The sequence below is a fragment of the Streptomyces sp. NPDC039609 genome (assembly GCF_055596705.1).
In genome coordinates this window covers 106,960-222,302 of record NZ_JBVIUJ010000014.1, presented here as the reverse complement: position 1 = coordinate 222,302, position 115,343 = coordinate 106,960, and the positions used below count along the sequence as shown (strand labels likewise).

Here is a 115,343-nt window from a genome sequence, read left to right as displayed (position 1 = left end):
CCTCGCCCCGGCCGGAACGGACTGGAGCGTCATCGTCCCGGAGGGGAAGCCCTGGCTCCACGGCGGCGAACCCGTCGAACGGGTCGTCACCGGCTGGGCCACGGCGCTGGCCGTCTCCGCCGCCACCTGGCCCGTCCTCGCGCTCTGGTGGGACGCGGACCGGGCCGGCTACACCCTCGCCGCCGGATTCCGCCGCACCGTCGGCTACACCTGGCTCGCGGACGGCACCCCCGTCGGCGAGGACGAGGCCATGCGCACGTTCGCGGCCCGTCTCGCCCTCGACCCCGTCCTGGACGTCCAGGCCCTGGAGCCGCTCACCGAATCCGACAAGGAGGCCGACGCCCACTCCAGGCTCATCGGCCTGACGGCGATCCTCACCCGTACCGGCCTCGCTCTGCCCGCCGGGCTCAACCCCGGCGAGAGCGCCGACCGGCTCCGCTCGGTGGCCCTGGCCCAGGGCGCCGAACAGCTCGAATGGCACGGCTGGCGCGATGCCGTACGCGCCGAACTCGACGCCGTGGAGGGGGGCCGGCTCGGCCCGTACATGCGCGGCCCCAAGGCCCGGCTGCTGTGCGCGGTCCAGCTCGGGGCGGGGGTGCCTCTGCTCGCCTGGGGCATCGGCCGCCGCAGCGGCGGCTGGGCGGCAGCCGGGGCACTGCTCGTCGCGCACGGGGCGCTGGGCCTGGTCTACGACCGCCTGCGCGGTCAGTGACCCCTGACGGACTCCTCACCCACCCGGCGCCCGCCCCCCTGGGTCACTCGTCCTCGTCCTCGTCGTCCAGACGGGCCAGCCAGGTCGCGAGGCGCTCGACCGGCACCTCGAAGTCGGGGTTGAGATCGACGAACGTCCGCAGCTGCTCGGCGAGCCACTCGAAGGTGACCTCCTCCTCGCCGCGCCTTTTGTCCAGTTCCTCGATGCCACGGTCAGTGAAGTACATGCGTTCAGGATAGGCCGTGGGTCTGACGGACCCCTCGCGCTTGTCGGTGCCAGGGACTAGCCTTCTTCATCATCGTTTCGGGGAGCGGGGGGCCGCTGTGACGCATGGGATCGCGCGAATTCGACTGGACGACGGAACGCCGGTGTGGGCCAGGATCAGCGAACCGGCCGAACTGGAACGGGGCGGCGGCTTCCAGGACACCGGCATCGGCGACCGGGTGGTCTCCATGGCCGGCGGACTCACCGATGTCGTCCGCGGAGTCGTCGGCTCGCTGCGGGCCGGACTCTCCCCGCAGGCGCCGGTCGAGGTCGCCGTCACCTTCGGTATCGAACTGTCCGCGCAGGCGGGCAAGGTGATCAGCGTCCTGGCCGAGGGCGGCGGCACGGCCTCGATCTCGGTCTCCCTGACCTGGACCGAACCCGGCCCGACACCTGCCCCGGACCCGGACGCCCCGGACCCGGCACACGCGCCCGCTCCGGCACGCGTTCCCGGACCCGCGCCTGCGCCCGACACCGGGCCGCACCACCGCCCGGCGGCCGATGGCGCCGTATGAGCGCCTTCGAATCCCTCGTGCGCCCCGCACTGGTACGTATCGCGGCTCCCGGGGACGGGTATGACCCGCACGGCGACCGGTACTGGGGCACCGGCTTCTTCATCGCCCCCGGCTGGGTGCTGACCTGCGCCCATGTCGTGGCCAAGGGGGGAAGCGCGGTGTGGAGAGGCGAGCGGGCCGTCGGCATCGTCTGGGACGGCGGCGTGACGACCGGCGAGGTCGCCCTGGCGAGTCCGCGCCCCGCCGTGCCCGAACAGGAGCTCGACGGCTGGGACTTCCCGGACCTCGCGCTCGTCCGCGTCCCCGACGTCCAGGACGTGAGCTGCGTACGGCTCAGCGAGCGGATGCCCGTGATCGCCGAGCCGATCCAGGTCAGTCTGCACGGCTGGTCCCGGGAGACCGGCCGGCTGGGGATCCGTGACGCCGTCGGCGAGATCCACGGCGTCGACGGCGAGGCGCTCCTGCTGCGGGGGACGCAGCCGGTGAAGGGGCTCTCCGGCGGACCTGTCGTCGACCTCAACCGCGCGGCCGTCATCGGGCTCAACAAGGGACGTGGCACGCACGAGGGCGCCGCCGTCCCCATCACCTCGCTGAGGCAGCTCTACCGCGCGCGGGGCGGCCGGCTGCTCTCCGACGTCATCCGGGAGCACGACCGGCACCACCTCGCGCGCTACCGCTCGGTCTCCACCGAATCCGACTGGACCAGGGCGCAGATCAGGCACCGGCCCCCCACCACCCAGGGCCTCGACCCCGGAGGCCGCATCCATCTGTACGGTCGGCTCGCCGAACTGCCCCCGCCCGCCGGGCCGGGTGATGTGCTGCACCTCGTCGACGAGGTCAGGGAGCTGACGGTGGGGCAGAACGTCCGGCCCCTGCTGGAGGACGCACCGCACACCTGGCGCGAGGGCGTCGGACTGCTCCAGGAACTCCATGAACCGAACCAGGAGTCGGCCTCCGACCTCAGTCCGAACGCCGTGCTCGTGTACGCCGCCACGGTCGCCCGGCACATCAGGGAGCGGTACGGCGACAGCGCGGCGGTCCAGAGCCTGGGCTCATGGGTCACCGACGCCGCGGCCGGGACGCCGCTCGTCATCCGGCAGACGATCGCGGGGCTGCTCGGCCATGGCCGACGCGGCGGATCGCAGGGGGTCCGGGAGACCGGTTCTCGGGCCGACGTCCTGATCGAGATCGACACCCCGCCCTATGGGAAGCGGTTCCCCTGGCGGGTGAAGCTGCTCTTCGGCGGACACACGATCAGGCCGGTGGACGGGAACGACGAGGGAGTCGAGCGGGAAAAGCTGTACGAGACCCTGCGGCAGCCGCTCGCCGAGGCGCTGGCCCAGGGTGACTGTGGCGAGCATCTGGCCGCCGTCGAGGCCCAGTTGCCGCGCGAGCTGTTCGACGAACCCCTCGACACCTGGCGGCTCTCGCCCGACGACGAGCTCTTCGACGAACGCTCGCTGCCCCTCGGTCAGCGCCGGATCGTCGTCATCCGGGACAGGGCCCGCAATACGCGGGCGCCGGCGCCCGAATGGCACAAGCGATGGCGGATGGCGGGGCTCGGGCCCCTCAAGGCGGTTCCGCTGCGCGCCGAAACGCTCGGCGCGGGGCGGAACGCGCACACGGCGCGCATCCGCCGGGAGACCTCTCGGCAGGCGTGGGTACGTCTCTCCGAGGCCGAGGACGGCTCCGTGCCCGTGTTCTGCGGTCAGGTGGGAAGCGGCGAAGGCCTCAAGGCGATGGCCGCGGCACTCGCCGCCGGTCACCCGATCGCCCTGTGGCGGAGCGGTGCCCATGACCACGAGGACTGCGTCGAGTTCCATGAGCGGGCCCGCCGGCTGCTCGCGGAGGTGGCCGGGGCCGGCGGGCTGCACGCGCCGGTTCTCTCGCTCCGGAAGCGCGTGGCCGCCGACGCCGACACCGACGCGTACGCCGACTTCGATGCGTACGACGACTTCGATTCGGACCCGGACATGAACGCGGCGGCGAACGGCGCGGGCGCCGGCACAGGGACGGACGACGACCCGGGCGCCCACGCCGGTGACGACCCGCCGACGCGTTCCGAGCACGCCTGGGCGTCGACTCTCGCGGTTCTGTTCGACCCGCCCGACCGGCCCCCGCACGAAGATCCGCTCCAGGGTCCCCCGATGCTCGGCGAGGAGAGCTGGTGACCCCCCGAACACCGGGACAAATCGACCGGAATTCGAGTCGGCGGCGCCTGTGGACGGGCGGTACTTTCGACGCGCCGGGCCACGACACCACAGCCAGGAGGAGTTCATCGTGAACGATTGGCGGATCTACCGTGGTGCCGGCCACCCGCATGACGAGATACGGCGGTTGCCCGCCCCGCCGCCCTGGCGGGACTTCTCGACCGGAGGGTCCGACGACACGCTCGCCGGCCGTGACCGGCGGCTCGGCGTGCGCCGTCGCCTGGTCCAGAACCACCACCCCAGGCCCGCCGAGACCGACGCCGTCAACGCGGCCCTCTATCTGCGCCGGCCGCTCCTGGTCACCGGCAACCCCGGCACGGGCAAGTCCACCCTGGCCCATGCCGTCGCCCACGAGCTGGGCCTCGGCCGTGTGCTGCGCTGGCCGATCGTCAGCCGGTCCACCCTCCAGGACGGGCTGTACCGCTACGACGCCATCGGCCGGCTCCAGGACGTCCAACTGGAGCGCGCCCAGGCCGGATCGACCGTGCCCGCCGCGACCCCGGCCGGTATCGGCTCGTACATCCGGCTCGGGCCGCTCGGCACCGCGCTCCTCCCCTCCGCGCAGCCCCGCGTCCTGCTCATCGACGAGCTCGACAAGAGCGACCTGGATCTGCCGAACGACCTGCTGAACGCCCTGGAGGAGGGCGAGTTCGCCATCCCCGAGCTGGAGCGGCTGGCCGACCGGGAGCCGGTGGTCGAGGTCCTCGACGACGACGGCCGCAAGGTGCCCGTCCAGGGCGGGCGCATCCGCTGCTCGACCTTCCCGTTCATCGTCCTCACCTCCAACGGTGAACGGGACTTCCCCGCCGCCCTGTTGCGCCGCTGCATCCGCCTGGAGCTGGAGCCGCCGGGCGAGGAACAGCTGGGCGCCATGATCGAGGCCCACCTCGGGCCGGACGCCGCCGCAGGAGAGGAGGGCCTGGTCAGCCGCTTCCTGAACCGCGATCCGGGCGAGGTCATCGCCACCGACCAGCTCCTGAACGCGATCTACCTGACCCAGCACGCCCCGCGCACCGAGCGTGTGACCCGGGAACGCATCGCGGACATGCTCATGCAGCCGCTCGATCAGCCGAGGTGATGGCCGGATGCACCGGATGCATCTGGAAGAGCTCACCCGCCGACTGCGGGCGGGCGGCCACGAGCCGACCGCCGAGGAAGTCGCGGACGCCGTCTGGCTCGCCCAGTGGCTGCCGACTGCTTCCCCGGATCCGGAGGGCCCCGCAACGGACCGGTCCGGGGACCCGTCGGGGGACCGGTTACGCCCCGAGGAGCAGGCCGAGGGGCGAAATCCAGCCACCGACGGCGATGAGGCCGGTGCCCGTAATCCTCCCGGTACGGGCATCGGTGACGAGGGGGACCGAGAGCCCGGCACAGGAACCGGCGCCGACGGCGGAACGCGGCCCGTCCGCGCCTCCGACACCGTCGGCCTCTCGCTGCACACCCGTCACCTGGACTCCCGCGACCGCCGGGCGTTCCTCCAACGTACGGACCGGAGCAGGAACCTGCCCGTCCGCGCGCCAGGCGCCAACGCCCTGCCCGGACTCCTCGGACTCCAGAAGGCACTCCGCCCGCTACGGCACTACGCGCACTTCCCGCTCCGCCCCGGCGAAGGCCTCCTCGACGAGGAGGCAACGGCCGAACGCAGCGCCGCCGCAGGCATGCTCACCCCCGTCCTGCGCCCCGCCGCCGGCCGCCGCCCCGACATCCAGCTCATCATGGACACCGGCCCCGCGATGGTCGTCTGGACCCGGATGGTGGAGGAGCTGCGCCAGGCCTGCCAGCAGTCCGGTGCTTTCCGCGACGTCAGGGTCCACCGGCTGTACGACACGGGTGAGGGCCCACCGCGGGTCACCACCACCTCGGGGTCCGACGGGCGCCCCCGGCTGCGCCCGGGCGACCAGCTCCACGACCCCACCGGCCGCCGGCTCACCCTGATCGTCAGCGACTGCGTCGGCCCGCTCTGGCAACGCGGCGTCGCGCAGCGGCTCATCCACCAGTGGCCCCGGCAGTCCCCGCTCGCACTCGTCCAGCCGCTGCCCCCGAGGCTCTGGCCGCGCACCGCCCTGTCCGTCGAGCCGGGCCTGCTGCTGCGTCCCTCGGCCCCCGGCGGACACACCGGGTTCCAGCCCGACGAGGAGTCCTGGGAGCCGGTCGCCGCCGACACGCGCGCGGTCCCCGTGCTCACGCCCACGCCCGAGGCGTTCGCCTCCTGGGCGCGGCTCCACGCCGGCCACGGCTCCGGTGCGATCCGGGGCTGGGCTGCCAGGATCGCCCCCGAGGTGCTGCTGGCGGCCGCGCCCGACGCCGGGCCCGGGCGGGCCCGTGTCCCGCGCAGCGACGAGGAACTGCTGCGCGCCTTCACGGCCGGTGCCTCGCCCGGCGCCGTGCGGCTCGCCGTCCATCTGGCGGCCGCCCCGCTCGCCCTTCCCGTCATGCAGCTCGTGCAGCGCGCGATGCTGCCCGACACCGGCCCCATGGAACTCGCGGAGGTCCTGCTCAGCGGTCTGCTGCGGCAACTGCCAGGCCCTTCCCCCTATCCGTGCTTCAGCTATCCGCCCGGCGTCCAGCAGCACCTCCTCGGCTCCCTGGACCGCAGCGCCGCAGCGCTCGTGCTCAAGCACTGCTCCGAGTACGTGGAGCGCAATTTCGGCCTGGGGATGCGGAACTTCCCGGCGCTCGCGGCGGCCGGACTGGCCGGCCGGCCCACCGACGACCCGGCTGCCGTGCCCGGCACGGTGGAGGAGACCGACGAACCCACCGGCCCGGTGGGCACGGAGCCCGAACTCTTCGCCCGAATCCCCGCGCGCGTGCTCCGCTTCTACCACCCCGACCTGATCACCCCCGACCCGCTCGCCGCGGCGCGACGGCTGCTCGAGCAGTGGCGCAGCCAGTCCGACCCCTCGCTGCTGATCCGGGCCCGCCAACAGGCCGAGGCCGCACTGCCGGACCACCCCGTGGAGGCCGGGATCCTGCTCGGGCGGGTGCTGTACGCGGAGTCCGGCACCGCCGCCGTCCAGGGCACCGAAACCCGTCACGAACTGCTCACCCGCGCGCTGACCGAACTGGAACGGGCCGCGGAACTCGCCGATCAGGGAGGTGCGCAGTGGGCCGAGGCCCGGCTCGAACAGGCCGTGGCCCACCACGGGTTGTGGCGCCACACCGCCGACGCCCGGCATCTGGACGAGGCCCTCGCCGCGCTGACGGGGGACGTGCCGGACTGGCCCGAGGCCCACCACCACACCCTCCACCTGCGTCGCGGACGGCTGCTCCTCGCGCGCGGCGACGGACCGGCGGCGGCGACGGAGCTCACCACGGCGCTCACCCTTCGGGAGAGTGTCGCGGCGCTCCTCGACCTGGCCGACGCCCTGCACCTGGCCGGCACCGCCCCGGCCGAGGTCCTGCCCGTCCTGGACCGGGCGGGGGAGCTGCTCGACGACCGCGTCGCCCTGCGGTTGCGCTGGGCGACGGCGCGCGCCCGGCTGCACGACACGGCGGGCGACGGGCCGGCCGCCGACACCGCGTACGAGGAGGCCAGCCTGCTCGCCTCCGCCGACAGTGGACAGCGTGGCCGGACCCTGATGGCCTGGGGCGAGTCCCTGATGCGCCGCGCCGCGACCACCCCCGGCCAGGCCGCCGTGGACCGCGCCGAGGGCGTCCTGCGCGAGGCCCTCACCAGCCTCCCGGCCGGCGCCCCGGAGCGCTCCCGCGCCGGCATCCTCATCGGCACTGTGCTGGCCCTCCGCTTCCACCGCGCCGGATTCCTCCCCGACCTCTTCGAGAGCCGCCACCTCCTGGAACAGGCCGCGCGCACGACGCGCGACATCGGACTGCGATCCGAGGTGTGGCTGCAACTGGGGCGGGTGAGACTGGAGTTGAGCGAAACGGCCCGGGACGGCGTTCTGGGCGACGCGCTCACGGCGTACGAACGTTCCTGGGAGGACGCCCGCTCGGCCCACGGAGACACCCCGGGCACGGTCACCGGCGCCCGCGCCCTGCACGCCCAGGGGGCCGTCCTGTTCCTGATGGGCCGCAGGGGGCGTGCCGAGACGGCGTTGCGAACGGCCGCCGAGCAGTGGCGGCGCCTCGACGCCGCGGTCGTGGAGGTGGACTGGCAGGACGTGGACGGGACCAGGGCGCTGCTCGCGGAGGTGCGCGGGACTCAGAACCCGCACCGCGCACCGCTCTCCGTCGAGGACCGGCACAGGATCTCGCCGCCGTGGTGGGCGTGGCGCGAGGTGGCCGAGTAGGCGGCTGTCTGACGGGCGATACGGAGAACGGCTGGATAACGGGGGCGTGAATGGGCGCAGTTGAGTCGAACGGGTTTCCGTCTTCCTGGCGTCGGGAAGAACCGCTCCGCCGCTACGACCGTGGGGGACAGACGTCGGTGGGGAGGAGCCGAGGGTGTCGGAGCACAAGGAGTGGGCGACCGGTGCAGACCGGGACGCCGGTCAGGCTCCGTCCTTGCCCGATCTCACCGCCGTCGACCTGCGGACCTTGCGGGTCATGGACCATCCCGAACTGGTCGCCGCGGTCGAGCGCGTACTCGTGCAGTCGTCGGAGCTCGGCGAGTCCTGGGCGTCGAACAGCGATGGCCTGCCGTGATGGCCGGTCACTGACGGCTGACCGACCGTTTCCGGTCAGATGTGCTCCCCGGGCGCCGACCCGAGCGGGGAACGGGCCGTGAGCGTCGTGCGCCTCTCCCCGGCCTTCCTCACCCAACTGGCGAGCACCCGCCCGCCCGTCACGGAGGCGCCGCAGCTCCACTCCGCTCTGCGCTCCCGGCGACTGCTGCTCCTCAAGGCCCTGCGGATGAGGGTCCAGCGCGGGCGCGACGACCTGGACCCGGCCTCGTACGAACGTTTCGAGGACGCCTGGCGCCTCCTGGAGAGGATCGAACGGCAGCGGCCCGCGATCGTCCGGGACGTCCTCGACTACCCCACGACCGGCACCTGGCTGGCAACCGCGCTCGCCGCGCCGACCGTCGCCCTGCTCGCGGAGCATTTGGCGCGCTGGGAGGCCATCGCCGCCACGGCGGCCCTGCGGGCCGGCTGCCCCCTCGACCGGTACGTGGCGGCCCCGCGCGGCGTGCTGTCGTTCACCGGCGTCGGACGGCTCGGGACAGGCGTCGAGGGGACCGGCGTCGAGCGGACCCGCGTCCGAGTGCGGGGCCGGGCCGCCCTGATCGGCGTCGGCGGAGCCCGGGTGCCGAGCGCCGTCCTGGTGACGAAAGGGCGGCACACCCACGCGGTGGGCCCGGGACGCCGCTGGGAAGCCGTGCGCGGGCTGCCCGGTGGCACCGCCCTCCTCGACGACCTCGACCCCTACCGCGTACCGCCCGGAGGGGTCGGCAATCCGCCGCGGCGCGCGTCCGAGCGGGCTGTCGGCGACTTCCCCCTCTGGGCCGCGCGATGGCGGGCGGCCCATGCCCTGCTGTCCCGTACGGACCCCGGCCGGGCCGCCGAGACCGCCCGGGCCGTCCGGATCGTCGTCCCCTTGGCGGCCGGCGACTCGGGCCCGATCGGAGCCACGCTCCGCTCCGCGCCCGGGGCCGTGCTGACCACGCTCCCCGGAACCGCCCAGGAGCTGGCCGAGACCCTCGTCCACGAGGCGCACCACGGCAAGCTGGCCGCGCTCCACGAACTCGTACCGCTCTACGACCCGGCGCACGGGGCCGTGCACCGGGTCGGCTGGCGGACCGATCCACGGCCCATCTCGGGCGTTCTCCAAGGCGCTTACGCCCACCTCGCCCTCACCGACCTGTGGCGCAGGGCCGCGAGCGGGGGAGGGCTGCCGACACCCTGGCGCTCCCACGCCGGGCAGCAGTTCGAGCGCTTCCACGATCAGGTGGGCGGGGCGCTGGAGATCCTGCTTGAATCCGATGAACTGACAAGCGCGGGGCGGGAGTTCGCCCACCGAATGCACAGACATCATGCGAGCCTCGGCGCGACCCGTGGCGGCCTTGAGTAACACTGTGCCCACGGCACATGACACTGCGTGGCGCGTGAGTGGAGTAGGGAGAAGCACATGGCGGAACAGGGGCGGTCGAGCGGCTCCGGGACGGCGGACCGCGGAGGAACAGGTGGGCCGGAGCACGTCCTGGTCGTCTTCCCGGGCTATCACCGCCCTTGGGCCACCTGGATCGCGCAGCGCCTCGCGAGGCACGACGTCCGGTCCACCCTGCAACGATGGGACCCGCCCCGCGAGGTGCCCCTGGAGGACTCCCTCGCGGACCTGCTGCTCTCCAGGGGGCCGGTCCTCCTCGTCCTCAACGACTGGTTCTTCGAACTCGGCCCGCGCCCGGCGGGCGAGTGGAACGACGTCCTGCGCGGCTTCGTCGCCGCCAACGCCGAACGCTTCGCCGCCGTCAACCTGACCAACCGCTCGCTGCTCCCCGCCACCGCGGTCCTCGAACCCGTGAGTCTCTGGGGCGTCGGCGAGGAGGAGGCCGAGGCGCGTCTGCTCTCCAGACTCGGCATCGAGCCGCGCCGGCAGGGCGGCCGCCGCATCCCCCTGCCGACCACCCGCTACCCGGACACGCCCCCCGACATCTGGGGAGAGGTTCCTCGCCGGAACCGACGCTTCACCGGCCGCGACGACCTGCTGACCGACCTCCAGCAGCGCCTCATGGACGCCGAGCGCGGCAACGCCGCCTGCACCCTGCTCGGCATGTCCGGCATCGGCAAGACCCAGATCGCCGCCGAGTACGCCCACCGCTTCAGCCCCGACTACGACGTCATCTGGTGGGTCAACTCCGACGACCGCAACATCCAGCGCGACCGGTTCGGCGGACTGGCCTCCGCGCTCGACCTCCCCGTCGGCAGCGAACCCGGCGAGCGCATTCGCGCCGTGCGCGAAGCGCTGCGCCGAGGCGATCCGCACGCCCGCTGGCTGGTGGTCTTCGACGGCTGGGACGATATCGAGGGCATCAACGTGATGCTCCCCCAGGGACCCGGGCACGTCCTCATCACCTCCCGCAACCGCGAATGGACCGAGCACACCGACGTCCTCGAGGTCCAGGGCTTCGACCGGGCCGAGTCCACCGCCTATCTGATGCGCCGGGCCCCGCACATCAGCGGCGTCGAGGCCGACGAGGTCGCGGCCGAGTTCGGCGACGTCCCCCTGCCGCTCGTCCAGGCGGCCGCCTGGCTCGGCGAGTCCCGCATGGAAGTCCCCGAGTACCTGCGCATGGTCCGCGAGGGACACCTCACGACCGTCGACGAGCCCTCCACCGGCGATGGCTTCCCGAACGCCTCCCTCACCTCCTGGTCGATACTGATCAACCGGCTCCGACGCTCCCAGCCGCAGGCCGTCGAGATCCTCAGCCTCTGTGCCTCCTTCGCGGCCGGACGCATCCCCCTCGGCATCGTCCGCTCCTACCCGCAGGCGGAACTCCCCGAGGACCTGCACTGGATGGCCACCGACCTCGCCGCGTGGACCCGCGCCCTTGACACCCTGGTCAACTACTCCGTCCTCACCCGGGACAGCCGCGGCACTCTGAGCACCGAGATGGGGCCGCACCAGGAATCGGTCCACATGCACCGGCTCGTGCACGACATCATCTCCCGGCTCACCGACGGCCCCCACCGCGAGGCGCACCGCAAGGCCGTCCGTACCCTGCTCGCCGAAGCGGACCCCGGCGACCCCATGGACAGCCGGCACTGGCCCCAGTACGCCGAACTGCTCCCGCACCTGGAGCCGTCGGGCGCCCTCGTCAGCCGCAACCCCCGCACCCAGACCGCCGTCCTGAACTGTCTGCGCTACTGCTACCGCAGTGGCGAGTTCAAGGCCGGTACGCGGCTCGCCGAGCGGATCCGGGAGAGCTGGACCGAGTTCATGGACCCGCTCGCCCAGCCGATGCTCGACCTCACCACGCAGGAGGGCAACATCCTGCGCGCCAGCGGCCGGTTCCGCGAGGCCCACGACCTCGACCGCGCACTGAGGGAACGGCTCAGCCACGCCACTCCCCGCAACGCGCTGGGCGAACTCTTCTGCGACAGCGCCATCGCGACCAACCTCCGGCACCTGGGCCAGTACGTCGAAGCCGAGGAGCTCCAGCGCGAGGTGCTCGAAGTCTCCCAGCGTCTCCTCGGCGAGGGCGAGTTCGTCACCCTCGTCGCCCGCCACAACCTCGGCGTGGCGCTCCGGCTGCTCGGCCGCTTCCAGGAGGCGTACGAGTACGACGTCGACACCCTCGCCCGCCGGGAGAACGTCCTGCGCGCCCGGCACGTGAACACGCTCAACTCCGGCAACGCGCTCGCCCACGACCTCCGGCTGCTCGGCCGCTACCGCGACGCGCTGGTCCGCCAGGAGGCCAACGTCCGCCTGCACGTCCAGGTCCTGGGAGCGCAGCACCCGCAGACCCTGTCGGCCCGCGCCCAACTGGCCCTGTGCCGACGCCGCGAAGGCAGCTCGCAGCAGGACATCGGCAGCCAGATGGCGAGTCTCCTGGAGCAGATCGAGCAGGTGCACGGGCGCAGCCACTACCTGACGCTCTCCTTCATCAACAACTACGCCAACTTCCTGCGCGAGCACGGCGATCTCAGCCACGCGCGCGAACTGACGCAGGAGGCCGAGGCCGCCTACCGCAGCCTCCTCGGCCCCGCACATCCGGTCGCCACCGGGATGCTCGCCAACACCGGCCTCGTCATGCAGGCCTCCGGTGACCGGGCCGACGCCATGGCCATGCTGGAGTCCGCGCTCGCCGGGCTCACCGCCTCGCTCGGGGCCGACCATCCCTGGGTCCTCGGCTGCGCGCTCAACGCCGCCGCCGCGCGGAACTTCAACGGGCGGGTCGGCGACGCCACGGAGCTGAGCCGGGAGACGCTCCGGCGGGCCCGTACGGTCCTCGGCACCGACCACCCCCTCACGCTGTCCTGCCAGATCGCCCTCGCGGCCGACCTGCGTGGGCTGCGCGAGGTGGAGGAGGCCGGGAAGGTCGAGGAGGACGCCCTGCTCACCCTGACCCGGACGCTCGGCGCCCAGCATCCGCACACCCTCTCCGCACGGCAGCGAAACCGGCCGTACTGGGACTTCGAGGCGTACCTCGGCTGAGCACCCGGGGACAACGCCGGAGGCCCGGCCCCCCTCGCGGGGAGCCGGGCCTCTGAGCGTGTCCGTACAGCGGGTCAGGCGTCGAAGACCTCGTTGACCAGCTGCTGCTGCTCGGCCTGGTGGCGCTTGGCCGAGCCGACCGCCGGGGACGAGGAGTGCGGACGCGAGATCCGACGCAGGCGCTCGCCGTGCGGGATGTCGGCGCCGACCGCCAGGTCCAGGTGGTCGATCAGGTTGAGCGCGATGAACGGCCACGCACCCTGGTTCGCCGGCTCCTCCTGCGCCCACAGGTACTTCTCGGCGTTCGGGTACTTGGCGATCTCGGCCTGGAGCTCGGCACCCGGCAGCGGGTACAGACGCTCCAGACGGATGATCGCCGTGTCCGTGACACCGCGCTTCTGCCGCTCGGCCTCCAGGTCGTAGTAGACCTTGCCGGCGCAGAAGACGACCTTGCGGACGTCGGCCGGGTTGGCGGTCGAGTCGCCGATCACCGGGCGGAAGCCGCCGGTGGTGAACTCCTCCACCTTCGACGCCGCGGCCTTCAGACGCAGCATCGACTTCGGGGTGAAGACGATCAGCGGCTTGTGGTGCGGGTTGTGGACCTGCCAGCGCAGCAGGTGGAAGTAGTTCGACGGCAGGGTCGGCATGGCGATCGTCATGTTGTCCTGCGCGCACATCTGGAGGAAGCGCTCCGGGCGCGCGGACGAGTGGTCCGGGCCCTGGCCCTCGTAGCCGTGCGGCAGGAGCAGCGTGACGCCGGAGGTCTGGCCCCACTTCTGCTCGGCCGAGGAGATGAACTCGTCGACGACGGTCTGCGCGCCGTTGACGAAGTCACCGAACTGGGCCTCCCAGATGACCAGGGAGTCCGGGCGGGCCAGCGAGTAGCCGTACTCGAAGCCCATCGCCGCGTACTCGCTCAGCAGCGAGTCGTAGACGTTGTAGTGGGCCTGGTCCTCGGCCAGGTAGAGCAGCGGGGTGTAGTCCTCGCCGGTCTCCTGGTCCACCAGGACCGCGTGGCGCTGGCCGAAGGTGCCGCGGCGGGAGTCCTGGCCGGACAGCCGGACCGGGGTGCCCTCCATCAGCAGCGAGCCGATGGCGAGGGTCTCGCCGAAGCCCCAGTCGATCGTGCCGTCGTCGATGGAGGCCGCGCGGCGCTGCATCTGCGGCATCAGACGCGGGTGGACCGTGATCCGCTCCGGGATGTTGACCTGCGACTCGGCGATCCGCTTCACGACCTCCTGGGAGACCGCGGTGGTGACGGCGACCGGGAACTCCGGCTGGGCGTCCGGGACGTGCGTCGGGGCCGGCGCCGAGGTGGCCTCGCGGACCTCCGCGAAGACCTTCTCCAGCTGGCCCTGGAAGTCCTGGAGCGCCTGCTCCGCCTCTTCCAGCGTGATGTCACCGCGACCGATCAGCGACTCGGTGTACAGCTTGCGCACCGAACGCTTCTTGTCGATCAGGTTGTACATCTGCGGGTTGGTGAACTGCGGGTTGTCGCCCTCGTTGTGACCGCGGCGGCGGTAGCAGATGAGGTCGATCACGACGTCCTTGTTGAACGTCTGGCGGAACTCGAAGGCGAGCCGCGCGACGCGGACCACGGCTTCCGGGTCGTCGCCGTTCACATGGAAGATCGGCGCCTCGATCATGCGGGCCACGTCGGTCGCGTACATCGAGGAACGCGAGGACTCCGGGGCGGCGGTGAAGCCGACCTGGTTGTTGATGACGATGTGGACCGTGCCGCCGGTGCGGTAGCCCCGCAGCTGCGACATGTTCAGCGTCTCGGCGACGACACCCTGGCCGGCGAAGGCCGCGTCACCGTGCAGGGCGACGGGCAGGACGGTGAAGTCCGTACCGCCCTTGTTGATGACGTCCTGCTTGGCGCGGACGACACCCTCCAGGACCGGGTCGACCGCCTCCAGGTGCGAGGGGTTGGCGGCGAGCGAGACCTTGATCTGCTCGCCGTCCAGGCCGGTGAAGGTGCCCTCGGCGCCCAGGTGGTACTTCACGTCGCCGGAGCCGTGCATCGACTTCGGGTCGAGGTTGCCCTCGAACTCGCGGAAGATCTGCGCGTACGACTTGCCCACGATGTTCGCGAGGACGTTCAGGCGGCCGCGGTGGGCCATGCCGATGACGACCTCGTCCAGGCGGGACTCGGCGGCGGAGTCGATGACCGCGTCGAGCAGCGGGATGACGGACTCGCCGCCCTCCAGGGAGAACCGCTTCTGACCGACATACTTGGTCTGCAGGAAGGTCTCGAAGGCCTCGGCCGCGTTCAGGCGGCGCAGGATCCGCAGCTGCTCCTCGCGCTCGGGCTTGGAGTGCGAGCGCTCCACACGGTCCTGGATCCACTTGCGCTGCTTCGGGTCCTGGATGTGCATGAACTCGACGCCGGTGGTGCGGCAGTACGAGTCGCGCAGCACGCCGAGGATGTCGCGGAGCTTCATCATCGACTTGCCGGCGAAGCCGCCGACCGCGAACTCACGCTCCAGGTCCCACAGGGTGAGGCCGTGCTCGGTGATGTCCAGGTCGGGGTGCTTGCGCTGGCGGTACTCCAGCGGGTCCGTGTCGGCCATGACGTGGCCGCGGACCCGGTAGGAGTGGATCAGCTCGAAGACGCGGGCGGCCTTGGTGACGTCGTCGTCGTGCGAGGCGTCGATGTCCTTGAGCCAGCGGACCGGCTCGTAGGGGATCCGCAGGGCCTTGAAGATGTCGTCGTAGAAGCCCTCCTCGCCGAGGAGGTAGTTCGCGACGACCCGCAGGAACTCGCCGGAGGCGGCACCCTGGATGACCCGGTGGTCGTACGTCGAGGTCAGGGTCATGACCTTCGAGATGCCCAGCTTGTTCAGGGTGTCCTGGGAGGTGCCCTGGAACTCGGCCGGGTAGTCCATCGAGCCGACGCCCATGATCACGGACTGTCCGGGCATCAGACGCGGCACGGAGTGGACGGTGCCGAGGCCGCCGGGGTTGGTCAGCGAGACGGTGACGCCGGTGAAGTCCTCCATCGTGAGCTTGCCGACGCGGGCCCGCTTGACGATGTCCTCGTAGGCCTGCCAGAACTCGAAGAAGTTCAGCGTCTCGGCCTTCTTGATGCCCGCGACGACGAGCTGGCGGTCGCCGTTCGGCTTCACCAGGTCGATCGCGAGACCGAAGTTCACGTGGTCCGGCTTGACCAGGGTCGGCTTGCCGTCCTTCTCCGCGAAGGAGTAGTTCATCGACGGCATGGCCTTGATCGCCTGCACCATCGCGTAGCCGATGAGGTGCGTGAAGGAGATCTTCCCGCCCCGGGCGCGCTTCAGGTGGTTGTTGATCACGATCCGGTTGTCGAAGAGCAGCTTCACCGGGACGGCGCGGACGGACGTGGCCGTCGGCACCTCCAGCGAGGCGTTCATGTTCTTCGCGACGGCGGCGGCGGGGCCGCGCAGCGTGATCAGCTCGGGACCGGCGGGGGCCTCGGTGGCCGGTGCGGCCGGGGCCGCGGGGGCCTTGGCGGCGGGCGCGGCCTTCGCGGGCGCCGGAGCGGCGGCGGCGGGCTTCGCCGGAGCCGGAGCCGGGGCGGCCGGGGCCGGAGCGGCCGGAGCGGGCGCCGGGGTGGCGGGCGCGGCAGGTGCGGCCTGTGCGGGGCTCACCTGCGGCGCGGCGGCGGGAGCCTCCGTCGTGCCGGGCTTGTAGTCGGCGAAGAAGTCCCACCAGGCACGATCGACCGAATTCGGGTCCTGGAGGTACTGCTGGTAGATCTCGTCGACGAGCCACTCATTGGCGCCGAAGGCGGTCGCAGGGTTCTGACCCTGCCCGTCTTGGCCGGTGGAGATGCTCGAGTTACTGGGGGACTGAGACGACACGGCGGTAACCGCCCTCTTCCGCTTCACAAGGTGATGGACAGCGGAAATAAAGGCTACGCCTCCCTGGCCGACAGGTGCAGGTCGGGCAGCGCCAACGTCGCGCAAGTCACACTTGACGCGGTGTTTCGGGGCAGGGATTGGCGGGAAACAAGCGTGGTTCTGCCTCCCGCGGGTACGGGACACCCGGGTTGCGGCCCTTGAGGCACGCATCCCTGACCACGTCCTGATCGTGTCCTGTTCATGTACACGCAGAACATGTGCTTCCAGTTCGACCCTACGTCAATCCCGCGCCGGAAGGCTTCCCGGAAGAGTGACCTGGATCCGGCAGCCGCGTGACGATTCGGCCACTCCGATCTCCCCGCCGTGCAGATCCACCGCCCAGCGGGCGATCGCCAGTCCGAGTCCCGTACCGCCGTCGCTGCCCGGACCGGGCTGGGCCGGCACCTGGCCACGGTTGAACCGCTCGAAGACCGTGTGCCGCAGCGACTCCGGGATGCCGGGGCCCTCGTCCTCGACCTCGAGCGCCAGGGAGTCCGGCCACGGCCCGCGCCTGGCCCGTACGGTCACGCGGCCGTGCGGCGGCGAGTGCTTCACCGCGTTGTCGATGAGGTTCGCCATCACCTGGTGCAGCCGCTCCGCGTCCGCGTGCGCGGTCAGCTCGGGCGGCGACACATCGAGGTGCAGATGGACGTCCGTACGGTTGTGCAGCCCGGACGTGGAGGAGAGGCCGCGCTGGGACGCGGCCAGATTGGCCTCCCGGAGCACTCCCGAGAGGTACGGCCAGACCTCGAAACGTCGTGCCTTGAGCGTGACGACACCGTTGTCAAGACGTGACAGGTCGAGCAGGGTCTCCACCAGCCGGCCGAGCCGCTCGGACTGCTTCAGCGCGGTCCGCATGGTCTCCGGATCAGCCTCGGAGACCCCGTCCACGACGTTCTCCAGAACCGCGCGGAGCGCGGCGATGGGGGTGCGCAGCTCGTGCGAGACATTGGCGACCAGCTCCTTGCGGTTCCGGTCGACGGCCTCCAGGTCGTCAGCCATGCGGTTGATCGTCGAGGCGAGGTCGCCCAGCTCGTCGCGGCGGTCCGCGCCGCGCACGCGGCGGCTGAAGTCGCCTCGTGAGATCGACCCGGCCACGGTGGTCATCTCGTCCAGCGGCGCCGTCAGGGACTGCGCCACGAACTGGGTGATCAGGAGGGTCGCGATCATCGCGAAGATCGTGATGTAGCGGAACTCCGTGGAGGTGCGTATCGCCACCAGGGCCAGGCCCGAGGTGAGCAGGACCGCCCCGACGACCAGCGTTCCCAGCTTGGTCTTGATCGAGATCAGGATCCGGCGCCTGCCGCGGCGCTCGGGGCGCGGCCCCCGTCGGCTCATGGCGCCGGGGTCTCCAGCGCGTATCCGACGCCATGGACCGTACGGATCCGCTCCGCCCCGATCTTCCGGCGCAGCGCCTTGATGTGGCTGTCCACGGTCCGGGTGCCCGAGGCGTCCGCCCAGTCCCAGACCTCCGCGAGCAGCTGCTCGCGGGAGAGGACCGCACGCGGGGTGTTCGCCAGGCAGACCAGCAGATCGAACTCGGTCGGCGTCAGGTGCACGTCCTCGGCCCTGACGCGGACCCGCCGCTGCGCATGGTCGATCTCGAGCTCGCCGAGCCGCAGGATCCCGCTGCGCGGAGTCACGGCGGCCAGCGCGGCCCGCTCCACCCGGCGCAGCAGCACGTGCACGCGGGCTGCCAGCTCACGCATCGAGAACGGCTTCGTCATGTAGTCGTCGGCGCCGACGCCGAGGCCGACCAGCATGTCCGTCTCGTCGTCCCGTGCCGTGAGCATCAGGACCGGGACCGGCCGCTGGGCCTGGACCCGGCGGCACACCTCCAGGCCGTCGAAGCCCGGCAGCATCACGTCGAGGACCATCAGGTCCGGCTGCCACGCCTCGGCCGCGTCGACCGCCGCCGGGCCGTCCGTCGCCGTCTGGACGAGGAACCCCTCGGCCCGCAGCCTCGCGGAGATCGCATCCACGATGGTCGTGTCGTCCTCGACGACCAGCACCCGCCGCTGCGCACCCGGACTGGGCGCCGCACCGTGGTGAGTGGTGTGTGTCTGCTCCATTGCCCCGCCTCGCATCGCTGGTGTCGCGAGCAGCCTAGAGGCACCGGGAGCGTCCAGGCTATCCAGGCCGGACGGCGAGGTGCACCACGTCAGGGACGCCCCGGGCAACCGGGATCTCTTCCGTCCGTACCCCGCTGAATCCGGCATTCCGCAAGGACGCTTCGAAATCGGCGGAGGGCTGAGCGGACCACACGGCGAGGATCCCGCCGGGGTTGAGCCGGTCCGCGCAGGCCGCCAATCCCTCGGCGGAGTACAGGCTTTGGTTGCCCTCGGTGACGGTCCAGTCGGGCCCGTTGTCGATGTCCAGGCAGAGGGCGTCGTAGGTGTCGGTGGAAGTGTGGACGTACTCGATCAGGTCCGTGTGCAGGATCACGTTCCGCGGATCGGCCAGTGCCCGGCCGGAGATCGCGGCCAGCGGCCCTTCGCGGTGCCAGTCGATGATCGCCTGCTCGCGCTCGACGACCGCGATCCGGCCCCAGCGGGGGTCGGCGGAGGCGTGGGCGAGCGAGAAGCCGACGCCGAGGCCGCCGATCAGCACGGATGCGGCAGTCCGTCCGCCGAGGGCGTCCATCGCCGCGTCGATCAGAAGCCGTTCCGAACGTCCGTCGGAGGTGTCCATCAGGAAGGTGCCGTTGGCGATGATCTCGAAGTGCTCGTCGCGTCGGCGCAGCACGACCTCTCCGTACGGACCCTCACGGCGGTCGAGGGTGACGGGGCTGGACATGGTCACTCACTCCCGGTCTCGGCAGACGGTTGTCCCGGCCATCCTCGCGGGCGGGGGCGGCCGGGACAAACGGATACCCGGGGCACGGGGTTTGATGCCGTCCTCGGGTCAGAGCGAGAGACCGTGACCGTGCGGGAAGACCGGATCCACTGTGTCGTTCGGCACGTCCGGGCGGGCCGCCGCCACCGCGGCCATCGAGCGCGGCAGTTCGAAGGGGAGCCTGCCCTCCGCCTTCGCCCGCCCGAAGGCCACGTCGAGCAGCGCCTCGTCGCTCGCGCCGTAGTCGGCGATCAACGCCGCCGCGTTCTCGGCGATCTCCGGGAGGACGGCCGGCCGCTCCAGGTTGACGCAGACCGCCGTCGGAACCGTCGCGAGCAGTGAGAGGATCCGGGCGAGTTCGGGCTCCTCGAAGGCGAGCGAGCCGGAGTGGAAGAAGGATTCGAAGCGGTTCGGGCGCTCCTCGTACGGGGTACGCAGCCGCAGCACGGCGAGGTCCGCCTCCGCCGGGGTGGTCACGACGTCCCCGTACGCCGCCGCGACGGCCGCGTCGACGTTCTCCACGTACAGCTTCGGGCGTCCCGAGAGCGGCAGCGGCCCGTCCGTGAGGACCGTGAGCGAGCGGCGCTGGGCCGCCGCGCCCGCCGCCTTGAAGTCGGCGCGGCCGACCGTCTCGGCCGCCTCGTCCGGGTCGACGTACCGGCGCTCGTCGAAGAGCCCGAGCATGAACTTCTCGCGCAGCAGCCGCCGTACGGACTCGTCGATGCGCGCCTCGGAGATCCGGCCCGACCCGACCAGCTCCACGATCACCTCGGGGCACTGCTCGCCGCCGAACTGGTCCGAGCCCGCCTCCAGCGACTTCGCCGTGCGCTCGGCGACGCTCAGGTGCTCCACGCCCCACGCCCGCGCCTCGTGCGGCTCGCCGAAGATCACCGAGTCCGTCAGCAGTCCCCAGTCGGTGCAGACGATCCCGGTGAAGCCCAGCTCCTCCCGCAGCAGCCCGGTCACCACACCCTTGTTGAAGCCGAAGCCGACCTCCTCCCAGTCGGTGCCGATCGGCCGGCCGTAGTACGGCATCATCTGCGAGCACCCGGCGGCGATGGCGGCCTTGAAGGGTTCCAGGTGGTGGTCGCGCATCCCGCCCGGGTAGATCTGCTCCTTGCCGTGCGGGAAGTGCGGGTCCTCGCCGTCCTTCTGCGGCCCGCCGCCGGGGAAGTGCTTGACCATGGCCGCCACCGAGTCGGGCCCCAGCTCCTCGCCCTGCAGACCGCGGACGTATGCCTGGACGAGTTCGCCGGTCAGCTTGGCGTCCGAGCCGAAGGTGCCGGTCTGGCGGGCCCAGCGGGGCTCCGTGGCGAGGTCGATCTGCGGGTGGAGAGCCGTACGGAAGCCGACCGCGAGGTACTCGCGGCGGACGGTGTCGGCGAAGTGGAACACCAGCTCCGGGTCGCCGATCGCGGCGAGCCCCAGCGCCTCGGGCCAGGCGGAGAACGCACCGGCGTTGAAGGAGGCGCCGACGTTGTCCGTGAAGGCGTGGCGGGGATCGGTGGAGAGGGAGACCGGGATGCCGAGCCGGGTGTTCGCGGCCATCTCCTGGACCGCGTTGTGCCACAGGGCCATCTCGCGGGCGCCGTAGGTGCCGAGGAGGTTGAAGTGGCTGAGATGGCGGCCCTCGACGAGCTCCGGTGTGGTGAACGGCAGCATCGAGCCGTCCGTCTCGGTCACCGGGGTGCCGTCCGCGTTCATCATCAGCATGGAGTGGAAGAGCTGGCCGGCCTTCTCCTCCAGGGTCATCCGGGCGAGCAGGTCCTCGACGCGCTCGGCGACGGGGCGGGTGGCGTCCTGGTACGGGTGCATGTCGGGGCTCCTGGGGGTTGCTTGACCGAGCGGACGGACAGGACAGCGACCGCGCCGAAGGGCTCCATTGATCACGGGCAGCAGCGGAGTCGGCCTGGGCGTCCTCAGGCTAAAGGCGAAAACCGAGTGACCACTAGGTTTCTGGAATGTGTCCCGGGTCACAGGCTGAAAGGGGTGATTCGGGCACGCCTTAAGGTGATCCCCATGCCGGAGAGCAAGGGCCGAGCGCCCCGTGGAACCGCAGGCAGGGGCAGCTACGCGGTGGGAGACGCGCGCCGCCTGAAGATCCTGGACACCGCCGTCGAACACTTCGGGCAGTGGGGCTTTCACGCCTCCTCGCTCGCGCGGATCGCGAACGACTGCGGGATCACCCAGGGCGGTCTGCTGCACCACTTCCGCAGCAAGGAGGACCTCCTGCTCTCCGTCCTCGCGCAGAGCGAGCAGCACGACGTCGAGCGTCTCTTCGCCGACGAGCCGGAGTCGTACGCCGCCTACCTCGAGACCGTCGTCGGTCTCGTCGAGGACAACACCCGCCGCCCCGGCATCGTGCGGATGTTCAACGTCCTGGTCGGCGAGTCCGGCAACGTCGGCCACCCCGCGCACCAGTACTTCAAGGAGCGTTACGAGCGCGTGCTCGGGCACACCGTCGACCTCCTGGAGGCGGCGGTACGGCGGGGGGAGCTGAAGGCGGGCATCGACTGCCGGGCCGTGGGGCAGGAGCAGCTGGCCATGATGGACGGACTGCAGTTCCAATGGGCCCTGGACCCGGCCTCGATGGACATGCCGACGCGCGTACGGATCTTCCTGGACCGGCAGTTGCGAGAACTCTCGACGACGGGGGAGGGGCTGCCGGGAAGGTCGGGCTGAGACGACCGGCCGCGGCGAGCGGTTTCCGCGCAGGCCGTCGTGTGCGGGGGTGCGTGCGCGGGTGTGTGCCGTCAGGTACGTACGGGACGGGCGCCGCGGAACGCGTAGAGCGCCGCGCCCCCGGCGAACGCCCCCAGCGCCATCACCCAGGCGCCCAGCTGCGGGCCCGGCTGCATCGGCCAGGCCCACAGCGCCGCGGCACCGCCCGGTGCGGGCGGCGCCGCCATGTAGACCGAGCCGACGTACACCGCCATCGGGACCCAGCTCGGCCGGGCGCCGATCAGCGCCGCCGCGGCGGCCGTGACACCGACCGCGCCCAGGGTGTTGCGGACGATCGCGGGCCCGCCGAACTCCTCCGGGTGGCCCGGCACGGCGAGCGCCAGCAGGGCGGCGGCCAGGACGGTCAGGGCGAGGAGGTGCGCGGTGCGGCGAGGGGGCCAGGGCCGGGTCGCCGTACGGTCCAGCTCGTCGCTCGCGGTGTACAGACTCGTCCCGATCGCCGACGCGGCCAGCAGCGGGCCGAGGACGACGACCGGCACGCGGGAGGTGTGGTCGAGGCCCGGCTGGGACTGGAGCCAGTACGCGAACCAGGCGGCCGCGGCGGCCGTGCCCAGCAGGGCGGCGACGGCGCCCGGGAGCGTGCGCGAGCGGACGAAGAGGGCGAGGCCGGGGGCGTTCACGGGATCGGCACCTCCTCGGGGCGACAGCCGTCCGCCGCCATGTAGCGGGCGAGGTAATCCCGTTGCGCGGCCGGGGACTTGGCGCGCAGCGCGTCGAGGTACCGCTGCGTGCCCGGGCCGACGAGGACTCCGTAGTCCTCCGGTGTGGGCGCCAGCCACTCCGACACCGCGAGATGGATCTCGCCGAGCCGTTCGACGTCCGGTCCGGCGAAGTCCTCGGAGCGGCAGGTCTCCGAGAAGAGGAACTGGACGGCCGAGTTCAGGTACAGGTCCGGGCGGGACAGCTCGCCCCGGACCGCATCGAGGTCCGGGTTCGGGAGGGCCGTCTCACCCGGGCCCGGGGCGTTCGGCCCGCCGACCCAGCGGGTCGGTGCGCCCGGCAGCCCGCGCAGGCGGTCGTTGAGCGGGGTGAGGGCCTCGGAGATGTCCGGCAGCAGTTCCCGATCGACGTTCGGCAGGCAGACCTGTGGTGTGCGGCCGTCGCAGACCAGCCGGGAGGCCGCCGGGTCCTGGCGCCACGGACCCTCCAGCGGCAGGCCGGCGATCGGTACGGCGGCGGCCACCGCGGCGGTCAGCGGAAGCAGCGCGAGCAGTCGGAGCCGGGCGGTGCCCGCCGCGTACGCGAGGAGCGCGGCCAGGGCGAGTCCGGCGCTCCACACGACCCAGAGCGGCGCGAACCACCACACCGGTCTGTCCCAGGTGTAGAAGTGCTCGACGGCCGGATTGAGCCAGAAGCCGGTGATCTCGCTACGGGCGGCCGTTCCGAACACGACATAGCCGACCACCGCGAGCAGCGGCGCCGTCAGGCGCCACGACACCAGCCGCCCGACGAGATGACCGAGCGTGCCGAGGGCGGACAGTGTGACCGCGTCGGCGGCGACGAGTTCGAGGAACGGCCGCCCGCCGCCGACGTACGGCCAGGTGGCCAGCAGGCACACGGTGGCGGCGAACAGGTATCCGGCGGCCGGCCAGAGTGCCGTCGGTGCGACGGAGAGGAGGATGCGGCGCAGCGGACTCCGTGGCACGGAGCCCAGCAGCTCCAGCGTCCCGCTGCGCCGGTCCCGCCCGCCCTGCCAGCAGCCGAGGGCGAGCACGAGGGGACCGACGAGCAGTCCCGCGACGATGTGCAGCATGTCGGTCGTGTTGGTCCAACGCGACTGCCAGCCGGGCGCCTTGGCGTACATCGTCACGAGGACCGTGACCGCGACGGCGGCGCCGGCCCAGGGGCCGGCCCCCCGCCGCAGCTCGGTACCGACGACGGACGTACGGGGCGGGCCCGCGGCCTCGCGGGGCGGTGTGGCGGTCGCGGTCACCGGGGGTCCTCGGGGGAGACGGGAGCGATGGCGGCGGAGCGGTCCGGCCGGGGCGTCCGCCCGCCCGGGTCGTCCACCGCGGACGGGGCCGGAAGGGGCAACGCGGAGCCCGTCTCCGCACCCGACGCCGACGCGCCGTCGGCGCTCGGCGTGTCCGGCGCCGAGGCGCCCGAGGATGCGGAGGCGGCCGGCGTGCCCGAGGAGGCGGAGGAGGCAGAGGCGCTCGGCTTGCCCGAGGAGGCGGCCGGCGTGCCCGAGGAGTCGCTCGGCGGGCCTGGCGTGCCCGAGGAGGCAGAGGCGGCCGGCGCGCTCGACGTGCCCGCCGCGTGCGCCGCGCCCGGCGGGGTGCGGTGGGCGCGTAGGGCCGCCGTGTATCCGCGCTCGATCGCGTTGGTCGACTCCCCTGCTCCCGAGATCCCCGACTCCGCGCCCAGGGCGGTGAGTTCGGCGGTCGTTCCCCGGAAGGCGACACGGCCGGACTCGATCAGTGTGACCTCCGAACAGGCCGCTGCCACGTCCTCCACCAGATGGGTGGAGACGATCACCGTGGACGACGCGCCGATCTCCCGCAGAAGCGTCCTGAACTCGACCCGCTGCTCGGGGTCGAGCCCCGCCGTCGGCTCGTCGAGGAGGAGCAGCTCCGGTTCGTTCACGATGGCCTGGGCGATCCCGGCCCGCCGGACCATGCCCCCCGACAGCGTCTTGAGCCGGGCGTCGATGCGGTCGGCCAGGCCCACCCGCTCCACGGCGCGCTCCACGGCGGCCGGGACGAGCTGCGCCGGCATCTCCTTGAGCCAGGCCACGTACGCCACGAACTCGCGGACCGTGAAGCCCGGGTAGTACCCGAACTCCTGCGGCAGATAGCCAAGGCGGCGGCGGATCTCCGACCGTTCGCGGTGCGCCCCCGCGTCCCGGCCCAGGAGCTCCACCCGGCCGTCCGACGGAGCGGCCACGGTCGCGAGGATCCGGATGAGGGAGGTCTTGCCCGCGCCGTTCGGGCCGAGCAGGCCGTGGATGCCGGGGCCGAGGGTCAGGTCGAGCCGGTCGAGCGCGACGGTGCGGCGGTGCCGGACGGTCAGTCCGGTCGCCGCGACCGTCGTGAGCGCGGAGGCCGGCGTGGACCGCGTGGTCCATTCGGTCCCTGTGCGGGGTGTGGTCACCGGGTCTCCAGGTGGTCGAAGGAACGGCGTCGCAGGGCCAGCAGGCCCGCGCAGACGACCGCGGCCGCGGCCCAACCGCCCTGTGCGGCAGGGCCCGAGAGGTAGCGGGCCAGCTCGGCGGTGGCTCCGGGACGGCCGAGCACCGGACCGGTCACCGCGAGCAGCCAGCCGCCGGCCAGCGTGGCCGAGGCCGCCCGGCACCCCACGAACGAACCGAGGGCGAGGGCCGCCAGCGTCAGCGCGAGCGCCGGCAGCAGCCAGGCCGCGGCGCCCGGCACGCCGGTGACCGGCGGCAGCACGGCCCCGGCCGCGGTCAGTACCGGCACGCACACCCCCAGCACCGCCGCCGCCCGGGTGAGCAGCAGGCGCAGCCCGCCGGAGGGCGTCGCCACGCCGATCTCGTACATCGGGTCGGCGTGACGTCCGTACGAGACGGCCACTCCGGCGAGCGGCAGCATCGGGGCGACGGCGAGCAGCGCAGGCCGCGCTTCCCGGAACCCGGCGCCGTACGCGAGCCCGACGGCGGCGGCGACCACGACGAGCACCGCCACCAGCCACGCCCCGCGCAGCGCGGGCCCGACGGCCCAGAGCACGCGCGCCCAACGGGAGACGGGGGAGAGGCCCCGCCCGCCGATTCCGAGGCTCGAGCTCACACCCGGGCGCCGGGGCGCGCGACCTCGGCCGGCGGCCGCCTCCGTGCGTACCGTCTCCAGGAGCGACGCCCGTACGTCCGCGAGGACCGCACCGGAGCTCCCCGCGCGGACCGCCACGGAGACGCGGACCGCGCAGCCTTCGCACACCTCGACATGCTTTTCCAGAGACCACGCGTCGGGTTCGGCCGCCGAACCCGACGCGTACTGAGCGGCCAGCGAATCGGTCACGTGCCACGGCGCGGTCATGCGGTGCCTCCCAGGGCGTGCGGGCCGAGGGCGGCCCGCAGTTCGCGACGGGCCCGCAGGGCGCGCGTCTTCACCGTGCCCTCCGGTATCCCCAGCAGCCGGGCCGTCTCGCGCGTGGTCAGGCCGTCGACGACGGTGGCCCGCAGGACCTCGCGCAGTTCGGGCGAGATCCGGTCGAGCGCGGCGCCGACGTCCCCGTACTCCAGACGCGCGAGGACCCGGTCCTCGGCGGAGGGGGCGGGGGCGACCGGTTCGGGCGCGGCGCGCTCCGCACGGGCCCGGGCGCGCTGGGCGTCGACCAGGCGGCGCGCGGCGACGACCCACAGCCAGCCGCCGGCCTCACCCCGGCCGCGGTGGGAACCGGCGGAGCGCCAGACCGTGACGAAGGTGTCCTGGAGGACCTCCCGTACGGTCTCCTCGTCCGTGCAACGCCGGGACAGCCGGGCGTGCAGCCACCCCGCGTGCCGGTCGTACAGCACGGCCAGCGCCTCGGCGTCCCCGCGGGCGACGGCGCGCAACAGCGCGGAGTCGTCCCGCTCTTCTCCCCGTTCGGGGCGCAACAGTCTCACGCCTCTCTATCGCTCGGGGGGCGGTCGGCGGTTCACGCCCGGGCCGAGGCGGGGCCGGAAGGCTCAGGGACTGGTCGGGGGGCCGCCGTCGGGGAGGGAGGAGAAGACCCGCTGCAGCGCGGGCGAGCGGTCGCCGTCGGCGCTGACGACGACCCGGTAGTCGTACGTGACCACGTAGGTGAAGCCGTCGTGCACCGGCTTTCCGGACGGTCGGGCGGGCACCTTCGCGTAGGCCGGGGCCTCCAACGCAGCGCGCAGCTCCGCGACTTCGGCGGGTGTCATGCGGCCGTTCCGCGGGGGTTCGCTGCCGGAGCGGGTCGTGTAGCTGCCGTCGTAGTGGACGGTCAGCTGGTTGTCGACGCCCGCGAGACCCCCACTGACGTTCACCGTCACGAGGACCTCGCGCGGACCGTGCTCCTCGTCCTTCTTCACGGTCCCGCCCGAACTCGTCGGGACGGGCGGGGCGGTGCCCCCGCCGCCGGTCGGCATCGGATTCGTCGTGCCGTCCTGAGTCCCGTCCTGCGTCGCGACCGGGGGTTTCGGGGTGTCCTGGCCGCCGCACCCGGCCAACGCCATCACCGGGAGCAGCACGATCGACGCGGCCCGGATCCGCCCCGCGTACCGTCTCCTGCGCACCCTGTCCCCGAGTGTCATGTTCCTGAGCGTCATGGGTCCGAGCATCCCCTCAGCCGAGCCGATTGACCAGGGCCGCGTGCAGGGCGTCGAGCCGGGGGCCGTGCGGTCCGCCGCGTACCGCGAGGTCGACGGCGTCGACACAGGCGCGGCACCGTTCCAGGTGGGCCTCGGCATGGCCGAGGACATCGTGGGACAGCTCCCCACGGGCGTACGCGGCCACCCAGGCGTCCGGGAGATGGTGGTCGGCGCCGGGCGCGGTGGGGACCGGGCCGGTCATGGGGGGGTGAGAGTTCGGACATTCGGAGCACGCGGCCCCGGCTTCGGACCACACGCCCCCGGTGCCGTCACACGCCCCGCACGATCCCCGTCAGCGGGCCCTCGTGGCGCCAGCCCAGGGAGTCGTAGAGGGCCAGTCCGTCCCTCGTCGCCGACAGGACGCCCGTCTCCGCTCCCGCCTGCGCGCCCGCCGCCTCGAGGGTGCGCATGACGTTGGCGCCCAGGCCGCGGCGGCGGTGGTCCGGGTGGGTCTCGATCTGGTCGGCGACCGCCGTCGCGCCCGTCGGAGCCAGCTGGCCGCGGGCGGCGAGCGTGCCGTCCGGTGCCACGATCCGGACCCGTACGACCCCGTCCCGGGTCTCCGTCGTCCGCGCGTACCCCTCCGGCGCCGGAGGCCGCGCGCCGGCGTCCAGTGCCTTGGTCATCATGAAGCCGGGATCGTCCGGGACGGTCCACCCCGGGGTGATCCACTCCGCGACCTCATCCGGCTCCGCCATCACCTTCAGCCACGCGTTCGGCTCGGTGATCTCCGCGCAGAGTTTGCCCACGGACACCGCGTCCGGCGCCGGCAGTACATGTCGGAAGACGTGCGTCGGCAGGCCCACGTCGATCCGGTAGCCCCAGGGCTCGACGACGGCGGACGGGGTGCCGCGCGAGACGGTCCAGCCCGCCACCCACGCAGATGTAATAGACGCCATATCCATGGAGGTATTACACGGCATTCTCCACCTGGGCGGGAGGGCGATCGCTCACAGCGAACGCGGCCGGGGGAACATTCGGTGGCGCACGTGCATTGAGTCCACATAGCTCAACTTGACTGCCGAAGGGGAGATCATGGCTTCGACGTCCTCACCGCTCACTCTGCCTGTGCTGCCGCTCGACGACGAGGTCGTGCTGCCCGGAATGGTGGTGCCGCTGGACCTGTCCGACAACGACGTACGCGCGGCGGTCGAGGCGGCGCAGGCCGCCGCCCGCTCCGATTCGGGCAAGCCCAGGGTGCTCCTCGTGCCCCGCGTCGACGGGACGTACGCCGGGACCGGCGTCCTCGGCACCGTCGAGCAGGTCGGCCGGCTCTCCGACGGCGACCCCGGCGCGCTCATCCGCGGCCGAGGCCGTGTGCGGATCGGCGCCGGTACGACAGGCCCCGGCGCCGCCCTGTGGGTCGAGGGCAGCATCGTCGACGAGGTCGTGCCCGAGCCGCTGCCCGGTGCCGTGACCGAACTGGTCAAGGAGTACAAGGCGCTGGCCACCAGCTGGCTGAAGAAGCGCGGCGCCTGGCAGGTCGTGGACCGGGTCCAGCAGATCGACGGCGTCTCCGCGCTCGCCGACAACTCCGGCTACTCCCCCTTCCTCACCGTCGAGCAGAAGGTCGAACTCCTCGAGACCGCCGACCCCGTCGTCCGCCTCAGGCTCGCCACGGCGCAGCTGCGCGAGCACCTGGCCGAGCAGGACGTGGCCGAGAGCATCGCGAAGGACGTCCAGGAGGGCGTCGACAAGCAGCAGCGCGAGTTCCTGCTGCGGCGCCAGCTGGAGGCCGTGCGCAAGGAACTGCGCGACCTCAACGGCGAGACGGAGGGCGACGAGTCCGACGACTACCGGGCCCGCGTCGAGGCCGCCGACCTGCCGTCGAGCGTGCGCGAGGCGGCCCTCAAGGAGGTCGAGAAGCTGGAGCGGTCCAGCGACCAGTCCCCGGAGGGCTCCTGGATCCGCACCTGGCTGGACACCGTCCTCGAACTGCCGTGGAACGAGCGAACCGATGACGGCGCGACCCAGTACGACATCCAGGGGGCGAAGGCCGTCCTCGACGCCGAGCACGCGGGTCTGGAGGACGTGAAGGAGCGGATCACCGAATACCTGGCGGTGCGCAAGCGGCGCGCCGAGCGCGGGCTCGGGGTCGTCGGCGGCCGCCGCGGCGGCGCCGTCCTCGCCCTCGTCGGCCCGCCCGGCGTCGGCAAGACCTCGCTCGGCGAGTCCGTCGCGCACGCGATGGGACGGAAGTTCGTGCGGGTCGCGCTCGGCGGCGTACGGGACGAGGCGGAGATCCGCGGCCACCGGCGTACGTACGTCGGTGCGCTGCCCGGCCGGATCGTCCGGGCCATCAAGGAGGCCGGGTCGATGAACCCGGTGGTCCTGCTCGACGAGATCGACAAGGTCGGCTCCGACTACCGGGGCGACCCGGCGGCCGCGCTCCTGGAGGTCCTGGACCCGGCGCAGAACCACACGTTCCGGGACCACTACCTGGAGGTCGAACTGGACCTCTCCGACGTCGTCTTCCTGGCGACGGCGAACGTCCTGGAGGCCATCCCGGAGGCGCTGCTCGACCGCATGGAGCTGGTCAGGCTCGACGGGTACACGGAGGACGAGAAGGTCGTCATCGCCCGTGACCACCTGCTGCCCAGGCAACTGGAGCGGGCGGGCCTGGAGCCGGGCGAGGTGGTCCTGGAGGACGCGTCGCTGCGGAAGCTGGCGGGGGAGTACACCCGGGAGGCGGGCGTACGGAACCTGGAGCGGTCCATCGCACGGCTGCTGCGGAAGGTCGCGGCGCAGCACGAACTGGGCGACCGGGAGCTGCCGTTCACGGTCGGTGTGGACGATCTGCGGGGGCTGATCGGCCGGCCGCACCACGTGCCGGAGTCCGCCCAGGACCCGGCCGAGCGGCGGACCGCGGTGCCGGGCGTGGCGACCGGACTCGCCGTCACCGGCGCCGGCGGCGACGTGCTCTTCGTCGAGGCCTCGCTCGCCGACCCGGAGACCGGCGCGGCCGGTCTCACCCTCACCGGCCAGCTGGGCGACGTGATGAAGGAGTCCGCGCAGATCGCGCTCTCCTTCCTCCGCTCGCACGGCGCGGAGCTGGAGCTGCCCGTGACCGGTCTGAAGGACCGGGGCGCGCACATCCACTTCCCGGCGGGCGCGGTCCCGAAGGACGGCCCGAGCGCGGGCATCACGATGACGACCGCGCTGGCCTCGCTGCTCTCCGGCCGCCTGGTCCGCACGGACGTGGCGATGACCGGCGAGGTCTCCCTGACCGGCCGGGTCCTCCCGATCGGCGGCCTGAAGCAGAAGCTCCTGGCGGCCCACCGGGCGGGCATCACGACGGTCGTGATCCCGAAGCGGAACGAGGCCGACCTGGACGACGTCCCGGCGGAGATCCTGGAGAGGCTGGAGGTCCACCCGGTCACGGACGTCCGCCAGGTCCTGGAGATCGCCCTGGCCCCGGCGGAGGTCGCGGTGAGCGTGGCGGCGTAAGTCCCTCGCGAGGAAGCGGGGTGCCCTGCACGGGGCACCCCGCTTCGTCGCGCTTCGGATCTGCCCGAGTCGCGCTTCGGGTCTGCCCGAGTCGCGCTTCGGGTCTGCCCCTACGTCAGCCGTTCCGGCGGCGCGCCAGCAGCAGGCTGCCCGCTCCGAAGGCCGCCAGGGCTCCCGCGCCCGCGAGGGCGAGGGGGAGCGGGGAGGAGGGCGTCCGCGTGGATTCGGCGGAGAGGACGGGGGCCTGTTCGTCGCCGCCGTGGCCCGCGTGGCTCACCGTGGAGCGGTCGGCGCCCGCGGCGATCTTCGCCTCGCTCGGGGCCGAGACCGCCGTCGTACCGCCGCCGAAGGCGACGTCCGAGCAGCTGTAGAACGCCTCCGGGCTGTCGTTGCGCTGCCAGACCTTGTAGACGATGTGGCGGCCGGTGCGGGCCGGCAGGGTGCCGGTGAAGTTGTAGAAGCCGTCCGTCGCCGTGCGGGCGGTGGCGTAGGTGGCCACGGGCGTCGCGTCCAGGTCCGACCACTTCAGGGGCTGGGTCGGGTCGAAGCCCTGCTTGGTGATGTAGACCGTCATCGTGCCGGAGTGCGGCGCCGTCACCCGTACCTTGAAGTCGAAGGAACCGGCGCCGACCGCCGTGGCCGGCCAGTCCGTGCGGGCCCAGTCGAGCGCCCGGTACTTCTCGCGGTTGGCCGAGCAGAGCTTGCCGTCCGGGATGAGCATCTGGTGCTGTCCGTCCGCGTTGGCGATGTTCACCTCGTTCCAGTCGTACAGCGGCTGGGTGCCGGAGTCGGCCACCAGGTCCTTGCACACCTGCGACTTCGGCGTCTCGGGGCCTTCCGCGTAACAGGCCGCCACCCGGCTCACCGGGTTGAAGACGGCGCCGTGGGCTCCGGCGGTGGAGGGGGTGAGGGGGATCAGCGCGGCCGCGGACAGGGTGACGGCCGCTGCGGTGCGACGGTGCGAGGGCATGGCGGGGCTCTCTCTCGTGCGTGGGGGAGTACGGGACGAGCAACGAGCGGTCCGCGTACGGAAGTTGAATGCCGTACGCGCCGCCCCGAGCCTCGCATTGGTCCATACCAATGGGCAAGGGGGCGGGCGCAGAAAGGCGGAGCGGTCGAGTGGCCGACACCGTGAGGACCCGTGCACGGCTCCGGCCCCGCACCTTGCCCACCGGGCAGGATGCGGGGCCGAAGTCGTTGCGGCGGATTCCGGTGGGAGCCTCAGCTCTTGGCCGCGGGCCGCCGCGATCCTCCTCGCGGAGACGGGGCTCGGCTCAGCCGTTCGCCAGCGCCTGGACCCGTGAGAGGTCGCCGTTGAAGCGGTTGTGGTCGCCGACCGTCGGGCCGGTCGAGGTGTACTGCCACATCGTGTAGTACGGCCAGCCGGCCGGGAGCGTGCCGACCGTCGAGGCGTACCGCGCGATCCACAGCGGGTTGCTCGCACCGAAGCCCGCGTAGTTGCCGGTGCACTGCGTCCACCAGCTCGTCGCCGTGTAGATCACGGCGTCACGGCCGGTCCGGGCCTTGTAGCGGTTGAGGAAGTCCCGGATCCAGGTGACCATCGCGGACTGCGACTTGCCGTAACAGGTCGCCCCGTAGGGGTTCCACTCGATGTCCAGCGCACCCGGCAGCGTCCTGCCGTCCTTGGACCAGCCGCCGCCGTTGTTGACGAAGTAGTCGGCCTGCGCCGCGCCCGTCGTCGTGTCCGGGGTGGCGAAATGGTACGCGCCGCGGATCATGCCGACGTTGTACGAGCCGTTGTACTGCTGCGCGAAGTAGGGGTTCTTGTAGTAGGTGCCCTCCGTCGCCTTGACGTAGGCCCACTTCACCCCGCTGTTCCACAGGGTCGACCAGGCCACGTTCCCCTGGTGGCTGGAGACGTCCACACCTTCGGTCTGGACGGCCCGGGGCGTGCCGGGCGTGCCGTTCCGACCGTCGTGCTCGATGACGCCCATTCCCATGTGGGCGGAGCCGCGCGGGGGCGCGGCCTCGGTGTCGGCCGCGTTCGCCGCGCCGGGGAGGGAGAGGGGCAGAAGGAGAGCCAGGGCCGCGAGGGTGACGCCGGCGAGGGTCTTTCCGGATCTGTGCACGGGCATTGCGTGCCTCCGAAAGGCGGTGGGGGTGAAACATGTCCTGGTGTGGACATGTCAGCGAAGCCGCTGGGGAAGACGCTACGCACGTAGACCGGCCCGACGGAAGGGGGGCTGGGTGCTGCCGTTGGTCTACGCCTGCGAAATACTGAAGGAGCTGCGGCGATGGCCGCGGCCGAAAGAAACTTTCAGCGACCGGAAAGCGCGCGAGGGGTGCTGACGTGCACGGAAGCGGTACGGGGAGTGAAGGCGAGCCCATCGGGTCGTCGACGCGGAGTGGTGTGGACCAGGAATTCCTCGCCCTGGAACGCGAACTGGCGGTCTTTCTGCGTCGCGCCCGCTCCCAGTCCGGCGAGATGGCCCGCGAGGTCCACCCCGAACTGGAGCCCGCCGCCTACGGCCTGTTCGTACGGCTCGACGACGCCGGCCCGCAGCGCGCCACCGACCTCGCCGGCTACTTCGGCGTCGGCAAGGCGACGATGAGCCGCCAACTGCGCGCCCTGGAGGAGCTCGGCCTCGTCGCCCGCGACCCCGATCCGGCCGACGGGCGTGCCTCGCTCGTCCGGCTGACGGAGGAGGGCCGCAACCGCTTCCGGCGCGTACGGGACGCACGGCGCGGGCGGTACGTCCGCAAGCTCGCCGACTGGGACCGTGGCGAGGTCGCCGAACTGGCCCGCCTGCTCCACCAGCTGAACGCCCGCGCGGAGAGCTGAGGAGAGCGGAGAGCTGAGGAGAAGCGGGCTTCAGAGGACCGCGTAGGCGGCCGTCGCATCGTCGTGGCGCTTCCAGCGGGTGGCGCCGCCCGCCGTCCCGTCCTCCGCCTCCCGAGTACGGACCCGCGCGAGCAGGCCGTGCGGGCCCTCGTTCCTGAGCACGTCGAAGCAGTCCGCCCAGTCGCCCTCCGCGAACAGGTCCACCCATCGCGTCGCCCCGTCGGTGAGCGCCGCCAGGGCCCGTACCGCCGCCCGGGGCGCCGTCCCCGTCACCGCGCGCCGCGCCACCTCCGGGTCCGCCGCGGCCGTGAAGAAGCCGCCCTCCTGGTTGCGCAGACGGTCCGTCGCCGCCAGGGAGCGGCGGATCTCGTCCGGGATCCGGTCCAGACGGTCGTCGAGCACCGCCCGTACCGAGCCGTCCGGTGCCTCGAGGAGCAGTGCGGAGTCCGAGAGGACGAGATGCTCGACCGTGGTCGCGTTCCAGCGGGCCATCGCGACCGTCGCCTGGGGAGTACGCACGTGAGAAAGGTCACAGGTGTCCCGGTGGGTGTCGGCGGTGCGCCGGATTGCCAAGGACAGGATCTCGGACAGCGTCATGTCGGGGCGCGAAGCGGATAGTTCGGTCAAAGCCCCGCCGAGCCTGGCGGTGAACCAGGGCACGTCGTGCACACAGCCGTCATCGCCGGCCGGTGGCGTGACCCCGTCGAGCACCACGACCGTCCCGCCCCCTCCGTGCACGGGGAGAGCCGTCGCCACCCAGTCCTCATTAGGGCGTTCGGGGCTGCCGGGGAGGGTGGCCGCTTCGGTGCGCATGATCCCCAGTCTGCCCCGGCGTCGGGAGGCCTGCATCACTCCTTCACAACGCCTCCAAACGGCCGGATCCTGCCTGTACCGGCCCTCCAAGGGGCGCGCACGAGGCGGAAGGCAGCCCTCCGGGAAGCTGCGGGCGGGCATCCTGCCAAAGCCCGCACGGAAGATCCAACCGGCACACCGCACAAGTCCGCGAAGGCCCTCGCGCGGAGTTGTTCGCCAACTCATGAGTGTTGTTCACTCGTTCGGGTGGCGGAGCGGCCGATGCGCGTCCCCTTCCCAAAATGCGCTGGAATGGTCGGAAGCCGTACCAGGGGTGGGGGCGCTCTGAGATGTGACCGGTCGTCACCTCTGCTTCATGGGTGGACGAGTCGAGAATGCGAGCACCGGTGCAGAAGAAGCGGCCTCGGAGCAACAACGGCACGCGGAGCCAGAGCCCCGGCGACCCGCTGACCACGAGCGGAGCGACGGGCCCCGAAGCCGACGGCACCACCGGTATCCCCGTGGGCCGTCCCAAGCGCGTCCGGAACCGGCTGGTCGCCGGCGTCGCCCTCGTCGGCGTCACCGTCCTCACCGCCGGCGCCCCCGCGATCCTCACCGTCTCCGGCGAACTGACCGACTCCCAGAATCTGGTCACCCTCGCCGAGCTCGACCGCCAGGCCGTCACCCTCGCCCACTCGCTCGCCGACGAACGCGACGAGGTCGTCGCGTACATCGCCGCGGGCAGGGACGAGCAGCAGGGCACCGGCAAGAAGAAGCGGCAGGTCACCAGCGCTCGTTCCACCCGGGTCGACCGGCAGATCGACGAGATCAAGCCCGCCGCCTCCGCCGAACTGCGCAGGGATCTCGCGGACCTGCCGGCCGTCCGCCGCACCGCGCTCACCGGCAAGGGCACCGCCCTGGAGGCGCACAAGGCGTACTCGGACGTCATCGCCAAGCTCCAGGACCTCGCCGACGAGCTCGCCGAGCAGACCCCCGCCCGCGCCGCCGAAGCCACCCGGGCCCCCGCCGCCCTCGGCCGCGCCGTCGAGCAGGCGTCGGCGACCCGCGGACTACTCCTCGCCGCCCTCGCCGTCCCCCAGCCGGAGGCCCCCGGCACCACGCACTACGACCCGGACACCGGCACCTACGTGCCCGACGAGGCCGAGGGAGCCGACGAGGCCGACCGGGCCCGGAACGCGCTGACGGCCGCCGCCCAGCAGGCCCGGGTCCGTGAACTGGGCTCCCTCGCCGACTTCGACCAGGCCGCCACGGCCGCCGGGCGGGACTCCCTCGCCGGCACCGTGACGGGTCCGGACGTCAAGAGCGCCGAGCGCTTCCTCGCCGGGCTCACCGACCAGCCGACGCTCAGCAAGTCCGAACGCCGCACCGACCCCGAGAAGCTGGAGGCCGCGCTCTCCGCCCGTATCGAGCAGATGCGCGGCGTCGAGTCGACGCTCTCCACCGAGCAGGTGGCACGCCTCGCCCAGCTCCGCGACGACGACGTCACCGCCCTCGAACTGCGCATCGCCTTCCTCGGCGGCTGTCTGCTGGTCGCGATCGGCATCTCCACCTTCGTCGCCCGCAGCCTCACCCGCCCGCTCGCCGTGGTCCGCATCGGCGCCGCGCGGCTCGCCGCCGCCCCGGAGGCCGAGGAGCCGGTCCGCTTCACCGGCCGCAACGACGAGTTCGCCCAGGTCGTACGGTCCCTCAACACCCTCCAGGGCAAGCTGGCCGACCTCGCCCGGCGCACCGAGCGGCTCGACAGCGAGCGCGCCGACCTGGCCGGCGCCGGCGAGGCCCTCACCGCCGAGCTGGCCACCCAGCGCGCCGAGCTCCAGGGCCACACCGCCCTCCTCACCGCCGAACTCGAACGGCTCCGGCACACCGTCCACCACACCTTCGTCAACCTCTCGCTGCGCAGCCTCGGTCTGGTGGAGCGTCAGCTCGGGGTCATCGAGAAGCTGGAGGAGCGCGAGCAGGACCCGGACCGGCTGGCCACCCTCTTCAAGCTCGACCACATGGCGACCGTCATGCGCCGTCACAGCGAGAACCTCCTGGTCCTCGCCGGCCACGAGCACGTCCACGGCCACCCCGGAGCGGTCCCGCTCGTCGACGTGCTGCGCGCCGCCGTCAGCGAGATCGAGCGGTACGAGCGGGTGACCATCCAGTCCCTGCCTCCGCACGCCCAGATCGCCGGCTTCGCCGCGGACGACCTCAGCCACCTGGTCGCCGAACTCCTCGAGAACGCCACGTCCTTCTCGCCGCCCGACGCGCAGGTCCAGCTCTCCGGCTGGCTCCTGGAGAGCGGTGAGGTGATGCTCTCCGTCCAGGACGAGGGCATCGGCATGACCGAGTCCCGGCTCTCCGAGCTCAACGCGCGGCTCGCCGAGGCGGACCCGGCCGACATCGCGGGGGAGGGGCTCGGCATCCGGGTCACCGCCCTGCTCGCCGCCCGCCACGGCGTACGGGTGCAGCTGCGCGAGCAGAAGCAGGGCGGCATCGCGGCCGTGATCGTGCTGCCGCTGCCGCTGCTTCCGACGGCCCCGCCCACCGCGGTCCCGCCGGCCGTGCCGGTCGCCGGCTCGGCGCCCACGCTGAACCTCCCGGGCTCGGTCGCCGAGGCGAACTCCAACGCCCTGCCGTCCCGGACCAGGGACCCGCTCGTCGAGGCCGCGGAACAGGCGTTCGCCGAGGCGGAGACGGCCGCGGAAACGGCTGCACGGACGGCACCGGAGGCGCCTGCGGCCGAGGCGCCTGAGGCCGAGGCGCCCGAGACCGAGGCGCCCGAGGCCGGTGCGCCCGAGGCCGGTGCGCCCGAGACCGAGGCGCCCGAGCAGACGCCCGCTCCCACGGCCGCCGAGCCCGAGCCCGACTACGACCCCGAGCCCGACTACGACCCCGAGCTCTCGGTGGCCGAGACGACCCTCCAGGTACGTCTCCCCGACCCGCCGCCCGAGCCCGACACCCACGAGCGCGCGGCGGAGGAGTCCGAGCCGGTCGCCCAGCGCCTCACGGACAAGGGCCTGCCCAAGCGCACCCCCCAGATCGTCCGCCAGGCCGACGCCCCCGCCGCCCCACGCACGGGCGGGGTCGACGCCGAGGAGCTGCGACGCAGGCTCGGCGGCTTCCACCGGGGGGCCGAGGAAGGTCGCCGAGACGTAGAGGCGGAGATCGAAGCCGTACAGACGCAGACCGCAGGGACCGAGGAGAAGTCGGGGGACACAGTCGAGGAGGCACGCAGTTGACTGCGACCGGAACATTCGGACTGAGCAGGGAGGCCCGCAACCTGCAGTGGCTGCTGGGCAACCTCGTCGAGGAGGTGCCAGGGCTCCGCTCGGTCGCCGTCGTCTCGTCCGACGGGCTGCTGCTGCTCTCGTCCGACCCGGCAGCGCAGGCCGCCGCCACCCCCGCCAAGGGCCGCTCCCGCGGCCCACGGGGGTCCAGCGCCGACCTGGCCACGATCGTCTCGGGCATCGGCAGCCTCACCGTCGGCGCGGCCCGGCTGATGGACGGCGGCGGGGTCAAGCAGACCATGGTGGCGATGGAGGAGGGCAGCGTCTTCGTCATGTCGATCAGCGACGGCTCGCTCCTCGGTGTGCACGCCGACCCCGACTGCGACATGAGCGTCGTGGCGTACCACATGGCGCTCTTCGTCGGCCGCGCCGGACATGTACTCACCCCCGAACTCCGCAGTGAGCTGCGCAAATCGTTGGAGAGCACCCAGTGACGTCCGCATCCCACGCCCACAAGCTGCCGATCCGCGGGGACGGCCGGCGCCCCGCGCGCGTGCGCCCGTACTCGCTCACCGGCGGCCGTACCCGCTTCGGCCACGTCCTGCTCGTCGAGACCTTCGTCGCGGCGCTCGAGGCGTCGCCCGAGCGGAAGGTGCTCACGAACGGCGGGCGGCCCCGCGGGCTGATGCCGGAGATGCGGGCCATCGTCGAGATCTGCCGCCGGATGCGTACCGTCGCGGAGATCTCGGCGCTCCTGAAGATGCCGTTGGGTGTCGTCCGAGTGCTGCTGAGCGACTTGGCCGACCAGGGAAAGATCCGCGTGTACGGGACCGGTCACGGCACCGGCCAGCCCGACCGCGCGCTGCTCGAAAGGGTGCTGAGTGGACTCCGCCGTCTCTGAAGTCGCTGCCCCCCTGCTCGCCGGGATACCCGCCCAGCCCGAAGCCCCGGGCACGGACGCCGAAGAGGGTTCCCAGGACTGGCAGCTCGACCACACCCGGGCCCCGATCGCGACCAAGGTCGTCGTCGCGGGCGGCTTCGGGGTCGGCAAGACGACCTTCGTCCGGGCGGTCTCGGAGATCACTCCGCTGCAGACCGAGGCCCTGATGACACGGGCGAGCGAGGAGACCGACGATCTCTCCGACACGCCCGACAAGCTGACCACCACCGTGGCGATGGACTTCGGCCGGATCACTCTCGCCGACGACCTCGTCCTGTACGTCTTCGGTACGCCGGGACAGCAGCGGTTCTGGTTCATGTGGGACGACCTCGTGCGCGGCGCGATCGGCGCGATCGTGCTCGCCGACACCCGTCGGCTGACCGACTGCTTCCCCGCGCTGGACTACTTCGAGAGCTGCGGGCTCCCGTACATCGTCGCGGTCAACCACTTCGAGGGCACCGAGGCGTTCGAGGCCGAGGACGTCCGGGAGGCCCTCACGGTGCCGCCGCACGTACCGGTCGTGATCATGGACGCACGCAAGCGGTACAGCGTGATCGAGTCCCTGCTCGCGATGGTCGCGCACGCGCTCGAAGCCACCCCTGAATAACGCGTTAGGAACCCCGTCATGCGGAAGATACTCATCGTCGGGGCCGGCCAGTCCGGTCTCCAGCTCGCCCTCGGACTGCAGTCGCAGGGGTACGAAGTCACCCTCATGTCCAATCGCACGGCGGACGAGATCCGGTCCGGCCGGGTCATGTCCACCCAGTGCATGTTCGACACCGCACTCCAGCACGAGCGCGACCTCGCCCTGAACTTCTGGGAGTCCCAGGCCCCGCAGATCAAGGGCCTCGGCGTCTCCGTCGCCGCCCCGGACTCCAGCCGCGCGATCGACTGGGTGGGCAAGCTCGACGGCTACGCGCAGTCCGTCGACCAGCGCGTGAAGATGGCCGGCTGGATGGAGACCTTCGCCCAGCGCGGCGGCCAGCTCGTCATCCACGGCGCGGCAGTCTCCGACCTGGACTTCTTCTCCCGTACGTACGACCTGGTGCTGGTCTCCGCCGGCAAGGGCGAGCTGGTCTCGATGTTCGGCCGGGACGCGTCCCGCTCCCCGTACAGCGAGCCGCAGCGCGCGCTGGCCGTCGCGTACGTCCACGGCCTGGGCCCGCGCCCCGAGCACCCGGACTTCGACGCCGTGCGCTGCAACCTGGTCCCGGGTGTCGGCGAGCTCTTCGTCATGCCGACCCTGACGACCTCCGGCCGCGCCGACATCCTCTTCTGGGAGGGGATCCCCGGCGGTCCGCTCGACGTCTTCCAGGGCGTCAAGGAGCCCTCGGAGCACCTCTCCCTCACGCTGGAGCTGATGGAGAAGTTCACGCCCTGGGAGTACGCGCGGGCCACCAAGGTCGAGCTGACCGACGCCAACGGCACGCTGGCCGGCCGCTACGCCCCGACCGTGCGCAACCCGATCGGCCGGCTCCCCGGCGGCGGCCTGGTCCTCGGTGTCGCGGACGTCGTGGTCGCCAACGACCCGATCACCGGCCAGGGTTCGAACTCGGCCTCCAAGTGCGCCGCCGCCTACCTCGCGGCGATCGTCGAGCACGGCGACAAGCCCTTCGACGAGGACTGGATGCGGTCCACGTTCGACCGCTACTGGAACACCGCGCAGCACGTCACGAAGTGGACCAACGCGATGCTCGGCGTCCCGCCGGAGCACGTCCTCAACCTGATCGGCGCCGCCGGCCAGCTCCAGCCGGTCGCCGACCGCTTCGCGAACGGCTTCGACGACCCGGCCGACTTCGAGAACTTCTTCTTCGACCCCGAGAAGACGTCCGCGTACCTGGCCTCGGTCGCCGGGGCCTGACGGTCACGCGAGAGGGCGGGCGGGCGGGGCAGGTGCCCGGCCGCCCGCCCGGGGGCTCAGACGGCCCTCATGCTGATGCCCTGGTTGGCGCCCTGGTGGCAGTCCCACAGCCGCGCGCGGGCGCCCGCCTGCTGGCTCCAGTCGGCTATCTCCAGGCACTTGCTCCAGGCGTAGGAGTAGTCCATGTAGAGAACGCTGGTGCCATAGAACAGCTGGTTCTGGCCGTAGTGGCAGTCCCACTGGTTGGCGGTCGCGCCGTTGTTACGCCCCCAGCCGCCGATCTCCAGGCACTTGCCGCTGTGGAGGTTGAGGTAGTAGTGCGCACTGCCGTCCTGGTCCGAGTGCCACCAGCGGACCCACTTCTGGTTGTCGCCACCGGTACAGGGCCACTGGCGCACGGCCGCGCCGTTCGCCTTGCTCCAGTCGGCCACCTCGAGACACTGGCCGGAGTGGTTCATGCGGATCTCGACGGTGCCGACGTAGACCCACGAGGTAGCGGCCTGGGCCGGAACGGCCAGGGCGCCGAAGACGAGGCCGAGGGATGCGGCGAGCACGAGCAGTCCGCGGCGGGCGCGGACGATCGGGTTGAACTTCATGGTCCTCTGCAATCAAGAAGGTTCCGGCCTGTGGCCGGAAATATTGTCATGATCGCATAAGTCTGTGCATCAACCGCCTTCTCCGGAACATCACTTGATGTCATGAAACGGAATACCTTCCTCCGGTCTGTCCGCTTCGGTGCGTCGGTCCTCGCCGGACGAAGGGTGCTCAGGCCCCGCCCTGATCGAACCCCTCGTCCGAGCCGTCCGTGGCCCCGGCAGGGAGCTCGGGCGGTGTGTACGACGGGAGGGCCGCGGCCGCCGGGTCGGGGCGGACCGCGCCGAGCAGCGGGTTGGCGGCGATCGGGGAGACCTTGACCTTGGCGCCGGGGCGGGGGGCCTGGACGACCAGGCCGTGGCCGAGGTAGATCGCCACGTGGGTGGCCTCGGGGAAGTAGACCACCAGATCGCCGGGGCGCAGCTCGCTCAGGGACACCCTCGGAAGCGTCCGCCACTGTTCCTGGCTGGTCCGCGGGATCTCCCGGCCGGCGCTCGCCCATGCCTGCGAGGTCAGCCCCGAGCAGTCGTACGACTCCGGCCCCTCGGCGCCCCACACGTACGGCTTGCCGATCTGCCGCACCGCGTACCGCAGCGCCTCCCCGCCCTCCTGCGAGGGGGTCCGGGCGGTGTCCAGGACGCCGGAGTCGAGGAGTTCGCGCTGCGCCCCCGCGGTCTGGGTCCGCTCCAGCTCGGTCAGCCGGGCGAGCTGGTCGGCGGAGAGGGTGGCGAGCAGCTTCTGGACGTCCTTCAGCTTCACCTCGACGTCGTCCCGCTGTTTCCGCTGCCGTGCGGCGAGCGTCTGCTGACGGTCCAGGGCCTGGCGCGAGCGGCTCGCGAGCGTGTCCGCCTTCTTCTCCGCCTCGGTGAGACGGGAGACGGTGCCCGCCCGGTCGCGGGCCGCGCGCGCCATCAGATGACCTTGGTCAAGGGCGCGCTGGGGGTCGTTCGACAGCAGGAGCCGCAGGTATCCGGAGAGCTCGGAGCGGCCCTGGTACTGCTCGCGCGCGAGCCTTCCGGCCGCGTTGCGACCGTCGGCGAGCGCCTTGCGGGCGGCGGTGAGGGCGGCACCGACCTTCTTGGTGTCGGCGGTCTGGAGCCGTAGGGCCTCGTCGGTGGCGTTGAAGGTCTCGGTGGCCTGCTCGGCCTGGCGGTAGAGGGTCTGGAGCCGGGTGAGGAGGGCGGCGACGGAGTCACCGCCGGGGGGCGGGAGTTCGGCGGCGTCGTCGAGGGGGGTGCCGTCGGCGGGGTCGGTGGAGTCGTCCGGGGCTGCCGGGCCCGTCGTGGCGCTCGGCGTCCCGCCGGGTGGCGCTACGGGGGATTCGCTGTCGGAGGGTGGGTCCTGGGCAGGCGGATCGACCGGTGGGGCCGTCGACGCCTCGCCCGCGGCGGCCTCGGCGTGGGCCTCGACCGATGGGTCCGCCGGATCGTCGGCGGTCGCCGACGGAAGCCCCGTCAGCGCCGTCGTCGCGACCAGCACCCCCGTGCAGACCCTGCGCAGCAGCCTTCCTGACACGTCATCACCTCCACGGAGATGATGGGCGTGCCAGGTCGTGCGATGAGCTCACAAAGGGGCGATTCGGGCTAAGCGTCTCACCCGTTCGGCTTGGACCACGGCCACTTCAGCTCGCGCCGCTCCCGTCCCTCGGGGGCGTACTCGTAGACCCAGCCGCGCTGGAGCCCGAGCCGTTTGGTCCGCCCGGCGGGCTCGCGCAGATACGCGTGGACGGTCGGCGGCCCGCCGTCGGGGTCCGGCACCGGCACCTCGTACCACTTCGGCGGATGTCCGGTCGGACCGACGAGGACGGGCAGGACCCGGCCGTCGAGGGGGCCGCCACGAAAGAGGGTGTTCTCGCTTCTCACGACCCCAGTCTCATCCAACGCTCTGCGTGTGGAAACCCGGCCTTCAGCTCGGGGACGAGGTGCGTGGTCAAGGTGACGCCGCGTGGCAGCGTGCCGCGGTGCGTCCCTGTTCTCGCGTCGGCTTGATGGCTTACCTGTTGATCCTCTAGTTTGTGAGCGATGACCACGACTCACGTGAAGCGGGCGTTCAAGTACCGCTTCTACCCGACGGATGCGCAGGCGGCCGAGCTGTCACGCACCTTCGGGTGTGTGCGAAAGGTCTATAACCTGGCACTCGCCGCGCGTTCCGAGGCATGGGTTCTTCGGCGGGAGCGGGTCAACTACAACGCGACGTCGGCGATGTTGACCGGGTGGAAGAAGACCGAGGAGCTGTCATACCTGGCCGAGGTGTCTTCGGTTCCCCTGCAGCAGACGCTGCGGCATCTGCAGGCCGGGTTCACGAGTTTCTTCGCGAAGCGGGCCCAGTACCCGCGTTTCAAGTCCAAGCACAAGTCCCGGGCCAGCGCTGAGTACACGTCCAGCGCGTTCCGCTACCGGGATGGTCGGCTCACGCTGGCGAAGATGGCCGAGCCACTGGACATCCGCTGGTCGCGTCCGCTTCCTGCCGGCGTGCAGCCGTCAACGGTGACCGTGTCCCGGGACGCGTCCGGCCGCTGGTTTGTTTCGATGCTCTGCAACGACAGCCCACAGGTGATGTCGAAGACAGACAGTGCGGTCGGTATCGATGCTGGTATCAGTTCGCTGATCACCCTCTCGACTGGGGAACGCATCACCAACCCGAAGTATGAACGCCGTGAACGGGCCCGTCTGGCGAAGGCGCAGCGTGCCCATGCCCGCAAGGAGAAGGGATCGGCTAACCGGGCCAAGGCTCGCATCCGCGTGGCGAAGATCCATGCGAAGATCGCCGACCGGCGTCGGGATCACCTCCACAAAGTCACCACTCGACTCGTCCGCGAAAACCAAACGGTCGTGATCGAAGACCTCACTGTCCGCAACATGGTCAAGAACCACAGTCTCGCCCGCGCCATCTCTGATGCGGCATGGTGGGAGATGCGGATGATGCTGGAGTACAAGGCGCAGTGGTACGGGCGGAACCTGGTCGTGATCGACCGCTGGTTCCCCTCCTCCAAACTGTGTTCCACCTGCGGAACCATCCGAGGGCGGTTGCCCTTGAGCGTCCGCACGTGGACATGTGAGTGCGGCACGATCCATGATCGGGACGTGAACGCGGCGAAGAACATTCTGGCCGCCGGGCTGGCGGTTACGGCCTGTGGAGCAGGTGTAAGACCCCAACGGGAGAGTTCCCGGACGGGGCGGCTTGCTGCGAAGCAGGAACCCCTCACTGCGAAGTGAGGGATCCCCTCCTACTTAGGGAGGGGGATGTCAAATGAGGTGTGCCGCCTCGCTCACCACGGGGGTCACTCGTCGCGCCAGGGTGCCGACCGGCCCCTCCGCGCGCTCCTGCGCGAGGAGCCGCTTGACGACCGCCGCCGTCTCCTCGTCGGTCGCGGCCGTCGCCGCGAGCAGCGCGATCAGATGGTCGACGAGCCAGTCCCGCAGCTCGGCGGCGGAGGGCCGCTTGTCCTCGTCGAGCCAGATCAGCGACGCCGCCTCCACCGCGGCGATCCAGGTGCGGACCATCATCCGCAGCCGGGGGCCGGGCTCGTCCACGCCCAGGTGGACGAGGATCTGCTGGGCCGCGGCTCGTCGCACCTCGTCCACGATCGCCGTCGTACGGGAGGTCTCGGCGACGCTCCCGCCCTGGAGCAGGGCGCTGAAGCCGGCGTCGTGCTGGTCGACGAAGGCCAGGTACCGGTCGAGCACCCGGCCGAGGCGCTCGGTCGGCGGCCCGGTCGGCGGTTCGGTGAAGCATCGCTCCAGCTGGTCGGCGGAGGAGCGCAGCGCGGCCTCGTACAGCTGCTGCTTTCCGCCGGGGAAGTAGCGGTAGACGAGCGGCCGTGAGACGCCGGCCGCCTCGGCGACGTCGTCGAGGGAGACCTCGTCCGGCGCCCGGTGGGCGAAGAGCGTCAGGGCGGCGGCAAGGAGCTGCAGCCGCCGTTCCTCGACGCTGAGCCGGCGGTACGCGGGCGAGGCGGCACTGGTCATGTCTCGCAGGGTAGCTCCGCGAGGTGACACGCAGGGGAGCTGTATCGATGTGCGGCTCCGCCGCGTGGCCGTGGTCACGGCCACGCGGGGCCGGGCGGTCACGCGAGCAGTCCCGAGGCCTTCCAGAGCCGCCGGCCCGGTCCCCGTAGCACGCCTATGTCGTCGAGGAAGTCCGTCAGCCGCTTCGCGCCCGACTGCATCACCTCTCGGCGGTGGCCGCTCGCGCGGACCTGGGCGAGGGCCTGGCGGCGGTCCAGGCCGACGTTCTCGTACACCTTGGGGTTGATGAAGCAGGTGGAGAAGACGCGGGCGGCCTCGCCGCAGCTGAGCCGGGTGAACTCCTGCTCCCAGCGGGGTGCGGTCACCATCTGGCGCCGCAGCTCCTCGCGGGCGTAGCGCACGTGCCGTGCCTCCTCGACGACGTGGATGCGGGTCACGCCGCGCACCAGCGTCTGGACGCGCTCGTCCGGGAAGGTCAGACGCTGCATCCAGTCGAGGATCTCCTCGCCGAGGAGGGTCGCGGCGAAGGAGCCGGGGGTGGTGGAGACGGTCTTCAGGACGCGGGCCAGATTGTGGTAGATCCGCGGGACCTGGTAGGCGGGTGCGCCGCCCTTCTGGATCATCCGGGCGAACATCATCGAGTGCCGGCACTCGTCGGCGATCTCGGTGAGCGCGTAGCGCACATGGTTGCTGGTGAGGGACTTGTCGTAGATGTGCCGGACGAGCAGCTGCATCAGGATGATCTCGAACCAGATGCCCAGCGAGGCGAGCGAGGCCGCCTCGTGCCGGGCGAGGTCCATCCGCTGCTCCTCGGACATCTTCCGCCACTGCGGGGTGTCGTAGAGGGACACCAGCTCCGGTGGCCAGAACCACTTCCCGTCCTCGAGCGGGGCCTCCCAGTCGAGTTCGGTCTCGGGGTCGAAGGAATGCTTGAGGGAGGACTCGAGCAGCCGCGCGGCGACCTGTTCCCGGTCGCGCAGGGGGCCGAGGGCGTCCCGGATGAGGGTGAAGTCGTGCTCGGTCCGAGTGGTCATGACGGTGAGACACCTCGCTGTGCACGCGGTCGAGTTACCTGTGGACACTCTTATGAGACTGCTCGTCAGTAAGGCCGTCAATCCCTTGCGCACTACTTGTTGACCGTCTGTCTACCAACGTGTGAGCCTGCCGGAAGGAGCACGTTCGGCGAGCGAAGGAGTCGTCAGTGTCCACGCACGACCTATACGTGAAGGCCCCGAGGGAATCTCACTGGAACGTCCCCGCGTCCGGGCACGCCCGCTTCAACTGGGAGTACGAGCAGGGGCGCGAGCGTCTTCTCGCCCTCTACCAGAAGGGCAAGGACAAGCAGTGGGACGGCGCCACCCGCATCGACTGGGAGCTCGAGGTCGACCCGTACGACCCGCTCGGCACCCCGGACGACGTCCTCACCCTCCACGGCACCCGGCACTGGGCGAAGATGACCGAGAAGGACAAGGGTGATCTGCGCAGGCACTACGCCTCCTGGCAGTTCAGCCAGTTCCTCCACGGCGAGCAGGGTGCGATGGTCTGCGCCGCCCGGATCGTGGAGTCGGTCCCGGACCTGGACGCCAAGTTCTACTCGGCGACACAGACGATGGACGAGGCGCGGCACGCGGAGATCTACGGTCGCTTCCTGCACGAGAAGGTCGGGATGCTCTACCCGATCAACGACAACCTCCAGGGCCTGCTCGGCGACACCCTGCGCGACTCGCGCTGGGACATGCCGTACCTCGGTATGCAGGTCCTCATCGAGGGCCTGGCGCTGGCCGCCTTCGGCATGATCCGCGACACGACGGACAAGCCGCTCCCGAAGCAGATCCTGGCGTACGTGATGCAGGACGAGGCCCGGCACGTGGCCTTCGGCCGTATGGCGCTGCGCGACTACTACAAGCAGCTGTCGGACGCGGAACTGCGCGAACGCGAGGAGTTCGTGATCGAGGGCTGCTATCTGATGCGGGACCGGCTGCGAGGGGTCGAGGTCCTGGAGAACTTCGGCATCCCGAAGAAGGAGGCGCAGGAGCTCAGCGAGCAGAGCGAGTTCCTGCACCTCTTCCGCAAGCTGCTGTTCAGCCGGATCGTCCCGTGCGTGAAGGACATAGGCCTGTGGGGCGAGCGCCTGCAGCGGGCGTATCTGGACATGGGTGTCTTCGACCTGGGCGACTCGAACCTGGACCTGTTGATGACGCAGGACGAGGAGGTGGCCGAGGCGCTGGACCGGGAGCGCTTCGCCACGGAGGAGGGGGAGCGGATCGCGGAGGTCGACGAGGCCATCGCGCAGGGCGCGGCGGAGGGGTAGCCGGAGGAGGAGGTCGCCGGGGCGGGGCCGGGGCCGGACCCGGGAGCGTGGGTGGTGGTGCGGGTGACGTAGCGTGCCCGGCATGACCATGCCGCCATCGCCGACCCAGCCGCCCCACCACCCGTACGGCGGGCCCGTGCCGCCCCCGCAGCAGCCCGGTGCGTTCGGTGCCGGGCAGGGCTTCCCTCAGCAGGGCTTCCCTCCGCAGGGTGTTCCGCCGCAGTACCAGGGGCCGGGCGCCGGGGCCTGGGGGCAGCCGCCCACGGGGCCGCCGCCGAAGAAGAAGCTGTCGGCCGGGGCGATCGTCGCCATCGTCCTCGGCTCCCTGGTCCTGGTCGGCGGTCTCGGTTACGGGGCTTTCGCCGGGCTCTCCGGCGTCACCGGCTCCTTCCCCGAGGCGACGCACAAGCTCGTCGTCCCCAAGACCCTCCTCGCCGGCGAGTACACGCTGGTCTCCGACCTCTCCGAGACCGAGGGCAAGGAGATCGAGGACACCCCCGACCTCACCGTGAAGGACGCCAAGGCGGCGGTCGGACAGTACAGCGGCAAGGACGACTCCGCCCTCGTCGTCTCCGGGATGCACGGACGCATCAAGAACGGTGAGCTCACCCGCTCGTCCATCCTCAAGGGCGCGGCCACGGAGAAGGGTTCGACGCTCGTCGTCCGGCCCAAGGACTTCACCCCCGCCGGGTACGGCGTGACCATCCGCTGTCAGGTCACCACGTCGAAGGACGCCCTGGGCACGACCACGCTCCCCATGTGCGCCTGGGGCGACGACAACACCGCCGCCGCCGTCGCCCGCGTCACCCCCGAGTCGGCCACGGCCGACCCGAAGGACATCGACCTGGCCGAGCTCGCCGAGACCACGGCCAAGATCCGCGCGGAGATCCGCAAGCCGATCAGCTGACGCCCTCGGTGGGGGCGGGGAGCAGCGCCTCCTCCATCACGGCCCGGGCGATCGGCGCCGCGCTGCCGCCGCCGCTGATGTCCGTACGGCTGGCCTCCGCGTCCTCGATGACGACCGCCACCGCCACCGCGGGCTGGGCCGCGTCCGCGGCCTGTGCCCAGGCGATGAACCAGGCGTACGGCGTCCCGGTGTTGCCCAGGCCGTGCTGGGCCGTGCCGGTCTTGCCGCCGACGACCGCCCCGGGGATCGCCGCGTTCGTGCCCGTCCCCTCCTCGACCGCCCTGACCATCAGTCGCTGCAGCTGGGTGGCGGTCGAGGGGCGCATCGCCTGGCGGTAGCTGCGGCGGCCGGTGGTGTCGACCGTCGTGCCGCCCGACGTCGTCGTCCGTTCGACCAGATACGGGTACGCGATCTCCCCGTTGTTGGCGACCGCCGCCGCCACCATCGCCATCTGCAGCGGGGTCGCCGTCGTGTTGAACTGGCCGATCGACGACAGCGCCAGCTGGTCGGGGCTCATGTCCGTGTCGAAGTTGGACCTCGCGACCCAGGCGGGGACCTTCAGGCGCGTGTCGTCGAAGCCGAACCTCTCCGCCGCGTCGACCATCCCCGTCAGGCCCACCTCCACCCCGAGGCCGGCCATCACCGTGTTGCAGGACCACTGGATCGCGTACGCCAGCGAGGCGTTCCCGCACCCCTTCGCCGCGTTCGGGAGAACCTGCCGGGTGCCCGGCAGCACGAACGGGTCCGGCGTGTCCGTCGGCGCGTCGACGTCCCTCACCACGTCCGCGTCGAGTGCCGCCGCCGCGGTCACGATCTTGAAGGTCGAACCGGGGGGATAGGTCTGCCGGATCGCCCGGTTCAGCATCGGCTGGTTCGGCGAGGAGTTCAGCCGCGCCCACGCCTCCTCGACCTCCGGGCCCGTCCCCGACAGCAGCCCCGGGTCGTAGGAGGGCGAGGAGACCAGGGCCAGGATGCGTCCGCTCGACGGCTCGATCGCCGCGACCGCCCCGCGCTTCCCGCCGAGTCCCCGGTACGCGGCCTCCTGCATCGAGGCCCGGACCGTCGTCACCGCTTTCCCGCCGGGCTGGCGGCCCCGGGTGATGTCGTTCCAGAACGGCAGCGGGGCGAGCAGCGCACTCGTACCGGCGAGGATGCCGTCCTCGGCGCTCTCCACGAACGCGGTGCCGTACGTCTGGGAGGCGTAGCCGGTCACCGGCGCGTACAACGGGCCCTGCTTGTAGGTCCGTTCGTAGCGCAGCTGCTGCCCGCTGTCCCGTGAGCCGGTCACCGGCCGTCCGTCGACGACGATCGCGCCGCGCGGCTGGCCCCAACGGGCGATCGCGGGGCGTCGGTTGGCCGGGTTCCCGTCCAGTTCGTCCGCCTGGAGGACCATCACCCGCGCGGCGTTCACCAGGAGCGCCACCAGGAGGACGAGACAGAGCGCGGCAGCGCGCCGGATGTACCGGATCACCGGGCGTCCTCCACGACCGGTGCGATGACCCCGGTCTCGACGGCGTCCGGGAGCGGGGCGCGGGCCGAGTCGCTCACCCGGATCAGCAGCGCCACGATGACCCAGTTGGTGACGACGGACGAACCGCCCTGCGCCAGGAACGGCATGGGCATGCCGGTCAGCGGGATCAGGCCCGTCACCCCGCCGGCGATCACGAAGACCTGGAGCGCCAGGATGGAGGCGAGGCCGATCGCGAGCAGCCGCCCGAAGGGGTCGCGCAGCGCGAGCCCGGCCCGGTAGCCGCGTGCGACGAGCAGCGCGTACAGCAGGAAGAGGGCGGTCAGTCCGACCAGGCCGAGCTCCTCGCCGGCCGTGGCGAGGATGAAGTCGGACTTGGCGGCGAATCCGATCAGGATGGAGTGCCCGAGTCCGAGGCCGGTGCCGAGCACTCCGCCGGCGGCGAAGGAGAAGAGGGACTGCGCGAGCTGGCCGGGTCCGTCACCCGCCTCGATGGAGGCGTACGGGTTGAGCCAGTCCTCGACCCGGCTGTGCACATGGGGCTCGAAGGAGCCGACGGCGAAGGCCCCGAAGGCCGCCAGGAGCAGCCCGACGGCGATCCAGCCGGTCCGGCCCGTCGCCACGTACAGCATGATCACGAAGAGTCCGAAGAAGAGCAGCGAGGTGCCGAGGTCCCGCTCCAGGATCAGGACGCCCACGCTCAGGACCCAGATCGCGACGATCGGCCCGAGCACGCGGCCGGTGGGGAACTGAAGCTTCCAGATCCTGCGGCCGGTGTATGCCAGCGCGTTGCGGTTCGCCGCGAGGTAGGCGGCGAAGAACACGGCCAGCAGGATCTTGGCGAACTCGCCCGGCTGGAAGGAGAGTCCGCCGATCCTGATCCAGATCTTGGCCCCGTTCACGGCCGGGAAGAAGATCGGCACGAGCATCAGGACGAGCGCCGTGGCCATCGACAGGTAGGCGTACCGCTGGAGCGCCCGATGGTCGCGCAGCAGGACGACGACGGCGATGAAGAGCGCCACCCCCAGCGTCGACCAGACCAGCTGGGTGAAGGCGGCCTGGTCGTGGGGGGTCTCCAGGTCGAGCCGGTAGATCAGCACCAGGCCGAGCCCGTTGAGGAGCACGGCGATGGGCAGCAGCAGCGGATCGGCGTACGGCGCGCGGAAGCGGACGGCGAGATGGGCCAGGAGCGCGAGCGCGCCGAGACCGGCGCCGTAGCGGACGGCGTCCGGCGGCACGGCGCCGCTCCTGGCCAGGCCGACGTCGGCGTAGCCGAGCACGGAGATGAGGACGGCGCAGACGAGGAGGGAGAGTTCCACGCCGCGGCGCTTCGGGGTGCGAGACCCGGGCGGGGGAGCGTCCGCCGTCGTTGCGGTCATGGTCCGCAACGTAGCAAGCAATAACCCTTATATCCCTTATGTGTGACGGTGCGCCGTCAGGGCTCCGGCGCGGTCTCCACCGGGTCGAAGGCCACGTACTCGGGCAGGGTCAGTCGTGCCAGCGCCCCGCCTGCGTCGTCCGGCGCCCGGCCGAAGACCAGTTCCGCACCGATCACTTCGGCCTGCCCCACCGCGATCGTGAGACCGAGCCCGTGCCCCTTGCCGCCGCTCTCCGTACGGAACCGCTGCGGCCCGGTCGCCAGCAGGTACTCCGGGTATCCGGGACCGTGGTCCCGCACCGTGACGACCGCGCCGTCCACGGTCAGGACCACCGGCGGCGCGCCGTGTTTGTGCGCGTTGGCGACGAGATTGCCGAGGACCCGCTCCAGGCGCCTCCTGTCCGTCTCGACCGTGGCGTCCCGGACGATCCGCACCTCGGTCTCCGTCCCCGACGCGCTCACCACCCGCCGCGCGAGCGGGCCGAGGTCGTGGACCGCCAGATCGACCGTCTCGTTGCGGGCGTCGAGCCGGGAGATCTCCAGCAGGTCCTCGGTCAGGTCGCGCATCGTCCTCACCCGGTCCCGTACGAGCTCCGAGGGCCGCCCCTCCGGCAGCAGTTCGGCGGCGGCCGACAGGCCGGTCAGCGGGGTGCGCAGCTCGTGCGCGACATCGGCGGTGAAGCGCTGCTCGGTCTGCAGCTTGCGCTGGAGCGAGGAGGCCATCGTGTCGAGTGCCCCGGAGACCGTGGCCACCTCGTCCTGGGGGCGCGAAGGGTCCTTCGTGCGGGGGTCGTTGACCCGCGCGTCGAGGTCGCCCGCGCTGATCCGCCGGGCGACCTGGGCGGTCAGGTGCAGCCGCCGGGTGACCCGGGTGACGGCGAAGGCACCCAGGAGCAGCGTGGCCCCGATCGCCAGGACCGAGGAGCCCAGGATCGAGCGGTCGAGCCCGTCGATGGTCTCCGCGCTCGTCGTGTAGTCCAGCTGTACGGCGAGAGCTCGGCCGTCCGCCGGGCCCGCCGCCCACATCGTCGGCCGGCCCTCGTGCTCCACGACCACCGTGCCGCGCTCGCCCTGAAGGGCGAGGGCGCGCAGCGAGCCCGGCAGCCCCTCCGGGTCGATACCGGTGAACCGGGGGAGCGGATCGCCCGCCTCGTAGGCCCGGGTGGCGGCGGTGAGCCGGGTCAGCGCCCTCTCGCGGGAGTCGTTCACGGTCTGCCCCGCCACCGAGACATGGACGAGCACACCGAGCAGCGCCGCCAGCGCACAGCACATGACCGCGATGAAGACCGTGGACTTCCAGGTGAGGGTGGCCGTCCAGGCGGGGAGGCGCAGTCGCGCGTGCCGGGTCACCGGGGCTCTCCGGAGAGCACGTCGGCCGAGGGGAAGGGGGTCGGGGACGGGGAGGGCGGTGTCGTGGGCTCCACGAAACGGGGCTCGGGGGTCGGGGAGGGCGACGGGACCGGCGGCTTCACGCGCACGATCTCGTCCCGGGTCGGCAGCATCGCGCGCTGCTGCTCGTCCCAGGACCACGCGGTGCGGTACTCGTATCCGGGAATGCCGGCCGAGGCGGCCCGTACGATCACGTCCCGGCCCGCCAGCTCCACGCTGATGACCTGGTCGATGGTGGACATGATCCGGGTGAGGCCGTCGTTCTCGGCGAGATAGACCCGCAGGCCGACCTGCTGATCGGGCATCCGGATACCGACGATCAGCTCGTCGCGGCCGTTGCCGGTCAGATCACGGTAGTACGGCCGCATGACCGGACACTTCGCGGGCTCGGTGGTGCACCGGCCGATCTGCCGGGCCGTCTCCTCGTACATGCCGTCGGCGCCGGAGTACGTGTCGGGGTGGGCGTTCACCTCGGCCCGGACCACGGCCAGGGCGTCGACGCGGTGGACGTCGTTGTCGGGGGCCTTGATGCCGGGGACGCTCTGGGTGTCGGTCTCGCCGTAGTCGAGGGGCGGCTCGCTCGCCGGCGGCAGGTCGGGCCAGAGGCGGACCGGGCCGACGGCGGTGGGCGTGGGGCCGGCGCTCTCCAGTCCACCCACGCCGCCGCAGCCGGAGAGCACGAGCGGCGCCGCCGCGGCCAGGGCCACGGCGGCGACGAGCGGCCGTCCGCGCGGTCTCACGCTGCTCCTCGGGGCTGATGGTGTCGGTGCGGTGACCGTCCTTGATCGGGCCCCACAGGTGATCGGCCGGAGCTCGGGATGGTCGTCTTCCCGTAGACCTTATTCGTAGGGAAGTCCTTTTTGTCTACTTGCTGGATCCTGCGGACCTCGAAGACGGCCGTGGAGCCGTCCGTCGGGTACGTCTCGATCGGGTCCCCGGTCCGCGTCTCGGCGACGCTGCGGAGCGGCCACTCCGCCGGTCTCGGCGGTCGAGGTCCCGGGTTCGCGCCGGTGGGCGTGTGCGTCGGGACCTCGGATCCTCGCCGCGAGAACTTGATGGATTCAAGGTCAAATGTTCGATATTGCCGCTTCGTCACGGTCGCCCATGGGCGCCGCCGAGGAACTGTTACAGCTCCATCCGGTCGAGCGCCGCACGGCAGAAGGTGAGCAGCTTCTCGTCCTCGTGGACGTCATGGCTGCTGAAGCCGCTCTCGCGCACGTTGTGACGACGGCGCCGGGCCAGCTCCGCACGGATCAGCCCCTCCGCCGCCGCGGCCGCGGGGCCCATCTCGGCCAGGCACTCGGCGATGTCCACGCGTGCGTGCCGGTTCTCCTCCCAGCCCGCCATCAGCACCGGGAGCGCCGAATCCACGTCCCCGGACACCCGCCACAGGGCCGTCGCACTGCGCACCCGCACCCACAGGTCGCGCGCCGTGAGACCGGGGAGCAGGGCAGGTGCTCCGCAGGCCGCGGCCGGGCCGATCTCGCCCAGGGCCCGGGCGGCCACGCACCGGTCGGCGTCCGGCGCGCCGGAACTCAGCCGGGCCTCCAGGGCCGGCAGCACGGCACCGCGGTCGCCCTCCACCGACCAGAGCGCGAGCGCCGCCTGCGCCGAGACCCCCGCCGCGTCGCTCCCCAGCAGCGCCCGCACCTCCGGCAGCGCCTCCCGGGCGGCGGGCCCGAAGGCCGCGAGGGCCCGCAGCGCCGCCTCCTGCACCCAGTCCCTACGGTTCGGCGGCGCCCCGCGCAGCACCCGCAGCACCTCGGGGAGGGCTTGGACGCCCCGGACCGAGGCCAGTGCGAAGAGCAGCGGCGCCGCGTGGTCGTACAGCCGGTCGTCCAGCTCGACCCGGGCCAGCCGGCGGCGCAGCGCGGGGGCGAGCGGGACGGCCGCGGGGCCCAGGGTCGGGACCGCGTACAGCAGATCGCGCCGCACCTCCGGCTCCCGCAGAGCCCGGGCGAGCAGCGGCACCGCCCGCGGGTCCCCGGACCTGGCGAGGGCGAGCAGCGCCCTCGCCCGGGCGTCGGACGCTCCGGGGCCCGGGGCGGCGAGCCACGCCGCGAGGGTGTCGACCGCGGGGCCGGTCAGCTCGAACAGCCCCTCCAGGAACGAGGCGGCGGCCTCGCGCAGCCTCGGGTCGGGGTCGGTGAGCTGAGCCCCGACCAGCCGCACCACCTCTTCGTACCGCCCGCGCCACACTCGTATCAACCCGCCGCACAGCCAGATCGCGTCCGCTCTCTGGGACCGGTCGGGGCTGCGCAGTTGGGAGAGGACCAGCGCGATCCGGTCGTCCACACGGTCGTCGAGCGCGGTGTGGAGCGTGCGCATCAGCTCGTCGGTCCACGGCGTCGGGCGCCCGGACGAGCGCTCCTCGAACAGCTCGCGGACCTGCCCGATCAGGGTGGGCGTGGACGGCCGGGGGCTCTCGGGGCGGGCCGGCTCGACGGGTGTGGTCCGCACCTCGTCGAGCAGGTCCGTCACCCGCTCCACGACGTCGTCCGGGACCTCGCCCGGCGCGCACCGGGCCAGCTGGGCGAGGGCCGCGAGCCGCAGGCCCGGCGCCTGCGCGGCGCGGGTGAGCCAGCCGAGCCACTCGACCGTCTCGGCACGCAGCGACTCGTGCCGCCGCGCGATCCGCCCCACGGCCTCCACCAGGGCGAGCCGCACCTCCGTTTCGCACTCGACCGTCAGCCGCTCCCGCAGCAGGGTCAGGACGCGCGCCGGGTCGGGGTGGAGCGAGGCGAGCGCGCACGGGGCGGCCAGCCGCACCTCGGGATCGGGGTCGCCGACCAGGCCGAGGAAGACGTCCGCCCCCGCGGCGACGGCGGCAGCCGCCATCGCGTAGTTGGCGGCGGGGATGAACTCCTCGTCGTCCGGGTCGAGTTGGTCCAGCTCGTCGTCGTCGCTCAGATCGATCCCGCCGATGCTGGTCAGCAACTCGACGATGCCGCCCCGGTCCTGGACCTTCGGATCGGCGACGAGTTCGAGCAGGAAGGGGATGCAGGCGAGCGTCGAGTCGTACACATCGCCCTGGTGGTGCACCGCGCCGTACATCCCGTCGAGGGCGAGCTCGCGCTCCGCCGGATCCGCCGAGGCGAGTCCGCGCAACAGCCCCGGCACATCGTCCGCGGGGCCGTAGGCATGGCCCAGCGAGGCCCAGTCGACCTCCTCGATCCCCGTCAGCATGCCGGCCGCCGCCTTCCCCGTGAGCGCTGTACCAGGCAGCAAGTGTGCACCACGGCCCCGACAACAAGGACCCGCTGACCGGACGCGGTCCACGAACCGCCCCCGGGGCGCATGCTTTGCGCCACGCGCCCGGCACGCTCCGGGAGTTGCCCCGGGGCGCGTTCGGCGCACCGGCCGGCGCGAACCGCCGCTTCCGGGTGTCTTCCGTGTGTCTCATGGCTGAATCGGCCGGGATCGGGGAGTAGTGGCGGCCGCCCCAGGTGAGGACTGACCCGTGGACCTTCCTCGTATCGCGCCGATGCTCGCCACGCCCGGCGCGCTGCCACCCCCCGGGCGGGACGCCGCGTGGGCCTACGAGACCAAGCAAGATGGCCAAAGGGCGATGCTCTATCTCGGCGGGGACGGCGGCCTTGTGGTGCGCTCGCGGTCCGGCGAGGACGTCTCCGCCGCCTACCCGGAGCTCCGGGCGCTGGGCCGGGCGCTGCCCGCGGGCCGGGCGGCGGTGCTGGACGCGGAGATCGTCGTGCTCGACGAGAGCGGGCACAGCGACTTCGCCCGGCTCCAGCCCCGCATGGGCCTGGCGGGCTCGCCCGCCCGGGCGCGGCGGATGGCGGTGAGCGACCCGGTGCACGCCGTCCTGTTCGACCTGGTGTTCCTCGACGGCCGGCTGCTGACCGGTCTGCCCTGGACGGAGCGGCGCCAGGAGCTCGAAGGGCTGTCGCTGGAAGGCCCGGCCTGGTCCACGCCGCGTGCCCTGGTGGGCCACGGCGAGGTCGCGCTCAGGGCGACCCGCGAACACGGCCTGGAAGGACTCCTCTGCAAACGGATCACCTCCCGGTACGAGCCCGGGGTCCGCTCGAAGAACTGGATCAAGATCCGCAACATGCGCACCGCGGACATCGTCGTCGGCGGCTGGCTGCCCGGCGGCGGACGGCTGTCCGGCCTGCCGGGATCGGTCCTCATGGGACAGCGTCACGCCGGCGGTCTGCGCTACGTCGGCAGCGTGGGAACCGGCTGGAGCGAATCCGAGCGCACCACCCTGGCCCGGCTGCTGCAGGCCGCCGAGATCGACGACTGCCCCTTCTCGGAGGTGCCGCCGGTGGCCGGGGCGCACTGGGTCGTGCCGCGCCTGGTGGGCGAGGTCCGGTACGCCGTCCGCACCCGGAACGGGCTGCTGCGCCAGCCGTCCTGGCTGCGCCTGCGACCGGACCTGACGCCCGAGGAGTCGGCCGCCGACTTCGCATGACGTGACGCCCGTGTCAGGGCAGGGCGCCGGCCCGGTCCGCGTCGAAGAGCGGCGCGAGCAGATCCCCGTACCGCTCCAGACGTGGCGCGATGTCGTCCATCAGCAGGACGAGATCGCCGGGGTCACCGCACGCCTCGACCTCCTCCCAGGTCACCGGCGCGGAGACGGCCGGCCGCGGCCGGGCCCGCAGGGTGTAGGGCGTGGCCGTGGTCTTGGCGGCGGCGTTCTGGCTGAAGTCGACGAAGACCTTCCCCGGCCGCAGGGCCCGCGCCATCCGGTGCACGACCAGGGCGGGGTGGTCCGCCTCGGCCCGGACGGCGAGCTGTTTCGCGTACGCCGACACCTGGTCGGAGGGCGTCGGCTCCACCGGTACGAGCAGATGCAGGCCCTTGGCGCCGGAGGTCTTCACGAACGCCTCCAGGCCGTCCTCGGCGAGCCGCTCGCGCAGCCAGAGCGCCACCCGGCAGCACTCCACGACGGTCGCGGGCGGCCCGGGGTCGAGATCGAAGACGATCCGGTCGGCGACGGCCGGGGAGTCGGCGCGCCACTGCGGCGTGTGGAACTCCACCACCAGGTTCGCCGCCCACATCAGGGAGGGCAGGTCCTGGATCATCACCTGCCGGGCGCGCGGGTCCTCGGAGCGCGGCACCGGGGTGGTCTTCACCCAGGCGGGCGTGCCGGGCGGCGGGTTCTTCGTGAAGAAGAGCTGGCCCTCGGGACCGTCCGGGTAGCGCAGGAAGGACACCGGGCGGTCGCGCAGATGGGGGAGGAGCGCGCCGCCGACGGTGGCGTAGTAGTGCAGCAGCTCGCCCTTGGTGGTGCCGGTGGCCGGGTGGAGGATCTTGTCCAGGTTGCTGAGCGCCAGGCGCCGCCCCTCCACCTCTGTGATCGGCGTCATACGATGAGAATCCCACGATTCCGGGAATCTCGTGTGAAAGGGATGAAACGTGCGATCCATTTGGAACGGCGCCATTTCCTTCGGCCTGGTCAGCATCCCGATCAAGCTGGTGAACGCCACCGAGAGCCGGTCCGTGTCCTTCCGCCAGATCCACGCCGAGGACGGCGGCCGGATCCGCTACCGCAAGGTGTGCGAGCTGGACGGCGAGGAGGTCTCCCAGGCGGAGATCGGCAAGGCGTACGAGGACGCCGACGGGACCATGATCCCGATCACCGACGACGATCTGGCGTCCCTGCCGCTGCCGACGGCGAAGACGATCGAGATCGTGGCCTTCGTGCCGGCCGGGGAGATCGACCCGCTCCAGATGGACGCCGCGTACTACCTCTCCGCGAGCGGCGTGCCGGCCGCCAAGCCGTACACCCTGCTGCGGGAGGCGCTCAAGCGCAGCGACAAGGTGGCGGTGGCGAAGTACGCGCTGCGGGGGCGGGAGCGGCTGGGGATGCTCAGGGTCGTGGACGACGTGATCGCCATGCACGGACTGCTCTGGCCGGACGAGATCCGCGCCCCCGAAGGGGTGGCCCCGGAGACTCCGGTCGCGATCCGGGACGCCGAACTGGACCTGGCGGACGCCCTGATGGCCACGCTCGGCGAGGTGGACATCACCACCCTGCACGACGACTACCGGGAGGCCGTCGAGCAGATGATCGCCGCGAAGGCGGAGGGCGGCGAGGGGCTGGCGCCACCGGAACCCGAGGCGGAGGGCGGCGGAAGGGTCATCGACCTGATGGCCGCGCTGGAGAGCAGTGTCCGCGCGGCGAAGGAGGCGCGCGGGGAGGGCGGGGTCGCCGAGGTGACCGAGCTGGCGCCGCGCAAGGCGTCGTCGCGGACCCCGAAGGAGACCGGCGCGCGGAAGTCCACGGCGAGGACGGCCGCGAAGAAGACGGCGGCACCGGCGCGCAAGTCGACGTCCAAGGCGGCGACGGGCGGCAAGGCCGCGGCGGCGAAGTCGACCGCGAAGTCGACGGCGAAATCCACCGCGAAGTCCACCGCGAAGAAGGCGGCGGCCAAGAAGACGACGGCGAAGAAGGCGACCCCGCGCAAGCGCAGTGCGTGAGGCCGCCGGCCACGGCCCTTCGGGGCACTCCCTAAGGGGTGTCCCGGAGCAGCTCCCGCAGTGACCCCTTCATGGCGTCGACGAACGCCTCCCGCTCCGCCTCGCCCACCAGGTCGAGCGAGAGGTACGGGTTCAGGTCCTCCAGCTCCACCAGCAGCAGCTCCCCGTCCGGGGCCCGGCACGCGTCCACGCGCTGGATGCCGAAGTCCAGGGCGTTCCAGTCGACGAAGCGCTGGGCGAACTCCAGGTCCGCGGCGGTCGGCGCGTACGGTTCGAGCCTCCAGCGGGCCTCCGGGTCCGGGGCGTACAGCGCGTACTGGAAGGTGTGCCCGACGAAGTAGAACGACACCTCGTACGCGAACGGGATGCGCGGCTGGACGAGCATCCCCGCCGGGTCCACCTCGTCGAGCCCGGCCCGTTCCACGAATCTGAGGCCGACCGAGTCCGCACCGAGCAGGGGCTTCACGACGTACTCGTCGGCCTCCGGCAGCCGGTCGAACTCCTCGCGACGTCCCGCCGTGGGAATGACCGGAAATCCCTCCCTCGACAGGCGGAGGAGGTAGTCCTTCCCGGCCATGTCGCCCTTGCCGGAGAGCGAGTTGAACATGCGCACGCCCGCCTCGCGCGCGGCGCGCGTGAAGGTGTCGTACGCCTCCTGGTAGTGGATCACGGGCCCGCTGTTGCGTACGACGACGGCGTCGAAGCGGTCCATCAGCGCGGCCGCGTCGAGCGGATGGCAGAGCGCGACCTCGAACTCCTCGCGGAGCCGGCCGGAGAGCCAGATGTCCTCGTCGCAGTAGCGACGCCCGCGCGCCTGATAGCCGAGGTCGGTGACGTAAAGAAGCGTTCCCATGGAGGCATCCAAGCAGAGGCCGGGCGAGGGTTCGCACTCCGATCAGAAGGGCTAATCAACGGGCCCTGGGGCGGTGGCCGTTACCTCCGTATCGTTTTTGGAGGTAACAGCTACGGAGGAGGAACCTTCACATGAGCCCCATCGCCTCGCGCCACTACTTCGAGACCCAGCTCCAGCTCACCGAGGACCCGCTGCTGGTCGCGGCCCGCCTCGCCGACTCGGGTCTGCACGAGTCGTACGTCGTCTACGAGAACGGTGGCAGCTGGTCCTACGCGGGCGGCGTCCGCGCCGAGCTGACGCTGGACCGCACCGGCGCCCGGCTGACCCAGGAGGACGTCCCGGACGCCTTCCGCCCGTGGAACGACCAGCCCCTGCGCCTGGTGTCCGAGCTGCTCGACACCGTCACCGTGCCGTACTGGAGGGCCTACGGCTGGGCCACCTTCGAGCTCTCCTACGCCAAGGACGGCAACCTGGACGGCATCGGCGACGGCCGGCTGATGCACCTCGTCGTGCCGCGCGCCGAGGTCCGCTTCGAGGCCGGCCACGCCCTGCTGCGCGCCTCCGACCAGGCCACCCTCGACGCGCTCCTCACCACCGTCGCCAACCCCGGCCCCACCCTGGACGGGCAGCCCCGCCCGCTGGACGTGCACGCCACCGGCGGCGCCCAGTACCGCGAGGCGGTGCGGCTCGCCGTCGACGAGATCAACGCGGGACAGCTGCACAAGGTGATCCTGTCCCGCGTCGTCGAGGTCGACGACGACGTCGACCTGACCGGCACCTACGTGGCCGGCCGCCGCGGCAACAACCCCGCCCGCTCCTTCATGCTCAACCTGGGCGGCACCGAGGCCATCGGCTTCAGCCCGGAGATCGTCGTCCAGGTCTCCGAGGACGGCCGGGTCGTCAGCCAGCCGCTGGCCGGCACCCGCGCCCTCACCGGCGACCTGCTCACCGACGAGGGTCTGCGCGCGGACCTCTTCGGCTCGCCCAAGGAGGTCTACGAGCACGCCATCTCGGTCAAGGTCGGCGCCGACGAACTGGTCGACGTCTGTGTCGAGGGCTCGGTCGAGGTGCCGGAGTTCATGGCCATTCGCGAGCGCGGCAGCGTCCAGCACCTCGCCTCCCGCGTCGCCGGCAAGCTCGCCCCCGGCCGCGAGGCCTGGGACGCCTTCGGCGCGGTCTTCCCCGCCGTCACCGCCTCCGGAGTGCCGAAGTCGGCCGCGTACGACTCCATACGCCGGCACGAGCCGGAGTCCCGCGGCCTCTACAGCGGCGCGGTCCTCACCGTCGACCACACCGGGGCGATGGACGCTGCCCTGGTGCTGCGCAGCGCCTATCGCAAGGACGGGCGCACCTGGCTGCGGGCAGGCGCCGGCATCGTCGGACACTCCACGCCGGAGCGCGAGTTCGAGGAGACCTGCGAGAAGCTCGACAGCGTCGCGCGCTTCCTGGTGCCCGCCGGCGCGGGGGCGGGCGGTACGCGATGAGGGTCGCCGCCGAGCTCCACCTCGCCGGCGTCGGCAGCTGGCTGCCGGACGAGGTGACGACCACCGACGCGGTCGCCCACGGCTGGTACGAGGAGGCCGACCGCAAGGCGTCCGGGATGCTCGCCGTCCGCGTGGCCGGGGAGCTGCCCGCCCCCGAGATGGCCGTACGGGCCGCCCGCACCGCGCTGCGCAGGGCGGGCCGGACCGGGCTCACCCCCGACGACTACGGCGCGCTGCTGCACTGCGCCACCTACCACCAGGGCCCCGACGGCTGGTCCGCCCCGCACTACGTCCTGCACCGCACCCTGGACCGGCCGGTCGGCGCGGCCCAGGTCGGCCCCGGCTGCCTCGGGATGCTGACCGCCCTGGAGATGGCCGCCCACCGGCTGGCCGCCGACGACGGCAAGGACGCCGTCCTGCTCACCGCGGCCGACAACTTCTCCGCACCCCTGGTGGACCGCTGGAACTCCTCCCGGTTGTTCCTCCTCGCCGACGGCGGCGCGGCCGCGGTGGTCTCCCGGCGGGACGGCTTCGCCCGGCTGCTGTCGGTCGGCTCGGTCTCCGCCCCGTCGATGGAGGAGCTGCACCGCGGCGGCGAGGAGCTCTTCCCGCCCGGCATCACCGTCGGCCGTTCCCTCAACTTCGAGGAGCGCAGCGACCACTGGCGCAAGCGGTGGGCCGAGGGCGCGGCGCCGCCGAAGGTGCACCTCGGCGACGTGGTCGCCGAGGCGGTGGACCGCGCCCTGGTGGACGCCGACACCGACCTGGAGAAGGTGGCGCGGATCTGCCACACCGGCTACTCCGACGGCGCCTTGCACACCATCTACCTCGACCCGCTGGACGTCGAAGCCGCCCACGGCACCTGGGAGTTCACCCGCCACATCGGGCACGTCGGCGCCGCCGACCCGTTCATCGGGCTCGAACGCCTCTGGACGCGGGGCGAGGTCGCACCCGGCGACCGCGTGCTGCTGCTCGCGGCGGGCCCCGGCATGGAGGTCGCCTGCGCGGTCGTGGAGATCACCGCGCCCTATCTGCCGGCCGCCGGCACCGACAGCGGCACCGCACCTCAGGAGGAGGACCAGTGATGCTCGAAGGATGCACCCCCTGGCCGGCCGGGACGGCCGACCACTACCGCCGGGAGGGAGTGTGGAACGGCACCGATCTCGGGTCGCTGCCGCGTGCCTGGGCCGACCGGTACGGCGACGCCACCGCGCTCGTCGCCGGTGAGACCCGGATCAGCTACACCGAACTCGCCGACCGGGTGGACCGCAGGGCCGCCGGATTCGTACGACAGGGGGTCGAACCGGGCGACCGGATCGTGCTCCAGCTGCCCAACGTGCCCGAGTTCGTCGAGGTGGCGTTCGCGCTGTTCCGGGCCGGTGCCAAGCCGGTCTTCTCGCTCACCTCCCACCGCTCGAACGAGATCCGGCACCTGTGCGAGCTGTCGGGCGCCACCGGATACGTCGTCCCCGGCGTCTTCCGCGGCTTCGACCACACCGCGCTGGCCCTGGAGATGGCGGCCGAACTGCCGGCCCTCCGCAGGATCTACGCCCAGGGGGAGAACTCCTCGCCCGCCGTCGTCCCGCTGGAGGCGGTGGACGCCGACCCGGTCGAGCTGCCCGCCAACGACCCCTCGGACGTGGCCTTCTTCCTGCTCTCCGGAGGAACGACCGCGCTGCCCAAGCTCATCCCGCGCACCCACGACGACTACGCCTACCAGACCCGTACGGTCGGCGCCCTCGCCGGTCTGACCCCCGAGGACGTCTATCTGGCCGCGCTGCCGGTGGAGTTCAACTTCACCTGGGGCTGCCCCGGAGTGGTCGGCACCCTCTCGGCCGGTGGCACCGTCGTCCTCGCCCCGGACCCCACCGCGGACGACTGCTTCGCGTTGATCGAGCGGGAGCGCGTCACCCTCACCTCGGTAGTGCCCACCGTCGCCCGACTCTGGCTGGACGAGCGCGAGTGGTCCGACGCGGACCTGTCCAGCCTCAAGGTCCTCCAGATCGGCGGGGCCCGGCTCGAACCGGAGCTCGCCGCGCGCGTCACCCCCGAACTCGGCTGCCGGCTCCAGCAGGTCTTCGGCATGGCGGAGGGGCTCCTCACCATGTCCCGGCCCGACGACGACCCGCACTCCGTCCTGCACACCCAGGGGCGGCCGGTCTCCCCGTTCGACGAGGTGAAGATCGTCGACGAGCGGGGGGAGGAGGTGCCCGCCGGGGTCACCGGAGAGCTGCTCACCCGGGGCCCGTACACCCTGCGCGGCTACTACCGGGCACCCGAGCACAACGCCAGGGCGTTCACGAGCGACGGCTTCTACCGCACCGGTGACCTCGCCAGCCTCACGGAGGACGGCCGCCTGATCGTCCAGGGACGGCTCAAGGACGTCGTCATCCGCGGCGGCGACAAGATCGCGGCCGGCGAGGTGGAGGCCCATCTGCTCAGCTGCCCGGGGATCGCCGCGGCGGCCGTGGTGCCGGTGCCGGACGAGTTCCTCGGCGAGCGGATCTACGCCTTCCTGGTCGGCCGCCCCGACGGAGAGGTGCCCTCCCTCGCCGACCTCAAGGCCGCGCTGCACGCACGCGGGCTCGCCGACTACAAGCTGCCGGACCGCGCCGAGTTCGTCGTGGACCTACCGCTGACACCCCTCGGAAAGATCGACAAGAAGGTGCTCTCGGCAGCCGCCGCCGACCCCTCACTGTCACGCTGCTGGACCCCCGCGCCCCGGCCCGAGGCCACGCCCGGCACAGCGCCGGACGCCACGTCCGAGGCCACCCCGGACAGCACGTCCGACGTTGCGCCCGCGCCCGTTCCTTCTCTCTCGACCTCACAGAAAGGGTGAACCGCCATGGCCGGCATACGTGCCGCACGTACCGCTCCGCGCACCTCACCGCTCTCCGCCGTCGAACTCCGCCAGGAGGTGGCCGCCGTCCTCGGTGCACAGCCCGACGCCATCCCTGGTGACGCCCATCTCGTCCACCTGGGACTCGGCTCGCTGGAGATGATGCGCCTCGTCACCCGCTGGCGCAGGCAGGGCCTGCCCGCCGAGTTCGCCGAACTCGCCGCCGCCCCCACCCTCGACGACTGGCACCGCCACCTCACCGCCGCCTGGAACACCCGGACCGCGGAGGTGGCGTGATGAGCGCCCTCCTGGTCAAGGGCGGCTGCCTCTACCCGGCGGACTCCGGCGACACCGTCGTCCCCGACGGGGCCGTCCTCGCCGAGGACGGCGTGGTGATCGCGGTCGGCCCGGTCGCCGAGGTCGAGGCCTACATCCGGCCCGAACAGCGCGCCGTGCTGCGGACCATCGACGCCCGGGGCCGGATGATCCTGCCCGGCTTCGTCAATCCGCACTGGCACGAGATGTTCGCGATGCGCTTCCCCTTCAAGGGCGCGCTGCGCGACGCCTCCGACCGCGACGACAAGCCCGTGTTCATGGCGCTCGGCGGCGACGTCCCGCAGATCTCCGTCATCTTCGACTCCTTCCACGGACAGGTGGACCGCCTCACGCCCGACGAGGCGCTCGCCATCGCCCGGTACTCGATGTGGACGCAGCTGCGCTCCGGTGTGACCGCCCTGGGCGACGTCGGCTCCCTCAACAAGCCGGAGGCGCTCGCCCGCGCCGCCCGCGACCTCGGGATGCGCCTCACGGTGAGCACCTGGGCCTCGGACGCGGTGTGCGCCCCCGGGGACACCCGCTTCCGCCGCACCCGCGACGCCGACGACGAGCTCCAGCGCATCGAGAAGCTCCTGATCGACTGCGCGAACGACCCCGAGGGGCTCGTCCGGGCCTGGCCGACCGCCGTCTACGGCACCAACATGACCGATGAACTCGGCGCCGGATTCGCCGAGTTGGTGGCCCGCTTCGACGTTCCGTTCGCCGCCCACGTCGGCGCGCTGCGCAACGAGGCCGAGGTGATGCTCGCGTACCACGGCTCCACCCCGGTGCGGCGCTTCGCCGACCTCGGACTGCTCTCCGACCGGTTCATGGCGGTGCACTGCGCGTTCGCCGACGCGGGCGAGCGGGCCCTGCTGATCGGCGCGGGTGCGCACATCAGCCACTCGCCGGCCAAGTACGGCCCCGCGGGGGAGGCGTCCCTCACCGAGACCCGGCTGTTCCCGGAGTTCCGCCGGGCCGGACTCGATGTCTCGCTCTCCACCGACGGCGCCGCCATGCCGATCGGAGGGATGGCCGAGTCCATGCGGGTGGCGTGGCAGATCTACAACGAGATGTACGCCGACCCCACCGAGGTGCTGCCCACCGACGCACTGGCGATGGCGACCCGACTGCCCGCCCGAGGGCTCGACCAGGGCGAGCGGATCGGCAGCCTCGAACCGGGCAAGCAGGCCGACCTGCTGCTGGTGAAGGCCGACGACTGGCGCTATCTCCTCAACCCCCGTCCGCTGGAGGGCTTCCTCGCGCTGGGCGGCTCCATGGACGTGGACACCGTGATCGTCGCCGGCCGGGTCCTGATCGAGGACGGCCGGTCCACCGGCCTGGACGAGGAGGTCCTGGAGGCCGACTACCTGGAGGCACTGAGCTCCTTCACCGTCCGCTGCCTGGGGGTCGACGCCGACGCGGTCGCCGCCCGGCTGCGGCAGCGCACCGAGACGCTCGCGGTCCGCCGGCTCGCAAAGGCCGGCCTGGTCACCCTCCCCACCGACCGGAAGGAACGGCGATGAACACCAAGACGGCCCTGGTCACCGGGGCGGCGGGCGGAATCGGGGCGGCCGTGGCCCGGGCCCTGGCCGCGGAGGGCGTGCGTGTCGCGCTGCTCGACGCCGATCCGCTCGCCCTGGAACCGCTGACGAAGGAGCTGAGGACGGCGGGCGCGTCCGTCCTGGCGCTGGGCGTGGACGTGCGCTCCAGCAGCGAGGTGGACGCCGCCGTCGACCGTACGGAGCGTGAACTGGGGCCCCTCGACCATCTGGTGAACGCCGCCGGTGTGCTGCGCACCGGCGAGGTCGCGGACTACAGCGACGAGGACTGGGACACCACCTTCGCCGTCAACGCCACCGGGGTCTTCCACGTCAGCCGCGCGGTCGCCAACCGGATGGTGCCGCGCCGGTCCGGGGCGATCGTCACGGTCGCCTCGAACGCGGCGGGCATCCCGCGCTGGAACATGGCCGCCTACGCGGCCTCCAAGGCCGCCGCCACCAGCTTCACCAAGACGCTGGGGCTCGAACTGGCCCGCTACGGCATCCGCTGCAACGTGGTCGCGCCCGGCTCCACCGAGACGCCGATGCTCACCGCGATGTACGCCGACGGCGACGCGGCCCGCCCCTCCGTCGAGGGCTCGCCCGGCACGTACCGCCTGGGCATCCCGCTCGGCAAGCTCGCCCAGCCCGAGGACATCGCCCACGCCGTGCTCTTCCTGCTCTCCGACCGGGCCTCGCACATCACCCTGCACGGTCTGACGGTGGACGGCGGCGCCGCGCTCGGCGTCTGAACCGCGCGCCCTTGTTCCCGTTCCTCCTCCTCTTATCCCTGGAGCCACGATGGCCATTCCTCTGATCGACTCCTATCCCATGCCGGCCGAGGACGAGCTGCCGCGCAACACCGCGCCCTGGACGGTCGACCCCGACCGCGCGGTCCTGCTCGTCCACGACCTGCAGAACTACTTCCTGAGCCCCTTCGGCCACGGCGGCCCGGACGAGGGCCGCCAGCCGCTGTCCGATCTGATGGACCACACCGAGGTGCTGCGCGGCGCCTTCGCGGCGGTCGGCGCGCCGGTCGTCTACACCGCCCAGCCCGGCGGGATGACGGAGCAACAGCGCGGACTGCTCAAGGACTTCTGGGGCGCGGGGATGAGCGCCGACCCGGACCACCGGGCCATTCCGGAGCGGATCGCGCCCGCCCCCGGTGACCGGGTGTTCACCAAGTGGCGGCCCAGCGCCTTCTGCCGTACCGATCTGCTCGCCCTGCTGCGCGACACCGGCCGCGACCAGCTGGTGATCTGCGGGGTCTACGCACATGTCGGCATCCTGATGACCGCCCACGAGGGCTTCTCCCACGACATCCAGACCTTCGTGGTGGGCGACGCGGTCGCCGACTTCTCCGCCGAGCGGCACCGCGAGACGCTGGAATACGTCTCCTCCCGCTGCTCGGTCACCGTCTCCACCCGTGCGGTCCTGGCCGCACTGGACGGAGGCGTGCGATGAGCCTCCACCCGCTGCTCGCCCGGGTGCTCGGCGCCGATCCGCCACCGTTCGCGCTGCTGCACCGGCCCGGCGCCACCGGACCCGACCGGATCGACCTGATCGTCGGCCCGACCACCGAGCGCGAACTGATCGCCGACATCCCGCTGCCCGCCGAGGCGCCGGGCGGCGCACGGCACGAGGTCCTGGCGCTGCTGCCGTACCGGCAGATCCGCGAGCGGGGCTACGCCTGCCCCGACGACGGGGCGCCGCTCCTCACCATGGACGTCGAGGACCAGGCGGTGCTGCCGCTCGACGAGGTGCTCGCCGCGCTGCCCGACCTGCCGATCGCGATGGACGAGGGGTCCTTCGACTCCGACGACGAGGAGTACGCGGCCCGGGTGCGCCGTGTGCTCACCGAGGAGATCGGCAGAGGCGCCGGGGCCAACTTCGTCATCAAGCGCTCCTTCACGGCGCGGATCGACGACTGGTCGGCGCGGACCGCGCTGTCCTTCTTCCGCCGGCTCGCGGGCCGCGACCCCGGCGGCTACTGGACCTTCGTCGTGCACACCGGGGACCGCACCTTCGTGGGCGCCTCCCCGGAGCGCCACATCAGCCTGGACGCCGGCCAGGTCGTGATGAACCCGATCAGCGGCACCTACCGCTATCCGGCGGACGGCCCCGACCTGGCCGGACTGCTCGACTTCCTCGCCGACCCGAAGGAGGCCAACGAGCTGTACATGGTGCTCGACGAGGAGCTCAAGATGATGGGCCGGGTCTGCGACCTGGGCGGCCGGGTCACCGGCCCCGCCCTCAAGCAGATGGCCCGGCTCGCCCACACCGAGTACCTCATCGAGGGCCGGAGCTCCCTGGACGTACGGGACATCCTGCGCGAGACCCTGTTCGCGCCCACCGTCACCGGCGGCCCGCTGGAGAGCGCCTGCGAGGTGATCAGCCGTCACGAGCCCGAGGGGCGCGGCTACTACGCGGGGGTGGCCGCGCTCATCGGCAGGGACGAGCACGGCGCCCGCAGCATGGACTCGGCCATCCTCATCCGTACGGCGGAGATCGACGCGGCCGGACAGGTCCGCATCCCGGTGGGCGCCACCCTCGTCCGCGACTCCGACCCGGCGGGCGAGGCCGCGGAGACCCGGGCCAAGGCGGCCGGCCTCATCGAGGCGCTGCGCTCCCCGACGGGCGCCCCGGGCGGACAGGCCCGGGCGGCGGCCGCCCTCAAGGCCCACCCGGACGTGCTCCGTGCCCTGGCCGCCCGCAACGAGCCGCTGGCCGACTTCTGGTTCCGGCCGCCCGCCGAGCGCAGCCGTCCGGTGGACGGCCTGGCCGGCCGGCGCGTGCTGGTGATCGACGCAGAGGACACCTTCACGGCGATGGCCCGCCATCTGCTGGAGGCCCAGGGACTGCGGATCGTGGTGAAGCGTTACGACGAGGACTTCCGGATCGACGCGCACGACCTCGTCATCGTCGGGCCGGGGCCCGGCGACCCGAGGGACACCGCCGATCCCAAGATCGCGCGGATGCGGCAGGTGACCGCCGAACTCCTCGACTGGGGCATCCCGTTCCTCTCCGTCTGCCTCGGCCATCAGGTGCTGAGCACGCTGCTCGGGCTCCCGCTCGTCCGGCACCCCATGCCCACCCAGGGGCTCCAGCGGCACATCGAGTGCTTCGGCCGCACCGAACCCGTCGGCTTCTACAACACCTTCGCCGCCCACGCCGAGCAGGACCTGATCGACAGCCCCACCGCCCGTCCCGGGCAGGTCCGGGTGTTCCGCGAGAAGACGGGCGAGGTGCACGCCCTGCGCGGTCCGGGGTTCGCCTCGGTGCAGTTCCACCCCGCCTCGGTCCTGACCCGGCGTGGCGGCGAGCTGCTGGCCGAGATCCTCTCCGGGCTGCTCGGAGAGGTAACGGAGCTTTATCGGGAGGCCGTTGTCCCCACTCCGATACCTGCATAACGTCGTAACCGGTAACAGAAGTCCGGGCCGAACCGCCTCGGCCCGCCCACCGCGCCCACCCAGGAAGGACCTGTCCGATGCGCTTCGACAACATCTGGATCGCCGGCACCGGAGGCACCCTCGGTGAATCCGTGCCGGTGGACGAGGCGGTGGCCGACGGCTCCTACTCGGCCGACGCCGCCGCCAGCACCGGCATGATCAGCTACTCCCGCTCGGCCGAGGCGCCGCCGGAGATGGCCGTCACCGCCGGCCGGCAGGCGATCAAGGAGGCCGGCGAGAAGGGCGCGACGGTCGACCCGGACTCCCTCGTCCTGCACAGCCACGGCCACTTCCAGGGCATCGACATGTGGCCGGCCGCCTGTTGGATCGCCCGCGAGCTGCTCGGCCCCACCCTCAACAGCATGCCGATGACCGTCGCCGCCTGGTCCAACGGCTCGCTCGCCTCGCTCGACGTCGCCGCCTCTACCCTGATCGCCCGTCCCGACGTGCCCTCCGCCCTGATCACCCTCGCGGACCGCTTCGCGCCGCCCAGCAACCGCTGGTACACCTCGCCGGGCATGGTCTTCGGCGACGGCGCCGCGGCCGCCGTGGTCACCCGCGACACCGGCCGGCTGCGCCTGCGGTCCCTGGTCAGCGAGACCGACACCGTCCTGGAGGGCCTCTCCCGCGGCGCCGAGCCCTTCCGCACCGCGCCCGGCGAGCAGCCGGACATGCGCCGCAGGACCCGCGAGTTCCTCGCCACCGGCGAGGTGTCGCTGCGCGATGTGCAGACCCGGTCGGTCGAGCGCACCCGCAGCGTCGTCGGCCGCGCCCTCGACGAGGCGGACGTGGCGCCGGACGGCATCGACTGGCTGGTGACCCCTTTCGTCGGCCGGACCCTGCACCGCGAGAGCTTCGTACGGCACCTGGACATCGCCCCGCGGAACTCGCTGTACGAACTGGGCCTGACCATCGGTCACCTCGGCCCCTGCGACCAGCTGTACGGCCTCGACCACCTGCTGAAGAACGACCTGCTGAGCCCCGGGGACCGCGTCCTCGTCATCGGTACCGGCATGGGCTTCACCTTCTCCGCCGCGGTCCTCACCGCCGACGGGATCTGACCCTCCCGCCCCACCACGCCCTTCACCTCCCCTCAGGAAAGGACATACGCAGATGAGCCTCGTCCGCACCCCGGCCACCGCTCCCACCGACACGTTCACTGGTATCCCCGCCGCCGCCCGGCTGCCCACGCCCGCCGAGCTCCGCGAGGAGATCCCGCTGCCGCCACTCGCCCGCAAGACCACCCAGAGAGCCAGGCGCGAGATCGCCCGCGTGCTCTCCGGCCAGGACGACCGTCTCCTCGTCATCGCGGGACCCTGCTCCGTGCACGACCCGGACGCCGCCCTCACCTACGCCGAGCGGCTCTCCGCGCTCGCCGCCGAGCTGGAGGACCGACTCCTCGTCGTCATGCGGGTGTACGTCGAGAAGCCCCGTACCCGGGTCGGCTGGAAGGGGCTGCTCAGCGACCCGCGCCTCGACGGCTCGCAGGACCTGCCCAGCGGGCTGCGGCTGGCCCGCGGGCTGATGGCCCAGATCGCGGGCAGCGGGCTGCCTGTGGCCTGCGAGTTCCTCGACCCGCTGGTGCCGCACTACCTGTCCGACGCGGTCTCCTGGGGCTGCATCGGCGCCCGTACCGTCCAGAGCCAGGTGCATCGCCAGGTCACCAGTGGCCTCGGTATGCCGATCGGCTTCAAGAACGCCACCGGCGGCAGCGTCGAGGACGCGGTGGACGCCATCGTCTCCGCCTCCCACCCGCACGTGTACCCGGGCATCGGCGACGACGGCAGGGCCGCCGTGGTCAGCACCGACGGCAACCCCGACGGCCATGTGGTGCTGCGCGGCGGCAGCGCGGGCCCCAACTACGGGGCCGAGCCGGTCGCCGACGTCCTGGCGCAGCTGGCCGCCGCCGGGCTGCCGCAGCGACTCGTCGTCGACGCCAGCCACGGCAACAGCAACAAGGACCACGAGCGTCAGCCCCTGGTCACGAGCGACATCGCCCGGCGCGTCGCCGCCGGCGAGGAGGGCGTCGCCGGCGTCATGATCGAGAGCTTCCTCGCCGCCGGCCGACAGGACCTCCGGATCGGCCGTACGGACCTGCTCACCTATGGCCAGAGCGTCACCGACGCCTGTGTGGACTGGTCGCAGACCGCCCACATGATCGAGGAGCTCGCCGCCGCGGTCGCCACCCGCCGCGCGGCGCAGGCGGCGCAGGCGGCGTAGGCGCCGAGCACTGACCCGAAGCACCACCGCAACGCGCCCGGGGCAAGGCCCGAGCGCAAGGCGCGCCCCACAGCAACGCGGCGGCGGCAAGGCCCCGTAGCACAAGGCGCCCGCGGCAGCGCCCGAGCGCAACGTCCCCCACAGCAAAGCGCCGGGCGCAAGGCCATCGCAGGGCCCCGAGCGCAAGGCGCCCGCGGCAAGACCCCACCGCAAAGCGCCGAGCGCAAGGCCCCACACAAGGCCCCGAGCGCAACGCGCCCACCGTAACGCCCCACCGCAAGGCCCCACCGCAACGCCCCACCGCCGGGACCCCACGGGCCCCCCACCACCGCGCGCACCCCCTCCGTGCGCGGTGCCCGCCCGGCGTCCCTCCCCGGCTCCGCCCCTTCCGACTTCGTGAACCTCCCGAGAGGAATCAACACCGTGGCAGTCAACACGAGTTCGACCCTGCCCCTGGCCCGCGTTCTCGACGGTGCGCGGACCGCGGCTCCGCACCGGCACACCCTCACCGTCCCCGCGCCCGCCGCGGCCCGCCCCGAGGAGTACGCGACGGCCGCGCTGGCCGCGCTCGTGCACCGCTACACCGGAGAGACGGAACTCCTCGTCGGACGGCAACGACACCCGGACTCCGTCGAGTCCGTCGCGATACGGGTGGCCGGCGACACCACGGCCGCGCAGCTCCTGGAGGCCGCCGCCCAGGCCGGCACCGCCGACGGCGCAGAGGCCCCCGCAGGCCGTCCGGCGCACGCGGCCGTGACCACCGTCGGCAGCCCCGCCGGCGAGGCGCCCGCTGCGCTGACCCTGGCCGTCTCCCCGGTCGAAGGCACCTTCGAACTGTCGCTGGACGGCGCCGAGTTCGACGCGCAGGCCGCCGAGCAGTACGCCCGCCATCTGGAGCGGGTGCTCGACGCCCTGGCCGCCGAGCCCGAGGGCACCGTGCACGACATCGCCCTGCTCACGAGTGAGGAGCTCCACCGCACCCTGGTGGAGTGGAACGACACCGCGGGTCCGGTTCCGCAGCCCTTCTTCCACGAGCGCGTCGCCGAGCACGCCCGCCGCACCCCCGACGCCCTGGCCGTGATCCTGCCCGGCTCCCGGCTGACGTACCGCGAGCTCGACGAGCAGGCCAACCAGCTCGCCCACCGGCTGAAGGCCCGTGGCGTGCGGCCCGGAGCCCGGGTCGGCGTCTGCTTCCCGCGCAGCGCGGAGAGCCTCATCGCCCAGCTGGCCTGCTTCAAGCTGGCCTGTGCCGCGATCCTGCTGGACAGCGACTTCCCGGCGGAGCGGATCCGCTACATGATCGAGGACGCCTCGGCCGCCGCCGTCCTGACCCTGGCCGCCCACGAGTCGAAGGTCGAGGGTCTCGCCCCGGTCCTGGCCCTGGACACCGACGACTGGCGGACCGAGCCGGTCACCGAGGTCAGCGAGCCTGTCGGCGCCGACGACCTCATCCACATCTGCTACACCTCGGGCTCCACCGGCGCCCCCAAGGCCGTCATGGTCCGCTTCGGTGCCGCCCGCAACCTGATCCACAGCATGAGCGAGCTGTGCGGCATGTCCAGCGCCTCCCAGGGCACCTGGCTGGCGGCCCCCGGCTACGGAATGATCGAGGTCGAGTGCTTCCCGGTGCTCGCCGTCGGCGGCACCGTGCACATCCCGGACGTCTCCGTGGTCGCCTCCGAGTACCGCCTCCAGGAGTGGTTCCTGCGCGAGGGCATCACCACCACCCTGCTGATGAAGCCGATGGCCGAGCGACTGTGGCGGCTGGAGTGGCCCGAGGACACCCCGCTGGAGAACATCCGCGTCTGCGGCGAGCGCATCCAGTCCTGGCCGCCGGCCGGCCTGCCGTTCCGCCTCATCAACCTGTACGGCTCCGCCGAGGCGACCGTCGTCGCCAGCTGCGACATCACCGAGATGGGCGAGCGGCTCGGCGAGGAGGGGCGCGCCCGCAGGCTGCCGCCCATCGGCCGGCCCACCACCAACGTCACCATCTACGTCCTCGACGAGGACCTCCGCCCGCTGCCGCCGGGCCTGGTGGGCGAGCTCTGCATCGCCGGCGTCAGCCTCTCGGCCGGCTACCTGGGCCGCCCGGAGGCCACCGCGGAGAAGTGGATCACCAACCCGATCGACCCGGCCCGCCACCCGATCATGTACCGCACGGGCGACCTCGCCCGGTACTGGCCGGACGGCAGCATCGAGATCGTCGGCCGCACCGACAACCAGGTCAAGGTGCGCGGCAACCGGGTCCACCTCGGCGAGATCGAGGTCGTCCTGACCACCCTGGCCGGCGTCCAGCAGGCGGCCGTCCTGGCGCGCCAGGACGACCAGGGCGATGTGCAGCTGACCGCCTACATCGAGCCCGACACCGGCGCCTCTCCCTCCGTACGGGAGATCCGCCGCGGACTCGCCCAGCGGCTGCCGTCCTTCATGGTCCCCGCGGCCTTCGTCGTCGGCGGACTGCCGACCAGCGTCAACGGCAAGATCGACCGCGCCGCGCTGCCCGAGCCGCCGCGCTCCCGTCGGGACGTCGACACCGCCTACCAGGCGCCGGCCGGAGAGCTGGAGGAGTCGCTGCACGCGCTGTGGTCGAAGGTCCTGGAACTGGACGGCGTCGGCGTGCTCGACAACTTCTTCGACCTGGGCGGCGACTCGCTGCGGGCGGCCCGGCTGACCGAGCTGGTCCGCGAGGAGCACGGTGTCGAGCTGGAGCTGGTCGACCTCTTCGACGAGCCGACGGTGGAGAAGATGGCCGAGCTGGTGGCCCGTACCGCCGCCGCTGCCTGAGACCCGGCCCGGCCGGTCTCGAGCGGCCGGCATACGACGGTGGCCCCCACGTCCCGTGTGGGGGGCGGCCGGCATACGACGGTGGCCCCCACGTCCCGTGTGGGGGCCGCCGTCGTATCCGCGGTGCGGGCCGCCGGGGCCGGGAGGGCGCGTCAGGCGCCCAGCATCTCCAGATAGTGCTCGTTGTACATGATGCCGAGGACGTTGCCGAAGGGATCGGTCACGGACGCGGTGACGAAGCCGGGACCGTACTCGGTCAGCGGCGTGTACAGCGTGGCGCCCATCGAGAGCAGCCGGGCGAGCGTGCCCTCCACGTCGTCGACGTGCCAGTGGCCGATCGCGCCGCCCGGGACGTCGGGCAGGCCCGGCGGGGCGTAGCGCCGGTCGATGAGACCGAGTTCGGTCTGGTGGTCACCGATCCTGAACTCGTAGTAGGCGGCGGGCTTCCCGTCGCCCGGGCGCTCGAAGTACGGCTGGACGCCCAGCAGTTCCGCGTACCACGTCTTGGCTGCTTCCACGTCGTCGGCAAAGAAGTTGACGGTGGCAAGTCCTCGCAGCATGGGTGGTTCCTTCCTTCGTTCCGTATCCGAGACCATCCTCCGACCCAAAGTGCTCACCAACTGAGCACTTTAGGAGAGAAGCTGGGAACATGCGCGCTGACCGACTCGTTTCCGCCCTTCTGCTCATGCAGCGCAGGGGCCGGGTGACCGCCGCCGAGCTGGCGAAAGAGCTCGACGTGTCCGTCGCCACCGCACGCCGTGACCTGGAGGCGATGTCCGCCGCCGGCATCCCGGTGTATCCGCAACCGGGCCGCGGGGGCGGCTGGTCGCTCGTCGGCGGGGCGCGGACCGACCTCAGCGGCCTGTCGGCCAACGAGGCCCAGGCGCTGTTCCTGCTCGTCGGCCCGGCCGCGGCGGCCTCCGGGGACGCCAAGGCCGCGCTGAACAAGCTGTTGCGGGCGCTGCCGCAGACCTTCCGGGCCGATGCGGAGGCCGCCGCCGACGCCACCATGGTCGACCCCACCCCGTGGGGCGAACGCGACCGCGACCGACCGGAGATGGTCGACCGCCTGCAGGCCGCTGTGATCCGCCGGCGCAAGGTCCGGCTGACGTACACCAACGGCGCCCGGGAGCGGACCGAGCGGGTCGTCGATCCCTGGGGCCTGGTCGACAAGGACGACATCTGGTACCTGATCGCCGGCACCGAGCGAGGGCGGCGCACCTTCCGGGTCGACCGGATCGGTGCGGCGGAGCAGACCGGCGAAGCCGCCGAGCGCCCAGATGACTTCACGCTCGCCACGGCCTGGCAGGAGGTCGTCGGCGACGTGGAGCGCAAGCGCTCGCGCACCTGGGCGACCGTGCTCGTCGAGACCCGGTACGTGAACGTCCTGCGCGACCGGTTCGGGCGCCACTGCCACGCCGACGGGGAGGCCGCCGACGGGCGCGCCCGGATCCGCCTCGCCTCGCCGACCCCGCTGGACGTCGCCCGGAACCTGGCCGGCTGGGGTGGCCTGATCGAGGTGCTCGAACCCGTCGCCGTACAGGTGGAGTTGGCGCGGATAGGGACCGAACTGGCCGCTCGGTACGCGGGGGTGGGCGCGGACGAGGACGACCGCCGGGACGAGGACGACCGCCGGGTCAGGCCCTGGGCCCGGGACGAGGACGACCGCCACCCCTCGCTCGAAGCGGGGTGGCGGTCGTCGTCGGATGCGCCGGGGGAGCCGTGCGTCATGCCGCCTCGGCAAGCGCCAGAGCGGGCTCCCGGGTCTCGGTGAACGACGTGGAGCCGTGCAGCCACGCCACGGCCTCGCGCAACCCGGCGGGGGAGAGGCCCGCCAGCATCGCGTTGCGGGCCGGCACCTCGTCCCCGGCCGCGTGGTAGAGCCGATCGCCCAGCTCGCGCGCGGTCAGGGTGGTGCGCGCGGTCCGGTCCCGCCGCAGCGCGTTGTACTCCACCAGCCACCGCGGTACGTCCGCGGGCTCACGGGCGCCCAGCAGCCCGCCGAGGACCACAGCGTCCTCCAGGGCCATGCAGGCGCCCTGGGCCGCGTACTGGAGCATCGGATGCGCCGCGTCGCCGAGCAGCGCCACCCGGCCGTCCACCCACCCGTCGACCGGATCGCGGTCGCAGAGGACCCAGATCCGCCAGTCCCGGCCGAGCTCAAGCAGGCGTCGTGCCTCCTCGCAGAGTCCGGGGAACTCGCCCAGGACCCGCGAACGGCTCGCGGCCGCCCCGGTGATCTCCTCACGGGCGCCGTCGTCCCGGGTGGCCGCGAGGTTGAGGAACGCGCCGCCGCCGATCGGATAGTGCACGAAGTGCCAGCCCGGGCCCGCCCACAGGGTGACGGCCTTGGACCGCAGCTCCTCGGGCACCTCCGCCATCGGGATCACGGAACGGTAGATGGTGTGCCCCGAGATCCGCGGACCGCCGTCGCCGACGAGCTGGGCCCGTACCGCCGAACGCAGCCCGTCGGCACCGAGCAGCACGTCCGCGGAGAACCGTTCCCCGGCCGAGGTCAGCGCCGTCACCCGGTCACCGGTCTGCCGGTAGCCGGCCACCCGGTGTCCGGCGAGCAGCTCCACACCGGCCTCGCGGCAGCCGTCGAGCAGTGCCCGGTGCAGATCGCCCCGGTGGACCACGGCGTACGGACCGCCGAACCGGGTCCGGTACGCGCCGGTCAGCTCCATGGCGGCGACCCGCTGCCCCGACGTGCCGTCCAGGAACCGCAGTTCGTCGATGAAGTCGGCCCGCTCGGCCACCCGCTCGCGCACCCCCAGGATGCCGAGCGCGTGGAAGGCGTTGGGCGCCAGCTGGATTCCCGCACCGATCTCCGAGAACTCCGGCCGGCCCTCCAGGACCGTCGCCCGGTGTCCGGCCCGGGCCTGGGCCAGAGCGGCGGCGAGTCCGCCGATGCCGCCGCCCGCGACGAGTATGTGAGTCATCGTCTGCTCCTCTTACGATGCGGCGGCCGGCCCCGTCACCACGGGGCCGGCCGCCGGAATCAACAGCTGGGACCTACTTCGCCGTGGCCGGAGCGCCGACCGTGGCCTTCTTCTCGCCGCCGGAGGGGGCGGCGGCGGGGGCGGTGTGCGCGGCCGAGGCCACGGCGGTGCGCCGCAGACCGAGGACCGAGACCACGACGATGGCCACGGAGAGGCCGGTCGTGAACCAGAAGGCGCCCTGGAAGCCGCTGACCGGGATCGTCGCGACCTTGGCGCCGTGCACCACGCCGGCGAGGGCGACGCCGACCGCGAGGCCGATGCCGACACCCAGCTGACGGCTGGAGTTGAACAGACCGGAGGCCAGGCCCATCTGCGGTCCGCTGACACCGCTGGTGCCCGCGATGGCGGTGGAGATCATCATCACGGTCACGCCGAGGCCGATCAGCACACCGCCGGGCAGCACGCCCAGCCAGTACGAGCTGTCCGCGGTCACCTGCGCCAGCAGCGCCGCACCGGCGGCCAGCAGCACACCACCGGCGATCAGCACGTTGCGGGCACCGAGCTTGTGGGTGAGCTTGACGACCGGGAGGCTCGCCAGGAAGACCACGAAGGCCTGCGGGAAGAAGCCCATGCTCGCCCGCAGCGCGGAGTAGCCGAGCACCTGCTGCATGTACATCGTGATGAAGAAGGTCGACACCGACATCACGCCCCCGGACAGGAACGCGATCCCGTTGCCCGCCGACAGCGCGCGGTTACGGAAGATCGACAGCGGCACGAGCGGCCCGGAGACCCGGGTCTGGACGATCAGGAAGGCGATCAGCAGGGCGGCGCCGCCGCCCAGCGAGACGAGGACGCTCGTGGCGCCCCAGCCCTCGTCGGAGGCCTCGGTCAGACCGTAGGTGAGGGCACACATCGCCGAGGTGACCAGGATCGCGCCGGGCAGGTCGAGCTTGGACGAGCCGGTGCCCTTGTGGTCGGCGAGGAGCCGACGGGCGGCCAGGGCGACGAGCAGGATGCCGACCGGGACGTTGACGAGCATCACGGCGCGCCAGGTGAGGAACTCGGTGAGCAGACCGCCCGCGACCACACCGCCGGTGAAGCCGGCCGAGGAGACCGCGCCGAAGACGCCCATCGCCTTCACGCGCTCGGGGCCCTCGGGGAAGCCGCCGGCGATCATCGCGAGGACGGCGGGGGAGACGGCGGCGGCCGACAGGCCCTGGACCGCGCGGGCGAGCACGAGGATCCACGGCTCGTTGGCGATACCGCCGACGAGCGAGGCGATCGTGAAGACCGCCAGACCGGTCACGAACATCCGCTTGCGGCCGAAGACGTCACCGGCACGGCCGCCGAGCAGCAGGAAACCGCCGTAGAAGAGCGCGTACGCGCCGACGACCCACTGCAGTCCACTGGCGGTGAACCCGAGGTCACGCTGCATGGCGCCCAGGGCGACGTTCACGATGGCGAAGTCGAGGACGAGCATGAACTGTGCGGCGCACAGCAGGCCGAGCGGCGGCCGGGTGGACCCGGCCGTGCTGGTGGAGCTGGTCATGATGTTCCTTTCACGGGGAGACGAGCGGGAGCGGGGGATACCTGCGAAAGTGATTGGCCGGTAGGGTCTGCGGGATGACGGAACCCAAGCGCGTGCGACAGCCGGGCGACCGTGAGGTGGCCCCCGGCCGGCTCGCTCTGGTGCAGTCCTTCGTCAACAGCGTCAATGTCGAGTTCGGGCCGGACGAGTTCACGTCCGTCGCGGGGCTGACGCGGTGGATGGAGCGGCAGGGCTTCCCCGCGGGAGCCCTCGCCCCCTCCGAGCCCGACCGCGTCGAGGCGGTCGAGGTCCGGGAGGCGCTGCGCGCCCTCATGCGGGAGAACAACGGCGCCGGCGTCGACCCGGCGGCCCGCGCCGTCGTCGAACGCGTCGCCGCCGACTGCCCCTTGGTCCTGGCCTTCGACACCGACGGCGTTCCCGGCCTGCGCCCCGGTGGCACCGGCACCCGGGGCATGATCGGTCAGATCCTGGCGATCGTCGTCGAGGCCGCCGGCGACGGCTCCTGGCAGCGACTGAAGGCCTGTCACGAGCACCGCTGCGAGTGGGCCTTCTACGACCGGGCCCGCAACCGCAGCGGCCGCTGGTGCTCCATGGCCGTCTGCGGCACGCGCTCCAAGATGCAGACCTACCGTCAGGGGCTCCGGACTCCGGCCGGCGCCCGCTGACAGCAGCGCGGCCACGGACCGTACGGCGTCCGCCGGCCGTAACGCGCCGACCGGACTCTCGGCCACCGGGGCGGTCACGGCGCGTACTCCTTGCCGAGCAGCATCCGCGCCACGGTCAGCTTGGTGGCCGCCGCGGTGCCGTCCGCGAGCTGGAGGCCGATGACGTCACGCAGCCGCTGGGCGACCGGGCCGTCCTCGCTCCACCCCTGGTGGCCCATGGTCAGCAGCGCCTGGTGCACCGCCTCCACGGCCGCCTTCGGCGCCCACCACTTGGCCATGTTCGACGGGATACGGGGATCCTCGCCCCGGTCCGCCTTCCACAGCGCCTCGAAGGAGACCAGCCGGGCCGCGTGCAGCAGCGTGGTGTGCTCGACGAGCGGGAACACCACCGACTGGAAGCGGCTGATCGGCTGCCCGAAGGCGGTGCGCCCGGTCGCGTGCGTGTACGCCTCCGCGAGGGCGGCGTCCCCGACGGCGATCGCCATCAGCGCGATGTACGCCCGGGAGACCCCGAAGCCGCGCATCACCGCGCCGAAGCCCCCGCCGGGCGTCCCGACCAGGTCCTCGGGCCCGACCCGCAGACCGTCGAAGACGATCCGGCCGCGTCCGCCGGAACGGCAGCCGAGGTCGGTCAGCGTCTCCTTGCGGACCCGGTCGCCGTCGAGCCGGGTGTAGAACGCGCTGATGCCGTGCGCGCCCTCGCCGCCCGTCCGGGCGAAGACCAGCGCGTGGGTGGCGTACGCGGTGACCATGATCGAGGTCTTCTCGCCGGAGAGCAGCCAGCCGCCGCCGTCGGGCTCGGCGCGCATCTCGATGCCCGCCGCGTCCGTCCCGTGCCCGGCCTCCGTCAGCGCGAGCGCGACCACGGCCTCGCCGCGGGCGATCGGCGGCAGCCAGCGCTCCAGTTGTTCCGGGCTCCCGTTGGCGGCCAGGACGCCGCCGATGAGCGCGGCGTTGAGCACGGGGAAGCACACGGACAGATCGGCCGCCGCCAGCTTCTCGAGCGCGATGCCCGCGCTGACCGCGTCGAGCCCCTGCCCGCCGTACTCCTCGGGCACCCGCAGCGCGAACAGGCCGGCCGCGGCCATGTCCTCGATCAACCCCGGGCGGTACGCGCCGCGCCGGTCGTTCTCTTGACGGTACGGGGCGATCTTCTCCCCGGCGAACTCCTCTATGCGCTTGGCCAGTTCGTCCTGGAGCGCGGTGAAGGCGTAGTTCATGAGGCCGTGCGTCCTTCCTGGGCCCGGAGCCGGTCCCGCAGAGCGAATTTCTGGATCTTTCCGGAGGGCGTCCTCGGCAGCGCCGGCACCAGTTCCAGCCGCTCGGGCCAGTACGTACGCGCCATGCCGAGCCCGGCGAGGTGGCTGCGCACGCCCTCCAGGTCGGGGGCGGCGGCGCCGGTGGTCACGAGGAACGCGCAGGCGCGCTCGCCGAGCCGCTGGTCCGGGTAGCCGACCACGGCGACGTCCCTGACCACGGGGTGGCGCAGCAGGGCCGCCTCGACCTCCACGACCGGGATGTTCTCGGCGCCCCGCATGATCACGTCCTTGACCCGGCCCGTGATCCGTATGCCGCCGTGGCCGTCGGCCCGGGCGAGATCACCCGTGTCGAACCAGCCGTCCGCGGTCAGCGAGGCGTCGTACACGTCCTGGCGCCGGAAGTAGCCCAGGCACTGGGCGGACCCGCGCACCTGGAGATGTCCGGCGGTGCCCGGCGCCACCGGCTCGCCGTCCTTGCCGACGATCCGCACCTGCATGCCGGGCACGGTGGTGCCGTCGCTCTCGGCGGCGCGCAGTGGCGGCTGCTCGGGGCGGGTGACGGTGACACAGCCGTTCTCCGTCATGCCCCACAGCGCGTACACCCGGCACCCGAGCACCTCGCGCGCGTCCTCCACGAGCAGCGGCGCTATCGGCGCGCTGCCGGTGGCGAAGCTGCGCAGCGCCGACAGGTCGTGGGGCGTCTCGCGCTGGGTGTGGATCAGGTCGGAGAGGAAGGTCGGGGCGCCCATGAAGAAGGTCACCCGCTGCTCCTGAAGCGTCCGCAGCATCTGCCGCGGATCCCAGCGGTCCACCTGCACGGCGGTCGCGCCGAGCAGCAGCGGCATCACGAAGTTCCAGGTGAACCCGGCCTGATGGGTGGTCGGCGACCCCATCGCGGTGACCTCGGACCCGGTCAGACCGAGCACGTCGGCCTGCGCCTTGTTCATCGAGTACAGGGTGTTGTGGCTGTGCAGCACACCCTTGGGCTCGCCGGTGGTCCCGGAGGTGAACATGATCTGGGCGGCGTCGTCCGGCCCGGCCTCGATCGTGTCGAGGGAGGCGAGCAGCTCCGGGTCCGGCTCGGGCTCGTACAGATCGCGTACGAAGTCCAGCGCGCCGGCCTCGATGTCACCGGTCCCGGCGCCGAGCAGCACCCGGTGGCGCAGGGTCGGCACGGCCCCGGCGATCTCGGCGCTCATCTCCCCGTAGGAGAAGCCGCGCACCTCGGCGGCGGCGATGTAGACCGGGCTCGCGGTGAGCCGGGTCATGAACTCCACCTCGCGCCGCCGCATCACCGGAACCACCGGACCCGCGATCGCGCCGACCCGGGCGGCGGCCAGGCAGAGCGCCACCAGCTCCCAGGAGTTGGGTATCTGCAGGGTCACCACATCACCGCGGCGGACCCCGAGGCGGAGCAGACCGACCGCGAGCCGGTCGACCCGCCGGGCCAGCTCGGCATAGGTCAGGGTCTCCTGATCGGCACCCTGGTAACAGACCAGAGCCGGCTTGTCCGGCTGCTCACGGGCCCAGCGGCGCAGATCGTGCAGGACGGTCTCGTCCCGCCACCAGCCGGCGGCGCGGTAGGTGTCGGCGGCGGTCAACGGATGCCCCCACGGCGTGAATCGAGCGAGGCGCGGGCACGCTCGGCGATCGCCCGCGCGCTGACCCCGCCCCGTTCGAGCAGAAAGCGCTGGCTCCCGGCGACGGGGACGAACTCGTCCGGCAGCGCCATCCGGTGCACCCGCACCGGGCGTACGGCGCTGAGCGCCTCGGCGACCGCCGAGCCGAAGCCGCCGGAACTCCAGTGCTCCTCCACGGTGATCACCGTGTCGCGCACACCGAGCGAGCTCAGCAGCGCCGGGGTGTCCAGCGGCTTGACGGTGTGCAGGTGCAGCACGTTCGCCGTGATGCCCTCGGACTCCAGCAGGTCGGCCGCCTCCAGGGCGGCGAGCGTCGGGTACGGCCCGCAGGCCGCCAGCGTGACGTCCGTACCGTGCCGCAGCTGCTGGGCCTTGCCGAGCCGCACCGGCGGACCGGCGGGCAGATCGGGGGTGGCGCCCCGGCCGAGCCGGAAGTAGACCGGGCCGCCCAGCGTGAGCGCCTGGCGCAGCAGGTCCCCCGTACTCGCCGCGTCGCCCGGGACCACCACGGTCATGTGGGGCAGCGCCCGCATCACCGCGAGGTCCTCCAGGGCGTGGTGGGTCGGGCCGAGATGCCCGGCCGACACCCCGGAGTGGGTGGCCGCGATCAGCACCGGAAGGTTGCCCATCGCGATGTCGATCTTCACGGCCTCCACCGCGCGGGAGGAGGCGAACGCCGCCATGGTGTTGACCAGCGGGATACGGCCCTCCCGGGCGAGGCCGGCGGCCGTGCCCATCAGGGTGTGCTCGGCGATGCCGAGGTTGAGGTAGCGGTCGGCGGCGGAACCGAAGTCCACCCCGCCGAACAGTCCGGTGTCGCTGTCCAGGACGACCAGCCGCGGCTCGCCGGGGAGCAGTTCGGCGACCGTGTCGCGGTAGACCTCACGGGCGGCACGGGCCGGAGCGGGGGCGGGGGCCGTGGTCATCGACGGTCACCGCCCGCCGGGGTGCCCGCCGAGGCGCGGACCGCGTTGAGCGCCCGCTGGTGCTGCCGTCCGCTCAGTCGGGCGTAGTGGCTCTTGGCCTGGCCCTCGATGAAGGGCACGCCCTTGCCCTTGACGGTGTGGGCGATGATCACGGTGGGCCTGTCCAGGTCCGCGGGCAGCGTCAGCGCGTCTGTCAGTGCCTCCGCGTCGTGGCCGTCGGCCTCGACGACGCGCCAGCCGAAGGCCCGCCAGCGATCGGCCAGCGGCTCGAGGGAGTTGACGGACTCGGTGCCGCCGGTGATCTGGAGACCGTTGCGGTCGACGATCGCGGTGAGGCTGTTCAGCCGGTGTGCGGAGGCGACCGAGGCGGCCTCCCAGACCGAGCCCTCCTGGAGCTCGCCGTCGCCCATCACCACGAAGCAGCGGCGGGCCGAGCCGTCGAGGCGGTTGGCCAGTGCGTAGCCGACGCCGAGGGCGAGACCGTGGCCGAGCGAGCCGGAGGCGATCTCCACGCCGGCGATCTCGGGGTGCGGATGGGCCATCAGGTGGCTGCCGGGCCTGGCGTACTCGTCGAGGTCCTCGGCCGGGAAGTAGCCGGCCTCGCAGAGCGTCGCGAACAGGGCGATACCGCCGTGCCCCTTGCTCAGCAGCAGGACGTCGCGCTCGGGCAGGCCGGGGAAGCGGGGGTCGTGCCGCATCACCCGGAAGTACAGGACGGACAGGATCTCGACGAGCGACATCGACCCGCCCAGGTGGCCGCCCTCGGGGCCGGCGCACATGGCGACGATGTGCTCCCTGATCCGGCCGGTGATGTCGGCGAGCTCAGCCGCGTCGGGGCCGGGTGCGTCCGGGCGGCGCTCGTCGAGGCCGGTGCCGGTGAGATCGGTGCGGGCGGGGGCGCCCCGCAGCAGAGGCGGGCTGCTCATGCCTGGGTCCTTTCGGCTGGTACGTGAGGCGGCTGATGGGTGGGGCGGGGCTGCCGAGGTGAGGCGGCCGAGGGCGCGGGGCTGCCGAGGTGAGGCGGCCGAGGGCGCGGGGGTGAAGGTCAGTTGGGGTGCAGGCCGGTGAACTCGAGGCCGCGCGTCTCGGGCTCCCCGAAGCGCACGTTCATGCACTGCACCGCGTTGCCCGCACCGCCCTTGACGAGGTTGTCCAGCGCCGCGATCACGGTGACGGTCGCCGCGCCCCGGTCCAGGGCGAACCCGACGTCGCAGAAGTTGGAACCGGAGAGGATCTTGGCGTCGGGGAAGCGGTGCATCCCGCGCCGGGCGGCGACGATCCGCATGAACGGCTCGTCGGCGTAGCGGCTCCGGTAGGCGGAGCGGATGGCGCGCTCGTCGACTCCGTCGGCCAGGGTCGCCCGGCTCAGCAGCTGGACGCCGCGGACCGCTTCGACACCGGTCGCCGACATCCGGACGGTGTGCCCGGTGGCCTGGGCGATCTCCGCCTCGTGCCGATGCCGGGTCGGGGCGAACACCCGGAGGGCGCCGCTGCGTTCGGCGTGAAGGTTCTCCGCGCCCGCCTTGGCTCCCGAGCCGCTGGAGCCCGTCCTGGCGTCGACCGTGACATCGCCCGTGATGAGCCCGGCCTCGGCCAGCGGGACGAGGGAGAGGATGCCGGCGGCGGCCATGCAGCCCGGCACGGAGATCCGGTCCGCGGTGCGCAGTCGCTCGCGGTGCAGCTCCGGAAGCCCCTGGACGAAGGTGCCGATCAGCTCGGGGGCCGAGTGCGGGGTGCCGTAGTAGTCCTCGTACACCTCGGGGTCGCCGAGCCGGAAGTCGCCGGACAGGTCGATGACGACATTCGCCTTGGTGAGGAATTCCGGCATCCGCTGCATCGTCTCGCGGTGCGGGGTCGCCAGGAACAGCACGTCGACGCGGGGGAGTTGGTCCTCGGACGAGAACGTCAGCCGGGTGCGACCGCGCAGATTGGGGTGGACGCCGTCGATCTGACGTCCCTGGAGGGTGCGCGAGGTGGCGGCCGCCAGGTCGACCTGGGGATGGTTGACGAGCAGCCGCAGCAGCTCCCCGCCGATGTAGCCGGCCGCTCCCAGCACTGCCGCGCGGATCATGACTCTGCCTTTGCTGTCAGGAGGGCGGCGATGGTGTCCGCCACATCGAGGTCGGTTCCGTAGGTCGACTGCAGGCCGCGGAACTCGACCCGGTCGTTGACCTCCAGGACGGTGAGCCGGCCGCCCGGCTCCTCCAGGAGGTCGACCCCCGCCACACAGGCGCCGACGGTCTCCGCCGCCGCGACCGCGAGCTCGGTGAGATCCGCTTCGAGCGGGCAGCGCTCGCTGACCGCGCCGCGGGCGACGTTGGTGCGCCAGTCCTCGCTCCGGCGGTAGGTGGCCCCGACCGCCCGGCCTCCGACGACCAGGACCCGGATGTCCCGGTCCGCCTTGGCGACCTCGCGCTGGACGTAGACGATGTGCGACTGCGGGGAGGGCAGGGCCGCGAGGTGCTCGAGCACCGCCTCGGCCATCGCCCGGTCGGTGACCCGGGTGACGAGCCGCCCCCAGGAACCGACCAGGGGCTTGATCACCGCGGGGTAGCCCAGTTCCTCCAGGGCCTTCAGGGCCGCGTCCGGGGTCAGGGCGAGCGTGGTCTCCGGGGTCGGCAGGCCCCGGGCGACCAGGGCCGCCGAGGTCTGCCACTTGTCCCCGCAGACGGCCGTGGCGGCGGCACTGTTGAGCACCGTCACGCCCGCCGACTCCAGTGCGGAAGCCGCGTACAGGGCACGGTAGTGACCCACTTCGCGGTTGAGCACGATCTGCGGGCCGTCCCAGGGCGTTCCGGCCCGGACCGACAGAGCGCGGGGGTCGATCTGTTCACAGGCGACGCCGCGCCTCTCCAGCGCGGTCAGGATGTTCTTCTCCTCGAACCGGACCCGGGAGGCGAGGACACCGAGTCGCGCTGCCGCAGAGCTCATCAGGGAAATCTCCTTCTCGTCTTCTCGTCGGGATGGCCGGGCCCGTTACTCGCCCCAGTCCTCCTCGACCTCGGGGGCGAGCAGAAGTCGCGGCGGCTCGACGGACTCGATCTCCAGCTCCAGCCGGCATTCCGGGCACTCGACTATTTCGCTCACCCGGGCATCAGCTCCCAGCGACACCTCGGCGTCGCACTCAGGGCATTCGGGGGCGACAAGGGTTTCCTGCATGGTGATTTCCTCAATTCTTCCGTGGAGTTGGCGAATCGGAAATTACTGTAGTGCCGTCGCGGCGCACTATTCCGTGGTGCTCCGACGCATGATCTGATCGGAACGAGGGCGAGTGCTTATGGGCGTGAAGGGGCCGTCAGGCCACGGCGGTCGCGAGCACGGGAGCGCCGGCGGAGTCGGAGGGGTCCGGGGCCGGGGCGGTGGCCGGTGCGGTGGCCGGTGCGGTGGCCGGTGCGGACGTCGGGCCGGCTGCGGCGCCGGCGGGCGTTTCCGAGGGCGTTTCCGAGGTGAGGGGATAGCCCCGGAGGGCCTGGCGGAATGCCTTCTCCGCGATGGCGGTGAAGCCCTCCGGCACACCTCCCGGAGCCAGCGCCATCGTCACCGGCACCGGCTCGGGCGGATCCGGAAGCCCGGGGCGTACGGACGGGGTCAGGCCCCACAGCTCGTCCCCGTTGGCGACCAGGCAGGTCATCCCGAGGCCCGCCTTGGCGGCCGATCTCAGTCCGATCAGCTCGCTGCTCTCGTACGCCACCCGCCACTCGATGCCCGAGGCGTCGAGGACCTCGCGGACCCGGCCCCGGAGCGTGCAGGGCTCGGGGAAGAGCGCCAGGGGCAGTGCGCCCCGTTCGCCGTGGGCCGGCCGCCCGAACCAGGCCATGCGCATCCTTCCCAGCTCCCGGCAGTCCGTGCCGGAGGCGGGCGGATCGGCCTGGAGCAGCAGCGCCGCGTCGAGCTGACCGCCGGCCAGCTGGGTCGCCAGTTCCTCGCTCGCCCCGGTCCGTACGCTCAGCTGGGCCTGGGGCATCCCCCGGTTCAGCAGCCGGAGGAACTCGGGCAGCACCTCCGCGAGCTGGCTCGACACCCCGATCGAGAGCATGAGCTGGCCCGCCTGCGGGATGAAGCGGTCGACGGCCTCGTCGTTGAGGGCCACCATCCGGCGGGCGTACCTCAGGAGCTCCTCGCCCCGCGGACTGAGCCGCAGATTGCGTCCCGTGGAGGCGAACACCGGGCTCCGGATGAGACCGCTCAGCTGGCGTATCTGCTGGCTGACGGCGGGCTGGGTGATGTGCAGTGACTCCGCCGCCCTCCGGAAACCGCCGAGTTCGACGACGGCCACCAGAGTCCTCAGCCTGTTTATCTGCAAGTCGTGATGCATTCTCCCACCCACATCGTCGAAGGGCGTTCCGTGAAGTCTGCGGCTCAGCCTAGGGTCGGCGGTTTCGACGGCGCCATGGATGCGGTCACGGACCGGATGTGACATCTTCATGTGACGGGTGTGTAGCGCTCAAGAAGGGGTCCGTGGCCGGAATCAACGCCCCTTATTCGAGCCATAAATACAAGCCATCGACTTTCTCCCTCGAAATGCTGTCGGGTGCCTAATGTGAATGGCCGACCGAACATTTCACCGAACACCCGAGGAGACGTCATGCTGGCAGCCACCGCCGGTTCCGCCGTGCAGCAGGGAGTCCAGATACAGCTCGCCGACCCGGCCCTCACCACCCGCAGCCCGGGTGAGGAGTTCGCCTGGTCGGTGCGCGCCGCCGGCCCGGACCAGGACCACGAGGTGCCCTTCCGCGCCCATCTCCCGGCCGTCTTCCCGCTGTTCGCGACCCGCCCGCGGTACGCCGTGCGGCACCTGCTGAAGACGGCGTCGGTCGCCGACGCGCCGGTCACCTTCGTGCACGAGCCGCCGGCCGCGCGGCTGGCCGCCGCCGGCACCTCGTACCAGGCCACCCCCGAGGGCGCCTTCGCCCCCCGCCTCGAGCAGGCCGAGCTCACCGATCTGACGGTGCGCGTGCCGCTGCCCGCCGGGCTTCTGGACCAGCCGGCGCTGCTCGCGTCCTTCGTCGACTACCGCGTGCTCGTCCGGCTCTCCGTCGTCGAGAACGAGACGCTGCTGCACGGCAGCGCCGACAAGGCGATCAGCGGCCTGCTGAACCTTCCGGAGATCCGCCGCGGCACGCTCGGCGAGGACGTGTACGCCGCCATCACCGAGGCTGCCGCCGAGGTCGAGGAGACGGGCGGCTCCTGCGACGGGATCGTCGTCCACCCGTTCACGTACTGGGAGTTGGTCCGTGCCGGTGTCCTCGGCCAGCTGGGAGCGGCCGGCATCACCGTCTCGCGCACCCGCATGATCCCGCGCGGCCAGATCCTCCTCGGCGACTTCCGGGCCGCCGTCACCCTGCTCGTCCCGGGGGTGGCCTCCCTGGCGCTGCGCCGCGGTGGGGGTCCGGACGGTTCCGACGCCATCGAGGCGACCAGCCGGATCGGTCTCGCCGTCCACCTGCCGCAGCACTTCCTGCTGCTGACCCGCGACTGACGCGGACCGACCCCGCGACCGACCCGCGACGACCGCGTCCGGGGCGACCAGACCACGTCAGGCACGCCCGACCGTGTCAGGCCCGCGCCCGATGACGTCGGCCCGCGCCGGATGACTTCGGGCCCGCGCCCGACCGCGTCAGGCCCGCGCCCGATGACGTCGGGCCCGCGCGCCCGATCCGTGTCCGACCGTGTCGGTGGCACCACGAAGGGACCCCCACCACCATGACAGGCCCCTCCCCGCGCGTCCTCTACATCACCGGATGGATGCGCAGCGGCAGCACCCTGCTCGGCAACGTCCTCAACGAGATCCCCGGCGTCCGGCACGTCGGAGAGCTGTACTACCTCTGGCGCAACGGCGTCCTCGGCGCCGGCACCAACTCCAGCTGCGGCTGCGGCAGTCCGCTTCGCGAGTGCCCGCTCTGGGCCGGCATCCTCGCGGCCCTGCCCGAGGGGTCCGCCGATCACACCGCGCACCGGATGGCCACGCTCCAGCAGGCGCTGCTGCGCACCCGGCACACCCCCGCCCGGCTCGCCGAGGCCCGTGGCGAGCGCCCGACCGCCCCCGGCGTGACGGAGCTACTCGACCACTCGGCCTCCGTCTACCGGCAGGTGGCCGCCCTCGGCGGCGACCGCCTGATCGTGGACGGATCCAAGTATCCGGCGGAGGCGGCCGCGCTCCTGGGCCGCACCGACCTGGACGTCCGGGTGCTGCACATCGTGCGGGACCCGCGGGCCACCGCGCTGTCCTACCGCAGCGCCAAGGACTACATCGACCCCATGTCCCCGGCCCGCAGCAGCGGCTACTGGACCGCCTTCAACCTCGCCTCCGAACTGGTCGGCCGGACGGCGGGCGAGCGCTATCTGCGCATCCGCCACGAGGACCTGGCCCGCGACCCCCGCGAGGTGACGACCCGCGTCCTGCGCTTCGCGGGCCTCGACGACGAATCCCCGGTGGACGCATCCGGCCGGATCCCGCTCGGCGCCAACCACACCGTCACCGGCAATCCCGACCGACTGCGCCGCGGCGTCACCCAGATCCGCCCCGACGAGCGCTGGCGCACCGCACTGCCCGGCACCGACATCGTGGCGGCCACGGCGGCGGCCGCACCGCTGCTCTCCCGCTACGGCTACCCGCTCGCCCCGGTCCGGCCCGCCCGGACCGCGGCCGCGGGCTCGGGCTCCGGCAAGGGCGCCGGCTCGGGCTCGGGCACTCGTACGGGCGCCGGCTCCGGCTCTCGCGCGGGCACCGGCCAGGGCTCCGGCAGGAGCTCAGGACCGACCGGGCGGCCTGCCTCGCGGACCTCGGGACCGCCCTCGCGAGGTGAGGCCTCGTGAACCTGGGTCTCTCCGGACGCTCCGCCCTGGTCGCGGCGTCCAGCAGCGGAATCGGCCTCGCCGTGGCCCGCGTCCTGGCCACCGAGGGCGCCGACGTGTCGATCTGCGGCCGTGACCCCGAGCGGCTGGCCCGTGCCCACAAGGAGGTGGACGCCTGCGGTACGGGGCGGGTGCTGAGCACGGTCGTCGATCTGGGCGACGAGGACGCCGCCGCCGGCTGGGTGCGCCGCACCGCCACGGAGTTCGGCGCGCTGCACGTGGTCGTCACCAACTCCGGCGGGGTGCCTTTCGGCCCCGTGGAGGACTTCGATGTCGCCGAGTACCGGGAGGCCGTCAACGCCAACCTGCTGCCCCATGTGTCGATCTCGCTGGCCGCCGCGCCCTATCTGCGGCACGCCGGTTGGGGCCGGATCGTCATGATCACCTCCGAGTCGGTGCGCCAGCCCCATCCGGGCAGCGGACTGTCCTCGGTGGCCCGGCTCGGCGTCCTCGGCTTCGCCAAGGGCCTCGTGCACGCCTTCGGCCCGGCCGGGGTGACGGTGAACGTTCTGGCGCCGGGCTTCCACCGCACCCCGATCCTCGACGTGCAGTACGGCGACGAGGTCGAGGAACGCCTGGCCGAGGTCGCCGCCGGGATCCCGCTGGGCCGGATCGGCCGGGCCGAGGACCTGGGCGCCCTGGTCGCCTTCCTCGCCGGCGAACAGGCCGGGTTCGTCACCGGCGCCGTGCTGGTCGCGGACGGCGGCAACACCCGCGGGATCGGCTGACACCCGCCCCGCCCCGGCCGAGCAGCCCGGACAATCCCGCCGCCCTCACCCGGCCGCCCCGGCCGAGCAACCCGGACAATCCCGCCCCCCTCACCCGGCCGCCCCGGCCGAGCAGCCTGCGGGCGCCTGCCCGGCCGGACAAACCCGCCGGCCCCACCCGGCCAGACAGCCCCGCCCGGCCGCCCTGCCGAGCAGCCCGGACAACCCGCCGGCCGCCGCGGCCAGGAGCCTCACCGGCCACACAGGCCCCCTCACCCCGGCCGCCCCTGTCGTCCCGTCAGCCCTCAGCCCGCCCGCCTCCCCCCGCCCCAGGACCGTCCGCCCTCCCACCAGCCGAAGGAGTTCCGTACATGCCAGCCCTCGGGGAAGTCGCCAGCTCACGCGAGGCCGCGCTCTACGTGGTCAAACTGGGCAGCGCCACCTTGCTCCACAGTCAGGTCTTCGACGAACTGCTCGAACTCAACCGGCGCGGCGCGCGCCTGCTCGTCATCGCCGGGGGAGCGGCCGGCATCCGGGAGCACTACCGGCGCACCGGCCGCGAAGTCCGCACCCTGCTCTCCCGCAACGGCGACGAGATCCGCTACTGCCCGCCGGAGGAGATGCGGCACATCGTCGCCGCGTACGAGGAGGTCACCCTGCCCCTGGTGGAGGAGGAGCTGACCAGGCGTGGACTCTCCGTCTTCGCGGCGGTCGCCCGCACCGGCGCGCTCGTCAAGGCCACCGTCAACGGCCCGCTGCGCGTGCAGGAGGACGGCAGGACCCGGGTGATCCGCGACCACCGCGCGGGCACCGTCAGCTCCGTGGACGTCCCCAGGCTCAACGGCCTGCTCGCCACCTTCGACGTCGTCTGCCTCTCCCCGCCGGTCGGCGACGCCGACGGAGGTACGGCGCTCAACGTGGACGCCGACGTGCTCGCCGCCGAGGCCGCGCTGGCCCTGGACGCCGACCATCTGCGGCTGGTCACCGGCACCGCCGGGCTGCTCACCGACCCGGCCGACCCCACCAGCAGCCTGCGCCACCTCACCGAGGGCGAGGGCCGGCGCTACGCCAAGGGCCGGATGCGCCAGAAGGTCAGGGCCGCCGAGATCGCCCTCAAGGGGACCTCCGACACCGCCATCACCGGGCCGCACACGCTGTCCGCCGCCGGCGCCACCTGGTTCTGGCGGGCCCCCGCCCCCGCCCCCGACCTCGATCTGCTCGCCCGCACGGTGGAGCTGTCCTCCGTCTCGCGCGACGAGCGGGAGATCGCCGAGTTCCTCGCCGAATGGTGCGCGGAGCGCGGCATCAAGGCGGAGATCGACGCCGCGAACAACCTGGTGGCCACCAAGGGATCGGGCTCCCGGCGGCTGCTGATGCTCGGTCACCTGGACACCGTTCCGCACCGCTGGCCCGTCCGCTGGGACGGTGAGGTGCTGTCCGGGCGCGGCTCCGTGGACGCCAAGGGCAGTCTGGTGACCTACCTCCAGACCCTCGCCGACTTCGACCCGCCCGAGGGCGTCGAGGTACGGGTGATCGGCGCCGTCGAGGAGGAGATCACCGGCGCCGGCGCCTTCCACGTCCGCGACGCCTACCCGGCCGACGCGGTCGTCGTGGGCGAGCCCAGCGGCGCCGAGGCCCTCACCCTCGGCTACTACGGCCTGGTCAAGGTCCGGTACGGCGTGGAGGAGCCCACCGGGCACACGGCCGGCGAGGGCGTCCGTACCGCGGGCGACCGGATGGTCGAGGTGCTCGCCAAGGTCCCGGGGACGGTGGCCGGACTGCACCCGGACGCACTGACCGCCGTGCTCGGCGTACGAGCCCTCAACCAGGGCGACGCGCAGGTCGGCGAGGCCGTCGTGGACGTCCGCGTACCCCCGGGGCTGGACGTGGAGACGACCGTGGACGCGCTGTGCGCGCTGGCGACCGCCCCCGTGCGGATCGACATCCTGCGGGCCACCCCCGGAGTGTCCACCGGACGCACCAGTCCGCTGGTCAAGGCCTTCCAGCGGGCCTTCAGGGCGGAGGGGATCACCCCTCGGTACCTGATGAAGAAGGGCAGCAGCGACATGAACACGCTCGCCACCACCTGGCACGACGTCCCCATGGTCGCCTACGGCCCCGGTGACGCGAAGCTCGACCACACCCCCGACGAACACCTGCACGCGGACGAGTTCCGGCGGGCCCAGCGCCTGCTGGCCGCCGCGGTCCGAGAATGGAGCTTGCTGTGACCGTCCTGACGGCCGCCCCCGGGCACGACCGCGCGGCCCCCGTCGTCCACTGCACCTGCTACCCCGGCTCGACCCTCTGGCTGACCGGTCTGCCCAGCGCGGGCAAGACCACCCTCGCGTACGCCACCGCCGAACTGCTGCGCGCGCACGGCAGACGCGTGGAGGTCCTCGACGGCGACGAGCTGCGCCGGACGTTCTCGGCCGGCCTCGGCTTCTCCCGCGCCGACCGGATCGACAACGTCGAACGCATCGGCCGGGTCGCCCAGGTGCTCGCCCGCAACGGTGTGACCGTCCTCGTCCCGGTGATCGCCCCCTACGCCGAGTCCCGCGACACGGTGCGCTCCTGGCACCGGGAGAGCGGCACCGACTTCCTGGAGGTCCATGTCGCCGCCCCGCTGTCGGTCTGCGCCCGCCGGGACGTCAAGGGCCTGTACGCCCGGCAGGCGGCGGGCGAGATCAGCGGTCTGACCGGGGTGGACGACCCGTACGAGGAGCCGGCCGCACCCGATCTGAGGATCGCCTCGCACACCCAGAGCGTCGCCGAGTCCGCCCAGGAGCTGCTCGATCTGCTCACCCGGCGGGGACTGCTCGCCGGCGCGGACGAGAAGGAGAGGAGTGCCGCATGACCGCCACGACCGTCACCTCGGCCGTCACCACGTTCGCCGCCCCGTCGCTGCCCCCCGTCCGGACCGGCGACGCCTTCGGACTCTCCCACCTCGACGCCGTCGAGTCCGAGGCCGTCCACATCTTCCGGGAGGTGGCGGGTGAGTTCGAGCGGCCGGTGATCCTCTTCTCCGGCGGCAAGGACTCCATCGTCATGCTCCACCTGGCGCTCAAGGCCTTCGCGCCCGCGCCGCTGCCCTTCTCCCTGCTGCACGTCGACACGGGGCACAACTTCCCCGAGGTCCTCGACTACCGCGACCGCGTGGTCGCAGAGCACGGCCTCCGGCTGCACGTCGCCCGGGTGCAGGACTTCATCGACGACGGCCGGCTGCGCGAGCGCCCGGACGGCACCCGTAACCCGCTGCAGACCGTGCCCCTGCTCGACGCCATCGCCACCGGCCGCTACGACGCGGTGTTCGGCGGCGGCCGTCGGGACGAGGAGAAGGCCCGCGCCAAGGAGCGGGTGTTCTCGCTGCGCGACGAGTTCGGTGCCTGGGACCCCCGCCGCCAGCGCCCCGAGCTGTGGTCGCTGTACAACGGCCGCCACGCCCCCGGCGAGCACGTCCGGGTCTTCCCGCTCTCCAACTGGACCGAGCTCGACGTCTGGCAGTACATCCAGCGCGAGAAGATCGCCCTGCCGGAGATCTACTACGCCCACCACCGCGAGGTCTTCGCCCGCGACGGCATGTGGCTGGCCCCCGGCGACTGGGGCGGCCCGCGCGCCGACGAGCACCTGGAGACCCGGCTCGTCCGCTACCGCACGGTCGGCGACATGTCCTGCACCGGAGCCGTGGAGTCCACCGCCGCCACCGTCGAGTCCGTGATCGCCGAGATCGCCGCCTCCCGGCTCACCGAACGCGGCGCGACCCGCGCCGACGACAAACTCTCGGAAGCCGCCATGGAAGACCGCAAACGCGAAGGGTACTTCTAGCCGTGAACCTCACCGAAGCTCCGAACACCGCGCCGTACCCGACCGGTTCATACGCCGCCGACCAGCACACCGCCGACCCGCACAGGGCGGTGGACACGCTGCGGTTCGCCACCGCCGGCTCCGTCGACGACGGCAAGTCCACCCTGGTGGGACGTCTCCTGCACGACTCCAAGTCGGTCCTCGCCGACCAGCTGGAGGCCGTCGAGGCCGCGTCCCTCAAGCGCGGCCAGGAGGCGCCCGACCTGGCCCTGCTGACCGACGGACTGCGCGCCGAGCGCGAACAGGGCATCACCATCGACGTGGCCTACCGCTACTTCGCCACCGCCCGCCGCCGGTTCATCCTCGCCGACACCCCCGGCCATGTGCAGTACACCCGCAACATGGTCACCGGCGCCTCCACCGCCGACCTCGCCCTCGTCCTCGTCGACGCCCGTAACGGCGTCGTCGAGCAGACCCGCCGCCACCTCGCCGTCGCCGCCCTGCTGCGGATCCGCCACGTCACCCTCGTGGTCAACAAGATGGACCTGGTGGGCTGCTCGGAGGAGGTGTTCGCCAGCACCGCCGCCGAGTTCTCCGACTGCGCCGCCGCCCTCGGCGTCGAGCGGGTGACCGCCATCCCGATCTCGGCGCTGGCCGGCGACAACGTCGTACGCCCCTCGGAGCGCATGGACTGGTACGCGGGGCCCACAGTGCTCGAGCACCTGGAGTCGGTCCCGGTGGGCGCCGATCCCCGTACCGAGTCCGCCCGGCTGCCGGTGCAGTACGTCATCCGGCCGAACACCGCCGCACACCGCGACTACCGCGGCTACGCGGGGCAGATCACCTCCGGTGTGCTGCGGGTCGGCGACCGGGTCACCGCGCTGCCGTCCGGCGCGGTGAGCACGATCGCGGCCATCGACACCCTGGACGGCACCGTCACCGACACCGCCTGGGCGCCCCAGTCGGTGACGGTCCGGCTGACCGACGAGCTGGACATCGCCCGGGGCGACCTGCTGGCCCCGGCCGCCGCCGCGCCCCGCGCCGTCCGGCTGCTGACCGCCACCGTCTGCCATCTCGGCGAGCAGCCCCTCCACGCCGGCCGGCAGGTCCTGCTGCGGCACACCACCCGCACCGTACGGGCCGTGGTCGTGGAGATCACCTCGCGGCTCGACCTCCAGGACCTCTCCGAACGCCCGGGGCCCGACACCCTCGGCGTCAACGACATCGGCCGGATCGTCGTCCGCACCGCGGAGCCGCTCGCCCTGGACGGCTACGCGGACTTCCGCCGCACCGGCTCGTTCCTGCTCATCGACCCCTCCGACGGCAGCACCCTCACTGCCGCGATGGCGGACGGGCCGAGCTCCGCGGAAGGGGTGTGACGCCATCGCGAGATGACCATGAGAACTTCATGTCGGCCCGGTGACACAGGCACTGTCGGCCCTTCCCGGCGCCCAGCAGACTCTTCCCCGTCAGCAGGTCAACGACTCCAGGAAGGGCCGACATGAACCTCACCGTCGCCACCCCCGTCACCGTCACCCCGGTCACCGAGGACCTGGTCATAGAGGACTTCGGCGCCATGGCCACCGAGCCGTACCAGCCCGGTACGTGCATCTGCTGGATGGGCGACTCGGTCGCGGAGTAACCGCCCGCACCTCGACGCACACCACCGACCGCAGGCCGCACACCAGACAGGGGGAAACACGGTGGCACACCGCCAGGGCACCACGACCGGACTCGGGTTCAAGCCTCATCTGAAGGCCGAAGTCGTCCCCGGAGAGGGCGTGTTCCTCATATCCGAGCGTGGAGTGACCGCGCTGCGAGGATCCTGCGTCACCGCTCTCGCCCCGCTGCTCGACGGCACCCGCACCCTCGACCGTCTGATCGCCGACGCCGCCGGCTCCCTCCCCGCCGACCAGGTACGCCAGGTCGTCACCCGGCTCCTCGGCTCCGGACTGCTGTCCCACCGGGCGCCGGACACGGCCACCGCCGGCTCGGGCGAGGCGTTCTGGGAACTGGCCGGAGTGGACGGCGGCGAAGCCGCCCGCCGCACCGGCAGCGCGGCCGTCGCCGGCCTCGGCCGCGGCACGGAGGCGGGCGCGGGCACCGAGGAACTGCTCGCCGCGCTGGCCGCGGCCGGCCTGCGCATCCACCGCGCCGACACCGACGACGAACCCCCCGGTCTGGCCGTCGTCCTCTGCGACAGCTACCTCGACCCCGCGCTCGCCGAACTCGACGCCACCTACCGCGCCCATGGCACCCCCTGGCTGCCCGTCCGGCTGACGGGCGAACAGCCCTGGATCGGCCCGGTGTTCCAGCCGGACGACGGGCCGTGCTGGCACTGCCTGGCCGAACCCCTGCGCCGCAACCGCCCCGCCGAGACCTATCTGGGACAGGCCCTCGGACGCCCCGTCAGCGTGCCGCCCTCCGGTCTCGCCGCGGGCCGCGCCGTCGGTCTCCACCTGGCCTGCCTCGAAGCGGTCAAGTGGATGGCGGGACATCGCCACTCCGGCCAGAACGCCCTGTGGACGATGGACACCCTGACCCTGGCCGGCCGCCACCATCCCGTACGCCGCCGCCCCCAGTGCCCGTCCTGCGGCGACCCCGAGATCACCGCCCGCCGTATCTGGGCACCGGTCCGGCCGGTCAGCCGGCCCAAGTCCGGCACCGGCACCGGCACCGGTGAGCGGTCCCTGACCCCCGAGGAGATGCTGGAGACCTACGGCCACCTGGTGGACGAACTGACCGGCGTGGTCAAGGAGGTACGCCGCGACCGGCGCGACCCCGGCTTCCTCAACTGCTTCCACTCGGGCCACAACCCGGCCACCTCGCCCACCGGACTCGCCGCGGTCCGCGCCGGTCTGCGCAGCCACAGCTCCGGGAAGGGCACCACCCCGCTGCAGGCCCGGGTCAGCGCCCTCTGCGAGGCCGTCGAGCGCCACAGCGGCTACCGGCAGGGCGACGAACCCACCCTCCGCGCCACCTACCGCGAGGTCGCCGACCGCGCCGTCCACCCCGACACGGTCCAGCTGTTCCACCCCCGTCAGTTCCCCGACCGGGCCGCCTGGAACGCCGAGCACGGCCCGGCGCACCGGATCGTCGTGCCCTTCGACGAGGACACCCCGGTCGACTGGACCCCGGTCTGGTCGCTCACCGAGGACCGCCACCGGCTGCTGCCGACCTCGATGCTCTACTACGACGCGCCCTGCCCCACCGGCTTCTTCTCCGCCCACTCCAACGGCACGGCGGCCGGCAGCTCCCGCGAGGACGCCATCGTCCAGGGCTTCCTGGAGCTCGTCGAACGCGATGCCGTGGCCCTGTGGTGGTACAACCGCACCCGCCAGCCCGGCGTGGACCTCACCTCCTTCGCAGACCCCTGGATCGAGAAGACCCGGGCCGCCCACGCCGACCTGGACCGCGAGCTCTGGGTCCTCGATCTCACCAGCGACCTCGGCGTCCCCGTCTTCGCCGCGCTCTCCCGGCGCACCGACAAGCCCGCCGAGGACATCACCCTCGGATTCGGCGCCCACTTCGACCCCCGGGTGGCGCTGCGAAGAGCCGTGGCCGAGGTCAACCAGATGCTGCCGCCCGTCGTCAACGTGACCGCGGACGGCGCCGGTTACACCTGTGACGACTCCGCCGCACTGAACTGGTGGAGATCCGCCACCACCGCGAACCAGCCCTATCTGCTCCCGTCGGGAAGACCGGACCGCACCCCCGCCGACTTCCCGTACACGCCGCGCGCCGACCTGGCCGACGACGTGGCCGCGGCGGCGCAGCTCGCCCGCGGTCTCGGCAGCGAACTCCTGGTCCTCGACCAGACCCGGGCCGACATCGGCCTGCCCGTCGTCAAGGTGATCGTGCCCGGACTGCGCACCTTCTGGACCCGCTTCGCCCCCGGCCGGCTGTACGACGTCCCGGTACGCCTGGGCCGGCTGGCCACCCCCACCCGCTACGAGGACCTCAACCCGGTCCCGCTCTTCCTGTAACACCCGTCGCGCGCCATCCGTGAGGTCCCGGCCATGAAGTCATCCGCCCCACCCGCCCCGCGGGAAACCCGACTGATCGAACTGTGGTCGCTCCGCGAGGACACCACGGTGGAGACTGCGGCGGACGATCCCCGGACCGGCCTCGTCAGCACCCGCTGGGACGAGATCCGGCTGCCGTTCACCGACCCGGTGATCTCCCGCGCCCTGGAACGCATGACGTACGGCCCGGTGTCGCTGGACAACGTCCTGCCCGGCTTCAGCGACGCCGGGTCCCTCCCCGGCGACCCGCGCCGCGCCGCACTCCGGGCCACCCTCGAGTCGGTGCGCCACGCCGTGATCCGTACCCTCGCCCTGTCCGACGGCACCGAACAGCTCGCGGTCGTGCCGATCGTGCGCGAGGCCCGCTTCGCCCCCGCCAGGCCGCCGCTGGACGCCGTCCACCGGCTGTCCCGGTTCGCCACCCTGCGCGTCGGGTCCCAGGACATGATCCTCGAATCGCCGCTGAGCACCCACCGGGTGCTGCTGCACACCCCGCAGGCGATGTGGCTGGTCAGCTGCTACGTACGCCCCACCTCGGTCCTCGACACGGCCCGGCTCCTCGACGTTCCGGTCGACGTGGTGCGCACCGCTGTCGGCTATCTGGAGGCGGCCGGGATGCTCGTGCCCGGGACGCCCGGGGGGCGCGCCGACGGCCACGCCACCGGAGCGGAGGACCGGGGCTCGTACGCCGTCACCTTCGCCGAGGACCGGGATCCCGCTCTGGAGCACTGGTCACCGCGCGAGCTGATGCTGCACAACCGCAGCAGGCCGGGCCTGCACGACGAGCAGCTCGGCCTCGACGTCAAGGACGGCACGACCGCGCGGGAACACCCGGCACCCGGTCGCGCGCCCTTGGCGTTGCCGGTTCCCGACCTCGACCTCGTCCTCGCCCGGGACCCCCGGCTGACCACCGTCCTCGAATCCCGCCGCTCCGTCCGGACCGACGGCGGACTGCCGCTGTCCCTGTCCCAGCTGGGGGAGCTGCTCTACCGCTCCGCCCGGGCCCGGCCGACCGCCGGACGCCCGTACCCGAGCGCAGGCTCGGTGTACCCGCTGGAGCTGTACGTCACGGTGGCCGGCTCCGCCGAACTTCCGCGCGGGGCCTATCACTACGATCCGGACGGACACACCCTCTTCCCCCTCGGCACCGAACCGATTCTGGTGGACGCGCTGTTGGGCGAAGCGGGCACCAACGCGGGGCTGAGCCAGGAACCACCCGTCCTGATCAGCATGACGGCACGATTCCGCCGTATGAGCACCGCCTACCCGGGCAGCGCCTACAGCGTGCTGCTCAAGGAGGTCGGGGCGCTCCAGCAGACGCTCTACCTGGTCTCCACGGCCATGGGCATCGGGCCCTGCGCCCTGGCGTTCGGCGACACCGCCATCTCGGCCCGCGCCTTCGGTCTCGACTGGCGCGCCGAATCGGGCGTCGGCGAATTCGTCCTGGCGGCGCTTCCAGCCGGGGCGCCCTCCGCGGAACACCAACTTCCGGTAGCGCCAGGCGGTTTGGCCGCGAGAGGTTCACGACCGGAGATACCTCCCAGTCCGTAACCTACTCGGCCTATGCTGCACACCCCGTGCGATAACGCAGTCGAGTAGGGAGCCCCTGTGCGATGGTCCCGCACCGCAGATTCAGACATATGCAGCCACCGGGCCAGCGAAGGAGGTGACTTGGCGCCGCGCGTCGCCGGCACCATCACCATTGTCGTCATCCTCTGTTTCTTCGCCGTCGCGCTGACCTACGCCGTCGGCGGAGGATTCGGAGGCGGAGAGCTCGCCCTGTGCGGCGTCCTCATGCTGATGCTGCTCTTCCTCCAGCTCAGCCACTCCTTTCCGGACTGGATACCGGCGGCCGCCCGCTTCCGCAGGGGTACGTTGGCCCTCCAGGCAGTCCTCACTTTCGCCCCGTTCACCCTGTTCGGCGCCGCCTGGCTGGGCATGCCCGGCTTCCTCGCCGCGTCCTCGCTGCTCGTCCTGAGGTCGGCACTCGCCTGGACCGCCTTCGCCGCCGTCATCGCCGCGACCGGCGTCGTCCAGTTCGCCGTGGGATACGGAGTGGGCCAGCTCGCCTACAACACCGTCGCCACCGCCCTCACCGGTCTGGTCGTCTACGGGCTCAGCCGGCTCTCCGGTCTGATTCGCGAAGTGCAGGCGGCTCGCGAGGAGTTGGTTCGCCTCGCCGTGACACAGGAACGGCTCCGCTTCGCCCGCGACCTGCACGACCTGCTCGGTTTCAGCCTCTCCACCATCACGCTCAAGTGCGAACTCGCCCACCGGCTGGTGCGGGTGGCGCCGGAGCGCGCGGAGATGGAGATCACGGAGATCGTCCAGACCGCCCGCCAGGCGCTGACCGACGTCCGCTCCGTGGCCAGCAGCTACGTCCAGATGAGCCTGAGCCGCGAGGTGGACAGCGCGGCCTCCCTGCTGCGCGCGGTGGGTATCCGTACCGACATCCGGGTCACCCAGGAGCCCCTGCACAGCTCCGTGGACACCGTCCTCGCGACCGTACTGCGCGAAGGCGTGACCAATCTGCTGCGGCACAGCAAGGCCCAGCACTGCGTGATGGAGGCGAGCGTCCATGACGGCACCGCCCGCCTCCGCATCGCCAACGACGGTCTGCGCGACCGCGATTCCGCCCACTGCCCCGACGCCGAGGGCGCCACCGGCGGGGTGGGTCTGCGCAGCCTCACGATCCGCGCCGAGTCCGTGGGCGGCCGGCTCGCCAGCCGTGTCCGCGAGGACGGCTGGTTCGAACTCACCGTGGAACTCCCGTCCCCGCCGGCCGGCGCCGCCGCGGAGACCCCCGACGTCGAGGCGGCGGAGAGCTAGGGCGTGTCCCGCGGAACGGGCCGCGGGACACGCCCCCGGCTCACAGCCAGCCGGCGTCCCGGGCGATCCGTACGGCGTCCATCCGATTGCGGGCGTTGAGCTTCGTCACCGCTGTGGTCAGATAGTTGCGCACGGTCCCCGCGGACAGGAACACCTTCCGCGCGATCTCCGGCGCGTCGAGCCCCTGCGCGGCCAACCGCAGCACCTCGGTCTCCCGCGCGCTCAGCGGACTCCCCCCGGCCGTCAGCGTCGCGAGCGCCAACTGCGGGTCCACGACCTGCTCCCCGGCGACGACCTGGTGGATCGCCGCCGCGAGCCGGGTCGGGTCGGCGTCCTTGAGCAGGAACCCGGACACCTTCGCCTCCAGCGCCCGACGCAGGTTCCCCGGCCTGCCGAGACTGGTGAGAATGATCGTCCTGCATTCCGGGAGCTCCCGGCTCAGCAGCTCCGCGGCCCTGATGCCGTCGATACCCGGCATGTCGATGTCCAGTACCGCCACGTCCGGCCGGGTCTCCAGCGCCACCGGAAGCACCCGGTCGCCGTTGTCGGCCTCCCCCACCACTTCGATGCCGTCCTCCAGTTCCAGCAGTGAGACCAGGGCCCGCCGGAGCATCAGCATGTCGTCCGCGAGCATGACTCGGATCACTGTTTTCCCCCCTCACGAACCCCCCTGTGGGGCCCGTTCGCGAGGTGAATCGTAGTGCGGCAAGCGGGAATTGGCGGATAATCGTTACTGCACTCCGGTATTCACGCTGGTCAGAGCTCCGGCGCGAAAGCGACCGCCGCAGCATGATCGTCCGCGGTGGCCACATCCCGTACGGTCCAGCCGTCGGGCCCCGCGGCCGGTGTGACACCCGTACCCATGTAGTCCAGCGCGGGGGAGCGGCCGAGTCCGGTACCGATGCCCTTGAGGTACGCCTCCTTGCGCGCCCACGCCCGCGTGAAGGCCGACGGGCGCGACGTCTCGTCGAGCGCCGCCAGCTCGGCCTGCTCGGCCGGATGCAGGACCGTCATCGTCTCCGCGACGGACTCGGGCGTCGGCACGCGCTCCACGTCCACGCCGAGCGGCATCGGCGCGAGCCCGAGCAGCACCAACGACCCGCCGTGCGAGAGCGAGAAGTGCGCCCCGCCCCCCTCCACCACGGGCCGGCCGTGCGGCCCGCCGCAGCACGGGCACACCGCCCGCCCCAGCCGGACCGCCTCCGGCGCGAGACCGAGCCGTTCGCCGAGCAGCACCCGCAGCGCCACATGGGCCACGAGATAGTTCCGCCGGTCCGCCTCCCGGCGCAGGGACTCCGCGCGCCGCAGCTCCCCGGCGTCCAGCACGCGGGGAGCGAGCCGCCCCGCCCAGTCGGCCCAGGCGTCCGCCTCGACCAGCCACAAGGTCGTCTCCGACGCCCGCTGCACGGGCAGCGCGGCGGGCGGCACCACGCCCGGCGAATCGGGCAGGGACGGGATCACAGCTTCCTCCGAGGTCCATGCGGGGGATCGCCGGCCTCCAGCCGCTCGACGTACCCCGCGATCCTGCGCGCCCGCGTCTCCGACTTCACCGCCTTCTCCACGTTGAGCAGTATCTGATATCTGTTGCTCCTGCTCAACGCCTCGTACGCGGCGGCCGCCGCCGGGGACGCGTCGAGCGCGGCCCGCAGATCGGGCGGGACCTCCGCCGTGCTCTGCGGCGCGTACGCGGCGGCCCAGCGGCCGTCGGCCTTCGCCAGCTCGATCTGCGCGAGCCCCGCCGGCCGCATCCGGCCGGCGGCGATCAGCTTCTCGACCTTGGCACAGTTGATCTTCGACCAGGGGCTGCGGCGCTTACGGGGCGAGAAGCGCTGCGCCCACCAACCGTCCGGCACGTTCCCGGAGAAGGCCTTGCCGTCGATCCAGCCGTAGCAGAGCGCGACGTCCAGGGCCTCGGACCGGGTCACCGAGGCGACCGCCGTGCCCTTCTTCGGCAGTGCGAGCCAGACCTCGTCGGCCGCCCCGTGATGCGTCTCCATCCAGGCGGCGAACTCCTCCACGGAGGAGCAGCGCAGATTGTCGTCCGTCGTCATGCCGCCGTGTCCACCTCCACCGCCTCCGTGACGCGCGCACCGGAGCGCGCGGTGTCCGGCACGCTGCTCAGCGGCTGCCGGCCCTGCTGCTCGGCGGCGGCCTTGACGCGCTCCAGAGTCATCCGCATCCCCTCACGCAGCTCCTCGGTGTGGTTGTCGTAACCGCCGAGCATCGAGTTGGCGAACGACGCGGTGCGCTTGCGCTGCCCGGTGTTCTGCCCCGAGACGTCCCACACCTCGGTGACCAGCGTTCCTCCCTGGCCGTCCCGCTCCAGACGGTAGCCCCAACGCACCCCGTTGGTCGTGGTGTGGAAGGCGAAGGACTTGCCCCGCTCCCACTGTTCGACCGTGTTGGAGGTGATCCACGCGACCCAGCCGCGGCGGTTGATGCCGATGAACTTCGCCCCGACCCCGCGCTTGTCCCCGCGCCAGTAGCAGCGGCGGCACTCGGGGCTCCACTCGCCCATCCGCGTCACATCGCTGATCAGGTCCCACACTACCTCGGGAGACGCGTCGATCCGGATCGACACCTCCTCGGGACGGTAGTCCGCCGCGATCGTCCCGCCGGCCTTCCTCGCGAGCTTGGCGCCCCTGCGACGTACCCCGCGCAGCTCCGCGAGGTAGGGGTAGTGGTCCACCTGCATGGTGTGCCGCTTGGAGGTGATGTAGCGCTTGGCGAGCTTCTCCTTGTACCGGGTGATCTCCTTGCGCATCTCCGGCAGGGACGGCAGCGCGGCCTTGCCCTGGAGCAGATCGGCGATCCAGTGGGACTGGGCCTCGGCCAGCACCGTCGTCGCCCCCAGTGGCTGGAACAGTCCCACGAAGTACAGCCCGGAGTGCTGGGGGTCGACCACACGGTGGAAGAGGGAGACGTCGTTGTCCGTCGGGGCGATCACGGACTCGTCGAGGAAGGGGAAGCTGACCTTGTAACCGGTGCTGTAGATGACCGTGTCGATGACCTCGCTGCTGCCGTCGGTGAAGTGCACCGTGTCGCCGTCGAAGTGAGAGATGTTCGGCTTGACCGACAGACCGCCGTGGCCGAGCCGGGGGAGCAGGGACTCCGAGACGGTCGGGTGGGAGTTGAACAGCTTGTGGCCCGGCTTCGGCAGACCGAAGTCGGTGACCTTGCCGATCGTCATCCGCAGCAGGAGGGCCATGACCCAGCGCTGGGTCTCGCGCGGCATCACGCGGGTGATGAACGGGCTGATCATGTCGTCGCCGGGCTTGCCGAACATGAACTTGGGGAAGACGTAGCCACCGGTACGGATCGACAGGAACGTGCGCTCGGAGACGGTGGAGGTCTCCACCGCGATGTCGGAAGCCGAATTGCCGAAGCCCAGCACGAGCACCCGCTTGCCGGCGTACTCGTCGGGGACCTTGTAGTAGTGCGAGTGGATCTGGGTGCCGGTGAAGGTGTCCGCGCCGGGGAAGGCCGGCTCCGGGTCGCGCGGGTCCCAGTGGTGGCCGTTGGCCACGACCACGGAGCCGTAGTGGCGGGTCGTCTCGACCCCCGTGTCACGGTCCTGCGAGGTCACGGTCCAGCCGCCGCCCTCGGCGGGCTCCACATGGGTCACCGACGTACGGAACGCGATCGACTCGCGGAAGCCGAAGTGGTCGACGTAGTCGTCCAGGTACTGCGCGATCTGGACGTGGTCGGGATAGTGCGGGTAGTCCTTCGGCATGGGGTACGCGCGGTACTCGGACAGCTTCTTGGACGTGTTGATGTGCAGGGACCGGTACCCCGACGACATGCCGTTGTCGTTGAGATAGCGCCAGTTGCCGCCGACCTTCGAGCCGGCTTCGTAGCAGTCGAACTCGATCCCGCGCGCGTGCAGAACCTGGCAGGCGGCAAGCCCCGACCAGCCGGCTCCGATGATGCAGACCTTCTCCATGGGGGTGCTTCTCCTTGTGTCTCAGGACAGGTAGTGGCCGCCCGCGGTGACCCGGGCGGGGCCTCCGACGGCGGAGATGACCTGGTGGGCGCTGCGGAGCAGCACATGTCCGACGGCCGAGTCGATCGCACCCGCGAGATGGGGGACGCTCGTGCTGTAGCTGACCTCGAAGGCGACCTCGCTGCCCCCGGGGACATCGGTGCTCGTCCAGGCCCCCTTCAGATGCTGGAAGTCCCCGCTGACCTGCTCGAACTCGATGCGGTACGACTGCTCGGGCGGGGTGTCACGCTCGGTGGGCCGCACGTCGGCGGGCTCGCTCAGCTGCACGTCCGCACGGTCGGCGCGCTCGTACCTCTGCACCCAGCCGGCCGTACCGCCGCGGAAGGCGAGCACCCACTCCTGATCCCCGTCGACGGTGTCCGCGACGGAGAGGATGTCCTCCGCGTACGAGGGGAACGCCGCCCCGTCCGCGAGGCGTTCGATCACTTCGGCGGCCGAGGCGGGGACCGTGGCCTTCAGTACGCGGGTCGTCATGACGCGTCCTCCTTGTCGGCCGCCGGGCGCAGCACACTGACGGCCTGAAAGCGGGTGGTGCGCAGCATGGGGTGGCTCGCCTCGCCGAAGGCACCGCCGGTGAGACCGGGGCCGCCCTGGTTGGGCAGGAAGGGGAGGAAGCCGCTGTGCGAGTCGTTGATCTTCAGATTGCCGGCGTTGGTGACCCCGTCCAGGAAGCGCTCGATCGTCGAGAAGCTGGAGGACCAGACGGAGTTGCGCAGCCCGTACGCATTGCTGTTGACGAACTCCAGCACCTGCTCCAGGAGTTCGTCGTCCGAGGCGACGGTCTCGGGCACGATGATCGGCAGCAGCGGGAAGAAGGTCTCGTCGCGGACGACGGAGAGCGACCTGGCGCCCTGGAGCCCTTCCACGCGCACGATGGTCGGCTCGACGAAGAAGCCGGTGCTCGACTCCGAACCGTCCACCTCCAGACGGCGCCCGCCGTGCAGGAGCTTCGCGCCCTTGGAGAGCGCCTCGCCCAGGCAGCCGAAGAACCAGTCGACCCCGAGGACAGGCGTGAGGACCACGCCCGGCTCGTCGGGATAGCCGGGCCGGATGTCCCTGGTGGCCTCGACGAGCCGCTCGATGAGCTCGTCGGCGATCGTCGGGTGGGCGACGACCTGGTTGGGGACGTTGCAGATCTGGCCGGAGTTCAGGAAGAACTGGGTGATGGTCTCCACCGCGGCGTCCAGGTCGGCGTCGTGCCAGACCACGCAGCAGTCGTTCCCCGCGAGCTCCAGGATCGGCTTCTTGCCCGCGGCGATCGCGTCGGCCTCGAACTCCAGGCCCTTCTTGCTGCCACCGAAGTAGAGCACGTCGTCGACGTGCTCACTGGCGAGCCAGGTCTCCAGCATGGGAGCCCCGCAGAACGCGTTGACCGTCCCGGCCGGCGCGCCCATCTCCTCCAGCACGGGCGCCACGACCTCTCGCATCGCGTACATACAGCTGAGCGCGACGCCACGCGGCGCCCGCACCACGACGGTGTTGCCGGCGATGAGGGCGGTGAGCCCGTTCAGCGCGTTCACGGTCGCGGCGTTCTGCGGCGGATTGATGCAGACGACGCCGTCGGGAATGCGGCGCAGAATCATCTCCCGCTCGCCGTCCACGCGCCGGAACTCCAGCTGCTCGGCGCACCATTCGAGCGTTTCGCTACTCCAACTGGTGAAGGGAATTCCCGTGATCATTCCCTCGGCCGCGTCCCGGGGAGTCCCTTCGGCGACCAGAATCTCGACAAGCGGCTCCCGGTGCTCCAACAGACGCTCTCCGATTCGCCGCCCCACCTCCAGACGTGTCTCGATCGGCACCCGCCGCCACTCCTCGGCAGCCTTGGCCGCCGCCTCGAGTGCCAGCGCCGCCATGTCCTCGTCGGCGACGACACAGGCCCCGACGACGCGCTCCCCCGCCGCATCCGGATCGACTATTCCCAGATCGAGATCGCGCTTGAGACGCAGACTGGGGAAGGTGTCCTCGATGAGGGAACGGGCGGTAATGGTGTGTACGAACTGCGGATCGGCGCCGGTGATGTCCTGGCCACCGATGTAGGCCGGATATACCCCGAACTTCATTTCGCCCCCTTCGGTCAGTCCGAATACGGCTGACGTTTGTCCCCAAAGCTAGGGTGGCGAATCGAGGGGAACAATGAGCCCGCCATCAGGCTTGCTTATGGAAGCGATCCGCCCCAACTCGCCGTCCTCGGCGAGCTCTTGGCGTCGGGCGGGTGGGCGTGTGGACGACGAGGGGCTGATCGTCGCCGTCGCCGTGGCAAGCCGGTGGGTCGCAACCGGCGACGACACCCCGCGACGCGAGAGGGAGGACGCCAACGGCAAGGACGGCGCGAGCGGCGCAGGGAGCAAGCCCACGGGCGGCACGGGCGGCGGTGGGGGAGTACCCCGACCGGCGGGCACGGGAAATGCGCGGAAGTCTCCCCCGTATCGGACCGGTTGCAGGCCCTCGATCCGGGCGGGACGAGAACGTGTCCGCCGCCGATGTCCTGAAGGCCATGGACGGATCGCTCGTGTATTCCATTCGGACCGTAAACATCAGGCCCGGAGAGGACGCCGGTTGTTCCACTGCGACGACAAACCGCCGTGCGGTCCTGTGCGAAAATGCTGCCGCTCACAGGCGTCGTCGCGCACCACTGAGAGAGAGCAAGCAATGCCGAGAATGACAGCGGACGAGGTCGCGGCCGCCCTCGCCGAGGCGGGCTGGTCCCGTGGGCGCGACATCGGTGCGGAACTTCCCGAACTCCTGCGGGTCGTGACGGAGCGTTTTGCCGACGAGGGGCATCCCATCCAACCGTTCGAGACCGCCCAGGATTTCGTACGCGAATTCGGCGGTCTGCGTCTGGTCATCGCGGGCACTCCGCCGGACGCAGTGGGCTTCACCCCGCACTGGATCTACGAGGAGAGCGGCGAGGACGTGGCCGAGCTGGCCGGGAACCTGGGCCGGCGGCTTTTCCCGGTCGGATACGAGGAATTCGACGGGGCGATGGTCCTCATCGACGAGACCGGGCGCTTCTTCCTCATGCACCACACCGGTCCCTACTTCCTCGGGGCCAACACGGACGAGGCCATCAGCTGTCTGCTGCGCGGCCCCCAGCAGGAAGCGGGAATGTACTTTGTCTGACGCCATCCCGGGGACGGCCTCGTCCCTGCTCGTTCAGGGGACGATCACCAGCCACACCAACCTGACCGGTGACGGTGAGCCCCGTCTCCATGCCGCCGTCCGGGAGTTCTTCGACGCGCTCCCGCCGAGCCTGCGTGAACCGTTCCTCGGCTACTGCGCCGAGTCCGCACTCATCTCCGACCAGCTCTACGCCTTCGACGCACGCCGGCCGGACGGCAGGACGACCACCCTCGACGAGGCACTGCCCCACTTCACCGGTGCGGCCCTGGTCTCCCGGAAGATCCGGGCCCAGGGCGACCCCGAGCACGGCACACCGGCCACGATCTGCCGCTCGTGCACGGCGCTGGCGGAAAGGCTGTCGATCACAGTGGTCGACGATTCGTGAGCCGGGCCATGGCGGACGACGGCGTGACGGACCCGGCGGGGACACTGACCCGGGCAGGCTGGCATCCAGGACGGGACGCCGGTGACGAGGCCATGCTCGCGATCAGGAGGACCGCGGGTCTGGGTCCCTGGATCCCGTTCCCGGCCGCCGAGCGCGCGGTACGGGAGTTCTACGGGCTGCGCCTGGAACCGGCCGCCCACGGCGGCAGCGAGGTCGCGGCGACGGGCTGCGTCGTCGACCCCCAGGAGGCCCGGTACTCGGGCCCGGCCCTGCACCGCGTGGCCGAGGCACTCGACACCCGTCTCTTCCCCCTGGGCCGCACCGACGCCGACGCGTCGATGGCCGTCGACGAGCAGGGCCGGCTGTTCTCCGTGGGCATCGGAGGCGCGTGGCTGCTCGGCGACACCGTGAGCGACGGCCTGACCGCGCTGGCCGAGGGCCACCGACCGCTGCACGTCCGGGCGCGAACGTGGCACTGGCCACTGACCGAGACCCCGGCGGACCTGGCGGCCGCCGTCAGGACGGCGCTGGTCGCGGTCTACGTCCTGCACACGAGCGGGTTGTTCGACGCCCGGACACTCCACGCCCGGGCCACGAGCCTCGGAGGTGCGGGCGTACGGGTCCTCGACGAGACCTTCCCCCTGCGGCCGGGGCCGCTGGAGGACAGCGCCGCCCCGCTGATCGAGGCGGTGGAACGGGAACTGTCGGCCGTGTCGCAGACGCCCCACTCCTGCGAACTGACTCTCTCGGTGCCCGCCCCACCCGGCACGCCCGTGCCCCTGTCGGAGCTCACCTGCCAACTCACGGTGGGCGGCCCCGAGGGCTTCACCCTGTCGCTCTCGGCACCCCCGGCGGCCTCCCTGGGTCACCCGGCCACGCTCGTGGACGCCTGCGTCAAAGCCTTCGACACCTGGTCGCCACCACCACCCACGAACAGCTGACACCGGGATGCCCCTGGATGCCGAGGTGACAGACATCCCGGATTCCAACCGGTACTCACTGACTGAGCTCATCCAAGAGGTCCAGGAAGAACGTCAGCCCGCACAGGGCCACGACTATGAGCGCCACCACTCCCAGCGAACAGACGAGAGCGACCACCGTCATGATCCAGCCGCACCCCACAGCGGAGCGATAGTCGCTGTCGTCATCCCAGTCTCGATCAACCATGACGGAAGAGCAGTGTTGATACCCGCACGGCCCGCGCCTCCCCTCCCGCAATTGAACGCGTTCAACCTAGCTCATGCAGGGGCGATGTGACGAGGCCTCCGGGCCCGCGCAGGCAGCTTCCTCGTGCGGCCCACCGTGGAGTGGGAGGAGGCACTGCACACCGAGCGCGTGCCCTTCCCCAACCGAGCCCAAGGCAACTGCACGGTGCTCTACGAGGTCGGCCGTCCCACACGGATCGGCTCCTGGGGCGTCACGGCCGACTGACGACCACCTGGGGACGCCAAGCGGCCGTGCGCAACCACGACGACGAAGAGGCCGACTCGGATCACGCCCTGATGGTTCGCGACCTCCGGACCGGCTCTTGCGCCGGCCCGAAGCCGCGGCAGCGGCTGCCGGTGCCGTGCAGCAGGTGAAGGACGGCGGTGCAACCTCCGCTCCCCGAATGGTGTTTGAGATGTGCGGTCTCACTTCGCTCAGTCCTCGGGCCACCTATTCTGTTTGTCATGACTGTCCAGCCTTCGGAGCCCTCTCCGCGTCCTGCTCCATCAGGAGACCTCCGCGCCTCTCACGACGACCGCGAAGCAGTGGTGGAGCAGCTGCGCGATGCGGCAGCCGAGGGGCGAATCGATTTCGATGAGCTGGATTCCCGCCTGGAGCAGGCGCTGAAGTCCAAGACTCATGCCGAATTGGCCGTCCTGACCGCCGACTTGCCGAGGCCGAATTCCCCTGAGAACCGACCGCCGCTGGTGCTCAAGGGCGGCATGTACGGCGCGTCTCGAGGTCCCGGGCGCTGGGACGTCCCCGGGCACGTGATCGCTCACGGAGGCGTGGGGGGTGTGAAGGTTGACTTCACCCGGGTCGAGTGCCGCCTCACGGAGGTCGCAGTGGAGGCGTACGGGGAGACATCCGGTGTCACGATCGTCCTCCCCGACGCCTGGGCCGCGGACACCAGCGGCATGGATCCCGGCGTCGGCGGCCTGACGGACAAGACCACCACCGACCGGCTCCCGGGAACCCCGCTGATCCGGCTCACCGGGTCCGGCGGCTCGGGAGGAGTGGTCATCCGCCACCCCAACCGCCGGGAACGACGCAAACTGGACAGCAACCCGACGCAGAGCTAGGACGCGTGCCGAGGTCTTGACCTTCCCCATCGTCAAGCGCAAGGACGTGGCCAGGTACGGCACCTACCGCACCAAGGCCTCGTCCTCGCCGAGTACGACCGCATGGCGGCGGCCGGCGTCGGCCTGACCACGTACCTCGTGGATGGCGAAAGCTACACCTCCACCCTCACCCCGCCCCCGGGCCACGGCCCCGCCACCCGGCCGCCCGACACCCACACCACGCCTACGCGGCCCGGACCGGAGGAGACCGCCTCGGTTCGGGCCGCGACTCGAAAGGGGTCGACCATGGATGACGAGATCCAGCTGTTCAGAGACGATGACGGCCTGGCGGTCTTCGGAGACCGAACAGCGGTCGAGCGCTTCCTCGTCTCCGAGGGACTGCCGTCGAAGGGCGTTGGAACGCGACGGCTCGGATCCACCTTCGGCAGTGCGGCCGGAATCGCGCAGACGGGTTCCGACATCGCCGCCGACTCGGGTCTCTGGCTGAAGGTGACCAAGGAGTCCGCGCAGCGCATCGACAGGATCGGGCTGAGGAAGAGTGCCGCGACGGGTCTCGAAACAGGAGTGCTGAAGGGCCCCAAGGGCCGGATCGACGGGTTCGTCGAGTTCGCGAAGGGGTCGGGAGCGCTCCGGGGCAACCCGGCGCAGCTTGCCAACATCGCGGCGGTCATGGCGCAGCTCGCGCTGCAGCAGGCCATGGACGAGGTCGCCGACTACCTCGCCACGATCGACGAGAAGGTCGACGACGTGCTCCGTGCCCAGGAGGACCAGGCGCTTGCGCAGATGATCGCGGTGGACTTCGCGATCAAGGATGCCGTCACCGTCCGGGAGCGGGTGGGCCGGGTCTCCGAGGTCACGTGGTCGAAGGTGCAGAACGCGCCGGCGACGATCGCGTACACCCAGGCGTACGCGCTGCGTCAGCTCGACGCGCTCGCGGAGAAGACGGAGCGCAAGAGCAAGATCGGTGATCTCGCCAAGGCGTCCAAGGAGATCGAGTCCACGGCGCGGCAGTGGCTCGCCGTGCTGGCACACTGCTTCCGGCTCGAGGACGCCTTCGCCGTGCTCGAACTCGACCGGGTGCGGGACACGGACCCGGATGATCTGGACCCGCACCGCCTCGGGCTTCGGGCCGCCCGGAAGAACCGGATGGAGCTCATCTCGGAGAGTACGGAGCGGTTGGTCGCGAGGTTGCACACGGCCGCCGGCACGGCCAACGCGAAGGTGCTGCTGCACCCGACCACGTCCCGCGAGGTGGTGCACGCGCGTAACCACGTCGAGGTCGCCGTCGTCGACTTCCACGGGCGGCTCGGGATCGCGCGCGACCAGGAGTCGTTGGAGGCGCGGCGCTGGAAGGACGCGGCTGTGGAGGTGAGGGACAAGGCGCTGGAGAAGAGCGCGGAGAACATCGACGCCGCCCGGCGCCTCGGCACCGAGACCCTGGACCGGGCAAGGTCGGCGACGGGCAAGCTCTCCGGCGGGATCGCCGAGCGAGCACTCCGCCGGCGCGGGGGTGCGGGCGGGGAGGAAACCTGAGAGGGCGTGACCCTCAGCCACGTGGCTTCTGTGGGGTTGGGCCGACGATCCTCGCGGCTCGATTTACCTCGACAGGCTTCACAGGAGCCGTTCCGGCCTCGACGGCGGGCGCCTCGGCCGAGCCGTCCATGCCCTGACGAGCGGACCTGTCGCGGCGCGCGACGCCCTCTGCGTCCACAAGCTCCCCGCCGACGCGCGTCCTGCCCAGTGGGCGTTCTCCGGCTCCCGGGGAGAGTCCGAGGGCGACCTGGCCGTCGTCACGATCACCGGTACCGCTTCCAGCCGACAGCCCCGACTCACCGCCTGCCCGGAGCCGTGTCATGACATCGTTCCCCGACGAGGGAGACACCCGCAAGGTCCAGACCGCCGTCATCGGGCGGGCCGGATCCGACGACCCCGTCTTCCTCCCGTACGACCACGACGAGTTCGACCACTTCATGCGGGGCCGCTCCCGCGACGACTTCTACTGCGGGATCCTCCTCGGTGGCTGTGGCAAGAAGCTCAGCGCGAAGCGCTACACCGAGAAGAAGTGCCACTTCGCCCACCGTCCGCCCGTCCACTGCCGCCGCACCGCCAACGGCGAGTCCAGCGCCGACCACCTCTACATCGGTCAAGCCCTGACGCGGTGGCTCGCTCGGCACAACCACCGGCAGGCCAAGGCGTCGTACCGGACGGTCGGGAACAGGCCGGGCGGCACGGTGGACTTCCGGCTGTCCGGCGGGCAGCAGCTCGTACGGGTGCAGATGGCCCGGCTGGGGCTGCACCCGTGGCGGCAGGAGGCGGACGAACTCTCCAAGAGCTCCGACCGCGTCGAGTGGCTGTTCGGTCCGGACAGCATGCTGGCCTACGACCGGGTCGAAAGCCACGGTTACGCGATCCGGGTCGAGTGCCGGACCGTCGGTGCCACGCGCGAGGTGCGTATCGGAACCCAGCTTCCCGGCAACACCGTCGAATGGAGCACGCTGTCCGAGTGCGTGATGACCCGCGCGGGCATCGTCACACCGAGCCTGACGCAGACCGCCCAGGGCATCGTGCCGCGCGTATCGGCCACCGACACGGCCACCGCGCCCGCTCAGCCCGCTCCCTCCGCCCCCACTCCGCTCTCCTTCCGCCTCGCCGATGACACCGTGGCATTCACGGGGGCGGAGCCGAGAACCGATGTCCGTCCGCCGAGCGGCACGATGCAAGGGAGCGTGTACGACGCGGACATTCAGCCCCTGGGGTCGGCTGTGACCCGCGCCCGGGTCGTCCTTCCCCTCTCCTCGACGACTCCCCACCCGGCGAGGGTGTATTCCCTGCGGGACCGGGTGACTCTGACTCCTCTCGCCTCCGACCCCGAGTCACCGGCCTGGCTGATAACCGCAGCCCAGACGCGACGCCTCGACGCCCGAGAGGCCGCCGCCTGGAGCGGTCTCGAGCCGGCTCCGCCCGAGCCCGTCGTACCCACCACCGCCCGGACGGCGCAGCCGACAGCGGCGCCCGCCCCACAGCCACCACTCAGCGACCCGGAGATCATCGCTTCCTTCCGGCAGACCTTGCAGCGCACGGCCCGCGCCCAGGGTCGGGTCACGTGGTCGGTACTCACCGATGGCTTGGGCGAGTCCGTGAAGCCGTTCACACCGGAGCACCGTCTCAAGCTCCTCGTCGCCCTCGACTTCCCCCGTGCTCGGGACAAGCCGGTGCTGTCCTCGCTCATCGAATCCGGCGGCGCCGGCCCGGTGCCGTACTTCGCCGATGTGCTCACCGGCCTCGGCTGGGCACCGGGCCTGGCTCCGCAGCAGGTCGGGCGTATCCACCAGCAGGAGCTGCAACGCGCGTACGAGCTCTGCGGCGGGAACTCGGTCAAGCCGCGTCCGAACCCATCGGCGGACGCGCAGCAGCAACGAGAGACCGCCCGTGGGCTGACCTCGCCCGCTGGGCTCTCGAATATGCAGCTCGTCCTCGCTGTGCGTGAACACCTCAAGGCGCTCGCCAAGATCAGCGCCGCCGACATCACCTGGCGTGAGCTCTCGGAGAACACCGGATTCGACTTCGGGGTCCTCTCGGACGAGCGGCGCGCCCATCTCCTTTTCCGCGTGGACGAACCGCTCGACGATCACGGCCTCATGTACGCGGCCCTCGTCGTGGCAGACGGCGGGAAGCCACTGCCGTACTTCCCGATGATTCTCGAGCGCCATGGGCGCCCGGTGCCGGGTCTTCAGAGCGAAGTGCACTGGGCGAGGCGGCTGGAGGCGGACCGCATCCGGGACGCGTACACGGGCGGTGCGAACCGGTCGACGGGCGGGGAGGCGGCATCACACGCTGCCGCATCGGCCCC

General features: G+C 72.0%; 97 protein-coding genes and 1 pseudogene (1 of these 98 running past the window's edge). 52 read left to right on the top strand and 46 right to left on the bottom strand.

Annotation, left to right across the window (positions count from 1 at the left end; genetic code table 11):
• Positions 1-712, top strand: partial view of a hypothetical protein gene (locus tag ACZ561_RS33805; RefSeq protein ID WP_471002548.1) — the 3' portion only. 104 nt of this gene lie to the left of the window's left edge; 712 of the gene's 816 nt are visible here — the last part of the coding sequence; the start codon falls outside the window, past its left edge; it ends in the stop codon at positions 710-712.
• A gap of 43 nt (positions 713-755) precedes the next feature.
• On the opposite strand, the gene ACZ561_RS33800 is transcribed toward ACZ561_RS33805, so the two are convergent.
• Positions 756-938 (bottom strand): DUF6104 family protein, encoded by a 183-nt coding sequence (locus ACZ561_RS33800; protein WP_376441763.1) that lies wholly within the window; start codon positions 936-938, stop codon positions 756-758.
• A gap of 97 nt (positions 939-1,035) precedes the next feature.
• Here ACZ561_RS33800 and ACZ561_RS33795 point away from each other — a divergent pair, with 97 nt between their 5' ends.
• The 7 genes from ACZ561_RS33795 to fxsT all read left to right on the top strand — a co-directional run bounded on the left by ACZ561_RS33795 (position 1,036) and on the right by fxsT (position 12,752).
• Positions 1,036-1,491 carry a CU044_2847 family protein gene (locus tag ACZ561_RS33795; protein ID WP_471002545.1) on the top strand — a complete coding sequence of 152 codons (456 nt, stop codon included), beginning with the start codon at positions 1,036-1,038 and terminating at the stop codon, positions 1,489-1,491.
• On the top strand, positions 1,488-3,662 hold the full coding sequence (locus ACZ561_RS33790; RefSeq protein WP_471002542.1) for a VMAP-C domain-containing protein: 2,175 nt from the start codon (positions 1,488-1,490) through the stop codon (positions 3,660-3,662). Before ACZ561_RS33795 ends, ACZ561_RS33790 begins: the two co-directional genes overlap by 4 nt.
• A gap of 109 nt (positions 3,663-3,771) precedes the next feature.
• Entirely contained in the window at positions 3,772-4,779 is a 1,008-nt protein-coding gene (locus ACZ561_RS33785; protein WP_376441772.1) for an AAA family ATPase, read from the top strand.
• Positions 4,780-4,786: 7 nt separating this feature from the next.
• The gene (locus ACZ561_RS33780; RefSeq protein WP_471002539.1) at positions 4,787-7,948 is read left to right on the top strand and encodes an SAV_2336 N-terminal domain-related protein; all 3,162 of its coding nucleotides are present in this window, start codon (positions 4,787-4,789) and stop codon (positions 7,946-7,948) included.
• Positions 7,949-8,102: 154 nt separating this feature from the next.
• Positions 8,103-8,303: an FxSxx-COOH cyclophane-containing RiPP peptide gene (locus ACZ561_RS33775; RefSeq protein WP_471002536.1), complete on the top strand. Its 201-nt coding sequence runs from the start codon at positions 8,103-8,105 to the stop codon at positions 8,301-8,303.
• A gap of 78 nt (positions 8,304-8,381) precedes the next feature.
• Positions 8,382-9,668, top strand: coding sequence for an aKG-HExxH-type peptide beta-hydroxylase (locus ACZ561_RS33770; RefSeq protein ID WP_471002533.1), 1,287 nt, complete (start codon positions 8,382-8,384; stop codon positions 9,666-9,668).
• A 57-nt stretch (positions 9,669-9,725) separates the two neighbouring features.
• Complete coding sequence (gene fxsT / locus ACZ561_RS33765; RefSeq protein ID WP_471002530.1) at positions 9,726-12,752, top strand: FxSxx-COOH system tetratricopeptide repeat protein; 3,027 nt, start codon at positions 9,726-9,728, stop codon at positions 12,750-12,752.
• A 74-nt stretch (positions 12,753-12,826) separates the two neighbouring features.
• Here the strand turns inward: fxsT and ACZ561_RS33760 are convergent, their stop codons facing one another.
• The 5 genes from ACZ561_RS33760 to ACZ561_RS33740 form a co-directional block, all read right to left on the bottom strand.
• On the bottom strand, positions 12,827-16,591 hold the full coding sequence (locus ACZ561_RS33760; RefSeq protein WP_471002527.1) for a multifunctional oxoglutarate decarboxylase/oxoglutarate dehydrogenase thiamine pyrophosphate-binding subunit/dihydrolipoyllysine-residue succinyltransferase subunit: 3,765 nt from the start codon (positions 16,589-16,591) through the stop codon (positions 12,827-12,829).
• A gap of 279 nt (positions 16,592-16,870) precedes the next feature.
• Positions 16,871-17,968 (bottom strand): HAMP domain-containing sensor histidine kinase, encoded by a 1,098-nt coding sequence (locus ACZ561_RS33755; protein ID WP_376441788.1) that lies wholly within the window; start codon positions 17,966-17,968, stop codon positions 16,871-16,873.
• Entirely contained in the window at positions 17,965-18,702 is a 738-nt protein-coding gene (locus ACZ561_RS33750) for a response regulator transcription factor (RefSeq protein WP_362358357.1), read from the bottom strand. Before ACZ561_RS33750 ends, ACZ561_RS33755 begins: the two co-directional genes overlap by 4 nt.
• A gap of 58 nt (positions 18,703-18,760) precedes the next feature.
• Positions 18,761-19,426, bottom strand: a complete 666-nt coding sequence (locus ACZ561_RS33745; RefSeq protein ID WP_471002523.1) for a spermidine synthase family protein — start codon at positions 19,424-19,426, stop codon at positions 18,761-18,763.
• 108 nt (positions 19,427-19,534) lie between these two features.
• The gene (locus tag ACZ561_RS33740; protein WP_471002520.1) at positions 19,535-21,280 is read right to left on the bottom strand and encodes a glycoside hydrolase family 3 protein; all 1,746 of its coding nucleotides are present in this window, start codon (positions 21,278-21,280) and stop codon (positions 19,535-19,537) included.
• A 204-nt stretch (positions 21,281-21,484) separates the two neighbouring features.
• Here ACZ561_RS33740 and ACZ561_RS33735 point away from each other — a divergent pair, with 204 nt between their 5' ends.
• A complete protein-coding gene (locus ACZ561_RS33735; RefSeq protein WP_471002517.1) occupies positions 21,485-22,147 on the top strand; it encodes a TetR/AcrR family transcriptional regulator in 663 nt (220 codons plus the stop codon).
• A 71-nt stretch (positions 22,148-22,218) separates the two neighbouring features.
• Here ACZ561_RS33735 and ACZ561_RS33730 read toward each other — a convergent pair whose 3' ends face one another.
• From ACZ561_RS33730 to ACZ561_RS33695, 8 genes and pseudogenes are all read right to left on the bottom strand, one after another.
• Positions 22,219-22,827 (bottom strand): hypothetical protein, encoded by a 609-nt coding sequence (locus ACZ561_RS33730; protein WP_471002514.1) that lies wholly within the window; start codon positions 22,825-22,827, stop codon positions 22,219-22,221.
• Complete coding sequence (locus ACZ561_RS33725; protein ID WP_471002511.1) at positions 22,824-24,140, bottom strand: hypothetical protein; 1,317 nt, start codon at positions 24,138-24,140, stop codon at positions 22,824-22,826. The genes ACZ561_RS33730 and ACZ561_RS33725 overlap by 4 nt, the downstream gene beginning before the upstream one ends.
• A gap of 329 nt (positions 24,141-24,469) precedes the next feature.
• Positions 24,470-25,219, bottom strand: a pseudogene (locus ACZ561_RS33720) (ABC transporter ATP-binding protein); the annotation flags it as partial.
• 77 nt (positions 25,220-25,296) lie between these two features.
• Positions 25,297-26,199, bottom strand: a complete 903-nt coding sequence (locus ACZ561_RS33715; RefSeq protein WP_471002508.1) for a zf-HC2 domain-containing protein — start codon at positions 26,197-26,199, stop codon at positions 25,297-25,299.
• Entirely contained in the window at positions 26,196-26,768 is a 573-nt protein-coding gene (locus ACZ561_RS33710; RefSeq protein WP_471002505.1) for an RNA polymerase sigma factor, read from the bottom strand. Before ACZ561_RS33710 ends, ACZ561_RS33715 begins: the two co-directional genes overlap by 4 nt.
• Positions 26,769-26,831: 63 nt before the next feature.
• Positions 26,832-27,437 carry a hypothetical protein gene (locus ACZ561_RS33705; RefSeq protein WP_471002502.1) on the bottom strand — a complete coding sequence of 202 codons (606 nt, stop codon included), beginning with the start codon at positions 27,435-27,437 and terminating at the stop codon, positions 26,832-26,834.
• 16 nt (positions 27,438-27,453) lie between these two features.
• Positions 27,454-27,681: a hypothetical protein gene (locus ACZ561_RS33700; protein ID WP_471002500.1), complete on the bottom strand. Its 228-nt coding sequence runs from the start codon at positions 27,679-27,681 to the stop codon at positions 27,454-27,456.
• A gap of 67 nt (positions 27,682-27,748) precedes the next feature.
• Positions 27,749-28,354 carry a GNAT family N-acetyltransferase gene (locus ACZ561_RS33695; RefSeq protein WP_471002497.1) on the bottom strand — a complete coding sequence of 202 codons (606 nt, stop codon included), beginning with the start codon at positions 28,352-28,354 and terminating at the stop codon, positions 27,749-27,751.
• Between the two features lie 160 nt (positions 28,355-28,514).
• Between ACZ561_RS33695 and lon the strand changes: the two genes are divergently transcribed.
• Entirely contained in the window at positions 28,515-30,926 is a 2,412-nt protein-coding gene (lon, locus tag ACZ561_RS33690) for an endopeptidase La (RefSeq protein WP_471002494.1), read from the top strand.
• A 115-nt stretch (positions 30,927-31,041) separates the two neighbouring features.
• On the opposite strand, the gene ACZ561_RS33685 is transcribed toward lon, so the two are convergent.
• A complete protein-coding gene (locus ACZ561_RS33685; protein WP_471002492.1) occupies positions 31,042-31,896 on the bottom strand; it encodes a lytic polysaccharide monooxygenase auxiliary activity family 9 protein in 855 nt (284 codons plus the stop codon).
• Positions 31,897-32,200: 304 nt separating this feature from the next.
• Complete coding sequence (locus ACZ561_RS33680; RefSeq protein ID WP_471002489.1) at positions 32,201-33,022, bottom strand: lysozyme; 822 nt, start codon at positions 33,020-33,022, stop codon at positions 32,201-32,203.
• 215 nt (positions 33,023-33,237) lie between these two features.
• Here ACZ561_RS33680 and ACZ561_RS33675 point away from each other — a divergent pair, with 215 nt between their 5' ends.
• A complete protein-coding gene (locus ACZ561_RS33675) occupies positions 33,238-33,729 on the top strand; it encodes a MarR family winged helix-turn-helix transcriptional regulator (protein WP_376441031.1) in 492 nt (163 codons plus the stop codon).
• Positions 33,730-33,759: 30 nt separating this feature from the next.
• On the opposite strand, the gene ACZ561_RS33670 is transcribed toward ACZ561_RS33675, so the two are convergent.
• A complete protein-coding gene (locus ACZ561_RS33670) occupies positions 33,760-34,542 on the bottom strand; it encodes a hypothetical protein (protein WP_471002486.1) in 783 nt (260 codons plus the stop codon).
• Positions 34,543-34,916: 374 nt separating this feature from the next.
• Here ACZ561_RS33670 and ACZ561_RS33665 point away from each other — a divergent pair, with 374 nt between their 5' ends.
• The 5 genes from ACZ561_RS33665 to ACZ561_RS33645 are packed head-to-tail and all read left to right on the top strand — an operon-like array spanning position 34,917 to position 40,555.
• Entirely contained in the window at positions 34,917-37,766 is a 2,850-nt protein-coding gene (locus ACZ561_RS33665) for a nitrate- and nitrite sensing domain-containing protein (RefSeq protein ID WP_471002483.1), read from the top strand.
• Complete coding sequence (locus ACZ561_RS33660; RefSeq protein ID WP_471002480.1) at positions 37,763-38,248, top strand: roadblock/LC7 domain-containing protein; 486 nt, start codon at positions 37,763-37,765, stop codon at positions 38,246-38,248. Before ACZ561_RS33665 ends, ACZ561_RS33660 begins: the two co-directional genes overlap by 4 nt.
• Entirely contained in the window at positions 38,245-38,655 is a 411-nt protein-coding gene (locus ACZ561_RS33655) for a DUF742 domain-containing protein (protein ID WP_376441043.1), read from the top strand. The genes ACZ561_RS33660 and ACZ561_RS33655 overlap by 4 nt, the downstream gene beginning before the upstream one ends.
• Positions 38,636-39,301 carry a GTP-binding protein gene (locus ACZ561_RS33650; RefSeq protein ID WP_376441046.1) on the top strand — a complete coding sequence of 222 codons (666 nt, stop codon included), beginning with the start codon at positions 38,636-38,638 and terminating at the stop codon, positions 39,299-39,301. The genes ACZ561_RS33655 and ACZ561_RS33650 overlap by 20 nt, the downstream gene beginning before the upstream one ends.
• Before the next feature lie 18 nt (positions 39,302-39,319).
• A complete protein-coding gene (locus tag ACZ561_RS33645; RefSeq protein WP_471002478.1) occupies positions 39,320-40,555 on the top strand; it encodes a styrene monooxygenase/indole monooxygenase family protein in 1,236 nt (411 codons plus the stop codon).
• 56 nt (positions 40,556-40,611) lie between these two features.
• On the opposite strand, the gene ACZ561_RS33640 is transcribed toward ACZ561_RS33645, so the two are convergent.
• From ACZ561_RS33640 to ACZ561_RS33630, 3 genes are all read right to left on the bottom strand, one after another.
• Positions 40,612-41,151: an RICIN domain-containing protein gene (locus ACZ561_RS33640; protein WP_471002476.1), complete on the bottom strand. Its 540-nt coding sequence runs from the start codon at positions 41,149-41,151 to the stop codon at positions 40,612-40,614.
• Between the two features lie 169 nt (positions 41,152-41,320).
• A complete protein-coding gene (locus tag ACZ561_RS33635) occupies positions 41,321-42,664 on the bottom strand; it encodes a C40 family peptidase (protein WP_471002474.1) in 1,344 nt (447 codons plus the stop codon).
• Between the two features lie 77 nt (positions 42,665-42,741).
• Complete coding sequence (locus ACZ561_RS33630) at positions 42,742-43,011, bottom strand: hypothetical protein (protein WP_471002472.1); 270 nt, start codon at positions 43,009-43,011, stop codon at positions 42,742-42,744.
• Positions 43,012-43,170: 159 nt separating this feature from the next.
• Between ACZ561_RS33630 and ACZ561_RS33625 the strand changes: the two genes are divergently transcribed.
• On the top strand, positions 43,171-44,364 hold the full coding sequence (locus tag ACZ561_RS33625) for an RNA-guided endonuclease InsQ/TnpB family protein (RefSeq protein ID WP_471002470.1): 1,194 nt from the start codon (positions 43,171-43,173) through the stop codon (positions 44,362-44,364).
• Positions 44,365-44,394: 30 nt separating this feature from the next.
• Here the strand turns inward: ACZ561_RS33625 and ACZ561_RS33620 are convergent, their stop codons facing one another.
• Positions 44,395-45,117, bottom strand: a complete 723-nt coding sequence (locus ACZ561_RS33620; RefSeq protein WP_471002468.1) for a TetR/AcrR family transcriptional regulator — start codon at positions 45,115-45,117, stop codon at positions 44,395-44,397.
• A 98-nt stretch (positions 45,118-45,215) separates the two neighbouring features.
• Entirely contained in the window at positions 45,216-46,151 is a 936-nt protein-coding gene (locus ACZ561_RS33615) for an AurF N-oxygenase family protein (protein ID WP_471002466.1), read from the bottom strand.
• Between the two features lie 167 nt (positions 46,152-46,318).
• Between ACZ561_RS33615 and ACZ561_RS33610 the strand changes: the two genes are divergently transcribed.
• Both ACZ561_RS33610 and ACZ561_RS33605 read left to right on the top strand, forming a co-directional pair.
• A complete protein-coding gene (locus ACZ561_RS33610; protein WP_471002464.1) occupies positions 46,319-47,428 on the top strand; it encodes a ferritin-like domain-containing protein in 1,110 nt (369 codons plus the stop codon).
• 82 nt (positions 47,429-47,510) lie between these two features.
• Positions 47,511-48,335 carry a hypothetical protein gene (locus ACZ561_RS33605; RefSeq protein WP_471002462.1) on the top strand — a complete coding sequence of 275 codons (825 nt, stop codon included), beginning with the start codon at positions 47,511-47,513 and terminating at the stop codon, positions 48,333-48,335.
• Here ACZ561_RS33605 and ACZ561_RS33600 read toward each other — a convergent pair.
• The 5 genes from ACZ561_RS33600 to ACZ561_RS33580 form a co-directional block, all read right to left on the bottom strand.
• The gene (locus ACZ561_RS33600; RefSeq protein ID WP_471002460.1) at positions 48,328-49,806 is read right to left on the bottom strand and encodes a penicillin-binding transpeptidase domain-containing protein; all 1,479 of its coding nucleotides are present in this window, start codon (positions 49,804-49,806) and stop codon (positions 48,328-48,330) included. The two genes, ACZ561_RS33605 and ACZ561_RS33600, sit on opposite strands and share 8 nt — an antisense overlap.
• Positions 49,803-51,182: an FtsW/RodA/SpoVE family cell cycle protein gene (locus tag ACZ561_RS33595; protein WP_471002458.1), complete on the bottom strand. Its 1,380-nt coding sequence runs from the start codon at positions 51,180-51,182 to the stop codon at positions 49,803-49,805. Before ACZ561_RS33595 ends, ACZ561_RS33600 begins: the two co-directional genes overlap by 4 nt.
• Before the next feature lie 56 nt (positions 51,183-51,238).
• Complete coding sequence (locus tag ACZ561_RS33590) at positions 51,239-52,531, bottom strand: ATP-binding protein (RefSeq protein ID WP_471002455.1); 1,293 nt, start codon at positions 52,529-52,531, stop codon at positions 51,239-51,241.
• Positions 52,528-53,310, bottom strand: coding sequence for a hypothetical protein (locus ACZ561_RS33585; RefSeq protein ID WP_471002452.1), 783 nt, complete (start codon positions 53,308-53,310; stop codon positions 52,528-52,530). The genes ACZ561_RS33590 and ACZ561_RS33585 overlap by 4 nt, the downstream gene beginning before the upstream one ends.
• 385 nt (positions 53,311-53,695) lie before the next feature.
• Positions 53,696-55,756, bottom strand: coding sequence for a PBS lyase (locus ACZ561_RS33580; protein WP_471002449.1), 2,061 nt, complete (start codon positions 55,754-55,756; stop codon positions 53,696-53,698).
• A 274-nt stretch (positions 55,757-56,030) separates the two neighbouring features.
• On the opposite strand from ACZ561_RS33580, the gene ACZ561_RS33575 reads away from it, so the two are divergent.
• Positions 56,031-57,002, top strand: coding sequence for an ATP-dependent DNA ligase (locus ACZ561_RS33575; protein WP_471002446.1), 972 nt, complete (start codon positions 56,031-56,033; stop codon positions 57,000-57,002).
• A 13-nt stretch (positions 57,003-57,015) separates the two neighbouring features.
• Here the strand turns inward: ACZ561_RS33575 and ligD are convergent, their stop codons facing one another.
• Positions 57,016-57,900: a non-homologous end-joining DNA ligase gene (gene ligD / locus ACZ561_RS33570; RefSeq protein ID WP_471002444.1), complete on the bottom strand. Its 885-nt coding sequence runs from the start codon at positions 57,898-57,900 to the stop codon at positions 57,016-57,018.
• Positions 57,901-57,949: 49 nt separating this feature from the next.
• Between ligD and ku the strand changes: the two genes are divergently transcribed.
• Positions 57,950-59,014 carry a non-homologous end joining protein Ku gene (gene ku / locus ACZ561_RS33565; RefSeq protein WP_471002441.1) on the top strand — a complete coding sequence of 355 codons (1,065 nt, stop codon included), beginning with the start codon at positions 57,950-57,952 and terminating at the stop codon, positions 59,012-59,014.
• 31 nt (positions 59,015-59,045) lie between these two features.
• Here the strand turns inward: ku and ACZ561_RS33560 are convergent, their stop codons facing one another.
• On the bottom strand, positions 59,046-59,867 hold the full coding sequence (locus ACZ561_RS33560) for an ATP-grasp domain-containing protein (RefSeq protein WP_471002438.1): 822 nt from the start codon (positions 59,865-59,867) through the stop codon (positions 59,046-59,048).
• 131 nt (positions 59,868-59,998) lie between these two features.
• Here ACZ561_RS33560 and ACZ561_RS33555 point away from each other — a divergent pair, with 131 nt between their 5' ends.
• From ACZ561_RS33555 to ACZ561_RS33505, 11 genes are all read left to right on the top strand, one after another.
• Positions 59,999-61,351, top strand: a complete 1,353-nt coding sequence (locus ACZ561_RS33555) for a salicylate synthase (RefSeq protein ID WP_376441096.1) — start codon at positions 59,999-60,001, stop codon at positions 61,349-61,351.
• Positions 61,348-62,436: a ketoacyl-ACP synthase III family protein gene (locus tag ACZ561_RS33550; RefSeq protein WP_471002435.1), complete on the top strand. Its 1,089-nt coding sequence runs from the start codon at positions 61,348-61,350 to the stop codon at positions 62,434-62,436. Before ACZ561_RS33555 ends, ACZ561_RS33550 begins: the two co-directional genes overlap by 4 nt.
• Positions 62,436-64,190: a (2,3-dihydroxybenzoyl)adenylate synthase gene (locus ACZ561_RS33545; protein WP_471002432.1), complete on the top strand. Its 1,755-nt coding sequence runs from the start codon at positions 62,436-62,438 to the stop codon at positions 64,188-64,190. The genes ACZ561_RS33550 and ACZ561_RS33545 overlap by 1 nt, the downstream gene beginning before the upstream one ends.
• A 6-nt stretch (positions 64,191-64,196) precedes the next feature.
• The gene (locus ACZ561_RS33540; RefSeq protein ID WP_376441105.1) at positions 64,197-64,487 is read left to right on the top strand and encodes a phosphopantetheine-binding protein; all 291 of its coding nucleotides are present in this window, start codon (positions 64,197-64,199) and stop codon (positions 64,485-64,487) included.
• Positions 64,487-66,031 carry an amidohydrolase family protein gene (locus ACZ561_RS33535; RefSeq protein ID WP_471002430.1) on the top strand — a complete coding sequence of 515 codons (1,545 nt, stop codon included), beginning with the start codon at positions 64,487-64,489 and terminating at the stop codon, positions 66,029-66,031. The genes ACZ561_RS33540 and ACZ561_RS33535 overlap by 1 nt, the downstream gene beginning before the upstream one ends.
• Positions 66,028-66,798 carry a 2,3-dihydro-2,3-dihydroxybenzoate dehydrogenase gene (locus ACZ561_RS33530; RefSeq protein ID WP_471002427.1) on the top strand — a complete coding sequence of 257 codons (771 nt, stop codon included), beginning with the start codon at positions 66,028-66,030 and terminating at the stop codon, positions 66,796-66,798. Before ACZ561_RS33535 ends, ACZ561_RS33530 begins: the two co-directional genes overlap by 4 nt.
• Positions 66,799-66,847: 49 nt before the next feature.
• Complete coding sequence (locus ACZ561_RS33525; protein WP_471002425.1) at positions 66,848-67,510, top strand: isochorismatase family protein; 663 nt, start codon at positions 66,848-66,850, stop codon at positions 67,508-67,510.
• Positions 67,507-69,456, top strand: a complete 1,950-nt coding sequence (locus ACZ561_RS33520; protein WP_471002422.1) for an anthranilate synthase family protein — start codon at positions 67,507-67,509, stop codon at positions 69,454-69,456. The genes ACZ561_RS33525 and ACZ561_RS33520 overlap by 4 nt, the downstream gene beginning before the upstream one ends.
• A 77-nt stretch (positions 69,457-69,533) precedes the next feature.
• Positions 69,534-70,556 (top strand): ketoacyl-ACP synthase III family protein, encoded by a 1,023-nt coding sequence (locus tag ACZ561_RS33515; protein ID WP_471002419.1) that lies wholly within the window; start codon positions 69,534-69,536, stop codon positions 70,554-70,556.
• 52 nt (positions 70,557-70,608) lie between these two features.
• Positions 70,609-71,715: a 3-deoxy-7-phosphoheptulonate synthase gene (locus tag ACZ561_RS33510; RefSeq protein ID WP_471002416.1), complete on the top strand. Its 1,107-nt coding sequence runs from the start codon at positions 70,609-70,611 to the stop codon at positions 71,713-71,715.
• A gap of 423 nt (positions 71,716-72,138) precedes the next feature.
• A complete protein-coding gene (locus ACZ561_RS33505; RefSeq protein ID WP_471002413.1) occupies positions 72,139-74,499 on the top strand; it encodes a non-ribosomal peptide synthetase in 2,361 nt (786 codons plus the stop codon).
• Positions 74,500-74,651: 152 nt separating this feature from the next.
• Here ACZ561_RS33505 and ACZ561_RS33500 read toward each other — a convergent pair whose 3' ends face one another.
• Complete coding sequence (locus tag ACZ561_RS33500; protein WP_471002410.1) at positions 74,652-75,059, bottom strand: VOC family protein; 408 nt, start codon at positions 75,057-75,059, stop codon at positions 74,652-74,654.
• Positions 75,060-75,148: 89 nt separating this feature from the next.
• Here ACZ561_RS33500 and ACZ561_RS33495 point away from each other — a divergent pair, with 89 nt between their 5' ends.
• The gene (locus tag ACZ561_RS33495; protein ID WP_471002407.1) at positions 75,149-76,273 is read left to right on the top strand and encodes a helix-turn-helix transcriptional regulator; all 1,125 of its coding nucleotides are present in this window, start codon (positions 75,149-75,151) and stop codon (positions 76,271-76,273) included.
• On the opposite strand, the gene ACZ561_RS33490 is transcribed toward ACZ561_RS33495, so the two are convergent.
• Both ACZ561_RS33490 and ACZ561_RS33485 read right to left on the bottom strand, forming a co-directional pair.
• A complete protein-coding gene (locus tag ACZ561_RS33490; RefSeq protein WP_471002404.1) occupies positions 76,227-77,441 on the bottom strand; it encodes an FAD-dependent monooxygenase in 1,215 nt (404 codons plus the stop codon). The genes ACZ561_RS33495 and ACZ561_RS33490 overlap by 47 nt on opposite strands.
• Before the next feature lie 73 nt (positions 77,442-77,514).
• Positions 77,515-78,990 (bottom strand): MFS transporter, encoded by a 1,476-nt coding sequence (locus ACZ561_RS33485; RefSeq protein ID WP_471002401.1) that lies wholly within the window; start codon positions 78,988-78,990, stop codon positions 77,515-77,517.
• A 74-nt stretch (positions 78,991-79,064) separates the two neighbouring features.
• Between ACZ561_RS33485 and ACZ561_RS33480 the strand changes: the two genes are divergently transcribed.
• On the top strand, positions 79,065-79,655 hold the full coding sequence (locus tag ACZ561_RS33480; protein ID WP_471002398.1) for a CGNR zinc finger domain-containing protein: 591 nt from the start codon (positions 79,065-79,067) through the stop codon (positions 79,653-79,655).
• A gap of 74 nt (positions 79,656-79,729) precedes the next feature.
• On the opposite strand, the gene ACZ561_RS33475 is transcribed toward ACZ561_RS33480, so the two are convergent.
• From ACZ561_RS33475 to ACZ561_RS33440, 8 genes are all read right to left on the bottom strand, one after another.
• Complete coding sequence (locus tag ACZ561_RS33475) at positions 79,730-80,875, bottom strand: acyl-CoA dehydrogenase family protein (RefSeq protein ID WP_471002396.1); 1,146 nt, start codon at positions 80,873-80,875, stop codon at positions 79,730-79,732.
• On the bottom strand, positions 80,872-82,515 hold the full coding sequence (locus ACZ561_RS33470) for an AMP-binding protein (protein ID WP_471002393.1): 1,644 nt from the start codon (positions 82,513-82,515) through the stop codon (positions 80,872-80,874). Before ACZ561_RS33470 ends, ACZ561_RS33475 begins: the two co-directional genes overlap by 4 nt.
• Complete coding sequence (locus tag ACZ561_RS33465; RefSeq protein ID WP_471002390.1) at positions 82,512-83,480, bottom strand: transketolase family protein; 969 nt, start codon at positions 83,478-83,480, stop codon at positions 82,512-82,514. Before ACZ561_RS33465 ends, ACZ561_RS33470 begins: the two co-directional genes overlap by 4 nt.
• Entirely contained in the window at positions 83,477-84,406 is a 930-nt protein-coding gene (locus ACZ561_RS33460; RefSeq protein ID WP_471002387.1) for a transketolase, read from the bottom strand. Before ACZ561_RS33460 ends, ACZ561_RS33465 begins: the two co-directional genes overlap by 4 nt.
• Positions 84,407-84,525: 119 nt before the next feature.
• The gene (argC, locus tag ACZ561_RS33455) at positions 84,526-85,551 is read right to left on the bottom strand and encodes an N-acetyl-gamma-glutamyl-phosphate reductase (RefSeq protein WP_471002384.1); all 1,026 of its coding nucleotides are present in this window, start codon (positions 85,549-85,551) and stop codon (positions 84,526-84,528) included.
• Positions 85,548-86,411 carry a RimK family alpha-L-glutamate ligase gene (locus ACZ561_RS33450; RefSeq protein WP_376433342.1) on the bottom strand — a complete coding sequence of 288 codons (864 nt, stop codon included), beginning with the start codon at positions 86,409-86,411 and terminating at the stop codon, positions 85,548-85,550. The genes argC and ACZ561_RS33450 overlap by 4 nt, the downstream gene beginning before the upstream one ends.
• A 45-nt stretch (positions 86,412-86,456) precedes the next feature.
• On the bottom strand, positions 86,457-86,639 hold the full coding sequence (locus ACZ561_RS33445) for a lysine biosynthesis protein LysW (RefSeq protein ID WP_471002381.1): 183 nt from the start codon (positions 86,637-86,639) through the stop codon (positions 86,457-86,459).
• A 136-nt stretch (positions 86,640-86,775) separates the two neighbouring features.
• Positions 86,776-87,795 carry a LysR family transcriptional regulator gene (locus tag ACZ561_RS33440; protein ID WP_471002378.1) on the bottom strand — a complete coding sequence of 340 codons (1,020 nt, stop codon included), beginning with the start codon at positions 87,793-87,795 and terminating at the stop codon, positions 86,776-86,778.
• Positions 87,796-88,065: 270 nt separating this feature from the next.
• Here ACZ561_RS33440 and ACZ561_RS33435 point away from each other — a divergent pair, with 270 nt between their 5' ends.
• The 11 genes from ACZ561_RS33435 to ACZ561_RS33385 all read left to right on the top strand — a co-directional run bounded on the left by ACZ561_RS33435 (position 88,066) and on the right by ACZ561_RS33385 (position 101,697).
• On the top strand, positions 88,066-88,959 hold the full coding sequence (locus ACZ561_RS33435; protein ID WP_471002375.1) for a family 3 encapsulin nanocompartment shell protein: 894 nt from the start codon (positions 88,066-88,068) through the stop codon (positions 88,957-88,959).
• A gap of 224 nt (positions 88,960-89,183) precedes the next feature.
• Positions 89,184-90,296 carry a sulfotransferase gene (locus ACZ561_RS33430; protein WP_471002372.1) on the top strand — a complete coding sequence of 371 codons (1,113 nt, stop codon included), beginning with the start codon at positions 89,184-89,186 and terminating at the stop codon, positions 90,294-90,296.
• Entirely contained in the window at positions 90,293-91,063 is a 771-nt protein-coding gene (locus ACZ561_RS33425) for an SDR family NAD(P)-dependent oxidoreductase (protein ID WP_471002370.1), read from the top strand. Before ACZ561_RS33430 ends, ACZ561_RS33425 begins: the two co-directional genes overlap by 4 nt.
• A 350-nt stretch (positions 91,064-91,413) precedes the next feature.
• Positions 91,414-93,270, top strand: a complete 1,857-nt coding sequence (locus ACZ561_RS33420; RefSeq protein WP_471002367.1) for a M20/M25/M40 family metallo-hydrolase — start codon at positions 91,414-91,416, stop codon at positions 93,268-93,270.
• Positions 93,267-93,896 (top strand): adenylyl-sulfate kinase, encoded by a 630-nt coding sequence (gene cysC, locus ACZ561_RS33415; protein WP_376433353.1) that lies wholly within the window; start codon positions 93,267-93,269, stop codon positions 93,894-93,896. The genes ACZ561_RS33420 and cysC overlap by 4 nt, the downstream gene beginning before the upstream one ends.
• A complete protein-coding gene (cysD, locus tag ACZ561_RS33410; RefSeq protein WP_471002364.1) occupies positions 93,893-94,864 on the top strand; it encodes a sulfate adenylyltransferase subunit CysD in 972 nt (323 codons plus the stop codon). The genes cysC and cysD overlap by 4 nt, the downstream gene beginning before the upstream one ends.
• An 89-nt stretch (positions 94,865-94,953) precedes the next feature.
• A complete protein-coding gene (locus tag ACZ561_RS33405; protein ID WP_471002571.1) occupies positions 94,954-96,222 on the top strand; it encodes a sulfate adenylyltransferase subunit 1 in 1,269 nt (422 codons plus the stop codon).
• Between the two features lie 122 nt (positions 96,223-96,344).
• Positions 96,345-96,485: a hypothetical protein gene (locus tag ACZ561_RS33400; RefSeq protein WP_376433357.1), complete on the top strand. Its 141-nt coding sequence runs from the start codon at positions 96,345-96,347 to the stop codon at positions 96,483-96,485.
• 61 nt (positions 96,486-96,546) lie between these two features.
• Positions 96,547-98,829: a TOMM precursor leader peptide-binding protein gene (locus ACZ561_RS33395; RefSeq protein WP_471002361.1), complete on the top strand. Its 2,283-nt coding sequence runs from the start codon at positions 96,547-96,549 to the stop codon at positions 98,827-98,829.
• A gap of 33 nt (positions 98,830-98,862) precedes the next feature.
• On the top strand, positions 98,863-100,419 hold the full coding sequence (locus ACZ561_RS33390) for a SagB family peptide dehydrogenase (protein WP_471002358.1): 1,557 nt from the start codon (positions 98,863-98,865) through the stop codon (positions 100,417-100,419).
• Positions 100,420-100,539: 120 nt separating this feature from the next.
• Positions 100,540-101,697 carry a sensor histidine kinase gene (locus ACZ561_RS33385; protein WP_471002355.1) on the top strand — a complete coding sequence of 386 codons (1,158 nt, stop codon included), beginning with the start codon at positions 100,540-100,542 and terminating at the stop codon, positions 101,695-101,697.
• 40 nt (positions 101,698-101,737) lie between these two features.
• Here the strand turns inward: ACZ561_RS33385 and ACZ561_RS33380 are convergent, their stop codons facing one another.
• From ACZ561_RS33380 to ACZ561_RS33355, 6 genes are all read right to left on the bottom strand, one after another.
• Positions 101,738-102,343, bottom strand: coding sequence for a response regulator transcription factor (locus tag ACZ561_RS33380; RefSeq protein WP_471002352.1), 606 nt, complete (start codon positions 102,341-102,343; stop codon positions 101,738-101,740).
• Between the two features lie 110 nt (positions 102,344-102,453).
• Positions 102,454-103,158: a 4'-phosphopantetheinyl transferase family protein gene (locus ACZ561_RS33375; protein ID WP_471002349.1), complete on the bottom strand. Its 705-nt coding sequence runs from the start codon at positions 103,156-103,158 to the stop codon at positions 102,454-102,456.
• The gene (locus ACZ561_RS33370; protein WP_471002347.1) at positions 103,155-103,748 is read right to left on the bottom strand and encodes a YdeI/OmpD-associated family protein; all 594 of its coding nucleotides are present in this window, start codon (positions 103,746-103,748) and stop codon (positions 103,155-103,157) included. The genes ACZ561_RS33375 and ACZ561_RS33370 overlap by 4 nt, the downstream gene beginning before the upstream one ends.
• Positions 103,745-105,640, bottom strand: a complete 1,896-nt coding sequence (locus tag ACZ561_RS33365; protein ID WP_471002344.1) for an NAD(P)-binding domain-containing protein — start codon at positions 105,638-105,640, stop codon at positions 103,745-103,747. Before ACZ561_RS33365 ends, ACZ561_RS33370 begins: the two co-directional genes overlap by 4 nt.
• Before the next feature lie 21 nt (positions 105,641-105,661).
• Complete coding sequence (locus ACZ561_RS33360; protein ID WP_471002341.1) at positions 105,662-106,174, bottom strand: SRPBCC family protein; 513 nt, start codon at positions 106,172-106,174, stop codon at positions 105,662-105,664.
• Entirely contained in the window at positions 106,171-107,760 is a 1,590-nt protein-coding gene (locus ACZ561_RS33355; protein WP_471002338.1) for an aldehyde dehydrogenase family protein, read from the bottom strand. Before ACZ561_RS33355 ends, ACZ561_RS33360 begins: the two co-directional genes overlap by 4 nt.
• Positions 107,761-108,349: 589 nt before the next feature.
• Here ACZ561_RS33355 and ACZ561_RS33350 point away from each other — a divergent pair.
• From ACZ561_RS33350 to ACZ561_RS33320, 7 genes are all read left to right on the top strand, one after another.
• Entirely contained in the window at positions 108,350-108,820 is a 471-nt protein-coding gene (locus tag ACZ561_RS33350; protein WP_471002335.1) for an SUKH-3 domain-containing protein, read from the top strand.
• On the top strand, positions 108,813-109,205 hold the full coding sequence (locus tag ACZ561_RS33345; RefSeq protein ID WP_471002332.1) for a YwqJ-related putative deaminase: 393 nt from the start codon (positions 108,813-108,815) through the stop codon (positions 109,203-109,205). Before ACZ561_RS33350 ends, ACZ561_RS33345 begins: the two co-directional genes overlap by 8 nt.
• 8 nt (positions 109,206-109,213) lie before the next feature.
• Complete coding sequence (locus ACZ561_RS33340) at positions 109,214-110,146, top strand: SUKH-3 domain-containing protein (protein ID WP_471002329.1); 933 nt, start codon at positions 109,214-109,216, stop codon at positions 110,144-110,146.
• A gap of 349 nt (positions 110,147-110,495) precedes the next feature.
• The gene (locus ACZ561_RS33335; protein WP_471002326.1) at positions 110,496-110,636 is read left to right on the top strand and encodes a hypothetical protein; all 141 of its coding nucleotides are present in this window, start codon (positions 110,496-110,498) and stop codon (positions 110,634-110,636) included.
• 239 nt (positions 110,637-110,875) lie between these two features.
• Positions 110,876-111,493, top strand: a complete 618-nt coding sequence (locus ACZ561_RS33330) for a DUF1707 SHOCT-like domain-containing protein (RefSeq protein ID WP_471002323.1) — start codon at positions 110,876-110,878, stop codon at positions 111,491-111,493.
• A 285-nt stretch (positions 111,494-111,778) separates the two neighbouring features.
• Complete coding sequence (locus tag ACZ561_RS33325) at positions 111,779-113,026, top strand: hypothetical protein (RefSeq protein WP_471002320.1); 1,248 nt, start codon at positions 111,779-111,781, stop codon at positions 113,024-113,026.
• 320 nt (positions 113,027-113,346) lie between these two features.
• On the top strand, positions 113,347-115,343 hold a 1,997-nt coding region (locus ACZ561_RS33320), incomplete at its 3' end, for a competence protein CoiA family protein (protein ID WP_471002317.1).

Excerpts from the sequence above, each read along its gene's own strand:
- ACZ561_RS33800 (WP_376441763.1), bottom strand. The coding sequence starts at position 938 with ATGTACTTCACTGACCGTGGCATCGAGGAACTGGACAAAAGGCGCGGC.
- ACZ561_RS33790 (WP_471002542.1), top strand. The coding sequence starts at position 1,488 with ATGAGCGCCTTCGAATCCCTCGTGCGCCCCGCACTGGTACGTATCGCG.
- ACZ561_RS33780 (WP_471002539.1), top strand. The coding sequence starts at position 4,787 with ATGCACCGGATGCATCTGGAAGAGCTCACCCGCCGACTGCGGGCGGGC.
- fxsT (WP_471002530.1), top strand. The coding sequence starts at position 9,726 with ATGGCGGAACAGGGGCGGTCGAGCGGCTCCGGGACGGCGGACCGCGGA.
- ACZ561_RS33755 (WP_376441788.1), bottom strand. The coding sequence starts at position 17,968 with ATGAGCCGACGGGGGCCGCGCCCCGAGCGCCGCGGCAGGCGCCGGATC.
- ACZ561_RS33750 (WP_362358357.1), bottom strand. The coding sequence starts at position 18,702 with ATGGAGCAGACACACACCACTCACCACGGTGCGGCGCCCAGTCCGGGT.
- ACZ561_RS33745 (WP_471002523.1), bottom strand. The coding sequence starts at position 19,426 with ATGTCCAGCCCCGTCACCCTCGACCGCCGTGAGGGTCCGTACGGAGAG.
- ACZ561_RS33740 (WP_471002520.1), bottom strand. The coding sequence starts at position 21,280 with ATGCACCCGTACCAGGACGCCACCCGCCCCGTCGCCGAGCGCGTCGAG.
- ACZ561_RS33735 (WP_471002517.1), top strand. The coding sequence starts at position 21,485 with ATGCCGGAGAGCAAGGGCCGAGCGCCCCGTGGAACCGCAGGCAGGGGC.
- ACZ561_RS33715 (WP_471002508.1), bottom strand. The coding sequence starts at position 26,199 with ATGACCGCGCCGTGGCACGTGACCGATTCGCTGGCCGCTCAGTACGCG.
- ACZ561_RS33705 (WP_471002502.1), bottom strand. The coding sequence starts at position 27,437 with ATGACGCTCAGGAACATGACACTCGGGGACAGGGTGCGCAGGAGACGG.
- ACZ561_RS33700 (WP_471002500.1), bottom strand. The coding sequence starts at position 27,681 with ATGACCGGCCCGGTCCCCACCGCGCCCGGCGCCGACCACCATCTCCCG.
- lon (WP_471002494.1), top strand. The coding sequence starts at position 28,515 with ATGGCTTCGACGTCCTCACCGCTCACTCTGCCTGTGCTGCCGCTCGAC.
- ACZ561_RS33685 (WP_471002492.1), bottom strand. The coding sequence starts at position 31,896 with ATGCCCTCGCACCGTCGCACCGCAGCGGCCGTCACCCTGTCCGCGGCC.
- ACZ561_RS33680 (WP_471002489.1), bottom strand. The coding sequence starts at position 33,022 with ATGCCCGTGCACAGATCCGGAAAGACCCTCGCCGGCGTCACCCTCGCG.
- ACZ561_RS33670 (WP_471002486.1), bottom strand. The coding sequence starts at position 34,542 with ATGCGCACCGAAGCGGCCACCCTCCCCGGCAGCCCCGAACGCCCTAAT.
- ACZ561_RS33665 (WP_471002483.1), top strand. The coding sequence starts at position 34,917 with ATGCGAGCACCGGTGCAGAAGAAGCGGCCTCGGAGCAACAACGGCACG.
- ACZ561_RS33645 (WP_471002478.1), top strand. The coding sequence starts at position 39,320 with ATGCGGAAGATACTCATCGTCGGGGCCGGCCAGTCCGGTCTCCAGCTC.
- ACZ561_RS33640 (WP_471002476.1), bottom strand. The coding sequence starts at position 41,151 with ATGAAGTTCAACCCGATCGTCCGCGCCCGCCGCGGACTGCTCGTGCTC.
- ACZ561_RS33625 (WP_471002470.1), top strand. The coding sequence starts at position 43,171 with ATGACCACGACTCACGTGAAGCGGGCGTTCAAGTACCGCTTCTACCCG.
- ACZ561_RS33620 (WP_471002468.1), bottom strand. The coding sequence starts at position 45,117 with ATGACCAGTGCCGCCTCGCCCGCGTACCGCCGGCTCAGCGTCGAGGAA.
- ACZ561_RS33615 (WP_471002466.1), bottom strand. The coding sequence starts at position 46,151 with ATGACCACTCGGACCGAGCACGACTTCACCCTCATCCGGGACGCCCTC.
- ACZ561_RS33605 (WP_471002462.1), top strand. The coding sequence starts at position 47,511 with ATGACCATGCCGCCATCGCCGACCCAGCCGCCCCACCACCCGTACGGC.
- ACZ561_RS33595 (WP_471002458.1), bottom strand. The coding sequence starts at position 51,182 with ATGACCGCAACGACGGCGGACGCTCCCCCGCCCGGGTCTCGCACCCCG.
- ACZ561_RS33580 (WP_471002449.1), bottom strand. The coding sequence starts at position 55,756 with ATGCTGACGGGGATCGAGGAGGTCGACTGGGCCTCGCTGGGCCATGCC.
- ligD (WP_471002444.1), bottom strand. The coding sequence starts at position 57,900 with ATGACGCCGATCACAGAGGTGGAGGGGCGGCGCCTGGCGCTCAGCAAC.
- ACZ561_RS33560 (WP_471002438.1), bottom strand. The coding sequence starts at position 59,867 with ATGGGAACGCTTCTTTACGTCACCGACCTCGGCTATCAGGCGCGCGGG.
- ACZ561_RS33555 (WP_376441096.1), top strand. The coding sequence starts at position 59,999 with ATGAGCCCCATCGCCTCGCGCCACTACTTCGAGACCCAGCTCCAGCTC.
- ACZ561_RS33550 (WP_471002435.1), top strand. The coding sequence starts at position 61,348 with ATGAGGGTCGCCGCCGAGCTCCACCTCGCCGGCGTCGGCAGCTGGCTG.
- ACZ561_RS33545 (WP_471002432.1), top strand. The coding sequence starts at position 62,436 with ATGCTCGAAGGATGCACCCCCTGGCCGGCCGGGACGGCCGACCACTAC.
- ACZ561_RS33540 (WP_376441105.1), top strand. The coding sequence starts at position 64,197 with ATGGCCGGCATACGTGCCGCACGTACCGCTCCGCGCACCTCACCGCTC.
- ACZ561_RS33535 (WP_471002430.1), top strand. The coding sequence starts at position 64,487 with ATGAGCGCCCTCCTGGTCAAGGGCGGCTGCCTCTACCCGGCGGACTCC.
- ACZ561_RS33530 (WP_471002427.1), top strand. The coding sequence starts at position 66,028 with ATGAACACCAAGACGGCCCTGGTCACCGGGGCGGCGGGCGGAATCGGG.
- ACZ561_RS33525 (WP_471002425.1), top strand. The coding sequence starts at position 66,848 with ATGGCCATTCCTCTGATCGACTCCTATCCCATGCCGGCCGAGGACGAG.
- ACZ561_RS33520 (WP_471002422.1), top strand. The coding sequence starts at position 67,507 with ATGAGCCTCCACCCGCTGCTCGCCCGGGTGCTCGGCGCCGATCCGCCA.
- ACZ561_RS33515 (WP_471002419.1), top strand. The coding sequence starts at position 69,534 with ATGCGCTTCGACAACATCTGGATCGCCGGCACCGGAGGCACCCTCGGT.
- ACZ561_RS33510 (WP_471002416.1), top strand. The coding sequence starts at position 70,609 with ATGAGCCTCGTCCGCACCCCGGCCACCGCTCCCACCGACACGTTCACT.
- ACZ561_RS33500 (WP_471002410.1), bottom strand. The coding sequence starts at position 75,059 with ATGCTGCGAGGACTTGCCACCGTCAACTTCTTTGCCGACGACGTGGAA.
- ACZ561_RS33495 (WP_471002407.1), top strand. The coding sequence starts at position 75,149 with ATGCGCGCTGACCGACTCGTTTCCGCCCTTCTGCTCATGCAGCGCAGG.
- ACZ561_RS33490 (WP_471002404.1), bottom strand. The coding sequence starts at position 77,441 with ATGACTCACATACTCGTCGCGGGCGGCGGCATCGGCGGACTCGCCGCC.
- ACZ561_RS33485 (WP_471002401.1), bottom strand. The coding sequence starts at position 78,990 with ATGACCAGCTCCACCAGCACGGCCGGGTCCACCCGGCCGCCGCTCGGC.
- ACZ561_RS33480 (WP_471002398.1), top strand. The coding sequence starts at position 79,065 with ATGACGGAACCCAAGCGCGTGCGACAGCCGGGCGACCGTGAGGTGGCC.
- ACZ561_RS33475 (WP_471002396.1), bottom strand. The coding sequence starts at position 80,875 with ATGAACTACGCCTTCACCGCGCTCCAGGACGAACTGGCCAAGCGCATA.
- ACZ561_RS33465 (WP_471002390.1), bottom strand. The coding sequence starts at position 83,480 with ATGACCACGGCCCCCGCCCCCGCTCCGGCCCGTGCCGCCCGTGAGGTC.
- ACZ561_RS33460 (WP_471002387.1), bottom strand. The coding sequence starts at position 84,406 with ATGAGCAGCCCGCCTCTGCTGCGGGGCGCCCCCGCCCGCACCGATCTC.
- argC (WP_471002384.1), bottom strand. The coding sequence starts at position 85,551 with ATGATCCGCGCGGCAGTGCTGGGAGCGGCCGGCTACATCGGCGGGGAG.
- ACZ561_RS33450 (WP_376433342.1), bottom strand. The coding sequence starts at position 86,411 with ATGAGCTCTGCGGCAGCGCGACTCGGTGTCCTCGCCTCCCGGGTCCGG.
- ACZ561_RS33445 (WP_471002381.1), bottom strand. The coding sequence starts at position 86,639 with ATGCAGGAAACCCTTGTCGCCCCCGAATGCCCTGAGTGCGACGCCGAG.
- ACZ561_RS33440 (WP_471002378.1), bottom strand. The coding sequence starts at position 87,795 with ATGCATCACGACTTGCAGATAAACAGGCTGAGGACTCTGGTGGCCGTC.
- ACZ561_RS33435 (WP_471002375.1), top strand. The coding sequence starts at position 88,066 with ATGCTGGCAGCCACCGCCGGTTCCGCCGTGCAGCAGGGAGTCCAGATA.
- ACZ561_RS33430 (WP_471002372.1), top strand. The coding sequence starts at position 89,184 with ATGACAGGCCCCTCCCCGCGCGTCCTCTACATCACCGGATGGATGCGC.
- ACZ561_RS33420 (WP_471002367.1), top strand. The coding sequence starts at position 91,414 with ATGCCAGCCCTCGGGGAAGTCGCCAGCTCACGCGAGGCCGCGCTCTAC.
- cysD (WP_471002364.1), top strand. The coding sequence starts at position 93,893 with ATGACCGCCACGACCGTCACCTCGGCCGTCACCACGTTCGCCGCCCCG.
- ACZ561_RS33400 (WP_376433357.1), top strand. The coding sequence starts at position 96,345 with ATGAACCTCACCGTCGCCACCCCCGTCACCGTCACCCCGGTCACCGAG.
- ACZ561_RS33390 (WP_471002358.1), top strand. The coding sequence starts at position 98,863 with ATGAAGTCATCCGCCCCACCCGCCCCGCGGGAAACCCGACTGATCGAA.
- ACZ561_RS33370 (WP_471002347.1), bottom strand. The coding sequence starts at position 103,748 with ATGACGACGGACGACAATCTGCGCTGCTCCTCCGTGGAGGAGTTCGCC.
- ACZ561_RS33365 (WP_471002344.1), bottom strand. The coding sequence starts at position 105,640 with ATGGAGAAGGTCTGCATCATCGGAGCCGGCTGGTCGGGGCTTGCCGCC.
- ACZ561_RS33360 (WP_471002341.1), bottom strand. The coding sequence starts at position 106,174 with ATGACGACCCGCGTACTGAAGGCCACGGTCCCCGCCTCGGCCGCCGAA.
- ACZ561_RS33355 (WP_471002338.1), bottom strand. The coding sequence starts at position 107,760 with ATGAAGTTCGGGGTATATCCGGCCTACATCGGTGGCCAGGACATCACC.
- ACZ561_RS33350 (WP_471002335.1), top strand. The coding sequence starts at position 108,350 with ATGCCGAGAATGACAGCGGACGAGGTCGCGGCCGCCCTCGCCGAGGCG.
- ACZ561_RS33340 (WP_471002329.1), top strand. The coding sequence starts at position 109,214 with ATGGCGGACGACGGCGTGACGGACCCGGCGGGGACACTGACCCGGGCA.
- ACZ561_RS33330 (WP_471002323.1), top strand. The coding sequence starts at position 110,876 with ATGACTGTCCAGCCTTCGGAGCCCTCTCCGCGTCCTGCTCCATCAGGA.
- ACZ561_RS33325 (WP_471002320.1), top strand. The coding sequence starts at position 111,779 with ATGGATGACGAGATCCAGCTGTTCAGAGACGATGACGGCCTGGCGGTC.